The 101,235-nt window shown below is 62.1% G+C and carries 96 protein-coding genes, 1 tRNA gene and 1 riboswitch (1 of these 98 only partly in view); of the genes, 65 read left to right on the top strand and 32 right to left on the bottom strand.

Annotation, left to right across the window (positions count from 1 at the left end):
* Positions 1-278: 278 nt before the first annotated feature.
* On the bottom strand, positions 279-1,631 hold the full coding sequence (gene gdhA, locus DU490_RS05150; protein ID WP_114573254.1) for an NADP-specific glutamate dehydrogenase: 1,353 nt from the start codon (positions 1,629-1,631) through the stop codon (positions 279-281).
* Between the two features lie 216 nt (positions 1,632-1,847).
* Here gdhA and DU490_RS05145 point away from each other — a divergent pair, with 216 nt between their 5' ends.
* Together DU490_RS05145 and rlmM are read left to right on the top strand one after the other, a co-directional pair.
* Positions 1,848-2,327, top strand: coding sequence for a DUF2721 domain-containing protein (locus tag DU490_RS05145; protein WP_258801310.1), 480 nt, complete (start codon positions 1,848-1,850; stop codon positions 2,325-2,327).
* Positions 2,324-3,421, top strand: a complete 1,098-nt coding sequence (gene rlmM / locus DU490_RS05140; RefSeq protein ID WP_114573252.1) for a 23S rRNA (cytidine(2498)-2'-O)-methyltransferase RlmM — start codon at positions 2,324-2,326, stop codon at positions 3,419-3,421. Before DU490_RS05145 ends, rlmM begins: the two co-directional genes overlap by 4 nt.
* Before the next feature lie 67 nt (positions 3,422-3,488).
* Here rlmM and DU490_RS05135 read toward each other — a convergent pair whose 3' ends face one another.
* Complete coding sequence (locus tag DU490_RS05135) at positions 3,489-3,776, bottom strand: antibiotic biosynthesis monooxygenase (RefSeq protein WP_043512077.1); 288 nt, start codon at positions 3,774-3,776, stop codon at positions 3,489-3,491.
* 31 nt (positions 3,777-3,807) lie between these two features.
* Between DU490_RS05135 and tusA the strand changes: the two genes are divergently transcribed.
* Entirely contained in the window at positions 3,808-4,059 is a 252-nt protein-coding gene (gene tusA, locus DU490_RS05130; protein WP_114573251.1) for a sulfurtransferase TusA, read from the top strand.
* 232 nt (positions 4,060-4,291) lie between these two features.
* On the opposite strand, the gene DU490_RS05125 is transcribed toward tusA, so the two are convergent.
* From DU490_RS05125 to DU490_RS05115, 3 genes are all read right to left on the bottom strand, one after another.
* The gene (locus DU490_RS05125; protein ID WP_114573250.1) at positions 4,292-5,002 is read right to left on the bottom strand and encodes a hypothetical protein; all 711 of its coding nucleotides are present in this window, start codon (positions 5,000-5,002) and stop codon (positions 4,292-4,294) included.
* 136 nt (positions 5,003-5,138) lie between these two features.
* Positions 5,139-6,200, bottom strand: coding sequence for a DUF3080 family protein (locus tag DU490_RS05120; protein ID WP_114573249.1), 1,062 nt, complete (start codon positions 6,198-6,200; stop codon positions 5,139-5,141).
* Complete coding sequence (locus DU490_RS05115) at positions 6,172-7,620, bottom strand: MATE family efflux transporter (RefSeq protein WP_114573248.1); 1,449 nt, start codon at positions 7,618-7,620, stop codon at positions 6,172-6,174. The genes DU490_RS05120 and DU490_RS05115 overlap by 29 nt, the downstream gene beginning before the upstream one ends.
* A gap of 209 nt (positions 7,621-7,829) precedes the next feature.
* On the opposite strand from DU490_RS05115, the gene DU490_RS05110 reads away from it, so the two are divergent.
* Positions 7,830-8,390, top strand: a complete 561-nt coding sequence (locus DU490_RS05110) for an elongation factor P hydroxylase (RefSeq protein ID WP_114573247.1) — start codon at positions 7,830-7,832, stop codon at positions 8,388-8,390.
* On the opposite strand, the gene DU490_RS05105 is transcribed toward DU490_RS05110, so the two are convergent.
* Positions 8,327-9,223, bottom strand: a complete 897-nt coding sequence (locus tag DU490_RS05105; RefSeq protein WP_114573246.1) for a LysR family transcriptional regulator — start codon at positions 9,221-9,223, stop codon at positions 8,327-8,329. The two genes, DU490_RS05110 and DU490_RS05105, sit on opposite strands and share 64 nt — an antisense overlap.
* 107 nt (positions 9,224-9,330) lie before the next feature.
* On the opposite strand from DU490_RS05105, the gene DU490_RS05100 reads away from it, so the two are divergent.
* Positions 9,331-11,565 carry a thiamine pyrophosphate-dependent enzyme gene (locus tag DU490_RS05100; RefSeq protein WP_114573245.1) on the top strand — a complete coding sequence of 745 codons (2,235 nt, stop codon included), beginning with the start codon at positions 9,331-9,333 and terminating at the stop codon, positions 11,563-11,565.
* Entirely contained in the window at positions 11,562-12,617 is a 1,056-nt protein-coding gene (locus DU490_RS05095) for an ACP S-malonyltransferase (RefSeq protein WP_114573244.1), read from the top strand. The genes DU490_RS05100 and DU490_RS05095 overlap by 4 nt, the downstream gene beginning before the upstream one ends.
* A 6-nt stretch (positions 12,618-12,623) precedes the next feature.
* Here DU490_RS05095 and DU490_RS05090 read toward each other — a convergent pair whose 3' ends face one another.
* Positions 12,624-13,103, bottom strand: coding sequence for a hypothetical protein (locus tag DU490_RS05090; protein ID WP_114573243.1), 480 nt, complete (start codon positions 13,101-13,103; stop codon positions 12,624-12,626).
* 1 nt (position 13,104) lies between these two features.
* Positions 13,105-14,001 carry a TatD family hydrolase gene (locus tag DU490_RS05085; RefSeq protein WP_114573242.1) on the bottom strand — a complete coding sequence of 299 codons (897 nt, stop codon included), beginning with the start codon at positions 13,999-14,001 and terminating at the stop codon, positions 13,105-13,107.
* 126 nt (positions 14,002-14,127) lie between these two features.
* Between DU490_RS05085 and DU490_RS05080 the strand changes: the two genes are divergently transcribed.
* Positions 14,128-16,053 (top strand): ATP-binding cassette domain-containing protein, encoded by a 1,926-nt coding sequence (locus DU490_RS05080; RefSeq protein ID WP_114573241.1) that lies wholly within the window; start codon positions 14,128-14,130, stop codon positions 16,051-16,053.
* 80 nt (positions 16,054-16,133) lie between these two features.
* On the opposite strand, the gene DU490_RS05075 is transcribed toward DU490_RS05080, so the two are convergent.
* Positions 16,134-16,589, bottom strand: coding sequence for a universal stress protein (locus DU490_RS05075; protein WP_114573240.1), 456 nt, complete (start codon positions 16,587-16,589; stop codon positions 16,134-16,136).
* Positions 16,590-16,695: 106 nt separating this feature from the next.
* Between DU490_RS05075 and DU490_RS05070 the strand changes: the two genes are divergently transcribed.
* Positions 16,696-17,238: a preprotein translocase subunit YajC gene (locus tag DU490_RS05070; RefSeq protein WP_114573239.1), complete on the top strand. Its 543-nt coding sequence runs from the start codon at positions 16,696-16,698 to the stop codon at positions 17,236-17,238.
* A 4-nt stretch (positions 17,239-17,242) separates the two neighbouring features.
* On the opposite strand, the gene slyA is transcribed toward DU490_RS05070, so the two are convergent.
* Positions 17,243-17,686: a transcriptional regulator SlyA gene (slyA, locus tag DU490_RS05065; RefSeq protein ID WP_114573238.1), complete on the bottom strand. Its 444-nt coding sequence runs from the start codon at positions 17,684-17,686 to the stop codon at positions 17,243-17,245.
* A gap of 380 nt (positions 17,687-18,066) precedes the next feature.
* On the opposite strand from slyA, the gene fadB reads away from it, so the two are divergent.
* The 3 genes from fadB to DU490_RS05050 all read left to right on the top strand — a co-directional run bounded on the left by fadB (position 18,067) and on the right by DU490_RS05050 (position 21,767).
* Entirely contained in the window at positions 18,067-20,244 is a 2,178-nt protein-coding gene (gene fadB / locus DU490_RS05060) for a fatty acid oxidation complex subunit alpha FadB (RefSeq protein WP_114573237.1), read from the top strand.
* A gap of 28 nt (positions 20,245-20,272) precedes the next feature.
* Positions 20,273-21,451 (top strand): acetyl-CoA C-acyltransferase FadA, encoded by a 1,179-nt coding sequence (gene fadA, locus DU490_RS05055; protein WP_114573236.1) that lies wholly within the window; start codon positions 20,273-20,275, stop codon positions 21,449-21,451.
* Between the two features lie 130 nt (positions 21,452-21,581).
* The gene (locus tag DU490_RS05050; protein ID WP_114573235.1) at positions 21,582-21,767 is read left to right on the top strand and encodes a CCGSCS motif protein; all 186 of its coding nucleotides are present in this window, start codon (positions 21,582-21,584) and stop codon (positions 21,765-21,767) included.
* A gap of 126 nt (positions 21,768-21,893) precedes the next feature.
* Here the strand turns inward: DU490_RS05050 and DU490_RS05045 are convergent, their stop codons facing one another.
* Complete coding sequence (locus DU490_RS05045; RefSeq protein ID WP_114573234.1) at positions 21,894-22,355, bottom strand: flavodoxin family protein; 462 nt, start codon at positions 22,353-22,355, stop codon at positions 21,894-21,896.
* Between the two features lie 130 nt (positions 22,356-22,485).
* Between DU490_RS05045 and DU490_RS05040 the strand changes: the two genes are divergently transcribed.
* The 4 genes from DU490_RS05040 to DU490_RS05025 all read left to right on the top strand — a co-directional run bounded on the left by DU490_RS05040 (position 22,486) and on the right by DU490_RS05025 (position 26,029).
* On the top strand, positions 22,486-22,962 hold the full coding sequence (locus tag DU490_RS05040) for a YbhB/YbcL family Raf kinase inhibitor-like protein (protein ID WP_114573233.1): 477 nt from the start codon (positions 22,486-22,488) through the stop codon (positions 22,960-22,962).
* Positions 22,963-23,232: 270 nt separating this feature from the next.
* The gene (locus tag DU490_RS05035) at positions 23,233-23,877 is read left to right on the top strand and encodes a phytanoyl-CoA dioxygenase family protein (RefSeq protein WP_258801304.1); all 645 of its coding nucleotides are present in this window, start codon (positions 23,233-23,235) and stop codon (positions 23,875-23,877) included.
* Between the two features lie 112 nt (positions 23,878-23,989).
* On the top strand, positions 23,990-24,751 hold the full coding sequence (locus tag DU490_RS05030) for a lysozyme-like domain containing protein (RefSeq protein WP_220270454.1): 762 nt from the start codon (positions 23,990-23,992) through the stop codon (positions 24,749-24,751).
* A 312-nt stretch (positions 24,752-25,063) separates the two neighbouring features.
* Positions 25,064-26,029, top strand: coding sequence for a putative zinc-binding metallopeptidase (locus DU490_RS05025; RefSeq protein WP_114573232.1), 966 nt, complete (start codon positions 25,064-25,066; stop codon positions 26,027-26,029).
* 107 nt (positions 26,030-26,136) lie between these two features.
* Here the strand turns inward: DU490_RS05025 and DU490_RS05020 are convergent, their stop codons facing one another.
* Positions 26,137-26,904: a trans-aconitate 2-methyltransferase gene (locus DU490_RS05020; RefSeq protein WP_114573231.1), complete on the bottom strand. Its 768-nt coding sequence runs from the start codon at positions 26,902-26,904 to the stop codon at positions 26,137-26,139.
* 422 nt (positions 26,905-27,326) lie between these two features.
* Here DU490_RS05020 and DU490_RS05015 point away from each other — a divergent pair, with 422 nt between their 5' ends.
* The 7 genes from DU490_RS05015 to phoU all read left to right on the top strand — a co-directional run bounded on the left by DU490_RS05015 (position 27,327) and on the right by phoU (position 36,503).
* Positions 27,327-30,617, top strand: a complete 3,291-nt coding sequence (locus DU490_RS05015) for a chemotaxis protein CheB (RefSeq protein ID WP_181869966.1) — start codon at positions 27,327-27,329, stop codon at positions 30,615-30,617.
* Between the two features lie 22 nt (positions 30,618-30,639).
* A complete protein-coding gene (locus DU490_RS05010; RefSeq protein WP_114573267.1) occupies positions 30,640-31,026 on the top strand; it encodes a response regulator transcription factor in 387 nt (128 codons plus the stop codon).
* Between the two features lie 78 nt (positions 31,027-31,104).
* Complete coding sequence (locus DU490_RS05005; protein WP_404872831.1) at positions 31,105-32,085, top strand: PstS family phosphate ABC transporter substrate-binding protein; 981 nt, start codon at positions 31,105-31,107, stop codon at positions 32,083-32,085.
* 43 nt (positions 32,086-32,128) lie between these two features.
* Positions 32,129-33,262, top strand: a complete 1,134-nt coding sequence (locus DU490_RS05000) for an ABC transporter permease subunit (RefSeq protein WP_114573228.1) — start codon at positions 32,129-32,131, stop codon at positions 33,260-33,262.
* Entirely contained in the window at positions 33,259-34,869 is a 1,611-nt protein-coding gene (pstA, locus tag DU490_RS04995; protein ID WP_258801301.1) for a phosphate ABC transporter permease PstA, read from the top strand. Before DU490_RS05000 ends, pstA (DU490_RS04995) begins: the two co-directional genes overlap by 4 nt.
* Positions 34,870-34,966: 97 nt before the next feature.
* Positions 34,967-35,749 carry a phosphate ABC transporter ATP-binding protein PstB gene (gene pstB, locus DU490_RS04990; RefSeq protein WP_258801315.1) on the top strand — a complete coding sequence of 261 codons (783 nt, stop codon included), beginning with the start codon at positions 34,967-34,969 and terminating at the stop codon, positions 35,747-35,749.
* Positions 35,750-35,774: 25 nt separating this feature from the next.
* The gene (phoU, locus tag DU490_RS04985; protein WP_114573226.1) at positions 35,775-36,503 is read left to right on the top strand and encodes a phosphate signaling complex protein PhoU; all 729 of its coding nucleotides are present in this window, start codon (positions 35,775-35,777) and stop codon (positions 36,501-36,503) included.
* Here phoU and phoR read toward each other — a convergent pair.
* The 6 genes from phoR to DU490_RS04955 all read right to left on the bottom strand — a co-directional run bounded on the left by phoR (position 36,487) and on the right by DU490_RS04955 (position 44,680).
* Positions 36,487-37,794, bottom strand: a complete 1,308-nt coding sequence (gene phoR, locus DU490_RS04980) for a phosphate regulon sensor histidine kinase PhoR (protein ID WP_114573225.1) — start codon at positions 37,792-37,794, stop codon at positions 36,487-36,489. The two genes, phoU and phoR, sit on opposite strands and share 17 nt — an antisense overlap.
* A gap of 1 nt (position 37,795) precedes the next feature.
* Positions 37,796-38,485: a phosphate regulon transcriptional regulator PhoB gene (gene phoB, locus DU490_RS04975; protein WP_114573224.1), complete on the bottom strand. Its 690-nt coding sequence runs from the start codon at positions 38,483-38,485 to the stop codon at positions 37,796-37,798.
* Positions 38,486-38,621: 136 nt separating this feature from the next.
* A complete protein-coding gene (gene pstB, locus DU490_RS04970) occupies positions 38,622-39,389 on the bottom strand; it encodes a phosphate ABC transporter ATP-binding protein PstB (protein WP_258801314.1) in 768 nt (255 codons plus the stop codon).
* A 78-nt stretch (positions 39,390-39,467) separates the two neighbouring features.
* Positions 39,468-41,144, bottom strand: a complete 1,677-nt coding sequence (pstA, locus tag DU490_RS04965) for a phosphate ABC transporter permease PstA (protein ID WP_114573222.1) — start codon at positions 41,142-41,144, stop codon at positions 39,468-39,470.
* A gap of 15 nt (positions 41,145-41,159) precedes the next feature.
* Positions 41,160-43,439: an ABC transporter permease subunit gene (locus DU490_RS04960; RefSeq protein WP_181869965.1), complete on the bottom strand. Its 2,280-nt coding sequence runs from the start codon at positions 43,437-43,439 to the stop codon at positions 41,160-41,162.
* 284 nt (positions 43,440-43,723) lie between these two features.
* Complete coding sequence (locus DU490_RS04955) at positions 43,724-44,680, bottom strand: PstS family phosphate ABC transporter substrate-binding protein (RefSeq protein ID WP_114573221.1); 957 nt, start codon at positions 44,678-44,680, stop codon at positions 43,724-43,726.
* A gap of 282 nt (positions 44,681-44,962) precedes the next feature.
* Here DU490_RS04955 and DU490_RS04950 point away from each other — a divergent pair, with 282 nt between their 5' ends.
* Entirely contained in the window at positions 44,963-45,523 is a 561-nt protein-coding gene (locus DU490_RS04950; protein WP_114573220.1) for a hypothetical protein, read from the top strand.
* Between the two features lie 38 nt (positions 45,524-45,561).
* On the opposite strand, the gene DU490_RS04945 is transcribed toward DU490_RS04950, so the two are convergent.
* Positions 45,562-46,155: an NADPH-dependent FMN reductase gene (locus DU490_RS04945; protein WP_114573219.1), complete on the bottom strand. Its 594-nt coding sequence runs from the start codon at positions 46,153-46,155 to the stop codon at positions 45,562-45,564.
* A 163-nt stretch (positions 46,156-46,318) separates the two neighbouring features.
* Between DU490_RS04945 and DU490_RS04940 the strand changes: the two genes are divergently transcribed.
* The 3 genes from DU490_RS04940 (at position 46,319) to DU490_RS04930 (ending at position 48,822) form a co-directional block, all read left to right on the top strand.
* Positions 46,319-46,756, top strand: a complete 438-nt coding sequence (locus DU490_RS04940) for a nucleoside deaminase (protein ID WP_114573218.1) — start codon at positions 46,319-46,321, stop codon at positions 46,754-46,756.
* Between the two features lie 150 nt (positions 46,757-46,906).
* Positions 46,907-48,115, top strand: coding sequence for a Na/Pi symporter (locus DU490_RS04935; RefSeq protein ID WP_258801297.1), 1,209 nt, complete (start codon positions 46,907-46,909; stop codon positions 48,113-48,115).
* 26 nt (positions 48,116-48,141) lie between these two features.
* Entirely contained in the window at positions 48,142-48,822 is a 681-nt protein-coding gene (locus DU490_RS04930; protein WP_114573217.1) for a PhoU domain-containing protein, read from the top strand.
* A 119-nt stretch (positions 48,823-48,941) separates the two neighbouring features.
* Here DU490_RS04930 and DU490_RS04925 read toward each other — a convergent pair whose 3' ends face one another.
* Positions 48,942-49,451, bottom strand: coding sequence for an Lrp/AsnC family transcriptional regulator (locus DU490_RS04925; RefSeq protein WP_114573216.1), 510 nt, complete (start codon positions 49,449-49,451; stop codon positions 48,942-48,944).
* A 314-nt stretch (positions 49,452-49,765) separates the two neighbouring features.
* Positions 49,766-50,806 carry a TAXI family TRAP transporter solute-binding subunit gene (locus DU490_RS04920; RefSeq protein WP_114573215.1) on the bottom strand — a complete coding sequence of 347 codons (1,041 nt, stop codon included), beginning with the start codon at positions 50,804-50,806 and terminating at the stop codon, positions 49,766-49,768.
* Between the two features lie 294 nt (positions 50,807-51,100).
* Here DU490_RS04920 and DU490_RS04915 point away from each other — a divergent pair, with 294 nt between their 5' ends.
* The 7 genes from DU490_RS04915 (at position 51,101) to DU490_RS04885 (ending at position 58,134) form a co-directional block, all read left to right on the top strand.
* A complete protein-coding gene (locus tag DU490_RS04915; RefSeq protein ID WP_114573214.1) occupies positions 51,101-51,565 on the top strand; it encodes an SUF system Fe-S cluster assembly regulator in 465 nt (154 codons plus the stop codon).
* 76 nt (positions 51,566-51,641) lie between these two features.
* Positions 51,642-53,084: a Fe-S cluster assembly protein SufB gene (gene sufB / locus DU490_RS04910; protein ID WP_114573213.1), complete on the top strand. Its 1,443-nt coding sequence runs from the start codon at positions 51,642-51,644 to the stop codon at positions 53,082-53,084.
* A 101-nt stretch (positions 53,085-53,185) separates the two neighbouring features.
* A complete protein-coding gene (gene sufC / locus DU490_RS04905) occupies positions 53,186-53,938 on the top strand; it encodes a Fe-S cluster assembly ATPase SufC (RefSeq protein WP_114573212.1) in 753 nt (250 codons plus the stop codon).
* Positions 53,935-55,293: a Fe-S cluster assembly protein SufD gene (gene sufD, locus DU490_RS04900; RefSeq protein ID WP_114573211.1), complete on the top strand. Its 1,359-nt coding sequence runs from the start codon at positions 53,935-53,937 to the stop codon at positions 55,291-55,293. Before sufC ends, sufD begins: the two co-directional genes overlap by 4 nt.
* Before the next feature lie 15 nt (positions 55,294-55,308).
* Positions 55,309-56,568: a cysteine desulfurase gene (locus DU490_RS04895; protein ID WP_114573210.1), complete on the top strand. Its 1,260-nt coding sequence runs from the start codon at positions 55,309-55,311 to the stop codon at positions 56,566-56,568.
* A 2-nt stretch (positions 56,569-56,570) separates the two neighbouring features.
* Positions 56,571-57,143: a putative Fe-S cluster assembly protein SufT gene (gene sufT, locus DU490_RS04890; protein ID WP_114573209.1), complete on the top strand. Its 573-nt coding sequence runs from the start codon at positions 56,571-56,573 to the stop codon at positions 57,141-57,143.
* 250 nt (positions 57,144-57,393) lie between these two features.
* A complete protein-coding gene (locus tag DU490_RS04885; RefSeq protein WP_114573208.1) occupies positions 57,394-58,134 on the top strand; it encodes a vancomycin high temperature exclusion protein in 741 nt (246 codons plus the stop codon).
* A gap of 40 nt (positions 58,135-58,174) precedes the next feature.
* On the opposite strand, the gene DU490_RS04880 is transcribed toward DU490_RS04885, so the two are convergent.
* The 4 genes from DU490_RS04880 to DU490_RS04865 form a co-directional block, all read right to left on the bottom strand.
* Positions 58,175-58,618, bottom strand: coding sequence for a hypothetical protein (locus tag DU490_RS04880; RefSeq protein ID WP_114573207.1), 444 nt, complete (start codon positions 58,616-58,618; stop codon positions 58,175-58,177).
* Positions 58,619-58,699: 81 nt separating this feature from the next.
* Positions 58,700-59,608 carry a 30S ribosomal protein S6--L-glutamate ligase gene (gene rimK, locus DU490_RS04875; protein WP_114573206.1) on the bottom strand — a complete coding sequence of 303 codons (909 nt, stop codon included), beginning with the start codon at positions 59,606-59,608 and terminating at the stop codon, positions 58,700-58,702.
* A gap of 31 nt (positions 59,609-59,639) precedes the next feature.
* Positions 59,640-60,077, bottom strand: coding sequence for a RimK/LysX family protein (locus tag DU490_RS04870; RefSeq protein WP_114573205.1), 438 nt, complete (start codon positions 60,075-60,077; stop codon positions 59,640-59,642).
* Between the two features lie 25 nt (positions 60,078-60,102).
* A complete protein-coding gene (locus DU490_RS04865; RefSeq protein WP_114573204.1) occupies positions 60,103-61,125 on the bottom strand; it encodes a DUF3549 family protein in 1,023 nt (340 codons plus the stop codon).
* A gap of 257 nt (positions 61,126-61,382) precedes the next feature.
* On the opposite strand from DU490_RS04865, the gene DU490_RS04860 reads away from it, so the two are divergent.
* Positions 61,383-61,715: a YqcC family protein gene (locus tag DU490_RS04860; RefSeq protein ID WP_114573203.1), complete on the top strand. Its 333-nt coding sequence runs from the start codon at positions 61,383-61,385 to the stop codon at positions 61,713-61,715.
* A gap of 20 nt (positions 61,716-61,735) precedes the next feature.
* Positions 61,736-62,236, top strand: coding sequence for a gamma-glutamylcyclotransferase family protein (locus tag DU490_RS04855; RefSeq protein ID WP_114573202.1), 501 nt, complete (start codon positions 61,736-61,738; stop codon positions 62,234-62,236).
* 96 nt (positions 62,237-62,332) lie between these two features.
* Here the strand turns inward: DU490_RS04855 and DU490_RS04850 are convergent, their stop codons facing one another.
* Positions 62,333-62,926, bottom strand: coding sequence for an OmpW family protein (locus DU490_RS04850; RefSeq protein WP_114573201.1), 594 nt, complete (start codon positions 62,924-62,926; stop codon positions 62,333-62,335).
* A gap of 277 nt (positions 62,927-63,203) precedes the next feature.
* On the opposite strand from DU490_RS04850, the gene DU490_RS04845 reads away from it, so the two are divergent.
* Positions 63,204-63,500: a hypothetical protein gene (locus tag DU490_RS04845; RefSeq protein WP_114573200.1), complete on the top strand. Its 297-nt coding sequence runs from the start codon at positions 63,204-63,206 to the stop codon at positions 63,498-63,500.
* A 97-nt stretch (positions 63,501-63,597) separates the two neighbouring features.
* Here the strand turns inward: DU490_RS04845 and putP are convergent, their stop codons facing one another.
* The 6 genes from putP to DU490_RS04815 all read right to left on the bottom strand — a co-directional run bounded on the left by putP (position 63,598) and on the right by DU490_RS04815 (position 70,775).
* Positions 63,598-65,076: a sodium/proline symporter PutP gene (gene putP, locus DU490_RS04840; RefSeq protein WP_114573199.1), complete on the bottom strand. Its 1,479-nt coding sequence runs from the start codon at positions 65,074-65,076 to the stop codon at positions 63,598-63,600.
* 45 nt (positions 65,077-65,121) lie between these two features.
* Positions 65,122-68,313, bottom strand: coding sequence for a bifunctional proline dehydrogenase/L-glutamate gamma-semialdehyde dehydrogenase PutA (gene putA / locus DU490_RS04835; protein ID WP_114573198.1), 3,192 nt, complete (start codon positions 68,311-68,313; stop codon positions 65,122-65,124).
* Between the two features lie 181 nt (positions 68,314-68,494).
* Positions 68,495-69,313, bottom strand: coding sequence for an AraC family transcriptional regulator (locus DU490_RS04830; RefSeq protein ID WP_114573197.1), 819 nt, complete (start codon positions 69,311-69,313; stop codon positions 68,495-68,497).
* A 60-nt stretch (positions 69,314-69,373) separates the two neighbouring features.
* A complete protein-coding gene (locus tag DU490_RS04825; RefSeq protein WP_114573196.1) occupies positions 69,374-69,748 on the bottom strand; it encodes a hypothetical protein in 375 nt (124 codons plus the stop codon).
* A gap of 97 nt (positions 69,749-69,845) precedes the next feature.
* Positions 69,846-69,919, bottom strand: a tRNA-Gly gene (locus DU490_RS04820).
* A gap of 448 nt (positions 69,920-70,367) precedes the next feature.
* On the bottom strand, positions 70,368-70,775 hold the full coding sequence (locus DU490_RS04815) for a CBS domain-containing protein (protein ID WP_114573195.1): 408 nt from the start codon (positions 70,773-70,775) through the stop codon (positions 70,368-70,370).
* A 216-nt stretch (positions 70,776-70,991) separates the two neighbouring features.
* Between DU490_RS04815 and DU490_RS04810 the strand changes: the two genes are divergently transcribed.
* The 29 genes from DU490_RS04810 to cobO all read left to right on the top strand — a co-directional run.
* The gene (locus DU490_RS04810; RefSeq protein WP_114573194.1) at positions 70,992-71,501 is read left to right on the top strand and encodes a YqaE/Pmp3 family membrane protein; all 510 of its coding nucleotides are present in this window, start codon (positions 70,992-70,994) and stop codon (positions 71,499-71,501) included.
* Positions 71,502-71,862: 361 nt separating this feature from the next.
* Positions 71,863-73,368, top strand: a complete 1,506-nt coding sequence (glpK, locus tag DU490_RS04805) for a glycerol kinase GlpK (protein WP_114573193.1) — start codon at positions 71,863-71,865, stop codon at positions 73,366-73,368.
* A gap of 94 nt (positions 73,369-73,462) precedes the next feature.
* Positions 73,463-74,551: an ABC transporter ATP-binding protein gene (locus DU490_RS04800; RefSeq protein ID WP_114573192.1), complete on the top strand. Its 1,089-nt coding sequence runs from the start codon at positions 73,463-73,465 to the stop codon at positions 74,549-74,551.
* Between the two features lies 1 nt (position 74,552).
* Complete coding sequence (locus DU490_RS04795; protein WP_114573191.1) at positions 74,553-75,653, top strand: ABC transporter ATP-binding protein; 1,101 nt, start codon at positions 74,553-74,555, stop codon at positions 75,651-75,653.
* A complete protein-coding gene (locus DU490_RS04790) occupies positions 75,646-76,530 on the top strand; it encodes a carbohydrate ABC transporter permease (protein WP_114573190.1) in 885 nt (294 codons plus the stop codon). Before DU490_RS04795 ends, DU490_RS04790 begins: the two co-directional genes overlap by 8 nt.
* Position 76,531: 1 nt before the next feature.
* Positions 76,532-77,425, top strand: a complete 894-nt coding sequence (locus tag DU490_RS04785; protein WP_181869964.1) for a carbohydrate ABC transporter permease — start codon at positions 76,532-76,534, stop codon at positions 77,423-77,425.
* Positions 77,426-77,441: 16 nt separating this feature from the next.
* Positions 77,442-77,714, top strand: a complete 273-nt coding sequence (locus DU490_RS04780; RefSeq protein ID WP_043511850.1) for a DUF2160 domain-containing protein — start codon at positions 77,442-77,444, stop codon at positions 77,712-77,714.
* A gap of 62 nt (positions 77,715-77,776) precedes the next feature.
* Positions 77,777-79,516, top strand: coding sequence for an ABC transporter substrate-binding protein (locus tag DU490_RS04775; protein ID WP_114573189.1), 1,740 nt, complete (start codon positions 77,777-77,779; stop codon positions 79,514-79,516).
* Positions 79,517-79,711: 195 nt separating this feature from the next.
* The gene (locus DU490_RS04770) at positions 79,712-81,352 is read left to right on the top strand and encodes a glycerol-3-phosphate dehydrogenase/oxidase (protein ID WP_114573188.1); all 1,641 of its coding nucleotides are present in this window, start codon (positions 79,712-79,714) and stop codon (positions 81,350-81,352) included.
* Between the two features lie 108 nt (positions 81,353-81,460).
* On the top strand, positions 81,461-82,330 hold the full coding sequence (locus DU490_RS04765) for a carboxylate/amino acid/amine transporter (protein ID WP_114573187.1): 870 nt from the start codon (positions 81,461-81,463) through the stop codon (positions 82,328-82,330).
* Between the two features lie 59 nt (positions 82,331-82,389).
* Positions 82,390-83,271 carry an NAD(+) kinase gene (locus DU490_RS04760; RefSeq protein WP_114573186.1) on the top strand — a complete coding sequence of 294 codons (882 nt, stop codon included), beginning with the start codon at positions 82,390-82,392 and terminating at the stop codon, positions 83,269-83,271.
* A 19-nt stretch (positions 83,272-83,290) separates the two neighbouring features.
* Positions 83,291-84,277 carry a metallophosphoesterase gene (locus DU490_RS04755; RefSeq protein WP_114573262.1) on the top strand — a complete coding sequence of 329 codons (987 nt, stop codon included), beginning with the start codon at positions 83,291-83,293 and terminating at the stop codon, positions 84,275-84,277.
* 281 nt (positions 84,278-84,558) lie between these two features.
* A complete protein-coding gene (locus DU490_RS04750; RefSeq protein WP_114573185.1) occupies positions 84,559-85,401 on the top strand; it encodes a rhomboid family intramembrane serine protease in 843 nt (280 codons plus the stop codon).
* A 92-nt stretch (positions 85,402-85,493) separates the two neighbouring features.
* Complete coding sequence (locus DU490_RS04745) at positions 85,494-85,778, top strand: YeaC family protein (RefSeq protein WP_114573184.1); 285 nt, start codon at positions 85,494-85,496, stop codon at positions 85,776-85,778.
* 144 nt (positions 85,779-85,922) lie between these two features.
* Positions 85,923-86,780, top strand: coding sequence for a DUF2797 domain-containing protein (locus tag DU490_RS04740; RefSeq protein ID WP_114573183.1), 858 nt, complete (start codon positions 85,923-85,925; stop codon positions 86,778-86,780).
* 264 nt (positions 86,781-87,044) lie between these two features.
* Complete coding sequence (locus tag DU490_RS04730) at positions 87,045-89,321, top strand: cation-translocating P-type ATPase (RefSeq protein WP_114573181.1); 2,277 nt, start codon at positions 87,045-87,047, stop codon at positions 89,319-89,321.
* Positions 89,322-89,404: 83 nt separating this feature from the next.
* A complete protein-coding gene (cobT, locus tag DU490_RS04725) occupies positions 89,405-90,481 on the top strand; it encodes a nicotinate-nucleotide--dimethylbenzimidazole phosphoribosyltransferase (protein ID WP_114573180.1) in 1,077 nt (358 codons plus the stop codon).
* Entirely contained in the window at positions 90,478-91,458 is a 981-nt protein-coding gene (gene cbiB / locus DU490_RS04720) for an adenosylcobinamide-phosphate synthase CbiB (RefSeq protein ID WP_114573179.1), read from the top strand. Before cobT ends, cbiB begins: the two co-directional genes overlap by 4 nt.
* The gene (gene cobD, locus DU490_RS04715; RefSeq protein ID WP_258801288.1) at positions 91,455-92,564 is read left to right on the top strand and encodes a threonine-phosphate decarboxylase CobD; all 1,110 of its coding nucleotides are present in this window, start codon (positions 91,455-91,457) and stop codon (positions 92,562-92,564) included. The genes cbiB and cobD overlap by 4 nt, the downstream gene beginning before the upstream one ends.
* Complete coding sequence (locus tag DU490_RS04710) at positions 92,561-93,106, top strand: bifunctional adenosylcobinamide kinase/adenosylcobinamide-phosphate guanylyltransferase (RefSeq protein WP_114573178.1); 546 nt, start codon at positions 92,561-92,563, stop codon at positions 93,104-93,106. Before cobD ends, DU490_RS04710 begins: the two co-directional genes overlap by 4 nt.
* Positions 93,103-93,861: an adenosylcobinamide-GDP ribazoletransferase gene (gene cobS / locus DU490_RS04705; RefSeq protein WP_114573177.1), complete on the top strand. Its 759-nt coding sequence runs from the start codon at positions 93,103-93,105 to the stop codon at positions 93,859-93,861. Before DU490_RS04710 ends, cobS begins: the two co-directional genes overlap by 4 nt.
* Positions 93,813-94,454, top strand: a complete 642-nt coding sequence (locus DU490_RS04700; RefSeq protein ID WP_114573176.1) for a histidine phosphatase family protein — start codon at positions 93,813-93,815, stop codon at positions 94,452-94,454. Before cobS ends, DU490_RS04700 begins: the two co-directional genes overlap by 49 nt.
* Entirely contained in the window at positions 94,406-94,834 is a 429-nt protein-coding gene (locus tag DU490_RS04695; RefSeq protein ID WP_114573175.1) for a bifunctional adenosylcobinamide kinase/adenosylcobinamide-phosphate guanylyltransferase, read from the top strand. The genes DU490_RS04700 and DU490_RS04695 overlap by 49 nt, the downstream gene beginning before the upstream one ends.
* Before the next feature lie 98 nt (positions 94,835-94,932).
* A riboswitch (cobalamin riboswitch) is annotated at positions 94,933-95,166 on the top strand.
* A 162-nt stretch (positions 95,167-95,328) separates the two neighbouring features.
* Positions 95,329-97,179: a TonB-dependent receptor domain-containing protein gene (locus DU490_RS04690; RefSeq protein WP_114573174.1), complete on the top strand. Its 1,851-nt coding sequence runs from the start codon at positions 95,329-95,331 to the stop codon at positions 97,177-97,179.
* A gap of 46 nt (positions 97,180-97,225) precedes the next feature.
* Positions 97,226-98,095, top strand: coding sequence for a cobalamin-binding protein (locus DU490_RS04685; protein WP_114573173.1), 870 nt, complete (start codon positions 97,226-97,228; stop codon positions 98,093-98,095).
* 4 nt (positions 98,096-98,099) lie between these two features.
* Positions 98,100-99,083, top strand: a complete 984-nt coding sequence (locus tag DU490_RS04680) for an iron ABC transporter permease (protein WP_181869967.1) — start codon at positions 98,100-98,102, stop codon at positions 99,081-99,083.
* Positions 99,083-99,850: an ABC transporter ATP-binding protein gene (locus DU490_RS04675; RefSeq protein WP_114573171.1), complete on the top strand. Its 768-nt coding sequence runs from the start codon at positions 99,083-99,085 to the stop codon at positions 99,848-99,850. The genes DU490_RS04680 and DU490_RS04675 overlap by 1 nt, the downstream gene beginning before the upstream one ends.
* Position 99,851: 1 nt before the next feature.
* The gene (locus DU490_RS04670) at positions 99,852-101,177 is read left to right on the top strand and encodes a cobyrinate a,c-diamide synthase (protein ID WP_114573170.1); all 1,326 of its coding nucleotides are present in this window, start codon (positions 99,852-99,854) and stop codon (positions 101,175-101,177) included.
* Positions 101,178-101,181: 4 nt separating this feature from the next.
* Positions 101,182-101,235, top strand: the 5' end (the start) of a protein-coding gene (cobO, locus tag DU490_RS04665) for a cob(I)yrinic acid a,c-diamide adenosyltransferase (protein ID WP_114573169.1). Its footprint extends 558 nt past the window's final position; 54 of the gene's 612 nt are visible here — the first part of the coding sequence; the start codon lies at positions 101,182-101,184; the stop codon falls past the right edge of the window.

Raw genomic sequence — 101,235 nt, 5'->3', positions numbered from 1 at the left:
GCCGAACTCAGCAGTGAAACCGATCAGCGCCGATGGTAGTGTGGGGTTTCCCCATGCGAGAGTAGGTCATCGTCAGGCACTTATTCCAAAAACCCCGAGCTCGAAAGAGCTCGGGGTTTTTGTCGCTGGGTCAGGTTGCTGGGTCAGTACGAGTGCCTCCCCCTTGCCCATGCGGAACCACTGGTGTGAACCAAATACAATCACCCCAGGCACTGCCCGAGGTGATTGTAGCGTTGCGCCAGCTTTAAAGCGTTGCTGAGAGCGCGTGGGGAAACGGTCTAGACGACACCCTGCTCGATCATGGCATCGGCCACCTTGCGGAAGCCGGCAATGTTGGCGCCGAGTACCAGGTTCGTCGGATCGTCAAACTCTTTGGCGGTAGTGGCACACTGGCTGTGGATATCGGCCATGATGGCCTGCAACTTGGTGTCGACCTTCTCTAGTGTCCACTGCTGCATGCTGCTGTTCTGGGCCATCTCCAACTGACTGGTGGCTACGCCACCGGCGTTGGCGGCCTTGCCGGGGCCGTATGCGATTCTTGCTTCGAGAAAGCGATCGACGGCATCGGCAGTAGAGGCCATGTTGGAGCCTTCGCTGATACAGTGCGTACCGTTCTCGAGCAGTGCCCGGGCGTCGGCCTCCGTTACTTCGTTCTGGGTGGCGCTGGGGAAGGCGACATCGCCCTTGATGCGCCACACCGCATGGCCATCGGCAGGGTAGTCCTGGGCGTCGATGTAGTGAGCTTCGGGGTGGTGCTCGACGTATTCACGCAGAGAGGCGCGCTTGACCTCCTTGAGCAGCTTGAGGGTATCCAGGTTGATGCCTTGCGGATGATGAACGGTACCGCGAGAGTCGGAGCAGGTGATGGGCCGGGCACCAAGCTGGTAGAGTTTCTCGATGGTATAAGTGGCCACGTTGCCGGCACCCGACACCAGGCAGGTCTTGCCCTCGATGCTGTCACCGCGCGTCTCGAGCATGTTCTGGGCGAAATAGACCGCACCATAGCCAGTGGCTTCCTTGCGCCCGAGAGAGCCGCCCCAGTTGAGCCCCTTGCCGGTGAGGATGCCTTCATAGCGGCCAGTGAGTCGCTTGTACTGACCGTACATATAGCCGATCTCTCTGGCGCCAACCCCGATATCACCGGCTGGCACGTCGATGGTGGGGCCAATGTGCCGATACAGCTCGGTCATGAAGGACTGGCAGAAACGCATGATTTCGCCATCGGACTTGCCCTTCGGATCGAAGTTGGAACCACCCTTGCCGCCGCCGATCGGGAGGCCGGTGAGCGCGTTCTTGAAGATCTGTTCAAAGCCCAGGAACTTGATGATGCTGGCATTGACACTGGGGTGGAAACGCAGGCCACCCTTGTAGGGGCCCAATGCGGAATTGAATTGGACGCGATAGCCCTTGTTGACCTGTACCTGACCGGCATCATCGGTCCAGCAGACTCGAAACATGATCTGGCGTTCGGGTTCGACGATCCGCTCGATGATGCTGTGCTGATGGTAGCGAGGCACCGTATCCAGCAGTGGCCGAAGGCACTCGAGCACCTCCTCGGCAGCTTGATAAAACTCGCCTTGGGCCGGGCTACTTTTCCTGAGCCCTTCAAGGGTATCGTGCACGTAGGTCATGTGGATTCCTGAAAGAAAGTGGTTGAGGCCACTATAATCCAATGCACCATTATGCAGCAACCGTATGGGTCATGCTGGGATTAGACATAGATATGAGGCGAAAAGTCTTTTAAAAGACGACAACCTATGCACCAACATCGCTCACTTGTTATTATCCATAAACGGTGAGCAAACGCAGCTGTTGCCTGTGCCCATCCCTTGCGGATGGCTGTTATCATGCCTTCCTTTGAATACACCGGGAGTTCCGGAACCTTGACCCTGACGACACCGGCCTTGCTGTTTCCTGCCATTTCGCTGCTGCTGCTGGCCTATACCAACCGCTTTCTGGTGTTGGCACAGTTGATCCGCAAGCTGGCAGAGAAAGAGCGCAACCTTCATCAAGACGTTACGGCACGCCAGATCCCGCTGCTGCGCAAACGGATCTCATTGACCAAGCGCATGCAGGTCGCTGGCGTGCTGAGTTTCCTGCTTTGTACCCTGTCGATGTTTGCTCTTTTCCTGTCGCTCGAGTTGCTGGGCATGATCCTGTTCGGGGTGAGTCTGGTCACGCTGTCCGTGTCCCTGGTCTATTCGCTGTGGGAAGTGACGATTTCAACGAATGCGCTCAACGTGCAGTTGCAGGATATCGAGGCGCTGGGCGGGGAACGCAAGTGCAGTGAGCGCATCTCGCCAGACGAGCCGAGGGAGGCCTCTTGATACGCCAAGGCCAAGCGCAGGAAATAGACCGGTTACCCGATCAGGTGCTGTTCTATTGCCGGCCCGGTTTCGAGGCTGACTTGGCGGCAGAAATCGATTCCCGTGCCAGGGGGCTCGGGTGGTCTGGTCAGGCGGAATACGTTATTCAGGCCGGGTACGTCTGCTTTCATGTGTCGGATGAACGCCCCGTCAACCTGCTTCAGCGTGAGCTGCCGCTGGAGGGATTGATATTTGCGCGGCAGAGCCTCGTTGCACTTCCAGCACTGACCTTGTCACGGGACAACCGTCTGTCGCCGATCATCGAGCAGGTGGTGGCGAGCGGCTGGAGCTTTGACTCCATCTGGCATGAAACACCTGATACCAACGACGGCAAGGCGCTCTCGGGGCTGATTAAGGCGTTGACGCGGCCCCTCGAGTCGAAGCTGAAGAAGCGAAATGCACTACGCCGCAAGGCGGCAGGACGTCGGCTTCACCTGTTCTGGAGCGATGGCGACCTGGTACAGCTTGGGATGAGCTTTCCCGGAAATCGCAGCGAGCTGCCGGGTGGCATCCGGCGCCTTCGTTTTCCTCATGCCGCTCCTAGCCGCTCGACCCTCAAGCTGGAGGAGGCCTGGCACGAATTCGTCCCGCGCGATCAGTGGGATGAGCGCTTGGCGGAGGGCATGCAGGCGGCCGATCTCGGCGCGGCGCCAGGCGGCTGGACCTGGCAACTGGTGGCACGAGGCATGAACGTCTTTGCCATCGATAACGGATCGATGGACAAGAGTTTGATGGCAACGGGCCTGGTGGAGCACCTGCGCGAAGATGGCTTCGTATGGGAGCCGCCCGGTCGGCTCGACTGGCTGGTTTGCGATATCGTCGACAAGCCTTCCCGGGTCACGGCCATGGTGCAGCGGTGGCTGGAGCGACGCTGGTGTCGGGAGGCGGTATTCAACCTGAAACTGCCGATGAAGCGCCGCTGGGAGGAGGTGACGCGTTGCCTGTCTGGCCTGGAGGCTGCGCTGCACGATGCCGGTGTGCGAGCGGAAATCCGTTGCCGGCATCTTTACCATGATCGGGAAGAGGTCACGGTGCATGTCAGGCTATTGGACTGACTCCATCGGCAACGATCGTTGATGGTAGAATCGGTCCTAATAGCTGTGAGCTGTCCGATGTGGAACGCTAGTAGGAAGGCTCATAGATGCGGATGGACTCGTCCTCGGTCAACAGCGGCCAGATGCGCTGCATGACCCGCGAGCGCTCCTCGCTGTTGTACCACTCTTTCCAGGCGCGAAGGTCGCGCCATTTGGTGATCATCAGGCGTCTGTCGCTGTGCCCGAGTTCCATGAGCGTCTCGCCACCCACGAAGCCCCTGGCTCCTAGGGACCAGCGGATGGCTTCACGGGCGGCCTCCTCGTATTCTTCTTCCAGGCCGGGCATTATGCGACGTTCGATAATGATCTTGATCATCTAAGCTGGCTCCCTACACCGAGGTCGATCGATGGTTGATACTGCCGACTCCTTGCCGGATTTTCAGACTGAACTGGACACTAGCGGTCTCTACTGTCCGGAACCCATCATGCTGATGCACAACAAGGTCCGAGACATGCAGCGCGGCGAGATACTCAAGGTGGTGGCCACCGACCCGGCCACCGCTCGGGACGTGCCGAAGTTCTGCAGCTTTCTTGGCCATGAGCTGCTGGCTAAGCAGGAGTCGGACGAACAGTATCTATACTTTATCCGTTTAGGCTGATGTATCGCTAGGCTTTGTCTGAAAACTGTCTGCGCTTGGCCATACTGCGTTAAAAACCAGCTCAAAGTACTCATTTACACTACGTAAACTCCGTCTTCTCGCTGCTTTTTGCCTTGTCTGGCCTTCGCTCGCCGACTTTTCAGACGAAGCCTAGGCCTTGTACGAAAAGCGCCGGTGCTTGCTGGCTTCCCGTCCATGGTTTGCCCCGCTGATGGTTCGCCCCCGCTGGATCTCAGCCGGATGTCGCCGACTCCTCGGGGGTAACCATCAAGGCCAGGGCTTCAAGCGTGCCGGGATCCTGTTCGCGGATGCGGCTGGCGATGCTGCGTTGGAAGAAGTAGACCATGCGGTGTCGGCTGTGGCCGGGGTAGAGGCAGGAATCACCCGGGAGCACTGGGGTGGATTCGATGAGTTTCTCGTCGGCCAGCAACGCTTCAACGTTGCCATCGCTGTAGAGGCGCCAGCCGAACACCTGCTTCAGCTGCCAGGGGCGGTGGTCGTCATCGATGCATAGGGCATGGGTTCCCAGAGTGTCGGGCAGTTGCTGGATCAGCGTGATGTCACGTGTCTCTTCGTAATCGAAGTAGGCGGCGGCATGCTCCAATTCATAGGCCTTGTGAGTCGGAGCCGTGTCCATCAGCTCTTCTGTTTCCGGGTCACGATAACCAACGAAGCTGCCATGCTCGGAGTCGTCGATGTGATGGCAGGGGGTGAGCGCCTCCATCCAAGGGACGAGACCCACGACGTCCCCATCCTCGCGCAAGCCCCAGGCGAGAATCGGCATTCCATAGAAGGAGTCGGGATCAGAGGCGAGGCGATAGACCATCTCCAGGCCGTCAAGCTCTGGAGAAAGACGTATCAAGCGGCGCTTTGCCAGCTGTTTCTGGCGCATCGTTTCCAGGTCGATGACCCGGGCAGGGCGGGGTGACATTGTCATACCCATGATCTCCCTCCAGTTTCTGCATGGGCCGAGCTGTTAAGGGTCACGGCTGCGGCAAGGCTGACGGGATCCACACCTACCTACTCCTTCCACCAATATCACAGACTCACCTGGTAAGTTAAGCCTGACGAAAGGTTTTTCATTCACAGCGTTCGGCGAGTGCCTGCCAGTGACGCTGATGTGCATCGCGTGTCGCGAGAAAAGCGGGGAGCGGCGCTTCGGGATTGTCCAGCGAAAGCCAGCGGTGTCGATAGCGGGCGACGGCCTCCGGAGGGGAGGCATGACTCTCCAGCAGCGTATCTACAGCGCCCAGCCAACGGCTGGCTTGGGCTTCGAGCTCGTCCAGCCACTCGATTGCCGGAACCTGCCGGAATAACGTTTTCAATTCATCAGCGGCCTCAGCCAGCGGCCGACAGCTTGCTGTATCGGCTAGACTGGCTTCCAGTAGCGCATTGGCTTCACCGAGACGCTGTTCTGCCAGCAGCAGGGCCCGCAGCACTTCTGCTGTCAGTGGTCGGCGGCGAAGGGTGTCGAGGTGTCCCTCGAGGGTTGACGACGCATGCTGCCACTCCAGGCTGAACTGGTTCAGCGTGGCGGCGTGCAGCCACTCGATGGCTGCCAATTGCTCATCGATGGCGTCACGTGAATCGGGTTCCAGAGGAGAGCTGGCCCGGGAGAAGCTGCCGGTCCACTCATCGGAGTCGAACAGCGTATTCCAGCTGACCATTGGCAGCTGCTTGGTCTTAGTCATGGTGAGTCTTGCCAGGCGTTCGCGGTTGCTATCGGAGAGTGCCTCCGGTACCTCGCTGTGCCAGCAGGCATGCAGACGCCGCCAGAGCTCCAGCTCGTAGATCCAGCGCTGACTGGGGGGTGCCACCCGGCCGAGCTGATTGTTGCGTGCAGCCACCAGAGAGGTGATATGGCATTCACGCAGCGCATAGACATCGAGCAGGGCCGCGCGGGTATCCGGTATCACGAACAGGCGCTCGCGGCGATCTGGAAGGGCGCCGATATTGACGGGATCGCCGGGCTCTGGCGCCGGCTGACCCAGCGCATGGGCAAGGTCGCGCTGATAGCTCGTCAGCAGCGCGTCGCCTTCACCACTGCCACTGCAGCCGATCAGCAAGGCTGCGGTCAGCAGCCCCCCGGCCAGGTATCCCAGCTGGCTGCGCTCAGCTGTGCGGGATCTCGATTCCGCCATCCGCCATCCCCTTGGACAGTCGCCGCAGCCGCTCGCCGAGCAGCAAGGCCGCCACGGTAAGGCCTGCGATAAGGCCGACCCAGTAGCCGTGCACCCCAAGGGGGCCGCTCCACCCGGCCAAGCCATGCATGCCCAGCCAGTGACCGCCGCCAAGGCCAACCAGCCAGTAGGCGACCAGCGTGATCACCATGACGATGCGCGTATCCTTGTAGCCCCGCAGTGCGCCGGCCAGGTTGACCTGTAGCGAGTCGGAAACCTGATAGATCATGGCCAGTATGACCAGTGAAACCGCCAGGCGTTGCACGGCCACATCGTGGGTATAGAGGGCGATGATCGGTTCGGCGGTGAACCACAGCAGCAGGCTGTTGAAGCCCGCCACCAGCAGGCAGATGGCGATACCATTCCAGGCCACCAGACGAGCATGGCCAGGGCGGCCCTGCCCTAGAGTGTTGCCGACCCGAACCGTCAGCGCCATGCTCAGCGACAGCGGCAGCATGAACAGGATCGAGGTGTAGTTGAGCGCGACCTGGTGTGCTGCGACCGTCACCTCGCCGAGGCTGGCGACAAACAGCGCAATCAATGTGAATAGCGTGACCTCGACGAAGATCGCCACGCCAATCGGTAGGCCGATATACAGTAGTTCGCCGATCAGCTTCCAGCGGGGTGGGGCGGGCTCGCGCCAAAGTTCGACCTCGCCATAGGCGCGGGAGCGCCGGGTATAGGCGATCATCGCCAGGCTCATCACCCACATGGAGAGTGCGGTGGCGATGCCGCAGCCGAAGGCCCCCAGGGCGGGAATTGCCTGTAACCATGCGGGCAGCCACTCGCCGAACAGCACGGTGAGCCCGTCGCCGCCATAGATCAGCACATAGTTGCTGGGTATGTTCACGGCCAGACCCACCAGGCTGATCCACAGTGCAGGGCGGGTATGGTTCATGCCGTCAGAGAAAGCCCGCAGGGCCTGGAACAGGGCCACCCCGGGCATACCGAAGGCGACGGCGGAGAGATAGGCCGCCGAACGCCGTGCCACTTCATCGGGCACCTCCATCAGGCGGAAGATCGGCATCACCGTGAACCACAGCAGCAGGGCAGCGCCCAGACCGAGCGCCAGGGCCACCCACAACGCCTGGTGCACGTTGGGGCGAATACGGGCAGTAGTGCCGCCGCCCAGTAGCTGGGCAACGATGGGGGTAAGCCCCATCAGGGTGCCGGTCATGAACAGCATCAACGGCAGCCAGATGCTGGAACCCACGGAAACCGCCGCCAGGTCGGTGGCGCTCAGGCGTCCGGTCATTATCACATCGACGACGCTCATGCCGGCCTGGGCCAGTTGGGCACCGCAGATCGGCAGCGCCAGCTTGATCAGTGGCTGCGTTTCCTTGCGGCTGACGCTGGCGAGTTGAGACAGGAAGGTGGCCAAGAATCATGCTCCATGCAGGCGATATGGACCGCCATAACAGCGTACAGCCTCGTTCAACGAGCGAGGGGAACCGATTATGTTAGCAATTGGCGGTGGTTTTCGCCCGCTGTGTTACTAGAAGCCTGTCAGGCTTGACGTTGATCTTGATCGGTCAAATCCGACAGGCTCCTGGCTTACAATGAGTCCTTCTCAATGACCCGGAGCCCCCCTTGACCCACCGACTCGAGGACGTGATCGCGCTGTTTGACGGACTCTTTCATGACACCTTCAACACACGGCTGGTGCGCGGTGACGATGAGCCTCTCTATCGGCCGGCCGATGCCGACTGCGCCTTTCACCGGGTGATCTTCACTTACGGCTTCCATGCCAGCGCCCTGCACGAAATCAGCCACTGGTGCATCGCCGGTGAGCGGCGTCGTTGCTTCGAGGACTACGGCTACTGGTACCTCCCCGATGGCCGCGATGCCGAACAGCAGCGCGCCTTCGAGGCCGCGGAGGTGACGCCCCAGGCATTGGAGCTACTCTTCACGCGTGCCTGCGGTCGGCAATTCAACGTCAGCGTCGACAACCTGGGCGGCGAGACGGAGGTGGATCGTTACGCCTTCCTGGTCCGGGTCGAGGCGAGGGCCTCGCTTTTCGAGCGAGCGGGGCTACCGGCTCGGGCGGCGGCATTTCATGCCGCGCTGACGGCGTTCTACCGTGAGCATCAAAGCCTGGACGAGGCCGTCGCGTCAGGACGTCGCTCGCTATCGGATTCGGACCCGGCCTGACGCCACGCCTCCTTGCCCAAGTCCAGCAGCGGTGCCAGCGCGGGTGGGGCATGACGGGCGGGGTAGGCGACACCAATGGTCTGATGGATGGCCAGACCCACGATGGGCCGGCATTGCACATCATGACGAGCGAGGATCTCGGGCCAGGCCGGTACCAGTGAAGCGCCGACCCCGGCGGCGACCAGTCCCAGGGTGTACTCGATGGTGCGTAGCCGCGCTCGAATCTGACAGCGCAATTCCGCAGCGTTCAACGCAGCGGCGAGCTGCTCCATGGCGGCGCAGGGGTGGCGCCAGATGAAGGGCAGTCCATCCAGGTCGCCCAGCGTGATCAACGCCTGCAGGGCCAGTGGGTGTCCGCACGGCAGCGCCAGACGATAGCTATCGTGCCAGATCGGCTGAAAGCACTCGCCATGGGCCAGATCCTGCTCGCCGATGATGCGGGCATCGCAGCGCTCTTCCGGGTTGACCAGCGTCAGGGCCAGATTGTCGCCACGGCCAATGTACTCCTTGAGCAGCGTTGTCATGCGGCTGGCGCCCAGCGAGCGCATCAGGCCCAGGCGAACCGGCGTGGGCGGCGAGTCGGTGCGAAACAGGCGGCTGATGGCGTCCACGTTCTCGCTGACCTGGCGTGCCAGGGGATAGAGCCGGTGTCCCTCCTCGGTGGCGGTGATGCCGCGCCGGTGGCGCTCGAACAGCGGCGTGCCGAGCCGCTCTTCCAACTGGGCCAGCGCCGTAGAGATGGAGGGTTGGGCCACATGACAGCGTCGGGCGGCAGCACTGATCGAGCCGCTCTCGTAGGTCGCGATGAAGTAGCGCAGGCTGCGCACATCCATAAAGAGTACCTATGCCTGATCAAGGATATCGATATTATCCCTTTATCTAGCAGGCACGCTAGGCTGTAGTCACTCACCCTTGTGAATGCCGACAGGAGCCCGCTGCCGTGGCCGATTCTCTGCCCCAGGAGAGACTGTTCTTCAATGCCCTGCGTTCCGGCGACTGGCCCGAACCCGAGCAGGCGTGGACGCTCGACGAGGTCGGGCTCAGCTCCGCCGGCCTGGCCGAGCTGTTCGAGACTCAGCTGATGAGCCGCCATCTGGACCTGCATGCCCGGCGCCTGCAGGCCCGGGGCGAGGCCTTCTATACCATCGGCAGCGCCGGTCACGAAGGCAATGCCGCCATTGCCCGGGCCTTTCGCCACACCGATCCCGCCTTCCTGCACTATCGCGACGCCGCCTTCCTGATCCAGCGCAGCCGCAGCGTGCCGGGACAGACGCCGCTCTGGGACCTGCTGTTGAGCTTCGCCGCCTCGGCGGACGATCCGATCTCCGGTGGCCGCCACAAGGTGCTGGGCTCCAAGGCGCTGCATATTCCGCCCCAGACCAGCACCATCGCCTCGCATCTGCCCAAGGCGATGGGGGCCGCCTACGGCCTAGGCCTGTGGCGACGCCTGGGCGGCGGTGGCGAATGGCCGGCCGATAGCGTGGCGATCTGCAGTTTCGGCGACGCCTCGTTCAACCACTCCACCGCCCAGGGGGCGCTCAACGCTGCCGGCTGGGCCGCCTACCAGGGCTCGCCCATGCCCCTGGTAATGGTCTGCGAGGACAATGGCATCGGCATCTCCACCCCCACGCCCGACGGCTGGATCGAGGCGAGCATGCGCATGCGCCCCGGCTTTCACTATTTGAGCTGTGACGGGCTCGACCTGCTCGATACCTGGCGTGCGGCCCGAGAGGCGCAGCGTATCGCTCGCAGTCGCAAGCAGCCGGTGTTCCTGCACATGCGCTGCGTGCGGCTGTTTGGCCATGCCGGCTCGGATGCCCAGCAGGCCTACATGACGCCCCAGCGCATCAAGGCCGACGAGGCGCGTGACCCCTTGCTGGTCAGCGCCGGGCTGCTCCAGCGCCATGGGGTGCTCGACAAGGCGCAGATCGGCGAGCTCTACCGGGCCGTGGGGGAGCGCGTGGCCCGGGTCGCCGAAGAGGCGATTTGCCGTCCCCGGCTCGAAACCGCCGCACAGGTCATGGCCAGCATCGTGCCACCATTGCGGTCAGGGCGTCAGCGGGCGTGGGAGGGGGAGGTCGATGCCACACCCGCGACCATGGCCAAACTGCTGAACCAGTCGCTGCAGCGTTTGATGAGCCGCCATCCCCACCTGGTGATGGCCGGCGAGGATATCGGTCGCAAGGGGGGCGTCTACGGCGTCACCCAGAAGCTGCAGACCCAGTTCGGCCCGCATCGGGTGATCGATACCCTGCTCGACGAGCAGAGCATCCTCGGACTCGGCATTGGCCTGGGTCACAACGGCCTGGTACCGATTCTGGAGATCCAGTTTCTCGCTTACCTGCACAACGCAGAGGACCAACTACGTGGCGAGGCGGCGACGCTCAGCTTCTTCTCCAATGGCCAGTACACCAACCCCATGGTGGTGCGCATTGCCGGGCTCGGCTACCAGAAGGGTTTCGGCGGCCATTTCCACAACGACAACGCCATCGCCGTGTTGCGCGACATCCCCGGCCTGCTGGTGGCGTGCCCCTCCAACGCCGCCGATGCCGTCGGGCTGATGCAGGAGGCGGTGCGCCTGGCCGACGAGGAGCAGCGCGTCGTGGTCATGCTCGAGCCCATTGCCCTCTATCACAACCGCGACCTGCATGAAGAGGGGGACCAGAAGTGGTGCTTCGCCGATCCGGGGCCGGAGCACCGCCTCGGCGTGGGTGAACTCGGTCTATGGGGCGAAGGGCGCGATCTGGCCATCCTGACCTACGGCAACGGGGTCTACCTCTCCCGGCAGGCCGCCGTACGTCTCGAAGCCGAAGGCATTGCCCTGCGCATTATCGACCTGCGCTGGCTGACCGCCATCGACCATGACGCCGTGCATCGCCACCTTGCCGAGTGCGAACAGGTGCTGGTGGTGGATGAGTGTCGCCGCAGCGGCTCGGTCAGCGAAGAGCTGATCACCGGCCTGGTGGAACGAGGCATGGAAAGCCACCGCCTGCATCGGCTGACGGCCGAAGACAGCTTCATTCCGTTGGGCCGGGCGGCCACGGTGACGCTGCCCTCGGTGGATACCATCGTCGAGCGGGCGCGGCAAGCCGTTGCCAGGCCGGTTTCGGCGGTCTCCGGAGTGTCGGCGGCAGCGCCCGACGGCAAGGTATCGACAGGGAGCGACAGCCAATGACAGCCTCAAATACGACAGCAACGCGTGAGCGGGTATTGCTCGTCTGTCCCGGCCGCGGTACCTATAATGCCCCGGAGTGGGGCAGCCTCAAGCGCCATGCGTCAGGCAGCGAGTGGCTGGCGGGTTTCGATGCGCAGCGTCGGGCCGCGGGCCTGCCGACTCTCAGCGAGCTGGACGGCGAGATTCCCTTTCGCCAGAGCCTGCATGGGAGAGGGGAACACGCCTCGCCGCTGATCTATGCCTGTGCCCTGGCCGATATGCAGGCCATCGATCCCGAGCGCTATGAAGTCGTCGCCGTCACCGGCAACTCCATGGGCTGGTATATCGCCCTGGCGGGCAGCGGTGCCCTGGCGCCCGAGGATGCCCACCACTTGATCGGTGCCATGGGCCAGATGATGCAGGAGACCCTGATCGGCGGGCAGGTACTCTACCCATGGGTGGACGAGCAGTGGCGGCCGCAGTGGTCGCTACGCCGTGACCTGCTGGGGCTGGTGGAGCGGCTGCATGGTGAGCAGGGCGCGGCGCTCTACCTTTCCATCGACCTGGGCGGCATGCTGGTCTTCGGCGGCAATGAGGCCGGGTTGGCCAGGCTGACCGAGGCGCTGCCGCCCCGGGAGCGTTTCCCGATGCGGCTGCATCAACACTCGGCCTTTCACACGCCGCTGCAGCAGGAGGTGCGGGAGACTGCCCGCCAGCGCCTGACGGACGCCCCGTTCCGGGTGCCCAGGGTGCCGATGATCGACGGGCGTGGCCATCTCTGGACGCCCTGGAGCAGCGCTCCCCAGGCGTTGTGGGACTACACCCTCGGTGAGCAGTTGGTGGCGCCCTATGACTATACGGCGGCACTGCGGGTCGGTGTCAGGGAGTTCGCGCCGGACCGTATCGTCATTCCGGGGCCGGGCGCGACGCTAGGTGGTGCCACTGCCCAGGCGCTGATTCAACTGGGCTGGAAAGGGCTCGACAGCAAGGAAGCCTTCCAGGCCCGCCAGGCCGACGATCCCCTGCTGATCTGCATGGGCATGCCTGAGCAGCGTGACTGGCTGCTGGGCTGAGGCTTGCTATTCCGCCAGGCTCAGGCGCTCATGCAGTCGCAGCATGACCTCGACCTCGTGCTCGGGCCGCATCGGCTCGAGCCCCATCTCGCCGAACAGTTGATTGCGGGCACGGCTCCACTCTCCGCCGGCCAGGGTGGGATAAAGGCTGTCGGCCGGCGCCAGTTCGACGAAGGGGTCGATGCCGTAGGTGTCAAAGAGACGCGCCAGGGCGGCTTCGTCGTCGCTGATGCCGGCGGTGAACAGCGTGGCGTTGAAGTGGTCGTTTTCCAACTCCCGTATCACGTCCAGGGGGCTTGCGCCGAAGCTGGTCAGCTCTTCCATGCTGTAGCCGTTCAGGGCATTCATCTCGTCGTCGAGCCAGTCATCATCCGGCTGGATCAGGGTGTGCTTGATGCGTCCGTCAGGCAGCACCCAGGCGATGGCCAAGGGCAGGTCGCTGTCGTCGCCGGTCTCCACGGCAATGAATCCGGGAATGTCGGCCATCTCAGTGCTCCTCCTGCTGGAAATTGCCAGCAACGTTACGGTCCTCGGTCTCTGCCAGCCGGAAGAAGGCCCGAGCGGTTTGGGTAGTGGCCTGGGCCAGCTCGCCTTCGCTGATTCCCTGCCAATGGGCGATCTCTTTCACGATCCAGGGCAGCAACGAGGGCTCGTGCCGCCTGCCCTTGAGTTTGGCAGGTAAATTGCGCGGTAGCAGGTAGGGGCAGTCGGTTTCCACCATCAGGCGATTGCGGGGGATCTCGCCGACCAGTTCGCGCAGGTGGTGGCCGCGCCGTTCATCGCAGATCCAGCCGGTCAGGCCGATATGCAGGTCGAGATCCCGGTAGCCGTAGAGTGTCTCACGATCGGCGGTGAAGCAGTGGATCACGGCATCCGGGAGATCGTCGCGCCAGGCATGGAGGATGTCACGCATGCGCTTGCCGGCGTCGCGTTCATGGATGAACAGCGGCTTGCCGCACTCCACCGCCAGGCCCAGCTGCGCCTCGAAGGCGCGCTCCTGCTCTGCGGGCGTCGAGAAGTTGCGATTGAAGTCCAGCCCGCATTCCCCCACCGCCACCACCTCGGGCTGCCGATGCAGCTCGCGCATCGCCTGCTGCAGTGAGGCGTCCCAGCGGCTGGCATCGTGGGGATGGACACCGGCGGTGGCATGCAGCCCCGCATGGCGTCGTGCCAGCGCCACGGCCTGCTCGGCGTGCTCGCGGTCGGTGCCGGTCAGGATCAGGCCGGTGACGTTGGCCGCCCGGGCGCGAGCGATCACCGCGTCGAGATCGCGGGCGAAGCTCTCGTGGGTCAGGTTGGCGCCGATATCCACCAGCGGTGCTGGGGCGCGAAACCGCAGGGCCTCGGGCAGGAAATCATCGCAGGTCTCGGTCGGGTCAACCAAGGCAGAACTCCTACTGTCATCAGGGCGTCGGGGCGATTGCCACCGGGATGTAGCGTATTGTACAGCACCACGCCGGGCCGGCCATGCGTTACACTAGCCGCCTCGATGATTGGATGAGGTGCGCGCGTGACCCTGCTACGTCTGGAACGGCTGCAACTGGCCTATGGCAATCATGTTCTGCTCGACGGTGCCGACCTGGTGCTGGAGAGGGGCGAGCGACTGGCGCTGGTAGGCCGTAACGGCACCGGCAAGTCGACGCTGCTCAAGCTGGTTGCCGGTGAGATTCTCCCCGATGGCGGCAGCATCTGGCGTGCCCCGGGACTCAAGATCGGCGTACTGGCCCAGGACCTGCCGGCGGCGTCCGGCGAGACCATCTTCGATGTGGTGGCCGAGGGTCTCCCCCAGGCCGGCAAGTTACTCGCCGAATACCATCACCTGGTCCAGGACCCTGACCCCGACATGAACCGTATGGCCCAGCTCCAGACCCGGCTGGAGGCCATTGACGGCTGGTCCTTTCACCAGCGAATCGACGTGGTGCTGACCCGCCTGGGACTTCCCGGCGACGACGCCATGGCCTCGCTCTCGGGTGGCTGGCGCCGGCGCGTAGCCCTGGCTCGGGCCCTGGTCGCCGAGCCGGACCTGCTGCTGCTCGACGAGCCCACCAACCACCTGGACCTGGACACCATCGCCTGGCTGGAGGAGCAGCTCGCCGCCTTCCCCGGCTCGGTGCTGTTCATCACCCACGACCGGGCCTTCCTGTCGAAGCTGGCTACGGCGATCCTGGAACTCGACCGCGGTCGCCTGGGACGCTACCCCGGCGACTACGCCAAGTACCAGGAGCAGAAAAACCACGAGCTGGAAGTCGAGGCCCGGGAGCACGCCGAGTTCGACAAGAAGCTCGCCCAGGAGGAGGCGTGGATTCGCCAGGGCATCAAGGCCCGCAGGACCCGTAACGAGGGTCGGGTGCGTGCCCTCGAGCAGTTGCGTCGCGACCGCAGCCAGCGCCGCGAGCGCCAGGGCAAGGCCAACCTCAACGTTGACAGCGGCGAGCGCAGCGGCAAGCGGGTCGTCGAGCTCAAGCGCGTCACCCATCGCTTTGGCAGCGAGGTGGTGATCCGCGATCTCAGTCTGGAAATTCAGCGCGGTGACCGTATCGGCCTGATCGGGCGCAACGGTGCCGGCAAGACCACGCTGCTCAAGATACTGCTCGGTCAACTCGAGCCGAGCGAGGGGGAGGTGCGTCTTGGCACCAACCTGCAGGTGGCCTATTTCGACCAGCTGCGCGCCGGCCTGGAACCGGAAAAGACCGTCTACGATAACGTGGCGCAGGGTAGCGACCGGGTCACCGTGGGTGGCAAGGACAAACATGTCATCAGCTACCTGCAGGACTTCCTGTTTACCCCCGAGCGCGCCCGTCAGCCGGTCAAGGCGCTCTCTGGCGGCGAGTCCAATCGCCTGTTGCTGGCCAAGCTGTTCACCCAGCCGGCCAACGTGCTGGTGCTCGACGAGCCAACCAACGACCTCGATGTCGAGACGCTGGAACTCCTCGAAGAGCTGCTGCTCAACTTCGAGGGCACACTGCTGCTGGTCTCCCATGATCGCGCCTTCATGGATAACGTGGTAACCGGAGTGCTGGCCTTCGAAGGCGACGGCCAGGTGCGCGAATACGTGGGGGGGTATACCGACTGGGTGCGTCAGGGCGGTAGCCTGCCGCCGGCGCCTTGGGAAGGTGCTGCCCGCCAGGGCATCGAACCCACGCACCAGGCGACGGAGTCGACAGAAGACAAGAAGAAACTTTTGCCCGAAGCGGCGAAGAAAACCGCCAAGCTCTCCTACAAGCTGCAGCGTGAGCTGGATACGCTGCCATCGCGGATCGAGACCCTGGAGGCCGAAGTGGCCGAATTCGAGGCCCGAGTCGGCGACCCTAGCTTCTACCAACAGGACGCCGACAGTGTCACCGCGACCTTGCAGGCACTCAACGACAAGCAGGCCGAGCTGGATACGGTCATGGAGCGCTGGATGGAGTTGGAGGCGATGGCGGCGGGGGAGTAGGTCGATGAGCTGCCACCCGAGGGCTCGAGTGACATGAAACGACACGGCGCCTGATAACAGGCGCCTCGGATGACAGAGGCTTACTCCTCGCTGCTTTCGCCCTTCTTGCCGACGCGGACGGCAAGGACATCGCATCGGGCGCCGTGCAGTACGCCGGTGGAGGTGGAGCCGAGCAGCAAAGCGAAGCCGTGGCGACCATGGGAGCCCACCACGATCAGGTCGACGGTGTGTTCCTCGGCGAAGCGGTGGATCTCGGTATCGGGCATGCCCACCACCACGTGCTGGTTCTCCTTGGCGACGTGGGTGTCGGCGATCTCGGCCAGGCGCTGTTTGGCATGCTCGTCGAGCTGGTCCTGAATACTGGTGAGGTCCATGGGGATATCGCCACCGTAGGCGAAGCCCAGTGGCTCCAGGGTGTGCATGATGGAAAGCTTCGCCTGGTTGCGCTCGGCGATCTGCATGGCACGCTCGAGGATCTTGTGGGAATCCTTGGTCAGGTCGACGGCGACCAGGATGTGGCGGTATTCATTGCTCATGTCAGGCTCCTGCGCAATGGCATGGTTCTTAGGGGCATGCCTCCACTCTAGGACGACTGCCGAGCCAAGACAACGACTTGCGTCAAGATTCATTCAGGAGAAGCCGATGGTTTGGGCAATGATAATTGGGGTGCTGCTGCTGATGGTCGCGCCGGTGATGTGGCTGAAGCCCAGCCCGAGGCAGCGACGCATTGCGCCGTTACGCAATGCCGCGGCGAATGCCGGGGTCAAGGTGAAGCTGGAGACACCGCCGCTGCATGGCATTGGTACGGCCATGCCAGGCTATCGCTGGTCTTATCCTGTCGAGTCGCCAGGCCCTCGGTTTTTGCTGGTGCGTGACAGCGTCGCCAGCGATGCGCTCAAGCCCTGTGTGGCCGGTTGGCGCTGGCGTATCGAGCCCCTGCGTGCACTCCCGGAGAGGGCGCGCGAGCCGCTGGAAGCACTGCTGATGCGATTGCCACAGGATGCCTTGGTGGTAGAGTCCAGCGAGACTGGCATCACGCTCTGGTGGTGGGAGTCACAGGGCGCCGAGCGCTTTCTGACCTATGTGGCCGATTTTCGCCGCCTGCGCGATGCCCTGGCAGGTCATGTCGACCGGCCGCCGGCTGCCCGCGCCTTCGGCGAGGGTGGCGGCTTCACCGCTGGCTGAAACTTCAGGCTTCTCCCTCCCGGGCCTGGATTGCCAGGCCGTTGTTTTCGATGTGGGCCAATAGGGCGTCGAGGCGCTTGATATCGTCTTCGCTGAGGCCTGCCAGCATTTCGCGGCGCGCCTGGGTCACTACCTCGTCGATCTGTTCTAGTAAAGGTGTTGCCTCGGGGGTGAGGAAGACGCGCTTGGTTCGGCGGTCCTGCTCGCAGGGCCGCCGTTCGATCAGGCCCTGCTCCGAGAGCTGGTCGAGGGTACGTACCAACGATGGCGCTTCCACGCCAATGGCGCGGGCCAGGTCGCACTGGGGTTGGCCGTCGCCGAGACGCCATAGATGATAAAGGGTGATCCAGCGCGTCTGAGTCAGGCCCAGAGGCGCCAGTCGCTCGTCGATGATGGCCCGCCACAGCCGGGGCAGGCGGGAGAGCCGGAAGCCAATGTTCTGGTGCATGGGACTCCGCAATTGCGTTGAATTTTCCGAATTGTCCGGACCCTCAGCGTGTAATGCAACTCCAAGCGAGTGGCGGCAGGGCGAACATGCTCGATGAGTCGTTCGAGGACGCTCCCGGAAGCGCTGCATCCGGGGGGGGGAGGACGGTGGCGAGGAGGGCGCCGTATCGGACAGGCACATGGACGGCACCATGGCAAGACATAGGGTTTATTCTATCAGCCATCGGGTGCCGCTGGTTGATCGATACGCAGCATGCTCGATCATGGATGATGAATCCAGGGCTTGACGTGTCGGCTGTAGTGCACCAAGCTTCGAGAAATCAAACGGCCGTATGAAACTGGGCACTCCTCCAACGCCAACCTCTGTGTGGAGATTCGTGGATGATCTATCAAGGCAACGCCATCACGGTGGCACGCGGTACCAAGACCGGGGGCGACGACATCGCCATGCTCACCTTCGACCTGAAGGACGAGTCCATCAACAAGCTGTCCAGCGCGGTGGTGGCCGAGCTGGACGATGCCGTCAAGGCGATCCAGGGCGAGAGCGGTCTGAAGGGCCTGGTCATCGGTAGCGCCAAGGATGTTTTCATCGTGGGCGCCGATATCACCGAATTCCATGGTCTGTTCGATAAGGGCGAAGAGTATTTGGTCGAGATGAACCTGAAGGTTCACGACATCTTCAACGCCATCGAAGACCTGCCGTTCCCCACCGTTACCGCCATCAACGGCCTGGCACTGGGCGGTGGCTGTGAAGTGACCCTGACCACCGATTTTCGCGTCATGGGCGAGAAGGCCAAGATCGGCCTGCCTGAGACCAAGCTGGGGATCCTTCCGGGCTGGGGCGGCTGCGTGCGCCTGCCGCGCATGATCGGCGCCGACAACGCCATCGAATGGATCGCCGGTGGCACCGAGAACTGTGCCGATGCCGCCCTCAAGATGGGGGCGGTCGATGCCGTGGTGCCGAGTGAATCCCTCGAAGCCGCCGCCCTGGATATCCTGGCCCGTGCCTTCAGCGGCGAGCTTGACTATCAGGCACGACGCGACGAGAAGAAAGGGCCGCTCAAGCTCAATGCCATCGAGCAGATGATGGCCTTCGAGACCGCCAAGGGTTATGTCAAGGGCAAGGCGGGGCCGCACTACCCGGCACCGGTGGAAGCGATCAAGGTAATCCAGAAGGGCGCCGGCGAGGAGCGCGGGCGTGCCCAGGCCATTGAGGCCAAGGCCTTCGCCAAGCTGGCGTTGAGCGATGTTGCCTTCAATCTTGTGGGGCTGTTCCTCAATGATCAGGTGGTCAAGAAGAAGGCCGGCCAGTACGAAAAGCAAGCCAAGGCGGTCAAGCAGACGGCCGTGCTGGGCGCTGGCATCATGGGCGGCGGTATCGCCTACCAGAGCGCCTCCAAGGGCACTCCGATCCTGATGAAGGACATCAAGGAAGAAGCCATTGAGTTGGGGCTCAAGGAGTCGTGCAAGCTGTTTGCCAAGCAGGCCGAGCGTGGCAAGCTGACCACCGAGCAAATGGCCGAGAAGCTGACCCTCATTCGTCCGACCCTCTCCTACGGCGATTTCGGCCACGTCGACCTGGTGGTCGAAGCGGTGGTCGAGAATCCCAAGGTCAAGGATGCGGTGCTGACCGAAGTGGAAGGCCTGGTCGCCGAGGAGACCATCCTCACCTCCAACACCTCGACCATCTCGATCACTCGCCTGGCGCAGAACCTCAAGCGACCCGAGAACTTCTGCGGCATGCACTTCTTCAACCCGGTGCATCGCATGCCGCTGGTCGAGGTCATCCGTGGCGAGAAGACCGGTGACGCCGCCGTGGCAGCCACCGTGGCCTACGCCCGGGCCATGGGCAAGACCCCCATCGTGGTCAACGACTGCCCGGGGTTCCTGGTCAACCGCGTGCTCTTCCCCTACTTCGGCGGTTTCAGCCTGCTGGTCGAGCAGGGGGCCGACTTCCAGCACATCGACAAGGTGATGGAGAAGTTCGGCTGGCCCATGGGCCCTGCCTACCTGCTCGACGTGGTGGGGCTGGATACCGCGGTGCATGCCAATGAGGTGATGGCCGAAGGCTTCCCCGACCGCATGGCACGTGAGGGCAAGACCGCCATCCAGGTGATGTACGACAACGAACGCCTGGGCCAAAAGAACGACAAGGGCTTTTACTCCTACGAGGAAGACAAGAAGGGCAAGCCGAAGAAGGTCAGCGATGACAGCGCCTACGCGCTGGTCAAACAGGTGGTGAAGGAGCAGAAGACTTTCTCCGACGACGACATCATCGCCCGCATGATGGTGCCGCTTTGCCTGGAAACCGTACGCTGCCTGGAGGATGACATCGTATCGACACCGGCCGAAGCCGACATGGCGCTGATCTATGGCATCGGTTTCCCGCCGTTCCGCGGTGGTGCGCTGCGCTATATCGACGCCATGGGAGTCGGCGAGTTCGTCAAGCTGGCCGAAGGTCTCGCTGAGGAACTGGGGCCGCTCTACGCCCCCACCGACAAACTGCGCAAGATGGCCGAAGCTGGCGACCGCTTCTATTCCACCCAGGCCCAGAGCTGAATCCACCACGATCAGGAGGTGAGTTGATATGAGTTTGAATCCGAGAGACATCGTGGTGGTCGACTGCGTCCGCACTGCCATGGCGAAGGCCAAGAACGGTGCTTTTCGCAATGTGCGTGCCGAGAACCTTTCCGCCGCGGTGATGCAAGCGCTGTTCGATCGCAACCCCAATCTGGATCCGTCCGAAGTCGATGACGTGATCTGGGGGTGCGTCAACCAGACGCTCGAGCAGGCCATGAACATTGCTCGTAATGCGGCGATCATGACCGGTATCCCGCGCAGCGTGCCGGCCCAGACCGTCAACCGCCTGTGCGGCTCTTCCATGACCGCACTGCACATCGCCACGGCCAACATCAAGGCCGGCATGGGTGACTTCTACATCATCGGCGGCGTTGAGCATATGGAACACGTACCCATGGCCCACGGTGTGGACGTCAACCCGGCGGCCAGTAAGTACGCTGCTAAGGCCGCCATGATGATGGGGCTTACCGCCGAATTGCTGGGCAAGATGCACGGCGTCACCCGTGAGGAGCAGGACAAGTTCGGCGTACGCTCGCACCAGCGTGCCCTGGCGGCCAACGAGAAGGGCTACTTCGACAACGAGATCATCGGTATCGAAGGCCACGATCAGCGTGGGTTCAAGACCCTGTTCAAGCATGATGAAGTCGTGCGCAGCGATGCCAGCCTGGAGAAGATGGCCGAGCTCAAGCCGGTCTTCGACCCGCGGGGCGGCACCGTTACCGCCGGGACGTCCTCGGCACTCTCCGTGGGCGCCGCGGGCATGGCGGTGATGAGCTACGAACGCGCCCAGGCGCTGGGCCTCGAGCCGATCGCCAGGGTGCTGTCGACCGGCGTTGCCGGCTGCGATGCCTCGATCATGGGCTACGGCCCGGTGCCGGCCTCGCAGAAGGCGCTCAAGGTGGCGGGCCTGACCAGCGACGACATCCAGACCGTGGAGCTCAACGAGGCCTTTGCCGCCCAGGGGATCCCGGTGCTCAAGGACCTCGGCTTCCTTGACGCCATGGACGAGAAGGTCAACCTCAATGGCGGTGCCATCGCCCTGGGACACCCGCTGGGCTGCTCCGGTGCCCGTATCTGCACCACGCTGCTCAACGTGATGCAGCAGCGCGATACCACGCTGGGCCTGGCCACCATGTGTATCGGCATGGGGCAGGGGGTGGCCACGGTGTTTGAACGGTTGAAATAAACACTTCTGTAGCCGGCGGCCCTGTCCTACAGGCACGGGGCCGTTTTATTCGTGGCGTTGACGAATTGGTGGATGATCAATAAAATGTATTTAATCTACACCTTATTAAATCCACTGCGAGGTGACTCCCATGGGGTGGCTCAAGAACCTTTTCAAGAAAGACAAGACAGAAGACAAGCAAGCCGTTCAGGCTTATGAACCTGCGGTGTCAACGACGCCGGACACGCTCGCCAACGTCGGCGAGATTGGCGGCACCGACGCAGCAAAGAAGGCAAAGCATGGGGAGCCTGGTGTTTGCTGCGGGTCGTGCAGCTGACCCCGAGCGACAACAGTGGCGTATCGAGCCTCCCTGATCGATAGCCATCGCCAAACGAAAGCAGCGGGTGTGCCCTTCGAGGTACGCCCGTTTTTTACAAGTCGCGACTTGTTCCTAGCCAGTACGCTATAGAATGCCCGCTTCGAGCCCTGCTGCCAGATAGAGACCTAACTCCTCTACCTGATCTACGAAGTCGTCCTGCCACTCGCCACGTAGTAGCAGCGGTTCCTGCACCCATTTCCAGCGCAACCCGGTGACGATGCTCTCCACTGCCCGGCGTGTGCCGGTGCCGTCGTGGCCGGCGCGGATATACAGCGCGCAGGGCAACCCCTGCTTGTCCTCCAGCACCGGATAGTAGCTGCGGTCAAAGAAGTCCTTCAGCGCACCGCTCATGTAGCCCAGATTTTCGGTGGTGCCAAGCAGGATTGCATCGCAGCGCCGTACGTCGTCTGGCCCTGCGTCCAGCGGCGCCTTGACGGTGACCTCGACCGCCTCGATGTCGGGGTGTCGCGCCCCGCGTTCGGCGGCTGCACGAAGACCTCGGGTATTGGAGGATGGCGCATGGGCCACGATCAGAAGCTGTTTCATATTGACAGTCTAACGGCTTTTTCCGACGCTGTTTCGGCACCTGCACCCGACCTTCGAAACTCCGGTATCACTGAAACTACTACTGGAACTATCACTTGCACTATCACTGGAACCGAGGAGGAAGCCTGTAATGGCCTTTGCACTTTCGAAGATGAAGCTGGAGAGTTACGCCTTTAACGCCCATGGCGCCATACCCGAAAAATTCACTTGTGAGGGCGATGATGTCTCGCCCTCTCTGACTTGGCGCGACGCCCCAGATGGTACTCGCGGATATGCCATCATTTGCCATGACCCGGACGCGCCCTTGATCCAGAATGGTGGCTACGGGTTCGTCCATTGGCTGCTCTATAACCTGCCGGGTTCTACCACTTCGCTGTCGGAGAACACCGGCGACGGTACTCGGGGCAAGAACGATTTCGGCAAGACGGGCTATGGTGGCCCCATGCCGCCGGAAGGACATGGGCAGCATCACTACTATTTCTGGATTCTCGCCTTGGATAAGCCTACCGACCTTCCGGAAGGCCTTGGCCTGTCAGAGCTGCTCAAGCAGCTTGAGCCCCACCTGTTGGGCATGAACCGTCTGATCGGCACCTACCAGCGAGCTTGAGGCAAGGCGGACCCTGGCATTCCCGACTCGCGGCCCAGCGCCGCGAGTCGGGTTGAGAGGCTGAACTTGGCGAACGACCTCTAACCTGGCAGCGGGCTACCGGGTCGTTAATCACATCACTTTTCGGCACGGTAGAAGGGGAAGATACACCGAGCCATTACAGCCGCAATGTTGTGAAACAAAGTCGCTTTGCATGGCCCTAGCGGACTGTCTAGGGTGGAGTAACCTATCGTGCGATTGGTGGGACGAATGATCAAGGAGGAGCATGCAATGAATGACGCTCAGGATTTATTTCCGACCCGGCTGGAGCGTAAACTGGAAATATTCGAGCGTTTCGACCCCGTCGTACACAGCGAGGGAGCGCAACGCAGGGATGGCCCGCTGAGTGAGGAGCAACTCAGGGAGTATGAGCGTAAGGGCTTTCTCGCCTTCGAGGATTTTTTCGACAAGGATGAGATGGATGCCTTTCTCCAGGAACTGATCGACTACGAGGAGGATGAAGACTTCAAGCTTTCCAAGGGTACCGTACTCGAGCACGGGCGCCAGGAAATCCGTTCGATCTTCGGCATCCACGAGATTTCCGAACGCTTCAGCCGCCTGACGCGCGACCCGCGTCTACTGGCGATGGTTCGTCAGCTGTTGGGCAGCGACGTCTATATCCATCAGTCGCGTATCAACTATAAGCCTGGCTTCAAGGGCAAGGGTTTCGACCGGCACTCCGATTTCGAGACCTGGCATAGCGAAGATTGCATGCCCCGCATGCGCTCGTTGAGCTGCTCGATCATCCTGACAGAGAACGGGGAGTTCAATGGACTGCTGATGCTGGTGCCGGCTCTCACATCTACTTCAACCTCTTCGCCGACATCCGGCCGCGGCCTGAGTTCCTGGCCAACTGCACGGGCTGGAGCCCGGTGAGGTCTGTCAGATAGAAACAGGGGCCCGGCATGGCTCACTGCCTGTCGGGTTTGCCGGCCTATCGGCTCTGGAGTAGGCTTCCAGGCTGAAGAAGCTGACCGGTGGGTGCGTTATGAAGCAGGACTGTGTGGCCCAGGCAGGCAGGAATCAGGGCCGCCAGTGGTGGCTTTCCCACGGTGCATGGCGGGTATTGTCTCGACTAGGCGTAGTGGCTCGACTAGGCGTAGTGGCTCGACTCTGGGTAGTGGCTCGACTAGGCGTAGTGGCTATCGGCCTGCTGGCATCTGGTTGTGCGATGATGGCGCCTTCGCCTCCGCAGGATCAGACCGATATCTGCCAGATATTTCATGAGCAGCCTAAATGGTACGACCATGCGCGTGCAGCAGAAGAGCAGTGGGGGACGCCCATCGCCATCCAGATGGCATTCATTCAGCAGGAATCCTCCTTCCAGAGCCATGCTCGACCGCCCAGAAATCGCATTCTGGGCTTCATTCCCGGCAGTCGTCCCTCTTCGGCCCGAGGTTATGCACAGGCCATGGATCCCGTTTGGGGAGAGTACCGGGAAGATACAGGCAGTACGTTGGCACGCCGCAGCCAAATGAAGCACGCCACCGACTTCATTGGCTGGTACAACCAGCGTACGCACGATCATCTCGGCATATCGCTGCACAATCCCGAGCACCTCTACCTGGCCTACCACGAAGGCCCAGGGGGTTATCGTCGCGGCACATACCGGAGCAAGCCCCGGGTTCTCCGTGCAGCCAGTCAGGTCAGTTCACGAGCCGCACGCTACCAGGCGCAACTTCCCGCCTGTGAAGCGGAACTGCGCTGTCGCCGCTTTTACCAATTCGGCCCCTTCTGCTCGACAGGATGATCTGTGCTGGCGCATAGCCAGGTGCTGCCCGAGATTCGCGTTGATCCAACGCTAGTTCACCACCCTGCTGGCGGCTGTGAAATCACATGCATGTCGCATTTCTTCATGCAGTCGACGACAACTTATCTGTCGCCGACGTTTGCTGTCGGCGTCGGTCGGCATTGTGCTTTTACTATGGGTAACAAGAGATGCCTGGGCACATGCTGCTTAAGTGATACGCTGATAGGTGGAGTGCAGTATTCAGCCGCTCTACTTATCAAGCGGACTGCGCCCGAGCATTACGCTCTGGCGTTGCCCAGGAGTCACTGCCCTATGCGTGTCTTTGCCAATCCGGTCGGTCGCGGATCTCTGTGGTTTGACAACCTCGCCACTGCCACGGGTACGCCTGTTGCCTATGACCCGCAGGCCAGAGCCTTCATTACCATGCCGCCGTTCTGCGCCAATCGCGACGTGATTGGATGCAACTGGATCGCCCCGGAGCAGGGGGCCTTCTGCCGCTCCTGTGCGATGACGGCGCTCGCCCCGGATCCCTCCATTCCCAATGCCATGCCCCACTGGGCCAAGACCGAGGCCGCCAAGCGCTGGGTAATCGATAACCTGGGTCGATGGAACTGGTTTCGCCCGGAAGATCCCGGCGCTCCCCCGGTGTTCCATCTGCTGGCTGAAGGGCCGACTCCCGTGGCCATGGGGCATGTCGGGGGCGTGGTCACCATCAGCGTGGCGGAAGCGGATCCTGTGCTGCGAACCGCCCGCCGTGAGGCGCTTGAAGAGCCATACCGGACCATGATCGGCCACATGCGGCATGAAATTTCGCATATGCTCTGGTGGCGACTCAGCCTACGAGACGACTTTCTTGAGGCTTTTCGGGCGATGTTCGGCGACGAACGCGAGGATTACGCCGAGGCCCTGCAACGGTATTACCGTCAAGGCCCGCCTGCAGGATGGCGTTCGAACTTCGTCAGCACCTATGCCTCCGCTCATCCCCACGAGGACTGGGCAGAAACCGCTGCCCACCTGCTGCATCTCACGGATATCGCCGATAGCTTCGTTGCCGCCGGCCTTTCTTCTGCCGACCTGCCTCATCACGGGTGGGATCCCTACATGGAGGCGGATGCCGAGCGCTTGATCCATGTTGCGACTCATCTGGTCATGGGGGTCAATCACGTCAATCGCTCGATGGGATTGCTGGACCTTTATCCCTTCGTGCTTTCCGAAATGACGCGCCGCAAGCTTGTCTTCATGCATGACTGGCTGCGCCGAGGCGCCCAGGGGCTGTGAGCGCTTTTCCCAACTGATGTCGGTAGTGAGTTGCGTTCTGTTGGTCTATAACCCCTTTGTCTGGATCGGCTTGGCAGATACGGGAACCTGCCCCCAATCCTGCCCCCTTACCGGTGTGCCTTGAGCCTCAGGCGGACGTAGTCGGCTGTCCAGTTGCCGTGGCTGTCTCTAAGGCTATGTGACAGCAGGCCGATCGCATCATCGAGGATTGCTTCACGCACCTCTTCCTCGAGTCCGTGCAGGAAGGGGTTGGCGAAGGTGGCCAGCCAACCGGCCATCCCGGTGGTCAGGGGGGTGGGGCGGGGGATCAGTTCGATGGAATCGACGGTGAAGCCAGCCGCTTGCAGGCTGGTGCTGTACTCCTCCATCGTAGGAAAGAACCAGGGGAAGCGCGCTTTGCCACTGATGCCGCGAGCCTGAAGCGCCGCCAGCAAGGCGGTACAGATGGCGGCGACGTTGCCGTGTCCGCCGAATTCGGCGACGAAACGTCCCCCGGGCTTGAGTGCGCGGTGAATGCTGGCGATGACGGCCTCGTGGTTGAGCATCCAGTGCAGCGCGGCATTGCTGAAGACCGCATCGAACTCATGATCGAAGGGCAGGTGGTGGGCATCCACAACCCGTGCATCCAGGCCGCGCGCCCTGGCGGCCTCGACCATGTCGGGGGATGCATCCACGCCGATGATCGTAGCGCCGGATTTGGCCAGGACCTCGGTCAGGCTGCCGTCGCCGCAGCCCAGGTCGAGGATGCGTTCACCGGACTTCGAAGCCAGCAGCGATGCCACCTGGTCGCCCAGGGCGGGAACGAAATCGGCGTGATGAGAATAGGAGCTAGCTTGCCATTGTTGCCCGGGGGCATTGTGGGGGACGTCGTTCATGGTGGGCTCCGAAGAATCGTTTTTCTTGCATATAGATTACCGTATTCGCACCGTTCCGCCATCCATGCCGCTGTGCCTGATGTGGCGCTTAAAGCTGTTGAACAGGAAACGACCGGCCTAGTGGTCGGTCGATGCTTCGCCGACGCTGGCCGGGTCGTCGGTGGCCTGGGCAGGGTGGATCGAAACCGACGTCTTTCCCGTAAGGATGGAGTTATCAGGATAGTGATAATGCAAGTCGATGTATTCATTGACGTCACCGGCCCTGCTATCACCGCGTTTCGAGGAATCAGGTCTACGTCGGCTCTTCGCCTACGTGGATGTTGTTACCCAATGGCTTACGGTCGTGCACCGGTGACCCTGGAAGCGTACGCTACTATGCAACAGGATATTTATTTCGGGTCGGCCAGAACAAGGATGAGCAGATGAACGAATCGGAACACGCCGACTGTTCTCTCAAGGAGATAGATGCCAGGCCGACGGTGGTGGGTATCGGGGCGTCGGCTGGGGGCCTGGCGGCATTGAAGACGTTTTTTGCCAACGTGCCGGAGCGCACGGGGCTCTCCTTCGTGGTCGTGATGCACCTCTCGCCGGATCACCAGAGCCATCTGGCTGATCTGCTCCAGCCCTACTGCAAGCTTCCCATCCGGCAGGTGAACGAAACCGTTGTCCTGGCGGCCGACCAGGTTTATGTCATCCCGCCGGGTCGCAATTTGAACTCCGTCGACACCCACCTGCGGCTCTCCGACCTGGAAGAAGCGCGTCGCGATCGGGCGGTCATCGACCATTTCTTTCGTACCCTGGCGTCCACCTACGATGGGCACTCGGTCGGGGTGATTCTGACCGGCACGGGATCGGACGGGACGCTGGGCATCAAGGAAATCAAAGCGCACAACGGCTTGACGATCGTGCAAGACCCCAACGAGGCCGAGTTCGACGGTATGCCGCAGAGTGCGCTCGCCACTCGCCTCATCGACCGGGTGCTGCCGGTGGCGAAGATTCCGGGCGAGATCATGCGCTATGCGCGTACGCAGCCCCGCGTCGTGGTACCTGACGATGAGAGTGACGAATTCGATGAGACCCAACTGCAGATCCAGCAGCAGATATTCACCCAGATCCGTGCCTGTACCGGCAGAGACTTCAGCCGCTATAAGCACTCCACCGTCATGCGGCGTATCCGGCGGCGGATGCAGCTGAACCATGTCGAGGAGTTGGGTCATTATCATGAACTGCTGTGCGAGCAACCGGATGAGGTCCGAGAGCTGGCGGATGAATTCCTGATCAACGTCACCAACTTCTTCCGTGACCGGGAGGTCTTCGAGTGGCTTGAGAACGATGTCATACCGCAGCTCTTCAAGGGCAAAGGGCCGGAGGACCTGATTCGTATCTGGTCGGTTGGTTGTGCCACTGGTGAGGAGGCCTATTCTCTGGCGATATTGCTGTTGGAGCAGGCGGCCCGCGTCGACAGTCCGCCTCGCCTGCAGGTTTTCGCCTCTGACCTGCATGAGCCTTCGCTCATGATGGCACGCGAGGGCCTCTACCCCGGTGATATCCAGATCGACGTCTCCGATGAGCGGATGCGCCGTTTTTTCACCACGGAGAATGGCGGCTTCCGGGTTAACAGGGTTGTGCGGGAGCTGGTGGTCTTTGCCCCCCACAACCTGATGGGGGATCCTCCCTTCTCCAAGCTCGACCTGATCACCTGTCGTAATGTGCTTATCTATCTTCAACGCGGCGTGCAGCGGGACGTCACCCAGGTCTTCCATTATGCCCTCAATCCCTCCGGCTACCTGGTGCTGGGCACCTCGGAGACCACCGGCCGCTCCGATCTGTTCCAGATCGAGAAAAAGCAACATTGCGTCTATCGCAAGCGTGACGTGCCCACCCAAGCCCTGCAACTTCCGGTTTTTCCATTCACAGGGGGGCGGCACAGCCGGGCGGACGTTCAGCCCGTTGCAGATGCCAAGCTTCCGGCCTCCTATGGTGCCCTGCATCAGAAGATGGTCGAGCGCTATGCCCCGCCGAGCATTTTGCTCAATTCCGGCAACATGGTCGTTCATTTATCCGAGAATGTCGGGCGCTACCTGGTACATCCCGGCGGCGAGCCGACCTTCAGCGTCTTCAAGCTGGTGCGCGAGGAGCTGCGTCTCGAGCTGCGTGCCGCCCTGTCTGCGGCGAGCAAGGAGGGCCGTCCAGTTCGCTCCCAACCCATACGGATTCGTCTCGACGGCGAGCGGCGCCATGTCGTCATGCACGTGCGCCCCGCCGAACAGCGGGAGGAGCAGGCGCTTACCCTGGTCCTCTTCGAGGAGCGTACGGAGACCAGGAAAGAGGTCGCTGGGCGGGCTACGGGTGATGGCGCATCGGCATCGGAGCTCGAAGCAGAGCTGGAATTGAACAAGCAGCGCCTGCAGGCGGTGATCGAAGATTACGAGTTGGGTCAGGAGGAGATGAGAGCCGCCAACGAGGAGCTACAGTCGGCCAACGAAGAGCTGCGCTCGACCATGGAGGAACTGGAGACCTCCAAGGAGGAGCTGCAGTCGATGAACGAGGAGCTGGCCACAGTCAGCCAGGAGAACCGCCACAAGGTGGAAGAGCTGAGCCAGCTCTCCAACGATTTGCAAAACCTGCTCAGTGCTACCGGCATCGCCACGATTTTCCTCGACGCCGAACTTCGCATCCTGCGCTTCACGCCCCAGGTGGGCCGTCTATTCAATATTCGCATGGCCGACCGTGGGCGGCCGCTATCGGATCTGACCCACCGGCTCGGCTATGACCAGCTCAACGGCGATTCGCAGGATGTGCTCGCCAAGCCGGAGCCGATCGACCGCGAGGTAGAGGATATAGAAGGTAACTGGTACCTCACCCACGTGCGCCCCTACCGCAACACCAGCGACGATATCGCTGGCGTGGTGATCACCTTCGTCGACATCACCGAGCGCAAGCGCTTCGAAGAAGAGCTGGCCGACGCCAACCGGGCGCTGGAGGCGCGAGTCAGAGAGCGCATCAAGTTGGACAGCGAGCTGGCGTCGAAGCTGACCATGGCCGAGCAGGAGGAGCGGCGGCGGGTCTCACAGGTGCTCCACGATGACCTGCAGCAGCTTCTCTATGGGCTGCAGATCAAGCAGCGCCTGATCCAGAAGACGCTCAGCGAAGCGGGTCACCAGCAGCTCACCGAGCTGGTCGGGGGCACCCTGTCGTGGATTCGCCAGGCCATCGAGACGACTCGGCAGCTCACCGTCGATCTCAGCCCTCCTACCCTCAAGACCGAGGGGCTGGCCGAAGCACTGGAATGGTTGCAGCGACAGATGCTGGAGCTTCACGAGCTGACGGTGGAGATGACAGTCCATCACCCTCCCCACACGCCTGATAAGGATCTGCGTGTACTGCTCTTTCAGATCGTTCGCGAGTTGCTGTTCAACGTTAAGAAGCACTCCGATGTGAGCCTGGCACACATCGAACTCGACCAGACGCAAGTGCACATCCTCATCCGCGTCAGTGACCTGGGCAGCGGTTTCGACCTGCCGACGGTGGAGGCGGATCACGAAGCGCACCCTGGCTTCGGGCTGGTCACCAGCCGCGAACGCCTGCGGCTACTGGGCGGTTCCATGCAGATAGAGACCACGCCGGGCGCGGGAACATCTATCCTGATAAAGGTACCGGCACGGCCGGAATGGTTCCAGGAGGTCTGCGGGCCTTCTACAGTGAAAAACTGACTATATCGGGAGCATGGATGCCATGATAAAAGTCCTTGTCGTCGAGGATCACGCTTTCATGCGTGACATGTTGCGGGAGTTCATTGACCAGGAGGAGGACCTGGAGGTCTGCGAGACCGTTGAGTCAGGAGAGGTGGCGCTCGAGAGCCTCGAGGAGCTGACACCTGACCTGGTGCTGATCGATCTCTCCCTGGGGGGGATCAGCGGGCTGGACCTCATCAAGTCGATCAAGGTGAAATACCCGGCGATGAAGTGTGCGATCCTCTCCGGCCACGGCGAGCGACACTATGTCGATCAGGCCTTCGAAGCCGGTGCCGAAGGGTATATCCTCAAGGGCGACCCGGATGAGCTGCCGTGCTCCATTCGTCAGATGATGAAGGGGCGGCGCTACGTCAGCAAAGCCTTGTAATATCATGTCTTTTAATCAGAAAGGAGATGCCTTGTTAGAGGGTAGGGGGTATGGCGGGGTAATCTTGGGTAGGGTGTCGTGACGCGGGCTTTGCCCTGGCGGCTGCCACGCTGGCGGCGAAGCCTGCTGGTTTCGCTGGTCGGTCTTGTCCTGGTGCTTGTGCAGCCTGATCCTCAGGCGCAGATTTCGTTACGTGCCGATATTCCTACCGGAACGCTGGGTACGGTGGGTTCCGATACCCTGGCGGGGCTGATGCTGCGCTGGGGCGAACAGCTTACCCATCGTTACCCCGGCGTACGCCTGCAGCTTCAGGCCAGCGGCTCCGCCAGCGCTCCCCCGGCGCTGACCGCCGGCACCACCCGGTTGGGGCCCATGTCGCGTCCCATGACCGATGAGGAGCGCGAGGCGTTCATGGCGCGTCGTGGCTATCCACCGCTGGAGGTCGAGGTGGCTCGCGATGCCCTGGTGGTGGTCGTGCATCGCCACCATCCGCTCGAGGCCCTTTCTCTCGACGCGCTCGACGCGATTTTCTCACGTACCCGTCGCTGTGGCGCCGAGCACGCCATTGAGCGCTGGGAACAGTTGGGCCTCGACGTCCCCACCCGGCGAATCGAACTGCATGGCCGCAACCTGGCGTCGGGCAGCTATGGCCTGTTTCGCCAGCGGGCGCTATGCGACGGTCAGTATCGGCGGCGCCTCAACGAGCACCCGGGCTCGGCGGCCGTGGTGGCGGCGGTTTCCGAAAGCCTCGACGCCATCGGCTATGCCGGACTCAACCACCTGACCCCCGGGATCAAGGCGCTGGCCTTGGTGGAATCTGGTGGTACGGCGCACACCCCGGATGCCGAGAGCGTACGGCAGGGCGCCTATCCCCTGGGGCGCTCGCTCTATCTCTACCTCAATTTGCCACCCGACGAAGCATTGCCGGCGCCGGAGCGGGCCTTTCTCGACCTGGTGCTGTCGCCCCAGGGACAGCGCACCGTGACGGAGTTGGGCTTCGTGGCGCTGCCCGAGGAGACGCTATCGCGCCAGAGGCGAGAACTGGGCCTCTCACCGTGATGTTGTCATTCAACTGTCATCAAGTTGTTATACGCTGCTGTTCATGATCAAGCCCTTGTCCGCTGCGCCTTCCACCCGCTCTCCTCGGCGCCATCTGCTCGATCGCCTGGCGACGGGGTTGATTGTGGCCGGAGGAATCGGCGTGATCCTCGCAGTACTGGCCATCGGCGCCTTCCTGGCGATCGAAGTGGTGCCAGCACTATTTAGCGGTGCACTCAGCCAGGCGCAGATTACCCTGTCGCTGTCACCGCTGGCCTGGGGTACGTTGAAGGCGGCTTTCTGGGCGCTGGTGTTTGCCGTCCCCATGGCGCTGGGGGCGGCCATTCACTCTTCCGTCTACATGTCCCCACGGCTACGCAGCCGGGTCAAGCCCACACTGGAGCTGATGGAAGCCCTGCCCGGGGTGGTCATCGGCTTTGTGGCGGGCCTGGTGCTTGCGCCCTGGGTGGAGCGCCACCTGACTGGCGCCTTCGCCCTGCTACTGGTGATGCCGCTGGGGATTCTGATGGCGGGTGGCGTATGGCGCCTGATGAGCCCGGCACTGCGCCAACGACTACCGCTGGCCTGGGCCGGGCTATGGCTGGTGCCCTGGCTGGGCATGCTGGGGCTGGCCTCGCTGGAACTGGCACCCTGGCTGGAGGCGTGGCTGTTCGCCGGCGACCTGCGCGGCTGGCTTGATACTGAACTCGGTATCGATTATGCCAGCCGTAACGCCCTGATCGTCGGCCTGGCCATGGGCTTTGCGGTCATGCCGAGTGTCTACGCCCTGGCGGAGGACGCCCTTTCGGGAGTGCCGAGCAGCCTGGGCGAGGGCGCTCAGGCCATGGGGGCAACGCGTTGGCAGACCCTGTGGAAAGTGGTGCTGCCGGCGGCGGCGCCTGGTGTGTTCGCCGCCGTGATGATCGGCGCTGGCCGCGCGGTCGGTGAGACCATGATCGTGCTGATGGTCAGCGGCAATGCCGCCGTGATGAGCCTCAGCCCCCTGGAGGGTATGCGCTCCATGGCGGCGGGCATCGCCATCGAACTGCCCGAGGCGGTGCCGGGCAGCGATAGCTACCAACTGCTGATACTGGCGGCACTGCTGCTTTTCCTTTTCACCTTCCTGGTTAACACACTGGCCGAGGTAGTACGCAGCCGGCTGCGGCGCCGCTATCGTCGCCTGGGAGATGTGTCGTGAGCCTGGCCGCGGTAACGGGCTTTCGCACTTGGCAGCCGCGGGGCGAGGGGCCCTGGGCCTGGCTGGCCGCCGGCAGCGTGGCATTGTCGCTGTTGCTGTTGGCAGGGCTGCTGACCCTGATTGCCGTTCGCGGTCTCGGCCACTTCTGGCCGGCATCGGTGTCGCTGGTGGAACTCGACGATGGGCAGGTGTTCGCGGGCCGTGCGGTGCGCGAACTGCCGCTGCCGGCAGCGGATGGCGCTGGCGGGGCCAGGGAGCGGCTCTACTTCACCGGCAATCGCGATCTCGACGGCCATGTCTGGCAATGGGTGGCGGTTGCTCGCATCACCGCAAGCGAGTTGCCCCGCGAACTGGTCGTGCTGGAACGTAGTCGGCACGGTGACTTCATCGGCCGACTGGTCGAGGTGGTGACAGCCGGGCAGCAAGGCACCTCGGTCGGCGAGGGGGGGCGTGGTGGTGGTGATGGTGGTGGTACGGCCACCTGGACCACGCTTCAGGAACGCCTCTCCGCTGTCGATGCGTTGCGCGCCGAGCGCGACGAGTTGCAGCAGCGTGTCATCCCGCCGCTGGTGCGCCGGCTTGAGAATGACCCCGGTGACAGGGCGACGCAGCGCCGGTTGGCCGAGACCAACGAGCGAATTCGTGGGCTCCAGGAGAGCATGCAGACCGATGCGGCGGTGCTGGAGAGCGTCGACGGCCGGCGCATTGTCCTGACCCTGGATGAAGTGCTGCGTTCCTGGCGGCCCAATGCCATGTCGCTGCCGGAGAAGCTGGGTGCCTGGGGGCGGGGGGTAGGGCGCTTCCTCTCCGAGGGGCCGAGGGCGGCGAATACCGCCGGCGGCGTATGGCCGGCCATCTTCGGTACCGTGCTGATGGTGATGCTGATGTCGCTGCTGGTTGCCCCATTCGGCGTGCTGGCGGCGGTCTACCTCAATGAAGTGGCCCATCAGGGCCGCCTGACGAACTGGGTGCGTATCGCGGTACGCAACCTGGCCGGTGTCCCCTCCATCGTCTACGGCGTATTTGGCCTCGGAGTCTTCGTCTACGGTATCGGTGGATCGATCGACGAGTGGTTCTTCAGCGACGAACTGCCATCGCCCACTTTCGGCACGGGCGGGCTGCTGTGGGCTTCGCTGACCCTGGCGCTGCTGACCCTGCCGGTGGTGATCGTGGCGACCGAGGAGGGGCTGGTGCGGATTCCCGACCACCAGCGGGAAGGGGCGCTGGCACTTGGGGCCACGCGGCTGGAGATGCTGACCCGGGTGGTGCTGCCCATGGCGGTGCCGGCGATGCTGACCGGCATGATCCTGGCCGTGGCTCGTGCCGCCGGTGAGGTGGCACCGCTGATGCTGGTAGGGGTCGCCAAGCTGGCGCCCCAGGTGCCGATGGACGGCGAATTTCCTTTCCTGCACCTTGAGCGCAAGTTCATGCACCTGGGCTATCACGTCTACGATACCGCCTTTCACGGTGACGATATCCAGGCGGCCATGCCGGTGGTCTATGCCACAGCGCTGTTGCTGGTGCTGGTAGTGGTGGTGCTTAACCTGACTGCAATATTTCTGCGTCATTATGTCAGGGCGCGCCACGGGGCGCTGTCGCGCCACTGACCAAGGATTGAGCCACGCGATGCCCGAACTACCGCTCTCACCGCCAAGCCAGCAGCGTCCGGATGCCACTCGTCTGGAATCGGATCGTTCGACTGCAATGGGGCCGATCATCGACTTCGCCCCCGACGTCAGCTGCCTCGATGTCGAGCGGTTGAGCCTGTCCTACGACGGCAAGATGGCGCTGCGCGACCTGAGCCTGCGTGTGCCGCGCCACCGGGTGACGGCCTTCATCGGCCCCTCCGGTTGCGGCAAGTCGACTCTTCTACGGGCGCTGAACCGGCTGCACGATCTCAACGAGGCGGTCAGTCGACAGGGCAGCATTCGCCTGGAGGGGCAAGAGATTCACGCGCCCGAGGTGGCGGTGGACGAGCTGCGGCGACGAGTGGGGATGGTGTTCCAGGCGCCCAACCCGTTTCCCATGTCGATCTACGAGAACGTGGCATTCGGGCTGCGACTTCAAGGCGGTCTGACGCGGCGGCGGATGAGCGACATCGTCGAATGGGCGCTGGAAGCGGCGGCGCTGTGGAGCGAGGTGAAGGATCGCCTGCGCGCCTCGGCCTGGTCGCTCTCCATCGGCCAGCAGCAGCGCCTGGTGATCGCCCGTACCCTGGCGGTTCGCCCCGAGGTGCTGCTGCTCGATGAGCCGGCCTCGGCGCTGGATCCGATCTCGACGCTGAAGATCGAGGAGCTGATCCGCAGCCTGAAGTCGCAGCTGACCGTGGTGCTGGTCACCCACAACATGCAGCAGGCAGCGCGGGTCTCGGACTACACCGCCTTCCTCCATGACGGCGAGCTGGTGGAGTATGCCCCCACAGCCAGCCTCTTCACCAATCCGCGCCTGGCGCGCACCGAAAACTACATCACCGGCCGCATGGCCTGACCTCGACGGTCACCAGGAGAGTCCCATGGACATCACCAGCGATACCCATAGCCAGCATATTTCCCGACAGTTCAACCAGGAGCTGGAGGAGCTCAAGACCCACCTGATGACCATGGGGGGGTTGGTCGAGAATCAGGTCCAGGAGGCAGTGAAGGCGCTGCTCGAGGGCGATAGCCGGCTGGCCGAGAAGGTGCGCGACAACGACCGCCAGGTCAACGACATGCAGCTAAAGATCGACGATGAGTGTACCCGGGTGCTGGCGCGAAGGCAGCCGGCGGCATCGGACCTGCGTCTGGTGCTGGCGGTGATCCGTGCCACGGCGGACCTGGAGCGGATCGGCGATGAGGCGAGCAAGATCGCCCGCAATGCCCTGATTCTGATCGAGAGCGGCACCGCCGTGCGCGGGGCGGTGGAAGTGCGCCACATCAGCGAGCACGTGCGCAAGATGCTGCGCGATGCACTGACCGCCTTCGCCCGTTTCGACACCGAGCTGGCGCTGCAGGTGGTGCGCGAGGACGAGACGGTGGACGACGAATACGGCAGTGCCATGCGCTCGCTGATGACTTTCATGATGGAAGACAACCGCGCTATCGGCCCGGTGCTCAGCGTGATGTGGATACTGCGTGCCCTGGAGCGAGTTGGAGACCATGCCGACAACCTGGCAGAGTACGTCATCTACCTGGTCAAGGGCCTGGACATTCGTCACATGGACCCGGACCAGATCGACGAAGATGCGCTCAAGCGTCGTGATTGAGGGGCGTCGGGACCAGCCGCGCGTCGGGAAAGACGCAGCGGAACAGCGCCCCCTGGCCGGGGCGCGTATCGATCTCCAGGGTCGCCTCATGGCGCAGCAGCACGTGCTTGACGATGGCCAGGCCCAGGCCGGTGCCGCCGGTAGCGGTGCTTCTGCCCTTGTCGACCCGATAGAAGCGCTCAGTGAGCCGGGGGACATGCTCCGGGTCGATGCCGTCGCCGTCGTCCTCCACCTCGATACAGGCACCTGGGCCGCAGGCCTTCCAGCGCAGGACGATGTGGCTGCCTGGCGGGGTATAGCGCACGGCGTTGTAGGCCAGGTTGGATACCGCACTGCGAACTTCCTGCTCGCTGCCGTGAAGCATTCGTTCCTCACCGATCTCCACCGTGATCTGTTGCTGGCCGTTGGCGAGCGCTGTGGCATCGCGACAGATGTTCTCGAGTAGCTCGGTAATATCCAGAGACGAGTGGTCCTCACCGCTCTGCTCGAGCTCCAGTCGTGACAACATCAATAGGTCGTTGACCAGACTCTGCATGCGGGTGGTCTGGCCCTGCATCTGTGAGAGGCTGCGGGCAAGGCGGGGAGGCAACTGGTCGGCGTTATCGGCATAGGTTTCGAGATAGCCAGCGAGGACGGTCAGCGGCGTCCTCAGTTCGTGGGAGACGTTGGCGACGAAGTCGCGTCGCATCTGTTCCAGGCGGTGCAGGCGTGTGATGTCCCGTGCCATCAACAGGCGCTCGTCGTCACCGTAGAGGGTAATCTGGATCTGCAGCATCATCCGTTCGTCGATGGGCGAGGGCAGCGTCAGGGGCTCCCGGTAGTCGCGGACCTTGAAGTAGGCGACGAAGCGCGGATCGCGCACCAGATTGGTAATGTGCTGGCCGCGATCCTGCTGGGTGCGCAGGCCCAGCATGCGGTCGGCGGCGCTGTTCCACCATTCCAGGTCGCCATGCTGGTCGAGCATCACCACGCTGTCGCGCATGGCTTCCGAGGACTCCTGGATGCGTTTGAGGGTGGTACGCAGCCGCTCCTGGGTATGGCGCTGGCCCTTCTGATAGCGGTAGAGGCGATCGAACAGCTCTCCCCAGAGACCTTTGGCGGCGGGCGGCTCGGCCTGTGGGTTGCGGGTCAGCCAGAGGTGCAGGGCACGCAGCCAACGCAGGTGGCGATAGAGATAGAAGGCCAGGCCGGCGGCCAGGCCGAGCCCGAAGGCCGAGAACAACCAGCCGATCAGGCCGCCCGCTCCAGCCATCAGGCCCAGGCGCCAGAGTTCACGGCTCCATAGCCGCATGTCAGACCTTGTTGGAGAAACGGTAACCGGTGCCACGCACAGTCTGGACCAGATGCTGGTGATCATCGCCCAGCGCCTTGCGCAGGCGACGGATATGCACGTCCACGGTGCGCTCCTCGACATAGACATTGCCGCCCCACACCTGGTCGAGCAGCTGGCTGCGGGTATAGGCTCGTTCCTGATGGGTCATGAAGAACTGCAGCAGGCGATACTCGGTAGGCCCGATTTCCAGTAACTTGCCGTCGGCGCTGACCCGGTGGCTGACCGGATCGAGCTGCAGCCCCTCGACCTCGACCAGGTCTTCTACGCCCTTGGGGGTGGAGCGGCGCAGCACGGCCTTGAGCCTGGCGACCAGCTCCCGTGGCGAGAAGGGCTTGGTGATGTAGTCGTCGGCGCCGGCCTCGAGCCCCAGGATCTTGTTTTCTTCTTCGCTTTTGGCGGTGAGCAGGATGATCGGCAGCTCGCTGGTGGCGGTCTCGCGCTTGAGGCGCCGGGCCAGCTCGATGCCGCTGGTGCCGGGCATCATCCAGTCGAGCAGCAGCAGGTCGGGCTGGTGGTCGACGACCATGGCGTGGGCGGTCTGGGCGTTGTCGGCCTCGAGCACGCGGTAATCGGCCATTTCCAGGGCCACGGCAATCATTTCGCGGATCGGCGCTTCATCATCGACGATCAGAACGGTCTTGGCTGTCATACGGGGCCTCTAGCTCAGTCGCGGGTCGATGACGATAACAGCACGATATCATGTCATTAAGATGACAGCGCTATCGCACCCCAGGTGGGTTAGTCTCAGCGACCCCGGTCAACGCGATAATGGTGAGATACCGGCATCATCCATAGCGTCCGGTGATGTAATCCTCGGTCTGCTTCTTCTCCGGCTCGGTGAAAATCTTGTTGGTTTCACCGAATTCCACCATGTCCCCCAGGTACATGAAGGCGGTGTAGTCGGAGACTCGGGCCGCCTGCTGCATATTGTGGGTCACGATCAGGATGGTGTACTGCTCCTTCAGCTCGTGGATCAGCTCCTCGATCTTCAGCGTCGAAATCGGGTCGAGCGCCGAGGCCGGCTCGTCGAGCAGGATCACTTCTGGCTCGATGGCGATGGCCCGGGCGATCACCAGGCGCTGCTGCTGGCCGCCGGACAGCCCGAAGGCATTGACGCCGAGGCGGTCCTTGACCTCGTCCCACAGCGCGGCGCCGCGCAGTGAGCGTTCGACCACCTCGTCGAGCACAGACTTGTTGTTGACCCCTTGCAGGCGCAAGCCGTAGGCGACGTTCTCGTAGATCGACTTGGGGAAGGGATTGGGCTTCTGAAATACCATGCCCACCTTGCGCCGTAGTTCCGCCACGTCGACCCCGCGCGCATGGATGTCCTTGCCGTCGAGCAGAATCTGCCCTTCGATGCGGCAGATGTCGACCAGGTCGTTCATGCGGTTGAAGCAGCGCAGCAGGGTCGACTTGCCGCAGCCGGAGGGACCGATGAAGGCGGTCACTTTGTTGGCCGGTATATCTATATCGATCCCTTTCAAAGCCTGATCCTTGCCGTAGAACAGATTGAGATCACGCACCTGGAAGGTGGTCTTGCCCATGCCTTGCATCGCGTCGCGATGGCTGGCGGTGGTCGTGGCTGACGTCATGGTCGTCATGTTTCGCCTCGTATGGGTTATCGTTTGGCGTCAGTCGGTGGCGGCGCGGTAGCGCTCGCGCAGCCGGTTGCGAATGCTGATCGCGGTCAGGTTGAGCACCACGATCAAGATCACCAGCACCAGTGCCGTGGCGTAGACCAGCGGGCGGGCGGCCTCGACATTGGGGCTCTGGAAGCCGACGTCGTAGATGTGAAAGCCCAGGTGCATGATCTGGCGGTCCAGGTGCACGAACGGGAAGGTCCCATCCACCGGTAGGGTCGGTGCCAGTTTGACCACGCCCACCAGCATCAGCGGCGCCACCTCGCCGGCGGCACGGGCAATAGCCAGGATCATGCCGGTCATCATCGCCGGTGTGGCCAGCGGTACTACCACCTTCCAAAGGGTCTCGGACTTGGTCGCCCCCAGTGCCAGTGAGCCGTGGCGTACCGAGGAAGGAATCCGCGCCAGCCCCTCCTCGGTGGAGACGATCACCACCGGCAGAGTCAGCAACGCCAGGGTCAGCGAGGCCCAGACCAGCGCCGGCGAACCGAAGGTGGGCGAGGGCAATCGCTCCGAGTAGAAGAGCTGGTCGATGGAGCCGCCCAGAGTGTAGATGAAGAAGCCCAGGCCGAAGACACCGTAGACGATGGAGGGCACCCCGGCGAGGTTGTAGACCGAGATGCGGATCAAGCGCAGAAGCGGCCCCTGCTTGGCATACTCGCGCAGGTAGATGGCGGCCAGCACGCCGAAGGGGCTGACGATCATCGACATCAGCAGCACCATGGTCACGGTGCCGAAGATCGCCGGAAAGATGCCGCCCGCCGTATTGGCTTCGCGGGGCTCGCCGCTGACGAAGGCCCAGAACTGCTGCCCATACTCCACCACCTTGGCGGTCAGAGACAGGCTGTTGGGCTGCACGGCCCGCACGATATCGCCGATGCGAATCTGGACCTCCTGCCCGCCGACGACCGATGCTACCAGGGTGTCGCGATAGAGCTCTCGGCGCAGGATGTCAATTTCGCCACGCAGCACCTCGAATTCTTGCTGAAGGGTGGACTGACGCACCTGGATTTGACCGAGCTGTGTCTGAAGTGCGTCGGGTTCGATATTGAGATCACGCTGCAGGGCCCGCTCCCGCAAGCGCAGTTCCTCCATTTCCGAGCTGATCACCCCCACGTCGTTACGCTCTATTTGGCGAAGTTCCCGGAACAGGGTATTGCTGCGGTCGACCCGCGACTGCAGCGCCTCCCATAGCCCCTCGCCCTCAGCGACCACCTCACCGTCCTCCAGCACGCGTAGTGGATAGCCATAGAAGTCGCCCCACTCGCGACGCTCCAGGCGCATGGCATCCGGGGGTGCCTGCCACTCCGTCATCTGCAGTTCGGCGTACCAGGCGAAATCCTGCCCCGTCACATCCCGGTTGCCCTGCTTGATCAGGTGCCGGGTCACCAGGCCGTCGTCGCCAAGCTCGGGAGGCACTGCGATGCCTGCATCCCGCGCCACGGGGACCGGTATGGTTTCGGCGCGGACGTGTTCGCCCATCACCATCTGGCCGAGGCCCCGCTCAGGATCACCGACCTGGAATTCGACGATCTCGGTGGGGTAAAAGTGGCTGAGGCCGCGCACGGCGATCAGGCCGATCAGCCCCAGTACCATGATGACCGAGATCGCCACTGCGCCGGCATTCAACCACACCCAGGGGGCACCGCTTTTCCACCAACGTTTCATCAGAGTCTCCCGGTATCAGAGGTTGCCGTAGCGCTTGCGCAGGCGCTGACGAATGATCTCGGCCAGCGTATTGACCAGGAAGGTCATGCCCAGAAGGACCAATGCAGCAAGGAACAGTACGCGGAAGTGGCTGGATCCCACCGCGGCTTCCGTCATCTCGACCGCTATATTGGCTGACAAGGTGCGCATGCCCTCGAAGATATTGAAGTTCATGATCGGGCTGTTGCCGGTGGCCATCAGCACAATCATGGTTTCCCCGACCGCGCGACCGAAGCCCATCATTACCGCCGAGAACATGCCGACGCTGGCGGTAGGCAGTACCACGCCGACCACGGTCTGCCAGCGGGTGGCGCCCAACGCCAGGGAACCCTGGGTGAGGTGCCTGGGCACGGTGAACACCGCATCCTCGGCAATCGAAAAAATCGTCGGTATTACCGCAAAACCCATGGCGATACCTACCACCAGGGCGTTGCGCTGGTCATAGGTGAAGCCGTTGTCGGTCAGCCACTGGCGCAGGCTGCCATCGAAGAACATGATCTCCACGTACGGGCTCGCCGTGACACAGGCCCAGCCCACCAGCACGATGATCGGCATTAGAATCACTGCCTCCCAGCCATCGGGCACTGCGGTACGCAGCTTCTCAGGCAGGCGGCTCCATAGATAGGCAAAGGTCAGCATGGCAATCGGCATCAGGATCAAGATGCTGAACACCGCCGGCAGCCGGTTCTCGACGAAGGGGGCGAGCCACAGGCCGGCGAGGAAACCGAGGATGACCGTGGGCAGTGCCTCCATCACCTCGATGGTGGGCTTGACCTTGCCGCGCAGTTTCGGCGACATGAAGTAGGCCGTATAGATGGCTCCCATCAGCGCCAAGGGCGTGGCGAACAGCATGGCGTAGAAGGCCGCCTTCAGAGTACCTACAGTTAGCGGCATCAGGCTCATCTTGGGCTCGTACTCCGCGCCACCGGCGGTGGATTGCCACACATAGCGTGGCTGGCTGCTACCCTCGTACCAGACCTTCTGCCAAAGGGAAGAGAAGGAAATGCCGGGATGCTGGTTGGTGACGCTGGCCACCTGGAGCTGGTTGTTTTCATCGGCAAACAGGGCCGTCGAGTTGACTGGCGAGATGGCGATACGCGCCAGGGGGCCTTCGGTCATCGGCGCATCGAAGACATCAGCGCTGGCAGTCGAGTGATGAATGCCCAGATTGCCCCGCTCGTCGCCCACCAGGAAGCCACGGCGAGCGTGTTCCGCTGCGATATGGGTGATCGGCGCGTCGTAGCGGGCGAAATCACGAATATGGGCCAGGTCATACTGATTCTGGGCGTCGCGAACCGGGAAATACTGGCGAACCTGACCGCCGGAGGTGCCAGCGATGATCGACACGGTGCCGTTGAGAAGAACCATCTCAGACACATAGCCGCTTTCGGTGACCTGAACGGCCCCACGATACTGGGGATTACTGAGGTTGCCGATATCGTAGTGATGGATGTAGCCGGCGTCGTCGGAGACGTAGAGATGTCGAAAGCGATTGTCGATCAGAATCTGACGGGCGCGCCCCTCGAAGCCGGGCAACTCGGCCGTGGTCTGCTTCACGGTCACTTCCCCGGTCATGATGTTCTCTTGACGATTGAAGGAGGTCACCATCAGGGTGCCTTCCTCGAGTTCGGCAGCCGCATAGATACCGCGGTCGCTGATCTGAAGGCCCAACACCTGGATGGCCCGACCATTCTCGTCCAGGGTCAGGGGCTCCTCACCAAGAGGAAATTTGAGCTCGGGCTCGATATGACGAAGGTTATCGGGATAGGTGATGGCGTAGTCCACCTGCCCGAGGCTGATGTCGCCGTTGTCGTAGCCGTAGGCAAAGGCTCGGGTGGTGGCGAAAGCGGTAGCAAAGGCCGAGCGCGTCGCACCCTCTGGCCGGGGCATCTCGAACGACGCGCGCAGGTCGCCACCCTCCAGGTCGAAGAAGGTGATGCGCCCCGTGTCGGTAAAGCTTGCTCCCAGGGTGTCATGACGGTCAATGGTCAGGTGCTCAAGCGCCTCGCCGCTTCCCACTCCGGGAATGGCATAGGTCTGCTCGGCCGAAACCTCGGCCGACTTGAAGAGCGGTATGACCTCGGAGAATAGGTAGACGAAGATCATCCCAAGGGCGATCACGACCCCGATACCGGCGGCGCCGATACCATAGCGGGAAATGTTGTCCTTCAGCATGCGCTTGCGCCGCAGGCGCTCCCGCTGCTCAGGGGTGGGCAGTAGCGATCTGCCTTGACCCGACGTGGAATGTTGGGACATGTCATTCATGGCGGATGGGCAATCCCGTCAAGTGGAAAGTTAGGCAAAGAGTAAGTCGCCTCCATGACAACCCTGTGACAGCGGCCAAAAACTTTCGGGGACGCCGAAGCGTCCCCGATCAAAAGCTTTTAGCCAAAGGATTGATCCGGCCTCTACCCCCGGCGCCAAGCCTTCACGAGGGCGCTGTGGATCCTTCCATGGGCGCTGCTTTTGCCATCCCTAGCAAAAAACCCTCGCTTCGCCTTGCCCCCGGGTGTCGACGCGCAGTTACGGTAGACGCTTGCTTAATCAATACCCAGCTCGCCGCGCACGCGGCTGGCCACGGTCTCGGGCAGCGGGATGTAGCCATCGCGGGCGGTCACTTCCTGGCCCTGGCGGGAGAGTACCATGCGCAGAAATTCGGCCTGCTGCGGGGCCAGGTCTTCGTTGGGGTGCTTGTTCACGTAGACGAACAGGAAGCGGGCCAGCGGGTAGTTCTCGTTATCCACCGTATAGGCTTCTTCACCCTCGTCACGCGCCACCGGCACCGCACGCACCTGGGAGGTGATGTAGCCGATGCCGGAGTAGCCGATGCCGTTGATCGACTCGCTGACGCCCTGCACCACCGAGGCGGAGCCCGGCTGTTCGTTGATGGAGGCCTTGAAGTCGCCGCCGCACAGGGCGTTCTCGGCGAAGAAGCCGTAGGTGCCGGAGACGGCGTTACGGCTGTAGAGGGTAAAGTCGCGGTTCGCCCAGCTGCCGTCCATGCCCAGCTGTCCCCAGCGGGTGATGTCCTCGTCATAGCCGCAGCGGCGAGTATCGGAGAAGATGGCATCGACCTGGGGCAGAGTGATACTTTCCAGAGGGTTGTCCTGGTTGACATAGATGGCCAGGGCGTCGATGGCCACCGGCACCATGGTCGGCGGATAGCCGTAGCGATCCTCGAAGGCCTGCACTTCGGAAGTGCGCATCTCACGGCTCATGGGGCCGAACTGGGCGGTGCCTTCGGTCAACGCAGTTGGCGCGGTGCTGGAACCGGCGCCCTGGATCTGGATATTGATGTTCGGATAGACGCCCGCGAATTCTTCCGCCCACAGGGTCATCAGATTGTTCAGGGTATCGGAGCCGATGCTTGTCATGTTGCCGGAGATGCCGCTCACGGCCTCATACTCGGGCAGATTGGGATCGACGCGATCCGCCATGGCGGCGGTGGAGACAAAAGAGGCGCCGATAACGGCAGCAGCCAGAGCCTTCAGTTTCATGGTGGTTCCCCCTATTTCACAGCGTTGATGGCCAGATGACCACTTTCGATCACCCTCTCGATGACCGATGGCTGCGACTATAGGGAGAGTGGATGACACTTCGGTGACAAAAGCCGAGGGTTTGATGAATCTTGTGTGACAGCGCATGCCGGAGGGGAGCTGTGCCGTCTTCCGCGACCGCGATAGAATTTTTCTGAATTTGTCCCTATTTCCTGCCGCGCTGGAAGGATGGGTCGTGAAGGGTTCCGTTTATTAAGCGCCGATCGATGGAGGCTGGGCACTATGGCAACACGCACGCTTTTCACCGGCCTGGTTCTGCTGGTCATCCTGCTGACAGCCGGCTGTGCCGGGCGTTCCGAGCCGCGCCCGGCGGAAGTGCAGGCGCCACCACAGGCCGAGGTGCCGCCGCCTCCCGCTCAAGCCGAGCAGCCGCCAAACGGCACGACACGGGGAGACCGGTACTGGCTACCGCCCTTGTTCGTCACCGAAGAGGATAAAGCGCATTACTACATCAGCCGGCTGGCGGATCGGCGGTTCATCGACACCTATGGCGGCGACGAGCATCCGCGGGTCTGGTATATCGCGGCGGAGCGGCTGGGCCAGATCGGCGAGCCGGCCGTGCCACTGCTGTTCAGCCTGATAGATAGTGCCGACCCCTACGAGCTGATGCTGGTGCTCTACGCGCTCCAACTGGCGACCCAGGACCCTGTACTCCTGGCGGAGACGGGCGGTGACTTCGTCCAATTGGGTACCGTGCTGGCGGAAAGTGCCAACCGCGAGAACCGCGAGAACCGCCAGATCGCGCTGGAGTGGTGGCAGCGTCACGGCTGGCGCTGGGAGTAGGTGCTTGCCTGCTCGAGCAAGGTTTCGCTCGGGTGCGATCATGCCCGTTCGAATAGCCTCGTTGTATCGACCAGCCGCTGGCAGATGGCGTCCAGTTTCTGTTGATGGCTCTCGTCGGTCAGGGAGCCGTCGTCGTCGAAGGCATCGCCTGCCTTGGCCACGGCCAACTGGTCGGGTAGTACCGTCACCCCGATATTGCTCAGCAGCTGGCGCATCAGCGCCAGGCTGCGCATGCCGCCAAGCCCGCCGGGAGAGGCGGCGAGCAGCGCAGCGACCCGGCCTGCAAATAGCTTAAGGCCGCTCTCGCCTGCATGGGGGCGCGAGATCCAGTCGATGGTGTTCTTCATCAACGGGGTAATGAAGCCGTTGTACTCGGGGGAGACGACCAGCAGGCCCCGGTGCTCGGCCAGCAGCTTGCGTAGCGCCAATGCGTTTTCAGGCAGACCATGCTCGGCCTCAAGGTCACCCTCGTAGAGCGGCAGGGGATAGTCGCGCAGGTCGATGAAGGTGGCCGGGGCGCCCAGCGCATCCAGGCGTCGGGCACCCAGACGGGCCAGCCGTTTGTTGTAGGAGGCTTCTCGGGTGCTTCCGGCGAACACCAGGATACGGGCTTGGGTCGTCTGATCGGGCATGTTGGGTCTCCCTGGGGCATTGTGTCATCGCGATGCGTCTGGTCGGGCAGGGCATTACACACTTTGCTTCACCGGCCGGTCGCCGCGCAGAGTCGTCGCTGTTTTGCTATGGTCACGTCGGTGTCGGCGCTTTCCCTTCTCATGGACTTGGAGTCAGCTTTCCATGGATAAGTATATGCAAGCTGCCCTGGATGAAGCACGCCAGGGCCTGGCGGAGGGGGGTATCCCCATCGGCTCGGTGCTGGTCTATCGTGGACGCATTCTGGGGCGGGGCCATAACCGGCGGGTGCAGTCGGGCAGCACGGTGCTGCACGGCGAGATGGATGCTCTGGAGAATGCGGGGCGCCAGCCGTCATCAGTGTATCGGGATTGCGTGCTCTATACGACGCTGTCACCCTGCCCGATGTGTAGCGGCGCCATACTGCTCTACGGCATCCCCCGGGTGGTCGTCGGCGAGAACCTGACCTTCATGGGCGAGGAGGCGTTGCTGCGCTCCCGGGGAGTCGACGTCGAGGTCCTGCAGACGCCGGCCTGCATCGAAATGATGACCGATTTCATCGAGGCATCGCCCGAACTCTGGAACGAAGATGTCGGGAAATAGCGCACCGTACTGGTAGGTGATCGCATGCCGGCGAGGGCGATGTGCCCGGCTGTCATGAAACTGTCACATGTCCCGGTTACCGTGCGCGAACAGTAACGTGGGTGTCACACACCCGTCATCTTGAACGTGTAACCTCACAACGGCCTTTTCATGTCGAAATCAGACCGCTCTTCGCCCGACACGAACCGGGCAGCTCTTACCCGCGAGCATATCCGTGAGGTACCGGCCTGGCTGCGCGGCATCTATGCCGGTATCTGTCTGTACTTCTTCCTTGCGGCCCTGAACGTGCTCGGCTCTGGGCTGGGAACGTTCGGCAGGGCCAGCGATTTCCTGACCCAGCTCTTCGCCTACGGCGAGAACCCTTTCATCGCCCTGTTGGCCGGCGTGCTGGTCACCATGATCGTGCAGAGCTCGTCCTTCACCTCGGCGCTCATCGTGACGCTGGTCGCCAGTGGTGAGATGACGCTGGGCACGGCGGTGTTCGCCATCATGGGGGCCAATATTGGCACGGCGGTCACCGGGGTGATCGTGGCGCTGGCCAATGTGCGCATCAAACGCAATTTCCGGCGCTCGTTCACGGCGGCATTGATGCATGACTTCTTCAATATCCTTACCGTGGCGATCGTCTTTCCCCTGGAGTTCATCAGCGGGCTCTTCCATGAGGCCGGAAGGGGGATTTTTACCCGGGTGGCGGGCTGGCTGGCCGAGCTGATCGGCCTGGAGGAAGTGGCGCGACCCAACAGCCCGATCAAGGTGATCACCGCGCCGGTGGTGGATGCCGCCAATGGTGTGGCTTCCTTTTTGACGACGACCCCGGTTTCCCAGGGGCTGCTGGTGGCCGGTCTTGGCATACTGTTGATGTTCGGTGCGCTGATCTTCATGGTGCAGAATCTGCGTGGCGCATTGTTGCGCCATATGGATGGTTTGTTTCGTACCTATTTCTTCCGCAGCGATGTACGTGCCTACGGTGTCGGCCTGGTCTCCACCATACTGGTCCAGTCCAGCACCATCACCAGCAGCCTGATGGTACCGCTGGCCGGCGCCGGTGTCGTTCGCCTGCGTCGCGTGCTGCCCTTCATGATGGGGGCCAACCTGGGCACTACGGTCACCAGCGTGCTGGCGGCCACGGCGAATCCCGTGGCCGCCGCGATGACCGTGGCTCTGTTCCATGTCATCTTCAATCTGACCGGCACCGCCATCTGGTACCCGCTGCGCTATATCCCGCTGCGGATTGCCATCTGGTACGGCCGGCTGGCGGCGCGCCAGACCCGCTACGCCTTCGTCTTCCTGATTGGCGTATTCCTGGTGATACCGCTGCTGGGAATCGGCGCCACCGAACTGTTTACTAGCCTGCGCTGAACGCGACGGCTCAGGAGATTTCTGCCATGTTTCGACAGCTATACAGCGCCCTGACTTCGGAAAACACTCTCAGTCTGGCGTTCGAGGACCTGACCCAGATGCTCCAGCATGGAGCCTGGATGTTCGACCGCGCCAACGAGGTCCTGCACAGCAAGGCATCGGCCGATGAGGTGCGCCAGCCACTCTATGACCGTGATCGGGCGATCAATGAATTGGAGCGCTCGATTCGCCGCAAGGTGCTGCGCCACCTGACCGTCAATCCGGGGCATGATGTCGCTGTTTGCCTGGCCCTGATGAGTGTGGCCAAGGATGCCGAACGCATCGGAGACTACTGCAAGAACGTCTTCGAGGTGGGGCATTTTTATAGCGAAGGCTTCCATGTGCCCAAGTACCAGGAGCCGCTCGATAACATGGCGCTCGAGATGGGCGGCATGTTCGACAAGGTCATCAAGGCGACGCGGAATTCGGACGAGCAGCAGGCCCGCCAGGCGCTCTCCAAGGCTGTGGAAGTGCGTCAGCGCAGCGATCGCTTGATCGAGGAGCTGTTTCGTGACGAGCGCCAGATCGAGTTTCACGAGGCGGTGGCTTACTCACTGCTGGCCCGACACTACAAGCGCGTTGCCGCGCACCTGGCCAATATCGCCACGGCCGTACTGGGGCGACTGGAGGATCTGGATTTCTATTCCGAGGAAGATGACGACGGCTGAGCGGGCAGGGGTATGGTCAACCAGTCGTAGCCGCCAGGCATAGCGGCAGGCTGTCCCGCTGGGAGCGTGGCAGTATGCCCAGGTGCTCGAAGGTGCCGACGTCATCGCTGGCGACGTTGTCATGGGTGATCATGACGACCCGGTCTCGCGTCAGCGGGGGGGGTGGGCAAGGGCAGCGCCCCGTTTTCCTTGACGGCGCGCATGGCAAAGCTGCTGTCCACGCTGTCTACCATGGGTAGCTGCTGCAGTCGTCTTACCCATCCCTCAAAGCCGCGCAGATCGGCGGTAACCACCTGCAGCAGATAGTCGAAGGCACCGGAAATGGTGTGGCAGTTGATGACTTCCGGCATTTCTCTGACAGCGGCTTCGAACTGTTCGACCAGCGCGTCCTGGTGCTGGCTGAGGCGTACTTGTACGAAGATGATGACGTCCAGGCCCAGACGCTCCCTGTCCAACTCGGCGCGATAGCGGGTGATCAGGCCGTGCTGCTCGAGTCTTCGAATGCGTCTGGCGCAGGGGGAGGGCGATAGATTGACGCGTTCCGCCAGCTCAGCGGTGGTCAGGCGGGCGTCTTGCTGCAGGGCTTCAAGCAGCGTGCGGTCTATGCGGTCGAGCTTCAAGATGCCCATGTCCTTGCCTCATCAGTGTAACTTATCGTTATTCCTTGGCTGGGGCGGCTAATAGTTTCCTTGATTCTGGGAAATATTATCCATGTTCGTCAGTAGAGCTGGGCCACACTGTCTGTGTCTAACCATTCATCCATTCCATGTGCCCGGTTTGGCTGGTAGCTCTGGAGTCGCACAAGGGCACTTCTCCGGTAGTCGGCAACAAGGGAAAAAACATTTGACCGGTCTTAGGGGGTCATGACCTTGATTGCAAAGTCGATGCTCTCATCTATGGAGCTGAAGTCTATGCTCGTCAAGAAGGTGTAAGCGCTAGGCTGCTAGTCCGTCGCAGCGTTGGTCTCCGCCTCCTCGGCCTCGTCATTTCCTTCGCCGCTGGCTTCATCCTCGATCCAGCCTTGCTCGCGGTAGTAGCGCAGGGCGCCCTCGTGTAGCGGGGCCGAGAGCCCCTCCTTGATCATTCGCTCGGGCTCGAGCACCGAGTAGGCGGGATGAAAAGCGGTAAAGCGCTCGAAATTGTCGAACACGGCGGCTACCAGGGTGTAGACCTGGTGCGGATCGGTGGCTTCGCTGGCCACGACGGTAGCGCGGACGCCGAAGGTCTTCACTTCCGGCTGCTCGGGGTAGTAGAGCCCGGCGGGTATTTCGGCCAGGCTGTAGTAGGGCGCCTCGGCCACCAGGGCCTCGACGAAATCCCCCTCGACACCCACCACGGCGGCGTTGCATAGATCGACGGCCTGGCGAATCGTTAAGTCAGGATGACCCACGGTATAGACCATGGCATCGATATTGCCGTGACACAGCTCCAGTGACTGCTGATCGGCCGGCAGTTCATTGACCAGGGCGAAATCGTCCAGTGTCCAGCCCCTGGCCGCCATCAGTTGCAGCATGGTGGCTCGCTGCCCGGAACCGGGGTTGCCGATGTTCACCGCGCGCTGCTCCAGGTCGTCGAACCCTTGTATGCCGGCTTCCCGGCGTACCACCAGGGTGAAGGGTTCACTGTGCACCGAGAACAGGGCGCGCAACGAATCGTCCGGACCGGCATCGGCGAAGTTTTCCCGCCCCTCGATGGCATAGTACTGCTGGTCCGATTGGGCCAGTGCGATCGGGACTTCGCCACGACGAACGTGGTGTAGATTGGCTACCGAGCCCTCCGACGGGCGGGCATGGCAGGGACCCTCGATCAGGCGACAGAATGCCTGGCCGGTGATGTGATAGACCCCGGTCGAACTGGCCGTGCCGATGATGATTTGTCTCTCTCCAGCCTGAACGTGCTGCATCAGTGTCACGGCAACCAGCAGGCTGCCGGCAAGGCGCGCCACCCCAGCGTTGCAGTTCGTAACAGTTGCACCCTTCTTCATAGAATCTCCCAGCAGCGACTTGCCGCTAGCGTTTCGCTGACCTTCACCTTCGTTCAGTCTAGCAGCCTGTCGGAGTTGGCCATGTTGAACACCAATTCATCATGGCGAGGTTCTCCAATGCACTCTTTAAATAGTAATGACTATCATTAGCCAGTCGGTCGGTGTCGATCTTGCCGCTTGTCCGGTTCTAACGGGCAGAGGGGACTTCACATCGAATCCATACAGGACTAAAATGGTCCCCAATTGAATGCGGAGCTCGCAGAGGGCTTGGCGGCAAATCGTGAGGAGTCAGGCATGCTCAAGCTTTCTCGGTTGACCGACTATGCCGCGGTGGTAATGGCACAGATCGCCCGTCACCCGGAGCGGTCCCACGCGGCGGCCGACCTGGCCGAGGCGGTGCAATTGCCCCACCCGACCGTGAGCAAGACATTGAAGATGCTGGTGCGTGCGGGGCTACTGGAATCCCGCCGTGGCGCGCAGGGCGGCTATTCGCTGGCGCGTCCGGCGTCGCGCATCACGGCCCGCGACATCATTACCGCCATCGAGGGGCCGGTGGCGATGACCGAGTGCAGTCATGTGGATGGCGACTGCGACCTGCTTGCCACCTGCGGTGTGTCCGACAACTGGCAGCGGGTTTCGCTGGCGGTACGCACCTTGCTCGACAGCGTGACACTGGCGCACCTGGCAGACACCTCGCCGATCAAGCTGCCGGTACAGCTGCCCATACAGAGTATCAGTCTGGCCGCCGACTCGGCCTGAGACGCGCAAGCCACCGAACACATTACCCGAGCGGGCACGTTGCTCGCCGACCCAACCGCCCGGGAGGGGAACCATCATGGCAAGTCAGGAAATGGAACAGCTTGTCCGTCGCGAATACAAGGAAGGCTTCGTCACGGATATCGAGAGCGATACCATCCCGCCGGGACTCGATGAAGGTACCATTGCCTTCATTTCCCAGAGGAAGGGGGAGCCGGAGTGGATGCTGGAGTGGCGCCTGAAGGCCTACCATCAATGGCTCAAGATGACGCCACCCTCGTGGGCGCACCTGGATTATCCGGCCATCGACTACCAGGCGATTTCCTACTTCAGTGCGCCGAAACGCCCCGAAGACCGCCCCCAGAGCCTCGACGAGGTCGATCCTAAACTGCTCGAGACTTACGAGAAGCTGGGCATTCCGCTGCATGAGCGGGCTGCGCTGGCCGGCGTGGCGGTGGATGCGGTGTTCGATTCCGTGTCGGTGACTACCACCTTCAAGGAGAAGCTGGGCGAGGCGGGCGTGATCTTCTGCTCCATCTCTGAGGCGATTCGCGACTACCCGGAGCTGATCAAGCAGTACCTGGGTACGGTGGTGCCGGTGGCCGACAACTACTTCGCCGCGCTGAACTCGGCCGTCTTCACCGATGGCTCCTTCGTCTTCGTGCCGGAAGGCGTGACCTGCCCGATGGAGCTCTCCACCTATTTCCGCATCAACGCGGCCAATACCGGCCAGTTCGAGCGCACGCTGATCATCTGCGAGAACCGCGCCCAGGTTTCCTACCTGGAAGGCTGTACCGCGCCGCAGCGTGACGAGAACCAGCTGCACGCCGCCGTGGTCGAGCTGGTGGCCCTCGAGGACGCCTACATCAAGTACTCCACGGTACAGAACTGGTATCCGGGTGACGAGGACGGCAAGGGCGGCATCTACAACTTCGTGACCAAGCGCGGCGACTGTCGCGGCGACCGCTCGCGCATCAGTTGGACCCAGGTCGAGACCGGTTCCGCCATCACCTGGAAGTATCCCTCCTGCGTGCTGCGCGGAAAGGACAGCATCGGCGAGTTCTACTCGGTGGCGGTGACCAACGGCCGCCAGCAGGCCGACACCGGCACCAAGATGATCCATATCGGCGAGGGTACGCGCTCCTACATCGTCTCCAAGGGCATCTCCGCCGGCCGCAGCAACCAGTCCTACCGTGGGCTGGTCAAGATCGGCCCGAGGGCCAAGGGTGCGCGCAACTTCACCCAGTGCGACTCGCTGCTGATCGGTGACCAGTGCGGCGCGCATACCTTTCCCTATCAGGAGATCGGCAACAGCACGGCTACCGTGGAGCACGAGGCGACCACCTCGAAGATCGGCGAGGACCAGCTGTTCTACTGCCAGAGCCGCGGTATCTCCGAGGAGGATGCGGTGAGCATGATCGTCAACGGCTTCTGCAAGGACGTGTTCCAGGAGTTGCCGATGGAGTTCGCCGTGGAGGCCGAGGCGCTGCTGAACGTGACCCTTGAAGGTGCCGTTGGCTAGACGCTATTGCGCTCGCTCATGACGTGTCTAGTGCGGGTTGGAAACCAAATCAGTTATGCAAGCCGCCCGGGCGGCTCGCCAGAATCGAAAAGGTATTCAAGATGCTCGAAGTCAAGGATCTGCACGTTACGGTCGAAGGCAAGGAAATCCTCAAGGGCCTCAGCCTGACCGTCAATGCCGGTGAGGTTCACGCCATCATGGGCCCTAACGGGGCCGGCAAGTCGACCCTGTCGGCGGTGATCGCCGGCAAGGAGGGCTATGAGGTGACCAGTGGCACGATCACCTTCGAAGGCCAGGACGTACTCGAGATGGAGATCGAGGAGCGGGCCCTGGCTGGCATGCTGCTAGGCTTCCAGTACCCGGTGGAGATACCCGGGGTCAAGAACATCTATCTGCTCAAGGCGGCGCTCAATGCCCAGCGTGCGGCAAACGGCCAGGGCGACATGCCGGCGCCGGAGTTCATGAAGCTGATCAAGTCGAAGATCGCCGAGATGAAGATGGACGCCAGCTTCCTGCAGCGTGCCGTCAACGAGGGCTTCTCCGGCGGCGAGAAGAAGCGCAACGAGATCCTGCAGATGCTGGTGCTGCAGCCCAAGCTGGCCATGCTCGACGAGATCGACTCCGGCCTCGATATCGATGCCATGCGGATAGTGGCCGACGGGGTCAACAGCCTGCGCGCTGCCGATCGCGGCATCCTGTTAGTGACCCACTATCAGCGCCTGCTCGACTACATCATTCCGGATCGCGTCCATGTGTTGGTCGATGGTCGCATCGCCAAGAGCGGCGACAAGGAGCTGGCCAAGGAGCTCGAATCCCGGGGCTATGACTGGGTGGAGGAGGAGTCCGCTGCATGAGCGATGTTCAGACCTTTCTCGATCGCCTGGCCGAGCGTACCGAAGCCAGGCGCCAGGCCCACGGCCCGGAACCGACCTGGATCGCCGCACGGCGCCAGGCCGGAGCCGCACGCTTCGAGGCGCTAGGCTTTCCCGACCGCCGCGTCGAGGCGTGGAAGTACACCGACGTGCGTGCCATCGCCAGGGGCGACTTTGCCCTGACCGACAGTGCCGACTTCTCGCAGGCCTGTGCCGCGGCGCTGACGTTGCCCATCGACGCGCACCGGCTGACCTTTGTCGATGGCGTCTTCGCCGCGGCACTCTCCGACCTCGGTGAGCTGCCGGCCGGGGTCGCGGTAATGCCGCTCTCCCAGGCGCTGGCCGACAATCACGAAGCCGTGGGCGGCACGCTGGGGCGCCTGACCGGCGTTGAATTTTCGCCTTTCTCGGCGCTCAACACCGCCTTCATGGAGGAGGGCGCCGTGGTGCGCCTGGCGCCAGGCAGCGTGGTGGAAAAGCCGATTTTCCTGCAGTTTCTTTCCCGTGCCAATGCGCAGCCGGTGATGAGCCACCCGCGGGTGCTGATCGAAGCCGGTGCCCGCAGCCAGGCGACGCTGATCGAGCATCACATCGGTGAGACCGAGGCGGCCAACTTCACCAACCTGGTGGACGAGGTTCTGCTCGACCGCGGCGCAATATTCACCCACTACAAGCTGCAGGAGGCGCCACTCAAAGACCTGCACGTTGCCAGCATTCATGTCGAGCAGGGACGGGACAGCCGCTATACCTCGTTTAACCTGAACCTGGGTGGCAGCCTGGTGCGCAACGACCTGGTGGTCGACCTCAATGGCAAGGGTGCCGAGGCCAATTTCAACGGCCTATTCTACGCCCAGGGGCGCCAGCACGTGGACAACCATACCCTGGCCAACCACAACGCACCGCTCACGTTTTCCAACGAGAATTACAAGGGCATTCTCGACGACCGGGCGCGTGGCGTATTCAACGGTAAGGTGATCGTCAAGCGCGACAGCCAGAAGATCGAGGCCCATCAGAGCAACGCCAACCTGCTGCTCTCCGACCGTGCCGAGATCGATACCAAGCCCGAGCTCGAAATCTACGCCGATGACGTCAAGTGCTCCCACGGCGCCACGACCGGACAGCTCGATGAGGAGGCGGTTTTCGCCTTGCGCACGCGTGGCATTGACGAGCAGACGGCCCGTGGGCTGCTGACGCTGGCCTTCGCCGGGGAAGTGATGGAGCGTGTGGAGCTCGAAGCCGTTGCCGAGCGGGTCGAGCTGGTGGTGGCCGGCAAGCTGCCGGAGCGCTTCAATCTTTCCGGGCTGGTGGAAGCCGCCATGTCGTTGCATGACGACTGAGTCGAGGAGTCAACCATGAATCTGCTGGCCACCGATCACGTGCTTGAGACCCCGGCCCTGGATGTGGCCGGGATACGTGCGCAATTTCCGATTCTAGAGCGGCAGGTTCATGGCAGGCCGCTGATCTATTTCGACAATGCCGCCACCAGCCAGACGCCTCTGTGCGTTATCGATACCTTTCGCGACTACTACGGCCGCTTCAACGCCAACATCCATCGCGGGCTGCACACCCTGGCCGACGAGGCCACGGCAGCCTACGAGGGCTCGCGTGAGACGGTGCGTGCCTTTCTCAATGCAGCCGATCGGCGCGAGATCATCTTTACCCGCGGCACCACCGAGGCAATCAACCTGGTGGCCAACAGCTGGGGCCGGGCCAACCTCGAGCCGGGCGACGAGGTGCTGGTGTCGCTGCTCGAGCACCACTCCAATATCGTGCCCTGGCAGCTTCTCGCCGACCAGCTAGGCATCGTCGTCAAGGTGATCCCGGTGGACGAGCGCGGGGTGCTGGATCTCGATGCCTACTGCACGCTCTTCACCGAGCGCACGCGGCTGGTGGCGGTGAACCATGTCTCCAATGCCTTCGGCACCATCAATCCGGTGCGCGAGATGTCGACCATTGCCCATGACCATGATGCCCGGATCCTCATCGACGGTGCTCAAGCGACGCCGCACCAGGCGGTGGACGTGCGCGGTATCGATGCCGACTTCTACGCCTTTTCGGGTCACAAGGTCTACGGCCCCACCGGCGCCGGCGTGCTCTACGGCAAGGCCGAACTGCTGGAGGCGATGCCGCCTTGGCAGGGCGGCGGCGAGATGATCAAGAGCGTCTCCTTCGACGTGCCCACCACCTTCGCCGATATCCCCCACAAGTTCGAGGCAGGTACTCCGGCCATTGCCGAGGTCATCGCGCTTGGCGTGGCGCTCGACTGGGTCAGCGGCGTGGGGCTTGCGCGTATCGGGGTATGGGAAGCCGAGTTGCTGGCACGTGCCACCGCGGGGGTCTCGCGTATTGATGGGCTGAGGCTGCTCGGCACCGCCCCCGACAAGGCCGGCGTGCTCTCATTCGTTGTCGATGGCGCCCATTCCCAGGATATCGCGCTGCTGATCGATCAGTTGGGCGTGGCGATCCGCACAGGAAATCACTGCGCTCAGCCGCTGCTGGCCCGGTTCGGTGTCGATGCCACCTGCCGTGCCTCCTTTGCCGTCTACAACACCCTGGAAGAGGTCGACTCTTTCGTTGATGCCCTGGAGCGGGTCGTAGGGATGGTGCGCTGAGCATGAGCGATATCGAACAGTTAGCCCGCCTGGAGCGGGGGAAGACATTGCCGTTGCAACGGGACGTGGCGGCGATTTCCATCCCGTTCGGCAAGACCATCACTTTGCCCGAGGACAGCATCGTCAGCGTGATGCAGGCCAAGGGTAGCTCGGTAAGCCTGGGCTACGAAGGCCGGTTGTACCTGATCGAGGGTGCCAACCTCGACGCCCTGGGTCTGGAGGCCCTGCCGCGACCGACACTGCCCGAAGATGCCACGGAGGAGGCGATCGAACAGTTCGTATGGGATCAGCTGCGCACCTGCTTTGATCCCGAGATCCCGGTCAATATCGTCGACCTGGGGCTGGTATACGGGTGTCGCATCGAGCGGCTGATCAGCGGTGAGCGCCTCGTCACTATCCGCATGACCCTAACCGCGCCAGGCTGCGGTATGGGTGACGTGATCGCCGCAGATGCTCGCAACAAGATCCTCGGCGCCCCACAGATCAGCAAGGTACACACGGAAATCATCTTCGATCCACCCTGGAGCCGTGAGATGATGAGCGACGAGGCGAAGCTCGAGCTGGGCATGTTTTAGGAGCCTGTCGGACTTAACGCTGATCTACTACGAGATCCGGTCTTTCGGCCAATTTCATTCGCTCTGATTCGTTAAATAGCGGGCTATTCGCCTCATCAGATCGATAAACTTGTCTCGAAATCCGAATCTCTCGCTACGATCGGTCAAGCCCGACAGGCTCCTAGCCCCAAGTCTGATTCATTGATGCGGTGTTCATGCACTCAGTGCGGATCGACGCTTCTGCTTCCCCATTCTCGGCCCGGGGATATCGATGGTTGCGCTGTTGTGGAAGGTCTTCAAGGTACTGCTGATGGCGCTGGGAGCCGCACTGCTCCTGGCGTCGCTGCTGTTCGTGGGCGCCAACTTCTGGGTGCTGGGCCAGACCCAGGGCCGTATCCAGCATGCGTTGCCACTATGCGGGCCCGAGCGGGTCGGCATCGTCTTCGGCACCTCGCACTGGACCCGTAGTGGGGTACGCAACCCCCACTTCGATGCGCGCATCAATGCCGCTTCCCGCTTGATCCGGCTGGGCAGGGTCGAACACCTGCTGCTCTCCGGGGACAACCGGACCCGCTATTACAACGAGCCCGTGACCATGTGGCGTGACCTGCGCGGTCAGCACGTGCGTCACGAGGACATGACGCTCGACTATGCCGGCTTCAGCACCTTCGATACCCTGGCGCGGGCGCGGGATGTGTTTGGCGTCGAACAGGCCCTGCTGGTCACCCAGTCCTGGCATCTTCCCCGGGCGCTTTTCATTGCCGATGCGCTGGGCGTTGAGGCGGTTGGCTGCGCCGCGCCGGAGCGCCCGGTAGCGGGACTATGGCGGCTGCAGGTCAGGGAGTGGGTCGCACGGGCGTCGACCGTAGGGGATCTCTTTCTGTGGGGCCGGGAGCCTTATTTCCTGGGCCCCGTCGAGCCACTGGAGATCGCTCCGCAGATATGGGATGCCGTCATGATCAACGGGTCTCTCAACGAGGTCGGGTCTGACATTGACGAGTTGCGAGAGTAGCGCCAACGCACTGCTTGTTACGCCGACGCAGTTTCTAACGCTAACGCTGACGCTGCTTCTGTAGCCTGTAGAGTTCTCGTATCAGGGCGCGGCACTGCTGCCAGCACTCTTCGACGATGGGCTCGAGGGGATCGGGCAGGGGATGCGTGAACAGGGTGGATAACGCCTGCATCAGTACGCGCTCCTGCTCAAGCAGTTCGCCGATGACGACCTGACTTTCGTTGCCGACGAAGCTCTTCAAGCGGCTCCAGAGCCAGAGGTAGTCGTCGCGCTCGACATCGGCATCCCGGGGAAGCAGTTTGAGATGGTGCCGAGCAAGCTCCTGGAGTTGGCGCATCGCCTTGGCCCTGGCCTCATAGTGGGGCTTGAGGGATTCACGCAGCGACGGGCGCAGGCGCTCCAGATTGTCCTGAAAATAATCGATGCTGTCGGCCAGCGCTTCCAGAACGCCGTCCATCGCCACTTGGCGATTGTCGAGAAACATGAGCGGTCACCTCCTCCGGTGACGCAGATTGTGGGGGGCTTGCCGTCCTTTTGCCACCCCCTCGGTAAATTATTTGCCTGTTCAACCCTTTGGCTTGGCCGGCGTCTTGCGGGGCGTGCTGGCGTGTTTTTCCAGATGCTCGATGATCAGGCCTGCAATATCCTTGCCGGTAGCGGTTTCTATGCCCTGCAGCCCGGGAGAGGAGTTGACCTCCATGATCACCGGGCCGTGATTGGCACGCAACAGGTCGACGCCAGCGACCCTTAGCCCCATTGCCTTGGCTGCCCGGATTGCCGTGGAGCGCTCCTCTGGCGTGATACGGATGACGCTGGCGCTCCCTCCGCGGTGCAGGTTGGAGCGGAACTCCCCATCGGCGGCCTGACGCTTCATGGATGCCACCACCTTGTCGCCGATCACGAAGCAGCGGATGTCGGCGCCCTTGGCCTCCTTGATGTACTCCTGAACCATGATATTCGCCTTCATGCCCATGAAGGCTTGAATGACCGACTCGGCGGCCTGGTTGGTCTCGGCAAGTACCACGCCGATTCCCTGGGTCCCTTCGAGCAGCTTGATGACCAGCGGCGCCCCCTTGACCATGGTGATCAGGTCAGGGATGTCGTCGGGAGAGTGAGCGAACCCGGTGATCGGCAGCCCCAGGCCCTTGCGCGAAAGCAGCTGCAGCGAGCGCAGCTTGTCCCGGGAGCGCGTGATGCCAACCGAGTCGTTGACCACATAGGTCCCCATCATCTCGAACTGGCGTAGCACGGCACAGCCGTAGAAAGTCACCGATGCCCCGATGCGTGGAATCACCGCATCAAAGTGTTCGAGCTCCTGACCCTTGAGATGGATAGAGGGGTGGTGTGCCGCGATGCTCATGTAGCAGCGCAGGGTATCGACGACCCGGATGCTGTGGCCGCGACTTTCGGCGGCTTCCACCAGGCGACGTGTGGAGTAAAGATTACGATTGCGGGATAAAATCGCGATATGCATCGAGGACTCCGAAGTCGAGGGGCGGGTAGGGTCAAGGCTCGCCGTGCAGGAAAGTGACACCGGGTGCTACCAGCAGGCGGCGCAGCGCGCGGCGGCCAAGCAGCATCGGGTGGCGCATATTGCGGCGATCAGCCAGTGTCAGTTCCACCATCATCTCGAGCTTGCCGAGCTGCATGACGGTGCGTATCACATAGCGCCACTCCTTGTGACCGTTGGAGCTGGTCACGTGGCGGCGATCATGCAGGTGCGTGCGAAAGACGTGGGGGGGTGTCTCCTGGCCCCCGCTGCGGGTGGTGAAGCTGACCCACAGGTGACCCTCTTCTTCAAAGATTTCGATATCCTCGGCGTGCAGGGACGATGTGCGTGCGCCGGTGTCGACCTTGGCACAGATCGTCACGCCCATTTCCGGCAGCGTCACCATTTCACGCCGACCTATCACGGCCTTGGGAGTGTAGGGGAGTTCCTTCATCGATTCACTTCCTGGGTTTCCATGCTCAATGGCCCAGCCCGGCGAGGCACTGGCTGATGGCCGATCCCGGAGGGGCTTCACGCAGCACCATCAGCACTGGCAGCCGCAGGCGCGGTATCAAGGCGAGGTCACGGGCAACGGCTGCAAAATCGGCCGCTGGTGTCTCCGCCAGTCGAGTCAGAAAAAGTGGCAGACGCTCGGCGTGCTCCAGGTGTCGCCAGCCCCGGCCGGCCATAGCCGCCAGCAGGTCCGGGCCACAGGCGTTCGGATCGTCCAGCAGGAGATCAAACCATTTGCCGGCCAGGTCGGCCCCGCTGACTGCGCGAACGCAGGCGCATAAGTTTTCGATCTCGCCCTGGGCAGCAGCCTGTTCTCCCCGGTGGCGTATCGCCAATGCCAGAGTGGCGGGCACGTCGACATGCTCCAGACAGTAGCATAGCGATGTCAGTACATCGCCGGGGAGAGCGGGTAGCCGCCCGGCCAGCACCCGGCTCGCCTCTACGTCCAGTCGCGCCGCGTAGTCTGCCAGCCCCTGTAGCCCCAGCGCCTGCCAGTCAAGGGGCTGTTGGCCGCTGAGATACGCCTCCACGGGCTCCAGGTGGGGGCTGGCGGGCTTACCCATGTCATGGCTGGCCCGTGCATGCAGCATCGCCTGGAAGTGCAGCGAGGGCGTGAAGGCCAGGGGATTGTCCTTCATCAGGTTGCCGATCGAATCGTCCGGCTGACTTCGCCCCGCCTGCTGTACGCTGCGACCCAGAGTCTCCAGGAGCCGCTGAAGAAAGGCGTCGCGGGGAGCTGGCACCAGCTGGCCCTGCTCATCCAGCGGCAGGGCGAGAAACCAGATCAGTGGATCGCTCACGTCGCCGAGGCGAAACACCAGGCCCACCCTGGCCTGGCCCTGCCATGGGCATGGCCAGGGGACCTGGCCGGCTTCGAAGTCGGCCAGGGTTTCCAGAGCGCAGGGTTCGACCCGGCGCCCAAGGTGATAGGCACGCACCTCGGCACCGGTGCGCACGAAAAAATCATGAAGCGTATGGATCGGCTGCATGTCGACTCCCTTCCTGAAGCGTGCACTCTACCTTGCCCCCGAGGGCTTGTCAGCCACTGCCGTGGGTCGGGCACAGGAGAGTCTGGTCAAGAATTGACCGATCGCTTCAAGCCCCCTGCCCATCGCGGGCGAGGGCAGCTTTCCAGAGTTTATCCACAGGCTCTTGCAGGATATCTGTGTACAGCGTGGCAGGGCCGGGGGTGGCCAGGCCGGCACTGGAGCGAGATAATGGAGCCCAATGCAAGAGAGGTGCCGAAATGACCGTTCACGAAGAGCTCGATGTCGCGCTACGCCGGCTGGAAGCCACCATGAAGGCCACCAATCTGTGGCGTGTGGAGCGGCCCGATGCCGACGCTTTCGCCAGTCAGCAGCCGTTCTGCATCGATACCATGGCGCTGCCGCAGTGGCTGCGCTTTGTATTCATCGCCCGGCTGGATGCCCTGATCGAAGCGGGCGGGCCGATGCCGGAGAAGTGCGATGTGGCCCCGGCGATGGCGGCCTATCTGACGCAACAGGGAACGCGTACCACCGACCGATTGCTGATCTGCAAGGCGGTGGAAGAGATCGACCGGTTGGTGACAGAAAACTGACGCCGCATAGCGAGACGAGAATGCCTTACTATTTCGCCTATGGCAGTAACATGAACTCGGCCCGGGTCGAAGCACGTATCGGGGCTACCCGGCGTTCCCTGGCGGCTGTGCTGCATGATCATGCACTGCGCTTCGACAAGGCATCGCGGGTTGCCGGCATCGCCCATGCCAATGTCGTCCCGGTGGTCGATGAGCGGGTCGAGGGGGCGTTGTTCGAGCTTGCCGAACCCGGGCAGATCAAGCTGATGGATCCCTACGAAGGTCATCCACACGAGTATCAGCGCCATCGGCTGCCAGTCGTCACCGAGGAGGGCGTCATCCAAGCGTGGGTGTATATCGCCGCCCCCGGCACCACGGCCGACGCCCTGAAGCCGGCCAGTGAATATCTCGCGCACCTGCTCGCTGGCGAGCCTTTCCTCAGCGCCGAATACCATCGGCAGCTGGCCGGTGTGGAGTCCGTTGCCGGCCTGGGGGAACCCGCGCTGAAGCTGCTGGGTTTGTCGCGCCATACCCCGCGTTAATTGGCTGTCTTGCCATCCCTTTGAGCAGTCCAACGAAAGAACGCCGGGCACAAGGCCCGGCGTTTGCGTATTGGCTCGCTGTCAGCTCGGCTCGGCTTAGAAGCGGAGGGTGACGCCGCCACCAATGGTCATGGGGTCGATCTTGGCGGTACCCAGCCGATCACCATCTTGTGACAGCCGAGAATCGACGTCGGCGTAGTTAGCGAAGCCGTTGAGCATGAAGTTGTCGGTGACCGCCAGGTCTACGCCCACCTGGCCCACGGCTCCGTAGGAGCGACGCGCGTCGACTCCTTCCGGTTCGCCAGAGAAACGGGTGTAGTTGAGGCCGGCGCCGAAATAGGGCTGCACGCGTGAATCAAGTCCACCCAGTGGGTAGTAGTTCACCAGCAGATTGACCGGCATACGATTGAGGCTGCCGGACAGTTCGCCAGCCGAAAAGTCGTGCTCGATCTTCTCTGAGCTGTTGAGCTCGATACCGATCTGGTCGTGGAACAGGTAGCCCGCGCCATAGGTGAAGCCGGTCTCACCGCTACTGACGCCGTCGAGCACGCCATTGTCTGAGCGAGTATCGGACTTGGCGAAGCCACCGCGAACGAAGGTGTCGCCGGCACTATAGGCCAGGGCCGCCTGGCTAACGAATGCGCAACTGGCGGCGATGACAGCCACGGGAATCAAGCGAAACGTTTTCATCAGTGCGTTCTCCTGGTGTCGACTCAGGCCGGAGGCGTCCGGCCGCATAGAACAGTTGATAGTATAGAAACACTGTTTCTAAAAGTCTTGTTTAAATTTGTTATGAACGCCATAGGCCTTGCCATATGGCGATGTTTTCCTAAATTATGCGATTCTTTTGCTTATGTGTGGGAGTGATCAAGGTGCCAGTATGTATAACTATTGCTGCGCCACAGCACTGGCGCGGCAGGACCTGAGGGACTAAGTCTTGTCTATAGTCGATCGGAAGGAGAGGGTAATGAAGAGTGTGACAAACGAGCTGCCGGTCTGGTTGGCGATGGGCTCAATGCTGTTGGCGGCAGGCCTGGCCCTCTGGCTGTTGTTGCATCCCGAGCTGATCAGCGGCCTGCCCATGCCATTGCGCCTCCCGGTGATCGGCCTGGGCTTCTGGGCACTGGGGGCCGCCTTCATGCAGCCGATGGGGCTGGCGCTGCGTCGTCACTGGCAGAGGCGTGCCACCACGCCGCCCTGGAGCCTGCTGGCACTGGGGGCGTTCACGCTGATCGTGGTGGTGCGTGCACTGTGGTTGGCGTGATTTGGTTGGCGTGAAATGGCTGGCCTGATAAGGCAACAAGCCGCCTGTGGGCGGCTTGTTGCGGTCATGGCTGATAGAGAGCTACCGGCGTGGACTGTCAGGCTTCCTCAAAGGTATCGAAGTCGGCCGTGACCCGCAGATTGGGCTCTTCGGTGGCAAGGCTTGTCACCACGATGGCGATATACGCCAGGATCACGCCCGGCACGATCTCATACACATCGAAGATGCCGCCGGAGATCTCCGCCCACACCACCACGGTCATACCGCCAACCACGATACCAGCGAGCGCGCCCCACTTGTTCATGCGCCGCCAGTAGAGCGACATGATCAGCGCTGGGCCGAAGGCGGCACCGAAACCGGCCCATGCGTAGGCAACCAGATCAAGCACCGTGGCATCGGGATTGAGTGCCAGCAGGTACGCAAGCACGGCGATGCCGATGACGGCAAAGCGACCGACCCAGACCAGTTCAGTCTGGCTGGCATCCTTGCGGAAGATCGCCTTGTAGAAATCGTCGGTCAGTGCCGAGGAGGAGACCAGCAGCTGTGAGTCGGCGGTGGACATGATGGCAGCCAGGATGGCAGCCAACAGGATACCGGCGATCACCGGATGGAAGATGATGTTGACCATTACCATGAAGACAGTCTCACCATCTGCCAGGTCGCGCTGCACGAAACCTACCCCGAGAAGCCCTACAGCAATGGAGCTGACCAACGCGATGGCGGTCCAGGTAACGGCGATACGGCGGGCGGCGGGGATGTCGCGGTCGCTGCGAATTGCGGCAAAGCGAGCCAGGATATGTGGCTGGCCGAAATAGCCCAGGCCCCAGGCCAGCGAGCTGATGATGCCGATGGTGGTCAGGGCCTCGCCGGTGGAGGCATCGCGGAACCAGGCGAGCATGTATTCGCTCTCGGCCGCCAGTGCGGCGCCTGCGCCGCTGGCGCCGCCCAGGTCGCTGAAGGCGATGATCGGCACGATGGCCAGCGCCGCTGCCATCATCAGGCCCTGAATCAGGTCGGTCCAGGAAACTGCCAGGAAGCCGCCGAAGAAGGTATAGGAGATGACCGCAATGGTGCCGATGGTGACCGCTAGAGTGTAATCATAGCCGAAGACAGTCTCGAACAGTCGGCCACCGGCCACCAGCCCGGAGCTGGTATAGAACAGGAAAAACATCAGGATGAAGATGGCCGAGATCACCCTCAGCAGCTGCGTCTTGTCCTGGAAGCGGTTGGCGAAGTACTCCGGCAGGGTCAAGGCGTCGCTGACCTTGAAGCTGTAGAGGCGCAGGCGGCGCGCCACGACCAGCCAGTTGAGCCAGGTGCCGATCAGCAGGCCCACGGCGATCCAGCTCGCCGAGATACCGCTGACGTAGGCCGCCCCCGGCAGGCCGAGCAGCAGCCAGCCGGACATGTCCGAAGCGCCGGCCGAGATCGCCGAGGTCCATGGGCCGAGAGAGCGCCCGCCAAGGATGTAGTCGGATAGGTTCGTGGTGCGCTTGTAGGCGACGATACCGATGCCGAGCATCAGTAGCAGGTAGGCCAGGAAGGTGAAGCCGATGGCCATGTTGTTGTCAACCATAAGAAGGTTCCTTCAATGTTGTTGTCGTTGCGACGAGAGGGTGAGTCACTCGTCTCCCAGCGCGAGCAGTGACGCGTTACCGCCCAGGGCGGCGGTGTTGACGGTCACGGTCTTTTCCGTGGCGAAACGCAGCAGGTAGTGCGGCCCGCCCGCCTTGGGTCCGGTGCCGGAGAGCCCCTGGCCACCGAAGGGTTGGACTCCTACGACGGCGCCGATGATATTCCTGTTTACATACACGTTTCCAACACGAATCTTCTCCGCAATGGCAGCAGCAAAAGATTCATTGCGGCTGTGTACGCCAAATGTCAGCCCATAGCCTCGGCTGTTGATGGACTCGACGACCTTGTCGATCTCGTTAGCCTTGTAGCGCACGATATGCAGTACCGGGCCGAACTGCTCCCGTTTCAGGGCGTCGATACCGTCGATGCGGAAGGCCACTGGCGGCACGAAGGTGCCGTGTGCGGTAAAGGCCGGGTCCAGCCGGGTCTCTGCCAGCAACCGGCCCTCTTCCCTGAGTCTGTCGATATGGGCCATGAGCCCCTTGCGGGCATCCTCGTCGATAACCGGGCCCACGTCGGTACCCAGGTCCCGGGGGTCGCCGACATGCAGTTCGTCCATGGCGCCCTTGAGTATCTCGATCACTCGGTCGGCCACATCGTCCTGCAGATAAAGCACCCGTAGCGCGGAGCAGCGTTGGCCGGCGCTCTGGAATGCCGACTGGATCACATCGGCCACGACCTGCTCGGGCAGGGCGGTGGAGTCGACGATGAGCGCATTCATGCCGCCGGTCTCGGCGATCAGGGTCGGCAGGGGGGCGTTTTCCCGGGCCGCCAGGGCACGATTGATGATCTGGGCGGTATCGGTGCCGCCGGTGAAGACCACGCCGGTGATCCGGGTGTCGGCACTCAGGACGCTGCCCACAGTGGGGCCGTCACCTGGCAGCAGTTGCACCACGTCCCGGGGCATGCCGGCTTCGTAGAGCAACTCGATCACCCGATGAGCGACGATGGAAGTCTGCTCGGCGGGCTTGGCGAGTACGGTGTTGCCCGCGACTGCCGCTGCAACGACCTGGCCGCAGAAGATCGCGACCGGGAAGTTCCAGGGGCTTATCGCGGCGAAAACACCCTTGCCGCTGAGCATCAGCTCGTTGGATTCGCCGGTGGGACCTGGCAGCACAGTCGGTGCGTCGAACAGCTCTTCCGCCCGCATGGCATAGTAGTGGCAGAAGTCCACGGCTTCGCGGATCTCGTCGACACCGTCAGTGAGCAGCTTGCCGCCTTCACGGGAGCAGAGCGTCATCAGCTCTGCCAGGTTCTCTTCCATCAGATCGCCCAGGCGACGGATGATTGCGGCCCGCTTGGCCACGGGCGTGGCGTCCCAGCGCGGAAAGGCGACCCAGGCGGCGTCCACCGCCCGTGACGCCTGCTCCCGGTTGGTCCACTGCACGCTCCCGACCCGACGGTTGCGGTCATAGGGGCTGTTGACCTTATGGGTGTTGGCGGGATCCTTCGGCACCTCGAAGGCAAGCAGCGGGGCCACATCGTAGCTCTTGTCCATGAAGCCGGCCATGGCGTCCATCAGCGGCTGGTAGTGACTGCGCACGTTGAGGTTCACTCCTTTCGAGTTGCGGCGTTTCTCGCCGTAGATATCCTTGGGAAGTGGAATGCGAGGATTGGCATAGTTGCCGTACTGGCGCAGGCTCTCGACCGGGTGAACGCACAGCGACTCCACGGGTACCTTGGGGTCGACCAACTGGTGCACAAACGAAGAGTTGGCCCCGTTCTCGAGCAGGCGTCGCACCAAGTAGGGGAGCAGGTCCTTGTGGGCGCCCACCGGCGCATAAATGCGGCAGTAGGTGCCTTTGGGAGCGCGCTTGAGGGCGGCATCGTATAGCGCCTCTCCCATGCCATGCAGGCGTTGGAACTCGAAGGAGCGCTTGGCCTCGTTCGACAGCTCGAGGATAGTGCTGATGGTGTGGGCGTTGTGGGTCGCAAACTGCGGGAAGATGCGACCGCGGGTCTGATCCGAGAGCAGGAAGCGGGCACAGACCAGATAGGCTACGTCGGTGCTCGCCTTGCGTGTGAAGACCGGATAGCCCTCCACCCCCAGTTGCTGCGACTCTTTGATCTCGCTGTCCCAGTAGGCGCCCTTGACCAGGCGCAGCGGGATTTCGTCGCCCTGACGCTCGGCCAGGCGGTTCAGGTAATGCAATACCGGCAGGGCGCGCTTGGAGTAGGCCTGTACCACCAGACCGAAATGCCCCCAGCCCTTGCAGGTATCGCTTTCATAGATGGCGCGGAAGACCTCCAGTGAGATCTCCAGGCGGTCTACTTCTTCGGCGTCGATGGTCAGGGCCACGTCCCGCTCCCGGGCCATGGCGGCAAGTTCGCGCACGGTGCCCACGAGTTCGATCAGGATCTGGTCGCGACGGCCGAATTCATAGCGTGGATGCAGGGCCGACAGCTTGATGGAGACCGAGGGAGCGGGAGTGGTGGCTGGCAGCGCCTGGCTGGTCTTGCCGACGCGCTCGATGGCACGGGCATAGTCGTCGAAGTAGCGCTTGGCGTCGGCCCGGGTACGCGCCGCTTCGCCAAGCATGTCGTAGGAATAGGTGTATCCCTTGTTGAACAAGAGCTTGGAGCGCTTCAGTGCCTCATCGATATCACGGCCGAGCACGAACTGCTTGCCCATGATCTTCATGGCCTCAACCATGGCGCGGCGGATGACCGGCTCGCCCATGCGGTTGACGAGCTTGTTGATGAAGCCCGATGGCTTGCCTTCCCGCGGCTTGTCGAGGGAGACAACATGGCCGGTCATCAACAGCCCCCAGGTGGAGGCGTTGACCAGCCAGGACTCGCTCTGTCCCATATGGGCCTGCCAGTCGGCTGGGCCCAGCTTGTCCTCGATCAAGGCATCGGCAGTGGCCTTGTCGGGAATGCGCAGCATGGCCTCCGCAAGGCACATCAGCATCAAGCCTTCATGGGTATCGAGGCTGTACTGCTGTAACAGCTCGTCGATAGTATCCACCGCGGTGTCCATCTCGCGCACCTCGCGCACGAGTTCTGCCGTCTTGCCAGCAATACGCCGGAAGTCATTGGTATCGGCACTCAGCACGTGGACGAGCTCGCTGACGAAGGCGTCTTCATCGATGGCGTAGTGTTCACTGATCCGTGCGAACAGGGTATCGAGTTCCTGCTGCCAGGTGGCAGTATCCAGCATGTTATTGGCATTGAGCATGAGAGGTCCCCCGGGGTGTCATCCGTCTTGAAACGGCAAATCTCGGCCCCACAAGGCAAGCATGCCTGGTGCCGTTGGATAGCATTGACTGTAGGGGGAGCGATGGGGAGGCGCTTGTCAATTTCCCGGTTTTGTTTGTCGATTTTGTGGCTAATCGTCGTTCGGGAAGCGTTTTTTCGACTTAAGTCGTAGGCGGTAGTCGGGTGATGAAGGCGGCATCGCCGCGCTCGCTGCTTGCCCGCCGTAGCTGGCTGGGGGGGCAGCCAAAGGTGCTGCGAAAGGCATGGGAGAGTGCACTCTGATGCGCAAAGCCGGTATTGGCAGCGATCTCCGACAGTGGCAGGCGGCTCTCTTCCAGCAGTCGCCGTGCCGCTTCGAGGCGGCGACGTCGGACGTACTGCCAGGGCGACAGGCCGGTCTGGTCACGAAAGCAGCTGCGAAAATGCGCTTCGCTCAGGCAGGCTAGCTTGGCCAGGGCGCCGACGGTCAGGGGGTGGGCCAGATTCTGGTCGATATAGAGTTCCAATTTCTGAAGGTCAAGCCGGCGTCCGGCAGATGGTGGCATCGTATCGCCTCCCAGGCGGGCGTGCAGGCAGCCGAGCAGGGTGGCCGCCAGGCGATCACTCTGGGCAGGCGCGCTGATGCTTGCCTGGGTGCTCGCCAACTCGTGGAGGAGAAAGTCGAGGTAGCGCTTCAGCGGGTCGTCGAGGGCAAAGAAGCGTGGGGCATCGAACAGGCGCGAAAGCTCATGGTGATAGCCGGTCAACGACGGTGCATTGGACGGTAGATCGAGGATCAACTGGCGGTTCTCACCCTGACCGACATAGTAGTGCACGTGGTTAGCTGGAACGATACAGCCGGACAGGGCGGAGATGGCGCCGCCGAGACCTTCGATCTCGAACTCGGCCTTACCCTGCAGACCAATCACGATCTGGTGGAAATCGTGAGCATGGTGCTTAGTGGCAGTATCGAGCGGAATCTGGCGAATGGCGCTGGGCATGGGAACCTCCCGGCCTGACTGGCAGATTCAAAGCATATCATACTCGAGAAAGCACCCGCTTCAGTCCTTGTCCCGCTGGCGATCTCTGAGCCTGGTATGGGCAGCCAGGTGGTCGCGCAATGCAGCCAGCTCCTCCTGGCCGGTGCTGTCGAGTAGGGGCTTGCCTTGGGGGACGCGCCAGGCTCGCCCATGCGCTTCCATCAGGTTGTAAGCTCGACGCCTCACCCCGTCCAAGTAGTCATCATGGCGTATCGGATAGTTGATGATCGTATCCCACTCGTGCTTGCTGAGGCGGTTTTCCAGCGCCTTGTCGAAGAGATCTAGCAGGTGCTCGGGCTCGGTGCGATAGCGTGGGGTGCGCGAGAATAGCAGGATCACCAGCATGCCGCCGATGATCAGGGTGCAAACGGCGAAGATGAGAAGGAAAAGTGCCATGCAGGTGCTCGCGCCGAGAGACGTCAGGGTCGGAGCAGGGGCCGACCCGTAGGACCAAGTGCCGCCTGGCGGCGATTGGCAGGTGGCTTGTGGCTACTGGAGCGGGTGAAGGGAATCGAACCCTCGTCTTAAGCTTGGGAAGCTTCTGCTCTACCATTGAGCTACACCCGCGACCGTTTTTCGATAGTAATCTCAATGCCTTATGCGGCGCAAGCCGTCACGCGCTTTTACCCGTACAGCTTCGCTAACTGCTTGTTTTTCCGCTCAGGAACGTTGCGTTGAGGATTGGCAGCTTTCCGACTGTATGCGGTGTAGAGGATGGTCAAGGCGGCTGGCAAGAAAATCTTTCGCCGAGCGAGAACTTTTGTCGATTACGCTGTCTGATCTAGTACAGACAGCAGCGCGATGGCAGTCGCTGACACTGTTGCTCTGGCTTGCAGTTTCGATCTTGCCGCCCATGTTTGCATGTGGCGGCTTTCTTTTGCACCCTGCCTTCGCTCCATTCCCCCATGCTTGGCGGCCCCTGGTCAAGGGGAGGGGCTGTCAGCGACAAGGCGGCTGGTGGTCGCCGGCCGCCTTGTCAGGATGAGTGGGGGATTGGATAGGAGGCTGCGCCGAACTACTTGTGTCGCATACGCACGATGGCCGTGAGGACGTCGCGGCGAGTGACGATGCCCACCAGTCGCTCCTGCTCGACTACCGGGTAGACCTTGGGCTTGTTACCCAACATTTCCTGGGCAAGATCGGTGATGCTCTTGTTGGGTGAAACCGACAGGACCTCGTTGCGCATCAGGTCCTTTACCAGCGGCGGTTCATCGTTAAGGTAGGCGCTCTCGAGAACCTTTCCCATGACATCTTGCTCGGATATGAAGCCGATCAGGTGGTCACTCTTGTCGACTACGGGGACGCCAGGCAGCCGATGCAATGCCAAGCCTTCGGCTAGGGTTGTCACGGAGGTGTTGGCGGTGACCCGATAGCAGTCGCGGGACATGATATCGCGGACGATGGTAGGGGCCTTGTTGGGCATTTTGCATCTCCTTCCGATGGCACTTGGCAGATCATAGATACATCATAGTCGAGTAGCGCCCGATTCTGGCTATCACGAGTTAACACTTTTTCCAACGGTGTTGGGCGCCTGTTCCGGAACATAGCGCTTGGCCATGACTCCAAGTTGCTACGTCGCCTTCAAGGCAGTTCAAGGCAGGTAGTCTTGCTGTCGGATGGGTAAATAGAGGAAATTGCGATGGATGCCCGGGAATATCTGACCAGGAAAGGCATTGGCCAGGGTCGAGAGGAAGAGCGGCCCAATACGCTGGAAGAAAAAGCCTGGGAGCGAGCTCGTGGTGCCGGTGAACATCAACCGCATGCGGGCACCCCTCATGATTGGGAGGATTGGGAGCGCTATCATGATGATTTGGCCGCGGGTGCCGAGAGCCTAGAGCAGAAGATCGACCATGAATCCCACCGCCAATCATCGGAGCTGGCATCGCGTGATGCGGTCCAGCATGTAACCCCATCTGATATCGCTCACCGGCACACCGAAAAAACGTTTCAACATCCGGGTTCACGCTGGGGCTCCTCCCCGGCTCTTCGTTTCGCCTTGAAGGTCTTGGCGGTATTGATGCCGCCGTTGGCGGTGGGGCTATCTCATGGTGGCCGGCGGCGTGTGGCGGTGAGCTTGCTGCTGACTTCGCTTGGCTGGGTACCCGGTGTCATCCATGCCTATAGATGGCTCAGTCGCGCCCTCGGTTGAGCCTTGGCGTTGCACAATTTCTCCGCTTGTCGTTTGCTTATCCAACACGCAGTGTGCGCTCCTTCGAGCACGAATGTTCGTAAGCGAAAGGTTTTGTCTGAAACGAACTTCTCCCTTTTTTGGTTTTCTTTCCTGTAAACAATAAGTTGCAACAACATGCAGCTTGCTCATTATCGTTTATAGACGAAGGTATAAGGCACAAAACCGCCGTGATCATTGCCCGAGAGTGGGTCCTGCGCTAGTCTCGTTATCGAAATCGAACATTTTCGGTCAAGAATGATTGAAAGCGAACATTTTGAGTTCGTCGAATGCAGTCTCTTACACCAGATCGACCCAGAAAAAAACAACCAGGGCGAAGTGTATGTTTTCCTATCTTCTCTCCATCGATCAGGGCACCACCAGCTCGAGGGCGATCCTCTTCGATCGTGAGCTCCGCCCTGTCGCCACTTCTCAGCGAGAACTTGCCCAATCCTTTCCTGCGGACGGCTGGGTCGAGCACGATCCGGAGTCAATTTGGGAGTCGGTGCTTTTCATTTGTCGTGACGTGCTGAGGAAAGGAAATATTCGGGCCGCCGACCTGGACGGTATCGGAATCACCAATCAGCGTGAATCCACGCTGGTCTGGGATCGTGCTACCGGCGTGCCGATACATCCGGTCATCGTCTGGCAGGACCGGCGAACTGTCCAGCAGTGCGAAAGCCTGAACGATGCCGGCTACGCCGAGGAAGTTCAGGCGCGTACCGGACTACTTGTCGACCCCTATTTTTCTGCTACCAAGCTGGTCTGGATACTCGATGCAATCCCCGGTGCCCGCGAGCGAGCCGAGCGCGGTGAGCTGGCATTCGGCACTATTGACACTTTCCTGATCTGGCGACTGACTGGCGGCAGGCAGCATCTCACCGATGCGACCAACGCCTCGCGAACTCTGCTTTTCAATATCCATACCCAGCAATGGGACGAATGGCTGCTGAGGCTGTTCGACATTCCCGCTGCACTAATGCCTGAAGTCAAGGACTGCAGTGATGACTTCGGACTGGTGGACCCATCGCTTCTCGGCCATGAAGTGCCGATTGCCGGCGTGGCAGGCGATCAACATGCCGCCCTGGTCGGACAGGCCTGCTTTGAGCCGGGAATGGCCAAGAGTACCTATGGCACCGGCTGTTTCATGATGCTCAATACCGGTCAGGAAGCGGTCGTTTCAAATAACCGTTTATTGACCACACTTGCGTATCGACTCAATGGTCGTCCTACCTATGCCATAGAGGGCAGTATCTTCGTGGCGGGTGCGACGGTGCAGTGGCTCAGGGATGGCTTGCAGCTTTTCAAGGATGTCGCCGAAACAGAGCGTCTTGCTCACCAGACTCGCGCGGGTCACAGCGTCTATCTGGTTCCAGCCTTTACCGGCCTGGGTGCGCCGCACTGGGACCCGCGGGCACGAGGCGCCATTTTTGGTCTGACACGGGATACCGGTATTGCCGAGATCGTCGCGGCTGGCCTGCAGTCTGTCTGTTTCCAGTCCCGTGACCTGCATGTCTGCATGGGGCAGGACATGGCGCTGGGACAAGGGCGGCTGAGGGTCGATGGCGGCATGGTCTGCAACAGCTGGCTGATGCAGTTCCTGGCCGACATGCTCGGACAGGACGTTGACAGGCCGGTGGTCCTCGAAACGACGGCCTTGGGTGCAGCGTATCTGGCCGCGCTGGGGGTCGGGTGGTATCGCTCATTGGATGAACTGGCTGCCCTCTGGCAATGCGAGCGTACGTTTATCCCGAGCATGGCCTCTGCCGAGCGGGATTCGCTGTATGACGGATGGCAGAGTGCCGTGCGACGTGTGAGAAGCGATCTTGGTGAGGCCGTCCCGGTCTGAGTAGCCTGCCCTGGTAGGCCACTTCATTGGCGGTCATCGCGCAGAAGGCGGTGGCTAACAAATTCGACATAATAACGATGACAGCGAGCTCAGCATGTCACTGATACTGGAAAACATCGATCATGTGGTCAATGGGGCCACACACATCGAAGGGGTCAATCTGGAGCTGGCGCCAGGCTCGTTCAATGTCCTGCTGGGAAGAACCCTGGCCGGTAAGACGACACTGATGCGAATCATGGCGGGGCTGGAGCCGCCTACCCGAGGACGACTACTGATGAACGGGGAAGACGTAACCCGAACGTCGGTTCGTCGGCGGAATGTTTCGATGGTCTACCAGCAGTTCATCAACTATCCCAGCCTTACCGTCTTCGACAACATTGCCTCGCCGTTGAAGTTGGCGCGTGTCCCAAAGGCGGAAATTAACCGGAGGGTTAATGAGACGGCGGAGATGTTGCATATCGAGCATCTATTAAACCGTTATCCCCAGGAGTTATCGGGTGGCCAGCAGCAGCGTACCGCCATGGGTCGGGCCCTGGTCAAGGACGCTGACCTCATCCTGTTCGACGAACCGCTGGTCAACCTGGACTACAAGTTGCGCGAGGAGTTTCGCGAGGAGCTACGTGAGCTCTTCAAGACACGTAACTGTATTGCCGTCTATGCGACTACCGAACCCAACGAGGCGCTGGCGCTGGGCGGCTCTACTGCGGTGTTGCATGAAGGCCGGCTGTTACAGTATGGCCGTACCGACGATGTCTACCATCGGCCGAAGGACATACTTTCCGCCGAGATGTTCTCTGAACCACCCATCAATATCGTACCGGCTATGGTGTCGGGTTCCGAGGTGACATTCGACCGAAACATTCATTTTCCATTGAATCAGGATCTAGAAAACCTTGCTCCAGGGCAGTACCACTTCGGGGTAAGGGCATCGCATATTGGCTTGCAGCCACAGGCAGATGATGACCTGGAGCTTGAGGTCAAGGTTGATATAGCAGAAATCAGTGGCTCTGAAACCTACCTGCATGTACGAAATGATCTGTTCAAACTAGTACTCCATCTCGCGGGAATTCATGAGTTTTCAGTAGATCAGTCGATCAAGATCTATTTTCCGACACACAAGATATATGCCTTTGACAGGAGTGGTGGCGTCGTACACATTCCTGCACGGCCAGGAGTGCAGTGAGATGGCTCAGATCACTTTGAAAACGCTGGCTCACAGCTATTCACCCAATCCAGCAGGGCCACAAGACTATGCGATACGCGAAATGAGTCACGTGTGGCATCAGGGGGGCGCCTATGCACTCCTGGGACCTTCAGGCTGTGGTAAATCTACCCTGCTCAATATCATCTCTGGGCTGCTGACACCCTCTGATGGGCAGGTACTGTTCGATGATCAGGTCATGAACGAATTGCCCCCTGAAGAGCGCAATATCGCTCAGGTTTTCCAGTTCCCGGTTATTTACGACACCATGACGGTTTTCGACAATCTGGCATTCCCTCTGCGAAATGTCGGGACACCGGCAGACAAGGTAAAACAGCGTGTCGAAGAAGTGGCGGATATTCTGGATCTCACCTCGTTGCTCAAGCGCAAGGCAAAGAACCTGACTGCGGATGAAAAGCAGAAAGTATCGATGGGGCGCGGGCTGGTGCGAGAGGATGTCTCCGCCATCCTCTTCGATGAACCGCTGACGGTCATCGATCCTCAGCTCAAGTGGAAGCTGCGCCGCAAGCTCAAGGAGATCCACGAAAAATTCAATATCACCATGATTTATGTGACGCACGATCAGCTTGAAGCGTCTACCTTCGCCGATAAGATCGCCGTGATGTATGAAGGTCAGGTGGTTCAGTTCGGTACCCCGCGCGAGTTGTTCGAAGAGCCGGCACACACTTTCGTGGGCTATTTTATCGGTAGCCCGGGGATGAATTTTCTCGATGTCGAACTGACGGAGACGGGTGCTCGAGTCAATGATACCCCTTTTCCATTGAGCCATCGCATCCAGACGGCCATGCGGCGTGCAGATTCGCGAAATCTCAAAATCGGTATACGTCCTGAGTTTGTCGAGGTGCTGTCGGAAGCATCCGACGATACCTGCATGGTGGAGGTAAAGAGCACCCAGGACCTTGGCACCTATCGCATTTTTTCCTTCCTGTTCGCTGGCCTGAATCTCAAGGCGCGTATCAATGAGGATCAAGTCGTGTCAGGGGATCGGGTTCATGTGCGCTTCCCGGAGGCGCATTTGAATCTGTACGTCGACGAGTATCGCGTGGAGATAGGTAATGAATAAGGTATATAACAACAAGGCGTGGTTTCTTATCCTGCCCATGCTATTGCTGGTGGCCTTTTCCGCCATCATACCCTTGATGACCGTAGTCAATTATTCGGTCCAGGACGTTTTCGATGCCAATACGCGTTTCTTCACAGGAACCGAATGGTTCGAGACGATGCTGAACAATCCGACGTTGCAGGCTGCTCTGCTGCGTCAGTTTGCCTTTTCCTTTACCATATTGGCCATCCAGATACCGCTCGGCATCGGTATCGCACTATTGATGCCAAAGCGTGGCTGGCAGGCATCTGCCGTTCTGATTCTTATAACCTTGCCCCTGCTGATTCCCTGGAACGTGGTCGGTAGTATCTGGCAGCTCTTCACCCGTGGCGATATCGGACTGATGGGCGTGGGCATCCGTGAGTTGGGCTACGCCTACAATATCACCCGCAACCCCGCCGATGCTTGGGCCACCATCATCCTGATGGATGTCTGGCACTGGACGCCGCTGATCGCTCTGCTCTGCTATAGCGGCCTGCGTTCGATCCCCGATGCCTACTACCAGGCTGCCCGCATCGACAGGGCATCGAAGTGGGCGGTGTTCCGCTATATCCAGCTTCCCAAGCTTACCAATGTGCTGGTCATCGGCATTCTGCTTCGCTTCATGCACTCCTTCATGATCTACGCCGAGCCGTTCGTGTTGACGGGAGGCGGGCCGGGTAGCTCCACCACCTTCCTTAGCCAGTCGTTGACCACCATGGCCATCGGCCAGCAGGACCTGGGGCCGTCGGCGGCATTCTCTCTGATCTACTTCTTGATTATCCTCCTGGTCAGTTGGGTCTTCTATACCGCCATCATGAATATGCAAAAAGATAATACCAATCAGGGAGGAGCCTGATATGACTCGCTCCGTACCGACCACGCCTGACACCGTTCGCCGACAGGCCGCCGAGAGCGCTGCCAAGCGTCGCAAGCTGGCACGTGGGACAGCCACTCGTTGGCGTCGCCGCACCTTGCTCGGGCTCTATCTCGTCTTCGTGATGCTGCCGATCTACTGGCTGCTCAATCTGTCATTTCAGACCAACACTGAAATACTTGGTAACTTCTCGTTCTGGCCGCAGAATTTTACCATCGCCAACTATACGCGCATCTTCACCGATTCCAACTGGTACATGGGCTACGTCAATTCGTTGGCCTACGTGCTGATGAATATGCTGATCAGCATCTCGGTGGCCCTGCCCGCCGCTTACGCTTTCAGCCGCTTCAAGTTCATCGGTGACAAGCATCTGTTCTTCTGGCTGCTGACCAACCTGATGGCGCCACCGGCGGTGTTCCTGCTGCCCTATTTCCAACTCTACTACTCCGTAGGCCTTTTCGACACGCATATCGCCGTAGCGTTGGCTCATTGCCTCTTCAATATTCCCTTGGCGATCTGGATACTCGAAGGCTTTATGAGCAGCGTTCCCAAGGAGGTTGATGAAACTGCCTATATCGATGGCTACAGCTTTCCCCGCTTCTTCGTCACGATATTCATCCCAATGATCCGCTCTGGCATCGGCGTGACCCTGTTCTTCCTGTTCATGTTCTCGTGGGTCGAGCTGTTGCTTTCCCGCACTCTGACCGCCACCAATGCTCAACCGATCGCATCGATCATGACGCGTACCTCGACGGCATCGGGTATCGACTGGGGAACCCTGGCGGCAGCCGGCGTGCTTACCATATTGCCTGGCATCGTCGTCGTCTATTTTGTGCGTAATCATATTGCCAAGGGCTTTGCCCTGGGCCGTACTTGAGCAGGAGGGTTTGAAAATGTCCTGGATGGTCTGGACGGTACCTACGGCAATTTTCTTTTCTACAATAGGCGCCATGCTGGCTGGTATGACGGTATGGGAGGTGGTCTCACCCTCGATAGAACGAAAGGGGTTTCTACCGATTTCCACGACACGTGGTGATCGCTTATTCATTGGCCTGCTTTCTGCTGCCTACATCCATCTGGCAGTAGTCGGGTTCACGGATATTTCGATTTGGTTTGCTCTGGCGGCTTCCATTCTATGGTTGCTGGTGTTGATGCGTTGGGGCTGAATCAAGGTGGCATGGATGGTTATTTACGTCATGGAAGACGATAACAAGCAAACGAGGTCCACATGAAAAACAACAGGATGAAACTGACGGTGATTGCAGGTAGCTTGATGCTTGCATCCGCTAGTCTGCACGCCGACTCCCACGATGCGCGGGCCATCGCCGAACGACTGGTCGATGAACACTTTCAGAATTCCACGCTCTCCCGGGAGGAGCAGATAGAAGAGCTGCTGTGGTTTGCCCAGGCCGCTGAATCTTTTCGCGGCATGGAAATCAATACCGTCGCCGAGGGTTTGACCACCCACGTCTGGGAGCGCGACGTGTTGGCGCCGGCCTTCGAGGAGTTGACCGGCATCAGCGTGACGCACAACATCATCGGCGAGGGAGATCTGGTCGACAACATGCAGACCCAGATGCAGACGGGTCGCAATATTTACGACGGCTTCATCAACGACTCCGATGCCATCGGCACCCATATACGCTACGGCACCACCATCAATCTTTCCGAAGCGATGGAGAACGAGTGGGCTGACTACACGCTACCCACATTGGACCTGGAAGATTTCATCGGCATCCAGTACACCACCGGACCGGATGGCAGTATCTACCAGCTACCGGCCCAGCAGTTCGCCAACCTTTACTGGTTCCGCTATGACTGGTTCCAGCGCGAGGACCTCCAGGAGCAGTTCCGCGACATCTACGGGTACGACCTGGGTGTACCGACCAACTGGACGGCCTACGAGAATATCGCCGAGTTCTTTACCGAGCACGTCGGTGAGATCGATGGCGTGCGGGTTTATGGGCACATGGACTACGGTCGTCGTGATCCGTCGCTTGGCTGGCGTTTCCACGACTCCTGGCTCTCCATGGCGGGCATGGGCAGCCCCGGTATTCCGTTCGGTAACCCGGTGGACGATTGGGGTATCCGTGTCGACGAAGAGAGCCGTCCGGTAGGTGCCAGCGTAACCCGCGGTGGCGGCACCAATGCACCTGCGTCGGTATTCGCCATGCAGAAGGCCGTGGATTGGCTTCGCGACTATGCGCCACCCGAAGCGCAGGGTATGACCTTCGGCGAGGCTGGTCCGGTGCCTGCCCAGGGTCAGATCGCCCAGCAGATCTTCTGGTACACCGCCTTCACAGCTGACATGACCGATCCGAGCGTTGCGGTAACCGATGAAGAAGGCAACCCCAAGTGGCGCATGGCGCCGTCCCCGGTGGGCCCGTACTGGGAGGAGGGCATGAAGGTCGGCTATCAGGACGTGGGCTCATGGACCTTCTTCGATTCCACCCCCGAGGACCGTCGTACCGCTGCTTGGCTGTTCGGTCAGTTCACCGTGGCCAAGTCGGTCTCCCTCGAGAAGCTGATGGCTGGCCTGACGCCGATCCGCGAGTCCGATATCTTCTCCGAGCAGATGACCGAGATGGCACCGAAGTTGGGCGGCCTGGTGGAGTTCTACCGCAGCCCCAACGAGTCCATGTGGACCCCGACCGGTACCAACGTGCCTGACTATCCGCGCATGGCACCGCTTTGGTGGCAGAATCTGGCGCCGGTCATCAGCGGTGAGATCACGCCCCAGGAAGGTCTCGATAATCTGGCCAACGCCATGGACAACATCATGTCCCGCCTGGCTCGGGCCAATGTCTTCGAGTCCTACCCGCCGATGCTCAACGACGAGCAGGACGCCGAATACTGGCTGTCGCAGGATGGCGCTCCCAAGGCCAAGCTCGACGATGAGATGCCGCAGGGCACTACCGTTCCCTATGACGAGATGATGGAGGAATGGATGGCCGCTGGTACACGTTGAGGGTTCCGTCGGGCGGTGGTGCCTGACCGAGACCACTATCACCGGCGCGGCAAGCCGAAACAGGCCTGCCGCGTCCAAGCCCGACACTCGCTGTTCGTGTTTCCGGTAGCCTGACCGGGTCAACTATTGCCCCGCTCGGCGCTTGCCGAGCGGGTTTTTTTTCGAAAAGGTCCGATTTTTCCGATAGGTCCGCACATGCAACTGCGCAGCAGCAATATCGACAAGTTGACTGGCGAGGTCTTCGACGTCTTGATCGTCGGTGGGGGCATCAATGGTGCAGCCGCCGCGGCGGCCCTGGCCGGAAAGGGTGCCAGGGTGGCATTGGTCGAACGCGGTGATTTCGCCGGTAGCACCAGCATGCACTCTTCCAATCTGGTCTGGGGCGGCATCAAGTACATGGAGAGCCGTGATTTCGCTCTGGTTCGCAAGCTTTGCAAGAGTCGCAATCACCTGATCAAGAGCTACCCCTCTACGGTGCAGGAGATACGTTTCCTGACCACCATTTCCAAGGGCTTTCGATACCATCCTCGCTATCTCTGGGCCGGCAGCTGGTTCTACTGGCTGATTGGCAATGGTTTTACGCGTATCCCCCGTTTCCTGACACCCTCGGCAATCAAGCAGGGCGAAGGGATTGTTGACGTGGGAGAGGCCATTGGTGGCTTCGAGTATTCGGATGCCTACTTACATGACAACGACGCCCGCTTCGTCTTCAACTTCGTGCGCGGGGCGCTCAACTACGGTGGCGTGGCAGTCAATTACGTCGAGTCACTGGGTGGAAAGCGTGAGAACGGGCTTTGGGTCACCCAGTTGCGCGACGTAATGGATGGCAGAACGCTGGAAGTGCGCTCGCGAGTACTGATCAATGCGGCGGGGCCCTGGGTAGACAAACACAACGCCCTGACGGGGCAGCAGACTGATTATCATCACGTCTACTCCAAGGGCATCCATCTGATCGTACCGCGACTGACCGATAGTCAGCGCGTATTGGCCTTCTTCGCCGATGACGGTCGCCTCTTCTTCGTCATCCCCATGGGACCGAGAACCTGTATCGGTACCACCGACACCCGGGTCGAGAAGCCGGAAGTCGGGGTTACCGAGGACGATATCCGCTTCGTCCTGGACAACATCAACAAGCGTCTTACCCTGGACAGCCCACTCACCACCGACGATATCATTTCCACCCGTTGCGGCGTTCGCCCCCTGGCTGTGCGGGACAACGGCGGCGGAGACCGTGACTTTCTACAGCTATCCCGCAAGCATGCCATCGACATCAATTCCGACGAGGCCCACCTGAGCATATTCGGCGGCAAGCTCACCGATTGCCTCAATGTCGGCGATGAGGTGGTCGATGCCGTTCGCGACATGGGGGTGACGATACCCCACCCGGGCCATCGCTGGTATGGCGAGCCGCCGGAAGAAGTCCGTCAGGAGTTCATGCATCAGGCCGCCCTCATGGGGCTCGACAGCATGACGGCACAGGAAGCTTCCGAGCCGTTGTCGATCCGCTTGTGGCGTCGTTATGGAACCCATGCTCTGGAGATGCTCGAGGAGATCCGCGAGGACCCGCGTCAGGCGGAGGTGTTGATTGAGGGAACCGAATACCTGCGTTGCGAACTGCGGCATGCTCAGCGACGTGAAATGGTCACTCGGCTGGAGGATTTCCTGCGTCGGCGCTCCAAGATCGCCCTCGTTGTGCACGAGGCGGCAATACGTGACTCCCCGGGGTTGAGAGAGGCCTGCGCCATACTGTTCGGTGATCAGGCAGAGGTCCGTTATGATGAGTACTTTGCCTGTAGTCGAAGCGAAGAAGCCGCACTGCCGGCCGCTAGGGAGTAATGGCCTCGGGTGGCTCAGCCAGGCCAAGGAGAACGGCGACAGGAGAATTGAAGTGGGTCTGGTTGTGCGTATAATTGCTGTCAACTTTCACGCTCAATGGAGTTTACCGTGGGCTATCTGATTGGCGTCACTGCACTATGGGCTTTCTCATTCTCATTGATTGGTGTCTACCTGGCCGGTCAGGTGGACAGCTATTTTGCCGTGCTTGTACGAGTTGTCCTGGCGGCGGTGGTATTTTTGCCGTTCCTGAGGCCATCGCTGCTTCGCGGACGCCAGCGACTGACACTCATGGCGCTGGGCGCGGTTCAGCTCGGCGTGATGTATATCTTCTTCTATCAGTCATTCCTGCTGCTGTCGGTTCCGGAAGTCTTGCTCTTCACCATCTTCACGCCTCTTTACGTCACGCTACTCGACGATGCGCTGTTCGGCCGCTTCACACCTTTCTACCTGCTCACGGCGGCCCTTGCCGTGCTGGGGGCGGCGGTGATCCGCTACCAGGGGCTCGATAGCGGTTTCTGGCTCGGGTTCCTGGTGGTGCAGGGCGCCAATCTCTGTTTCGCCCTGGGTCAGGTGGGTTATCGCCGTCTTTCGGCAACCCTGCCGTCATCGCTGCCACGTCATAGTGTCTTTGCCTGGTTTTATCTCGGTGCGCTACTGGTTGCACTGCCAGCCTTTGCCCTGCTGGGCAATACCGCAGCCATGCCCACCACTAGCCTGCAGTGGGGCGTGCTCGCCTGGCTGGGCCTGGTGGCTTCCGGCATTGGTTACTTCCTGTGGAACCTGGGGGCGACCCGCGTGGATGCCGGTGCCCTGGCGATCATGAACAATGCTTTGATCCCCGCGGGGCTGCTGGTCAACCTGTTGATCTGGAACCGCGAGGCCGACTTGCCGCGCCTGGCCGTCGGCGGAGCCATTATCATCGGCTCGTTGTTTCTCAACGAGTGGTGGCTGCGCCGCCGGGCGGCTGTTACGGCTTGAGTTTGCCCGGCCTGCTGCCAGCCTCCATAATGGCCGGCCGTGATCCGAGAGGCCAGGGCATGCAAACCTTCAAGAACATCGGTCTGATCGGTCGCCTGGGCAGTGCCAAGGTGGTCGACACGCTCAATCGCTTGATGCATTTTCTTGATGAGCGGGACTACCACGTGATCATCGAGGATCGCACCGCTACCGTGCTGATCGGCCATGGGCATCCGGAAGCCAGTCGCCGCACCCTCGGTGAGCTCTGCGATCTGATTATCGTGGTGGGTGGGGACGGCAGTCTGCTGGGTGCGGCTCGCACGCTCTGTCACAGCGGCACCCTGGTGCTGGGCGTCAATCGTGGTCGCCTGGGGTTTCTCACCGATATTTCACCGGACGAGCTCGAGGAGCGTGTTGGCCAGGTGCTGGCTGGGCAGTACGAGGTCGAGGAGCGATTCCTGCTCGATGTCGAACTCTACCGGGATGGAACACAGGTCGGCAGCGGCGATGCCCTCAACGAGGTCGTGCTGCACCCGGGCAAGGCGGTGCGGATGATCGAGTTCGAGCTGTTCATCGACGACCAGTTCGTCTACAGCCAGCGCAGCGATGGCCTGATCATCGCTACGCCGACCGGGTCCACCGCTTATGCCCTCTCAGGGGGCGGCTCCATCATGCATCCCAAGCTGGAAGTCATCGAATTGGTGCCGATGTTTCCCCATACCCTCTCCAGCCGGCCCATCGTGATCGACGCGGCCAGCGAAATCCGCGTGCATATCGGCGAGACCAACCAGACCTACCCGCATATCAGCTGCGATGGCCAAACGCGTGCCGTGGCCAAGCCCGACGATGTGCTGGTCGTGAAGCGCAAGCCGCAGCGGGTTCAACTGGTGCATCCCCCGGGCCACAATTTCTACGAGGTCCTGCGCAGCAAGCTGGGCTGGAGCAACCGGCTGGGGGACTGACGTGACAAGACAGGCAGCAATCGAAGGCTACGATCTCATCGGTGACGTACACGGCTGCGGCGCTACCCTGGGCGCCTTGCTGGAGAAGCTCGGCTACCATCAACGTGGCGGTGTCTATCGCCACCCGCGCCGCCGAGTGATCTTCCTGGGTGACCTGATCGACCGAGGCCCCCGTATCCGCCTGGCGGTGAACATTGCCCGGCGCATGGTTGAGGACGGCGAGGCGCATATCGTCATGGGCAACCATGAATACAATGCGCTGGCCTACTGCCATCGTGCGCCCCGGGGTCTGGGCCGGGAGTGGCTGCGTGAGCATTCGCCGCGACACAATCGCATCATCAAGGAGACCCTGGACCAGTATCGCGACCATCCGGCGGAGTGGGACGAGACGCTGGCCTGGTTCATGGAGATCCCTCTCTATCTGGACTTCGGCGATTTTCGGGTGGTACATGCCTGCTGGGACCAGCCCCTGATCGATGCGCTCGAGCGGGAGTGCCCTGGCGGCATCATCGACGAGACGTTCCTGCAGCAGTCTGTGTCCGCGGACACTCTCGCCTGTCGAGTGCTCGATCGTCTGACTCGCGGTGTACACCTGCCTTTGCCTGAAGGCGTGGAGATCCACTCCGGCGATGGTTTTACCCGGCGTAGTTTCCGGGCCCATTTCTGGGCGCGGGAGCCGCGAAACTGGGGCGATGTGATCTTCCAGCCCGACAACCTGCCGGGGGACCTCGAGGCGCGTGAGCTCAGCACGGACGAGTTTGCTCGTCTGCCGCATTATGGACTTGATCAGCCGCCGCTGTTCATTGGCCACTACTGGTGCGAGGGTGTGCCAGCGCTGCCGACGGCCAACATCGCCTGTCTCGACTACAGCGCGGTGAAGTTCGGGCGCCTCGTGGCCTATCGCTGGAGCGGCGAGCAGAGGTTGGATGCTAATCACTTCGTCTGGGTTCGGGTGCCCCAGGAGGAGGCGGCTAGGCCCAGGCCGTGGGAAATCGATTTCGATTGAGCGGTGCCGCGCAGGAGGTTGGCAATGCCATTACCATTACAAAGAATAACAATATTTTTTCTATCGGCCATGAACTTCCCGCTGCAAAGCTCATCAGAGTAAGTGTTCCCTTGAATGATCCCTTGCTCTTATCCGGCGGCCCCCTCCGCCGGATTTTTTATTTGCGTCGGTACGCCGCACTCGTGCAAACCCTCGTGCAAACCCTATTTTCCTGCTCAAGCCATTGTGGCGCTCGCCTTTGCAACGCAGAATTGAACCCGTAATGAATTCAGGGAGTGTTCATGTACCGCATCATGCTGTTTCCCCATGATGCCGAGATCGGAGAGCTGCGCCGAGCGCTTTGGGCCCACCGGATCGGTCACCGCTTCACCGCAGAGGAGGAGGGGCAGGTGCTGTGGCTGGCCAACCTCGACCAGCATGATGCCATGATGCAGCTGTTGTCGAGCTGGCAGCGGGGCGAACAGCTCATGACCGAACGGCGTCGAGCGGCTACGGGGGGCACCTCGCTGGCAGTCCCTTTTCGGCAGGCGCCGGTCACGGCCACGGCACTGGCCCTCTCCCTGCTGGTATTCGCCCTGATGGCTATGATGGGCGATATCGTGGTGGCCTCGCTAACCATCGTACCCGTCGGCATCGTCAACGGTAGCGTCATGTTCGGTAGCCTGGGTGATGCGATGGCCACGGGGCAGATATGGCGGCTGCTGTCTCCTGCCTTCTTGCATTTCGGCTGGATGCACCTGATCTTCAACATGCTCTGGCTGTGGTATTTCGGCCGGCAGGTCGAGGCCCTGCAGGGATCTTGGCGTATGCTGCTGATCCTGCTGATGGCCGGGATCGGCGCCAACTTGGCCCAGTACGCCACCGGCACCGTGCTGTTCGGCGGCATGTCCGGGGTGGACTTTGCCTTGCTGGGCTATGTCTGGCTGATGTCCCGGCGTGCGCCACAAAGTGGCTTCTTCGTGCCACAGATGCTGGTGGTCTTCATGCTGGGCTGGATGGTTTTCACCATGACCGACGCTGCTGCTGCCGTAGGCTTCGGCAATGTGGCCAACGAGGCGCACCTTGGCGGACTGGTCGTGGGCCTCGCCTTGGGGTGGTATTATTCCAGCCGTGCCCGCCGCTAGGAAACACTGTCTAAATGGCTGCACGGGCGAATCCCTGCGTTGCGTGCTGCTTACCGATTTATTCAGCGTTTCCCCTAACCTGAGAGTTTTCCATGAGCGATATGACCTTCGATCGCATGATCCAGCAGATGACCCCGGTCATTTACGATAGCCTCAAGCAGGCGGTGGCCCTGCGTAAATGGCCGGATGGTCGGATGTTAACCCCTGAACAGACCGAACTCTGCCTCGAGGCAGTGATGCGCTACGAGGTGGAAAACAACGTGCCTGAGGCAGAGCGGGTCGGCTATCTGGAGCAGCGCACCTGCGGTAGCGCCAGCTCCGGTGCCGATGTGCCGCCGGAGCTGGCTGGCTTAGCCCGGGATGCCACCCGTGACTGAGGAAATACGGCATACATGGCTGCGCGTGCGAATCGCTTCGTTGCGCGCTGCTCGACATCCTCACCTAGTAACGCATAGGCTCCGGTGTCTGCGCTGCGTGCGCCTTGCTCTTCATCCCGCTCGCCAATCTATGCCGCACTTCCTATGAAAATTATTGAAAAGACAGAAATCAATCCCGCCGTCATTCAGGGCTGCCTGAGCAAGATGGCTATCGTCCCCGGTGAACAGGGTGAGCCGGTACGCTATACCCTGCGCGCCGGCGAGCAGCGTCTCGACCTGAATGCCCGCCTGGGCCAATCGCTGCGTCTGACGTGGACGGGCGCCATCGCTTGCACCCACTGCGGTCGTGCGACCAAGAAGAGCTTTGCCCAGGGCCACTGCTATCCCTGCTTCAAGAAGCTGGCCCAGTGCGATACCTGCATCATGAAGCCGGAGACCTGTCATTATTTCGCCGGCACCTGCCGCGAGCCCGAGTGGGGGGAGCGCCACTGCTTCCAGCCCCATGTGGTCTACCTGGCCAACTCCTCCGGCCTCAAGGTCGGCATCACCCGCGGCACCCAGGTGCCGACCCGCTGGCTGGACCAGGGAGCGATCCAGGCCCTGCCGGTATTGCAGGTCGATACGCGTCAGCAGTCGGGCTTCGTCGAGATGTTGTTCAAGGAGGAGGTGGCCGATCGCACCAACTGGCGTGCTATGCTCAAGGGCGAGGTCGAGTCGCTGGATCTTTGCGTCGAGCGGGATCGGCTGCTGGCGCGCCTGGAAGGGGGGCTGGCCAACCTGCACGAGCGCTTCGGCGCCGATACCATCCGTGTCCTCGATCAACAGCCGGTCAATTTCGACTACCCGGTGCTGGAGTTTCCCCGCAAGATCGTTTCCCACAACTTCGACAAGAACCCCGTTGTGGCAGGCACCCTGCTGGGCTTGAAGGGCCAGTATCTGATCCTCGACAGTGGCGTGATCAACCTGCGCAAGTTCACCGGATACGAGGTGGCGGTCGGTTGAAAGTATCAAAATGGCGGAGAACGCATGCGGCTGCATGAGAGATCGCACAGGATCAGGGCGCTCTTGGTCACGATCGACGCCGGATGGCGGCACTCGAGCAGGAAGTCGAGCAGCCGACGAGTGGCGCCGCGCCCCTTGCGTGTCTGCTGCGGGTAATGGCGACATGGTAATGACTTTAATTCCATGTATCCATATGCAGCCTATAGGCCAGTCTATGAAGTGCCAATGCTGGATAAATGACGGCGGCCCATTACGCTTGTTGGCATGACCTCATCTACCCATAGTGAATTCCCAGACATCGACGAAGCGCTCTTTTCGGTGCAGGGGCTCTGGTGCACCAGCTGCGCCCTGGCGGTGGAGGCGCAGTTGACACGCCTGCCTGGCGTCATGTCCGCGAGCTTGCACTATCCCAGCGCTACCCTGCTTGTGTGTGGCCAACCCGAGACACTCGACGAGGACGTCCTGGCCAGCGCGGTGCGCCGCATCGGCTATCGCCTCGGCCCCCCGGAGGCGGCCGGCGATGCCGAGGCGCGCCTCGAGCAGGAGAGTCGCTACCTCATCCTGCGGCTGCTGATCGCCGCTTCCTTCGGCATGTGGACCATGCTCGCTTCGCTGCTGATCTATGCAGGTGCGCTGCCTGATGCTGGACGGGAGCTGGTCCTGGCCTGGGTATCGGGCGCCTTTGCCCTGCCGGTAGTGACCTATGCCGGACTGCCGTTCTATCGTGCCGCCTGGCGCACCGTGCGGGCTCGACGTCCGGGCATGGATGCCCTGGTCTCGCTGGGCACTCTGGGGGCCGTGGCGGTGTCTCTGTGGCTGCTCTATCGTGGCTCGCCAGAGGTCTACTTCGACACGGCGGTCATGCTGATCCTGTTGCTGCTGGCGGGGCGGTTGGTCGAGACCCTCTGTCGTCATCGCGGCCTGCGTGCCCTGCAGGCACTGCATATGCCTCCCGGTGATGTGCGACGGCAGCAGCGGGGCCGCTGGCGAAACTGCCCGGTGAAGGCGGTAGCGCATGGCGACTGCCTTAGAGTGGACGAGGGCGAGGTGCTTCCACTAGATGGAGTCCTTTGCGAGGGCGAGGCGCTGCTCGATCTTTCTCCGCTCACCGGCGAGAGTGCTCCGCGCCGCTGCCTGCCGGGAGACGCCGTGGCGGCTGGCTGTCGCAACCTGGGAGGCTCACTGGTGCTTGAAGTCACCGCCCTCGTCGGTGAGTGCCGACTGGACAAGCTGCGTGAGCAGATGTGGTGGCAGCAGGCGCGCAAGGGCGAGCTCCAGCGCCTGGCCGACCGCTTTGCCGCCTGGCTGAGTCCGCTGGCCGTGGGGCTAGCCCTGTTCACCTGGGGCATGGCGATTCTGGCGGGCGTGCCGGGGCAGGAAGCCCTGGTGCGGGCGCTGTCGGTACTGGTCGTGGCCTGCCCCTGTGCCGTGGGCCTGGCGGTGCCCCTGGCCGGACTGGCCGGCAGTGGCCAGGCACTCGCCCAGGGAGTGGTATTTCGCGACCCGAGCATCTTCGAAAGCCTGGCGGGTATACGGGCGGCAGCGTTCGACAAGACCGGCACGCTGACGCCAGGGGAGCCGAGGGTGCTTGGCGTCAGCATGGCGCCTGATGTCACCGAGGCAACGCTGCTCTCGCTCTCGGCAGAGGCAGTCCAGGGCAGCCAGCATCCGCTGGCGAGGGCATTGCGACGCCATCTGCACGACGAAGGCGTGGCCGGGGCAGAGGCGAAGGGGAACAGTCTCGCAGAGGAGTTTGTCGGGCGCGGACGCCGCACCCGGCTTGCCGATGGTCGCGAGCTGCTGCTGGGTAGTCGTGGCTGGTTGGCGGAGCAGGACATTGCCGCACCGCAGGCCGGCGAGGCGTCGAGCAGCGAGATCCTGCTGGCCTGCGACGGCCGTTGGCTGGGTGGCTTCACGCTGGGAGAAACACCGCTGCCCGGTACCGGCAAGACGCTGGCGTCTCTACGAGAAGCCGGCCTTGCGTTGGCCCTGATCAGCGGTGATCGGCGCGGCGCCGTCGAGAGCCTGGCTCGAACCGTGGGCCTGGCTCCCGAGGAGTGCTATCCAGAGCGTAGCCCCGAAGCCAAGGCCCGGCTCGTCAGGGCTCTGCCCCAGCCCTCGCTCTACGTGGGCGATGGCATCAATGACGTGCTGGGACTGGCCACCGCGACGGTGGGCGTGGCCCCGCTGGGGGCCAGTTCGGCAGCTCGGGAAGGGGCCGGGGTGGTGCTGATGCGTCCGGGCATCGAGGGCGTGGCGTCGGCCTGGCGGCTGGCCCGACGGACCCGGCGAGTGATGCGCCAGAACCTGGTGCTCTCCGGGCTCTACAATGCGCTGGCGCTTGGCTTGGCGGTGAGCATGGCGATTCCCCCACTCGTGGCCGTGCTGGCCATGGTGGCGAGTTCGCTGAGTGTGATGGGCAATGCCGCTCGCCTGGCATGGCAAGACGACGCCACACAGGAGGCGAGACCGGTTGGTTCCCTTGAACTGTCCCGGTCAGAGGGTGGCGAGAACACCATGAAGGCAAACCGTGCCTCCTGAGTGACATGCGTACAGCGCTCGACCCTTGCTATGATGGTGCCCCTTTTCATGCCCCTTTCCACACCCCACGCAGGATGCCACGCATGCTCGCCGATACCCTCGCCCGCCTCCAGCCCACCGACAGGGACATCGCCGGCCGTGTCGCCGCTCACCTTGACCAGTTGACCAAGCCGCTGGGCAGCCTCGGCAGGCTCGAGTCGCTGGCGATCGACCTGGCCACCATAACCGGCGAGGACTTGCCACGCATTACCCCACCCGCCGTGCTGGTTTTCGCCGCCGACCACGGCGTCGCCGCCGAAGGTGTCTCGGCTTTTCCCCAGGCGGTAACCGCCCAGATGGTGGGCAATTTCGTTGCCGGCGGGGCAGCCATCAATGTCTTCGCCCGTCAGATCGGTGCGCGGCTCGAGGTCATCGACGTGGGCGTGGCCAGCGAGCTCTCCCGTGACAGTGCCGCGCGCGGCGGCGAGAGCGGGCTGGTACACGACAAGGTGCGTTGGGGCACCGCCAACTTTGTCGAGCAGGACGCCATGACACGGGGCGAGGCGGTGCAGGCGATCGAGGTGGGCATCCATGCTGCCGAACGGGCCGTGGCCGCCGGCTGCCGCTGTTTGATCGTGGGTGAGATGGGCATTGCCAATACCACCGCGAGCAGCGCCATGTTGGCGGTGTTGACCGGGGAGCCGGTAGCAGCGCTGACCGGGCAGGGCACCGGCATTCCCGAGAACCGGCTCGCTCACAAGCGAGACGTCATCGAGCGCGCCATCGAGGCCCGGTCACCGAACCCTCAGGATCCGCTGGATATCCTGACCAAGCTGGGAGGGCTCGAGATCGCCGCCATGGCCGGTGCCTACCTGGGCGGGGCGTCGCGGCGCGTTCCGCTGCTGGTGGATGGCTTTATCGCCACGGTCGCCGCGCTGCTGGCCTGTCGCATCGACCCGAAGGTGCGCGACTACCTGATCTTTGCCCACCGCTCCCGGGAGCCGGGCCACGTGCATGCCCTGACGGCGCTGGGCGGTGACCCGCTGCTGGCACTTGAACTTCGCCTGGGGGAAGGCACCGGGGCGGCGCTGGCATTTCCGCTGTTGGAAGCGGCGACCCGCATGCTGGCCGATATGGCCACCTTCGCCTCTGCCGGGGTCGCGGGCAGCAAAGACGCATGACGGCAGAGCCGCTCTCGCTGACGCTGCTTGCGCTGGTGGCGGTGGCGATCGTACTCGACCTGGTGATTGGCGATCCACGCTGGCTGCCCCACCCGGTGGTGGGCATGGGGCGAGTGATCGCCGGGCTGGAGCGAGCATGGAACCGCGGCTCGCCATGGCTGCGCCAATGCATGGGTGCCCTCATGACCCTTGTCGTGGTCGTGGGAGTCTATGCCCTGGCCTGGAGCCTGTTGCAAGGGCTGGCATGGATTCACCCCCTGCTGGGGCTGGTCGCGGAGATCGGGTTGCTGGCCTCCACACTGGCCATCAAAGGGTTACAGAGTGCCGCACGGGACGTGGCTCAGCCCCTGACCCAAGGTGATCTTGATGGGGCGCGCCGGGCCGTGGCGATGGTCGTGGGCCGCGATACCGAGGCGCTTGACGAGGCCGGTATTACCCGTGCCACCGTTGAGACTGTGGCCGAGAACACGGTCGACGGTCTTACCGCGCCACTATTCTGGGCCCTGCTCGGCGGCGCCCCCCTGGCCCTGGCCTACAAGGCGGTCAATACCCTGGACTCCATGGTCGGCTATCGCAACGAGCGCTACAGTGACTTCGGCTGGGCATCGGCCCGGCTCGACGATATGGCCAACTGGGTGCCGGCACGGCTGACCGCGCTGACCATGTGGTTGGCGGCCCTGACGGTTCCTGCGGCGCGCACTCGGGGCGCGCTTTCCGGCACCTGGCGCGATGCGCCGGGCCACCCCAGCCCCAATGCCGGCTGGCCCGAGGCGATGATGGCATACTTGCTTGGCGTGCAGTTGGGCGGCATCAACCGCTACGGTGGGCAGGTCTCCGAGCGGGTGCGTATGGGCGAACCGCTTGAGCACCTGCGAGTAGCGCACATCCGCCGTTCCATGCGGTATATGCACGGCGCCTGGATCGCCTTTTTTCTGTTGATGGCGGGCCTGGTCGGGGCCTGGAGTGCTGTGTCATGACCGAGCCGGAGGGCAACATGAGCGACTGGCCGAGCCATGGCGGCCGTCCTGAAGGGATGCTGCTCAACTTGGGCCTGGCTTCCAATGCACAGGTAATCGACTTCAGCGCCAACTTCAACCCGCTGGGGCCACCGTCGTGGCTGATGGAGCGGCTTGCCGCAAGCCTGGCCGAGCTGAACGTCTATCCGGATCCCGACTATACCGAGGCTTGCAGGGCCATCGCCTGGGCGGAAGGACTTACGCCCGAGCAGGTGCGCCTGACCAACGGCGGAGCCGAGGCGATCTTCCTGGCCGCGGCGCTGCTGGCCAAGCAGGGGGCGCGTCGAGCCGTCGTCGTGCAGCCCACCTTCTGCGAGTATGAACGCGCTTGCCGCCACTACGGCATCGGTGTGCAGCATCTTGCGCTTGAGGCGGGCAGCTTTGCGTTGGATGAGGCGCGAGCGCTCGAGGGCATTCGCGATGCCGACGCGGTATTCCTGTGCCGCCCCAACAACCCCACCGGTACGCTGATCGAGCGTGATCAGGTCGAGTGCTTGCTGGCAGAGAGTCATCGGTGCGGCACCACGCTGGTGGTGGACGAGGCCTTCGTCGACTTCGTTTCTCCGGACGAGCGCCTGACCCCGCTGCTGGCCCGCTACGACAACCTGCTTTTGCTACGCTCGATGACCAAGCTCTACGCCATTCCCGGCCTGCGGCTCGGTTATCTGCTGGGCGATGGGCCAACGGTCGATCGAATCGCCGAGCTGCAGCTGCCGTGGAGCGTCAATACCCTGGCTGCGGGGCTGGTGGAACGGCTGCTCGGGGATCGCAATTTTCTTGAGCGTACCCAGGAATGGATCTCGATCGAGGGGCCGTGGCTGCAGCGTGAGCTAGAGGCTTTGGGGCTGCGGGTGGTGCCTTCGCGGGCCAACTTCTTGCTGCTGCAGGGTCGGACAAAGGCACAGGCCGCGCCGCTGCTGTTGGAGTATCTCGCCCGGTCGGGCTTCCTGGCGCGCCATACCCATAACTTCATGGGACTTGACGGCGCCTGGTTACGCATAGCGGTACGTTCGCGGCAGGAGAATACCTTGCTGATCGAGGCCATCGCTCGCTGGAGGCCGTCATGATTGCTTTCGTCAGCGGCGGCGCGCGCTCCGGCAAGAGCACCTTCGCCGAAGCGCTGACACGCCGATGGCAGGACGAGCGAGGCGGCAAGCGCTACTACTTGGCCACCGCGAGCAGAGGCGACACGGAGATGCAGGCTCGAATCAGCCGCCATCGACGCGTGCGTGGCGAGGGCTGGATCACGCTGGAGGAACCGGTCGACCTTTGCGCCGCCCTCGACCGGGTGGTGCCGGGCAGCACGTTGCTGCTCGACTGCCTGACGCTATGGGCGAGCCAGCTGCTGTATGCCAGCCAGCTTGATGAGACGCAGGGCACCGTCATGATTGCACGGATGTTGGCCGAGGCAAGACAGCGTGACATTGCACTGGTGATCGTCTCCAACGACATCAACGAAGGCATGCCCTCCGAGGATGCCGGGGTGTGGTGCTATGTTGCCTTCCTGCAGCGGGTCCACTGCCTGGTGGCCAGTGAGGCGGACGAGGTGATCCAGGTGATGGCCGGGCTGCCCCAGGTGTGGAAACGCCATGGAGAGCGTCAGCCATGAGAGACGCTGCATATGGCCTGGTGCTGGCGTTGCAGTTCCTGACTCGGCTGCCGCTTCCACTGACCTGCCCATGGACACCGACAACGCGGCGCTGGGCGGTGCGCTGCTACCCGCTGGTGGGCGTGTTTCTTGGGGGGCTGCTCGCGCTGGCGGCGATAATGCTCGAGGGTGTGCTGCCGGCTGCGCTGCTGGCGCTGGTGCTGCTTACGCTGTGGGTAGCACTGACCGGCGGGCTGCACCTGGATGGCGTGATGGATGTCGCCGACGCCTTGGGCAGTAACGCGCCGTTGGAGCGTCGCTGGGCGATCATGAAGGATCCCCACGTAGGCAGCTTTGGCATTCTGGCACTGGTCTTCCTCCTGCTGTGGAAGGTGGCACTTCTCTACGCCCTGCTGGATGCCGGGGCGAACCTGATTTTACTTATCGTCATCCTGGCGCTTGGGCGGCTGGGAGCCGTCGCCCTGCTCGTGCTGGCCCCGACGGCGCGGTCAGAGGGTATGGCCGCCAGCTGGAAGCGTGATCTGGCACCTGTCGACTTGCTATTGGCGGCGCTACCCATGTTGCCGCTGGCTGTCTTTGTTCCAGGAGGCGCGTGGTTGTGCCTGGCGATCATGCCGTTTCTCTTGCTCTACGCCTGGGGCATGCTGAGCGCTTTCAAGGGAATCAACGGCGATATCGTCGGAACCGTCATTGAGGGAGGAGAGCTATGGCTGCTACTGGGCGCCTGGAGCTGGTGGTCGTTCGTCATGGGGTGACCCAGTGGAATCGCGAACGTCGTTACCAGGGGCAGCGCGACATCCCTCTGCTGCTGCCTGAAGCCTTGCCGGGGCTCGACCGGCTGCGCAAAACGTTGCGGGTATTCGCATTCGATAGTATTCACTGCAGCGACCTGACTCGTTGCCGCCAGACGCTGGCGCACGTAATCGAGGGGCGTGAGGATGCCGGATCGACACACTTCGATACGCGCCTGCGCGAGCTCGACTTTGGTGACTACGAAGGACGCACCTACGACGATCTGGAGACGCTGCCCGCCTATCGCGCCTGGATCGACAGCGAGGGCGAGCAGGCCCCGCCCTGCGGCGAGTCGACCGTCGAACTGCGCCAGCGAATCGACGACTGGTTTGCTGAATTGTCGGCCGGCTGCTTGCCGCACGGTCAACATCGTGCACTGGTCGTCACCCACGGCGGGGTGATTCGCGAACTGCGCCGACGCTTCGAGGGCATCGGCTTCTGGGAGGGTGGTGTCGTACAGGCCGAGGGACGGCACTTTACCTTCACTCATGACCGGGGGCGCTGGCAATGCAGCTCTTCATTGGCGGTACCTGCGCCGGCAAGCGCGGCGTCGTAGAACAACGCTTCGGCTCCACCTGTTGGCACTCCGCCCATTCGGGCTGTCGGCTCGAAGCGTGGCCTTCGGTTGCCGAGCCGCTACCCCTGGTGCTGGAAGGTTGGGAGCGCTGGATTGCCGAACGGCTTGTCGTCGAGCCCGACGACGACAGGCTGCGGCATGCCATGGCGAATGAACTCGATAAACTGTGTTCCTGGGAAGCCGAGCAGGGCGGCGAGGCAGTACTGATCATGCTGGAGATGGGTCGCGGCATTGTGCCGCTCGGCGCCGAAAAGCGGCGCCTGCGTGACCTCAACGGCTGGCTCGCCCAGACCGCCGCACAGCGCTGCGTGCAGGTCTGGTATGTGAGGAACGGCTTGGCAAAATTACTAAGCCATTGATCCATATCAGCCTGAGCACAACGATGCGTTGACGCCGGCCTGCAGTGTTGCTAGTTTACGCCCAATCTCAGGTGCCTCATTGAAGGGATCACTTGGCGATGCATGCTGCGTTGCCTGGTGCCATTCCCTAAGAGGTTAAACGGGAAGTCGGTGAACTCTCTCCTTTGCTGGAGGATCAAGAGCATTCCGACGCTGCCCCCGCAACGGTGATCGAGTGTGGGTCCATCATTACGCCACTGTGCCCCGGCATGGGAAGGCGATGGCCCCGAAGCGTGTCTATGGCGCTGCTTCGCTCGTAAGCCCGGAGACCGGCCGGAGAGAGCTGGAAACACCGAACAAATCGTTTGGTGTTTCCCTCATGCCGGGTTGCGGTGGGCGACTTCGAGGCAGGGCAGAAGCCGCTGTTCACCTCTCTTCCCTTCTCGACCCCTTCACGCTGCCCCGGCTTCGCATAGAAGACCGTGCGGGTAGGCACGGCGAGCAAGGGAATCAGAATGAAAATCAAACATCAACTGGCTGCGCAGGGCCTGGCCGCTTTCGGCCTGGCAGCGCTTCCTCTGGCCGTTCAGGCCCAGGTTGCGTCTACAGAGACTGCCGACACCGTTTCACTCAATCCCATGGTGGTCACCGCCACCTTGGCGCCGCGTACCGCCGATGAAACGCTATCCTCCGTTACCCTGCTCGACGAGGCCACCCTGCGCCGTCAGGATCCCGTGGAGTTGACGGACCTTTTCCGGGGCCAGCCCGGGGTAGATGTTTCGTCCACCGGTTCTTTAGGCAAGCAGACAACACTTAGCATTCGTGGCGGCAATAATAAGCAGAGCCAGTTACTGATAGACGGCATTCGCCTCCAGTCCGCCACTCTAGGGGAGAGCTCCTGGCAATACCTTGATCCGCGCATGTTTGAGCGTGCCGAGATCGTACGCGGCCCTAAGGGCAGTCTGTACGGTGCCGACGCGGTAGGTGGGGTGGTGCAGCTCTTTACCCATGGGGCGCAGGAGGGTGGCCCGCATCCACGCATTTCTGTGGGCGGCGGCTCATTCAATACCCAGCGCTACAGCGCCGGGCTCTCCGGCAGCAGCGGCGGCACCCGCTACAGCTTTGCCGGTAGTCATTTCTCTACCGATGGCGCCCCGATTCGCCGCGGTGGTGAAGATAAAGGGTATGACAATACGACTGGCCTGGTGCGTCTTGCCCATACATTTGATGGTGGTGCTGAAATAGGCATGTTGGCGCTGCGGGCAAAGGGGAATACCGAGTTTGACAATGGCGAGACCGACTTTGTCCAGCAGGTTGCCGGTATCTACGGTGAGATTCAAGTCACGGAGGCCTGGCGTAGCCGACTGACTCTGAGCGAATCTCGGGATGAGAGCGACAATTTCGATCAGGACAGAACGCTCAGCTCCATCATCGATACCCGGACCCAATCGACGCGCTGGGAAAATACCCTTGGTTTCGGCTTGCATGAGCTAGTGGCCGGAGCTGAGTACAGTGAAGATCGCGTCACCAGCACCACTCCCTATGACGAAACTAGGCGAGACAATACTGCGGTCTTTGCCCAAGTCCTCTTCGATTTTTCGCCATTCTCCGTTCAAGCAGCGCTTCGCCACGATGACAACCAAGCCTTTGGCGAGGAGACAACGGGGAGCTTGGCGTTTGGTTTTGACATGGACGCTTACCACACCTTGCGTACCAGCTATGGCACCGCTTTCAGGGCGCCGACGTTTAATGAACTGTATTGGCCTGGGGACGGCAATCCTGACCTGAGCGCAGAGACCTCCGAGACGCTCGAGGTTGGTGTACGAGGCCAATATTCAGCTTGGTTCTGGGATGCAGCGTTATATCAAACTAATGTTGATAATCTGATTGCGGGCTGGCCACCTGAGAATGTCGATGAGGCACGTATCCGCGGTATCGAGCTGTCGAGTGGTGCCGAGATCGACGATTGGATCCTGGCGGCGGCCTTGACCTATACCGATCCGGAGAATCGAAGTGGGATCAATGAGGGGAAGCGCATCAGGCGCCTTGCCACCAAGAGCTTTCGCCTCGATGCCGACCGCGAAATGGGCGACTGGATGCTGGGTGGTTCCTGGATCGCCCAAAACAATCGCTATAACGATGCCGCTAACGAACAACGCATAGCTGGTTACGGGCAAGTTAATTTGCGCGCTGGCTGGAACTTCGCGCCAATGTGGTCAGCCCGGATGACGATAGATAATGTGTTTGACAAGGAAGTTGTTACCGCAATGGGCTCTGATTTTGATTTTGTTACGTTCGAGTCTACACCGTTCGACTATATTAACACCGGCCGTGCGGCCTTCCTCAGTGTTCACTTTGGCCAATAGCGGCCGGTTCAGCGGGGCCTCTGGCCCCGCTGCAATTTCCAGCGCCTTGCTGATCCTGGCCCTGTTCGGGCTGGGCGTCGGCGAGGCGCGAGCCGATTCGCTGTGCGCCAGCGATGACCGTTCACGCGAGGTGTGCCTGGAATCGCCGGCCACCCGCATCGCCGCGCTTTCACCCGGCGCCACCGAGCTGGTCTACGCCGCCGGGGCGGGGGAGAAGGTGGTCGCGGTGGTGGCCTACAGCGACTACCCGCCCGAGGCGCAAGAGGTGCAGTCGGTGGGTAGCCACACCCGTATGGATCTGGAAGCCCTGGTGACACTGAATCCGGACCTGGTGATTGGCTGGGCGACCGGCAACCCGCCCGAGCAGCTCGAGACCATCGAGGCGCTGGGCATGCCGGTGTTCTATATCGAGCCGCGGGACTTCGAGGGGGTATCCAGCGCCATCGAGCGGCTGGCGCTGCTTGCCGACACCCGTGAAGCGGGCGAGTACGTGGCTGCCGAGTTCCGCGATGGCATGGCCGAGCTTACCAAGCGCTACGCAGATGCCGAGCCGGTGCCGGTGTTCTACCAGGTCTGGGACGAGCCGCTGATGACCATCAACGACGAACATTTGATCGGCAAGGTGCTGACCCTGTGCGGGGGCGTCAACGTCTTCGGCGAGCTGTCGCGACTGGTACCGCGCATCGACGACGAATCGGTGCTTGCCGCTGACCCCGAGGCAATCCTGGCCGGCGGCATGGGCGAGGAAAACCGCGACTGGCTGACCCACTGGGAGCAGTATCCGAGCCTGACGGCAGTGGAACGGGACAATCTCTTCTTCGTGCCGCCCTCGCTGATCCAGCGCCCCACACCCCGGCTGCTCGAGGGCAGCCGCCTGTTCTGCGAGAAGCTCGACCGTGCCCGCGACAAGCGCTGAGGCGATGGCGCCGGGAGCGCGTCGCTCGTTGTGGCCACCGCTGGCCACTCTCGCCCTGCTGGGACTGGCGGCGCTGTTGTTCTCGGTCACCCAGGGCAGCGCCGCGCTGTCGCTTGCGGACGTGTGGGCGGTGGTGCGCGGTGAGGGTAGTCCATTGGCGCGTACGCTGATACTCGAGCTGCGCGTTCCGCGTTCACTGGCGGCCTTTGCCGTGGGTGGCCTGCTCGCCGTGGCCGGTGCGCTCATGCAGGTACTGCTGCGCAATCCGCTGGCCGACCCCTATGTGCTGGGGCTTTCCGGTGGCGCCTCGGTGGGCGCGCTGGCGGCGATGTTGGCGGGATTGGGCGGGGCGGTGATCACCGGCTCGGCCTTCGCCGGGGCCTTTCTCTCCACGCTGCTTGTTTTTGGACTGGCCCACGGCACCGGCAGCTGGACACCCTCTCGGCTGCTGCTCACCGGTGTGGTGGTTGCCGCCGGCTGGGGTGCGGTGATTACCCTGATGTTGGCGCTAAGCCCCGCTGAGCGTTTGCCCGGCATGCTTTACTGGCTGATGGGCGATCTCTCCTATTCGCGCACGCCCTGGCCGCCGCTGGCACTGCTGCTGCTCATCTGCCTGTTGCTGATGCCGCTGGGTCGCAGCCTCAACGTGATGGCCCGAGGTCCACTGCAGGCGGCGGCACTTGGGGTCAACGTGCGACCGCTTGAGTGGACGATTTACCTCACCGCCAGCGCGCTCACCGCCATGGCGGTGACCACCGCCGGCAGCATCGGCTTCGTCGGCCTGGTGGTGCCGCACATGCTGCGCCTGCTGCTGGGCAACGATCAGCGCCTGATCCTGCCGGCCTGCGCGCTGGCGGGGGGGACGTTGCTGGTACTGGCCGATACCCTGGCGCGCACCCTGATCGCCCCGGAGCAGCTGCCGGTAGGGGTCATCACCGCGCTGCTCGGCGTGCCCACTTTCCTCTACCTGCTCTACCGGAGCCGCTGATGAACCGCCTCGAGACGAGCGAGCTGGTTGTCGACGTGCCGGGGCGCCAAGATGGCCGCCCGCTATCGCTCAGCGTCGAGCCGGGGCAAGTATGGGGTGTACTCGGCCCCAACGGTGCCGGAAAGACTACCCTGCTGCACACCCTGGCCGGACTGCGCCCATCTCGTAGTGGCCAGGTGCTTATCGACGGTCGTTCACTGGCAGCGCTTGGTCGTCGGCAGGTGGCGCGTACGCTGGGTCTGGTGTTCCAGGAGCGCCACGACGGCTTTCCTGCCACGGTGCGCGAGACTGCGCTGATCGGCCGCCACCCCTGGCTTTCAGCGTGGCAGATGGAGGGCGGCGAGGACCTGCGCCTGGCCGAGGCGGCACTCGAGCGCCTCGATGTCGACCACCTGGCCGAGCGCCTGGTGAGTACGCTCTCCGGAGGCGAGCGACAGCGGCTGGCCATCGCCACGGTGCTGACCCAGGCGCCGCGGATCTGGCTCGCCGACGAGCCCACCAACCATCTCGACCTGCACCATCAGACCGCGGTGATGGCGCTGCTCGCAGAGCAGGCCGCCGAGGGCCGGGCGGTGATGATGTGCCTGCACGACCTCAACTTGGCAGCGCGCTGGTGCGATCACCTGCTGCTGCTCTATCCCGACGGCGAGGCATGCTGGGGGCCGGCTGAAACTATGCTGGTACCCGCCGCCCTGGAGCGGCTCTATGGCCAGCGCCTGGCCACTGCCGAGATCGACGGTGCCCCCGTTTTCGTACCCGTGAGGTGATATGACTGACGCAACAATTCGCGGCGAGGCCCATGCCGCGCTGATTACCGCCCCCGGCTCCGGCCAGGGCAAGTCCATGGTCACTGCCGCGCTGGCTCGGCTGCACCGCAATGCCGGCCGCAAGGTCAGGGTGTTCAAGCACGGCCCCGACTACCTCGACCCCATGGTGCAGGAGGTGGCTTCGGGCCAGCCTGTTTACCAGCTGCACCCATGGATGACCGGCGAGGCAGAGTGCCGCTGGCGCCTGGCCGAGGCAGCGCGTGACGCAGACCTGATCCTGGTCGAAGGCTCCATGGGTCTGTTCGACGGCGACCCGTCCAGCGCCGACCTGGCTATATTGGCCGGGCTGCCGGCGCTGCCGGTGATCGATGCCTGGGGCATGGCCCAGACCTTCGGCGCGGTGGCCCAGGGGCTGGCCAACTACCATCCCGACCTCGCCATTCACGAAGTCATCGCCAACCGTGTCGGCAGCACCGGCCATGGTAGGCTGCTGGCGGAGAGCATGCCGACGGGGCTTTCCCTGCTCGGTGCCATTCCGCGCCACGAAGCGATGGCCATTCCCGATCGCCACCTGGGCCTGGTTCAAGCCGGTGAACTCACTGGCCTCGATGCTCAGCTTGATGCTGCCGCCGAGGTGCTCAAGGAGGCGGGCCTCGACCGCCTGCCGGTTAGGGTGACGCTTGAAGCCGAGGCACCCGAGCCACCGCCACGCCTACTCGAAGGTGTACGCATCGCCGTGGCGCGAGACGATGCCTTCGCCTTCCTCTATCGCGCCAACCTCGACCTGCTGACTCAGATGGGCGCCGAGCTGCATTTCTTTTCGCCGCTGACGGAAACCGGGCTGCCCAAGTGCGACGCCCTGTGGCTGCCCGGCGGCTACCCGGAACTGCATGGGCAGACGTTCGCCGGCAATGCCCTGATGCTTGCCGAGATTCGCGCGCATCACAGCGCCGGCAAGCCGATCCTTGCCGAGTGTGGCGGTCTGATGGCGTGCATGGAAACCCTGGTGGATGGCGATGGTCGTAAGCACGCCATGCTGGGGCTGATGCCCGGCACGGCGCGCATGGCCGGCAAGCTCAGTGCGCTGGGGCTGCAGAGCCTGGCGACCGAAGACGGGGAGCTGCGTGGCCACACCTACCACCACTCGGTGCTGGAAACACCTCGCGAGCCGGCTGCCCACGCCCGACGCCTGGCCGGCAGCCCTGCCGAGCCGGTCTACGTCCAGGGCAGGCTGGTGGCCAGCTACTTCCACGGCTACTTCCCCTCGGCCCCGGCGCTCACCGCCGCCATCTTCCGCGGCGAGCCGCTGCGTTTCACCAAGGAGTGACCCCATGCGAGACAGCGCCAAGGAGCCCCAGCGCCACGCCCAGCGCATGGCCGCCAAG

Source organism: Halomonas sp. DQ26W (assembly GCF_003339685.1).
Classification (GTDB): domain Bacteria; phylum Pseudomonadota; class Gammaproteobacteria; order Pseudomonadales; family Halomonadaceae; genus Halomonas.
This window is presented reverse-complemented; position numbering and strand designations above follow the sequence as displayed.

Coding starts and splice junctions, on each gene's coding strand:
- DU490_RS04795 (WP_114573191.1), top strand. CDS start 74,553: ATGGCTCAGATCACTTTGAAAACGCTGGCTCACAGCTATTCACCCAAT.
- DU490_RS04740 (WP_114573183.1), top strand. CDS start 85,923: ATGAAAATTATTGAAAAGACAGAAATCAATCCCGCCGTCATTCAGGGC.
- DU490_RS04745 (WP_114573184.1), top strand. CDS start 85,494: ATGAGCGATATGACCTTCGATCGCATGATCCAGCAGATGACCCCGGTC.
- DU490_RS04915 (WP_114573214.1), top strand. CDS start 51,101: ATGCTCAAGCTTTCTCGGTTGACCGACTATGCCGCGGTGGTAATGGCA.
- DU490_RS04830 (WP_114573197.1), bottom strand. CDS start 69,313: ATGCCCAGCGCCATTCGCCAGATTCCGCTCGATACTGCCACTAAGCAC.
- cbiB (WP_114573179.1), top strand. CDS start 90,478: ATGACGGCAGAGCCGCTCTCGCTGACGCTGCTTGCGCTGGTGGCGGTG.
- putP (WP_114573199.1), bottom strand. CDS start 65,076: ATGGTTGACAACAACATGGCCATCGGCTTCACCTTCCTGGCCTACCTG.
- fadB (WP_114573237.1), top strand. CDS start 18,067: ATGATCTATCAAGGCAACGCCATCACGGTGGCACGCGGTACCAAGACC.
- DU490_RS04675 (WP_114573171.1), top strand. CDS start 99,083: ATGAACCGCCTCGAGACGAGCGAGCTGGTTGTCGACGTGCCGGGGCGC.
- DU490_RS05090 (WP_114573243.1), bottom strand. CDS start 13,103: ATGGCCGACATTCCCGGATTCATTGCCGTGGAGACCGGCGACGACAGC.
- DU490_RS04850 (WP_114573201.1), bottom strand. CDS start 62,926: ATGAAAACGTTTCGCTTGATTCCCGTGGCTGTCATCGCCGCCAGTTGC.
- DU490_RS04920 (WP_114573215.1), bottom strand. CDS start 50,806: ATGAAGAAGGGTGCAACTGTTACGAACTGCAACGCTGGGGTGGCGCGC.
- DU490_RS04825 (WP_114573196.1), bottom strand. CDS start 69,748: ATGGCACTTTTCCTTCTCATCTTCGCCGTTTGCACCCTGATCATCGGC.
- cobD (WP_258801288.1), top strand. CDS start 91,455: ATGACCGAGCCGGAGGGCAACATGAGCGACTGGCCGAGCCATGGCGGC.
- DU490_RS04775 (WP_114573189.1), top strand. CDS start 77,777: ATGAAAAACAACAGGATGAAACTGACGGTGATTGCAGGTAGCTTGATG.
- DU490_RS05145 (WP_258801310.1), top strand. CDS start 1,848: ATGCCTTCCTTTGAATACACCGGGAGTTCCGGAACCTTGACCCTGACG.
- DU490_RS04930 (WP_114573217.1), top strand. CDS start 48,142: ATGTTTCGACAGCTATACAGCGCCCTGACTTCGGAAAACACTCTCAGT.
- DU490_RS04855 (WP_114573202.1), top strand. CDS start 61,736: ATGCCTTACTATTTCGCCTATGGCAGTAACATGAACTCGGCCCGGGTC.
- slyA (WP_114573238.1), bottom strand. CDS start 17,686: ATGCACCAGAACATTGGCTTCCGGCTCTCCCGCCTGCCCCGGCTGTGG.
- DU490_RS05105 (WP_114573246.1), bottom strand. CDS start 9,223: ATGGATGTGCGCAGCCTGCGCTACTTCATCGCGACCTACGAGAGCGGC.
- DU490_RS05040 (WP_114573233.1), top strand. CDS start 22,486: ATGGCCTTTGCACTTTCGAAGATGAAGCTGGAGAGTTACGCCTTTAAC.
- cobS (WP_114573177.1), top strand. CDS start 93,103: ATGAGAGACGCTGCATATGGCCTGGTGCTGGCGTTGCAGTTCCTGACT.
- phoU (WP_114573226.1), top strand. CDS start 35,775: ATGGACATCACCAGCGATACCCATAGCCAGCATATTTCCCGACAGTTC.
- DU490_RS04760 (WP_114573186.1), top strand. CDS start 82,390: ATGCAAACCTTCAAGAACATCGGTCTGATCGGTCGCCTGGGCAGTGCC.
- pstB (WP_258801315.1), top strand. CDS start 34,967: ATGGGGCCGATCATCGACTTCGCCCCCGACGTCAGCTGCCTCGATGTC.
- DU490_RS04810 (WP_114573194.1), top strand. CDS start 70,992: ATGGATGCCCGGGAATATCTGACCAGGAAAGGCATTGGCCAGGGTCGA.
- DU490_RS04710 (WP_114573178.1), top strand. CDS start 92,561: ATGATTGCTTTCGTCAGCGGCGGCGCGCGCTCCGGCAAGAGCACCTTC.
- phoR (WP_114573225.1), bottom strand. CDS start 37,794: ATGCGGCTATGGAGCCGTGAACTCTGGCGCCTGGGCCTGATGGCTGGA.
- putA (WP_114573198.1), bottom strand. CDS start 68,313: ATGCTCAATGCCAATAACATGCTGGATACTGCCACCTGGCAGCAGGAA.
- DU490_RS04950 (WP_114573220.1), top strand. CDS start 44,963: ATGGCAACACGCACGCTTTTCACCGGCCTGGTTCTGCTGGTCATCCTG.
- DU490_RS04680 (WP_181869967.1), top strand. CDS start 98,100: ATGGCGCCGGGAGCGCGTCGCTCGTTGTGGCCACCGCTGGCCACTCTC.
- DU490_RS04815 (WP_114573195.1), bottom strand. CDS start 70,775: ATGCCCAACAAGGCCCCTACCATCGTCCGCGATATCATGTCCCGCGAC.
- DU490_RS04800 (WP_114573192.1), top strand. CDS start 73,463: ATGTCACTGATACTGGAAAACATCGATCATGTGGTCAATGGGGCCACA.
- DU490_RS05035 (WP_258801304.1), top strand. CDS start 23,233: ATGAATGACGCTCAGGATTTATTTCCGACCCGGCTGGAGCGTAAACTG.
- DU490_RS04960 (WP_181869965.1), bottom strand. CDS start 43,439: ATGTCCCAACATTCCACGTCGGGTCAAGGCAGATCGCTACTGCCCACC.
- sufD (WP_114573211.1), top strand. CDS start 53,935: ATGAGCGATGTTCAGACCTTTCTCGATCGCCTGGCCGAGCGTACCGAA.
- glpK (WP_114573193.1), top strand. CDS start 71,863: ATGTTTTCCTATCTTCTCTCCATCGATCAGGGCACCACCAGCTCGAGG.
- DU490_RS04935 (WP_258801297.1), top strand. CDS start 46,907: ATGTCGAAATCAGACCGCTCTTCGCCCGACACGAACCGGGCAGCTCTT.
- DU490_RS05120 (WP_114573249.1), bottom strand. CDS start 6,200: ATGGCGGAATCGAGATCCCGCACAGCTGAGCGCAGCCAGCTGGGATAC.
- DU490_RS04790 (WP_114573190.1), top strand. CDS start 75,646: ATGAATAAGGTATATAACAACAAGGCGTGGTTTCTTATCCTGCCCATG.
- DU490_RS04865 (WP_114573204.1), bottom strand. CDS start 61,125: ATGCAGCCGATCCATACGCTTCATGATTTTTTCGTGCGCACCGGTGCC.
- DU490_RS05010 (WP_114573267.1), top strand. CDS start 30,640: ATGATAAAAGTCCTTGTCGTCGAGGATCACGCTTTCATGCGTGACATG.
- DU490_RS05030 (WP_220270454.1), top strand. CDS start 23,990: ATGAAGCAGGACTGTGTGGCCCAGGCAGGCAGGAATCAGGGCCGCCAG.
- sufT (WP_114573209.1), top strand. CDS start 56,571: ATGAGCGATATCGAACAGTTAGCCCGCCTGGAGCGGGGGAAGACATTG.
- sufC (WP_114573212.1), top strand. CDS start 53,186: ATGCTCGAAGTCAAGGATCTGCACGTTACGGTCGAAGGCAAGGAAATC.
- DU490_RS04860 (WP_114573203.1), top strand. CDS start 61,383: ATGACCGTTCACGAAGAGCTCGATGTCGCGCTACGCCGGCTGGAAGCC.
- DU490_RS05125 (WP_114573250.1), bottom strand. CDS start 5,002: ATGGGTATGACAATGTCACCCCGCCCTGCCCGGGTCATCGACCTGGAA.
- DU490_RS04895 (WP_114573210.1), top strand. CDS start 55,309: ATGAATCTGCTGGCCACCGATCACGTGCTTGAGACCCCGGCCCTGGAT.
- DU490_RS05095 (WP_114573244.1), top strand. CDS start 11,562: ATGACAGCCTCAAATACGACAGCAACGCGTGAGCGGGTATTGCTCGTC.
- pstB (WP_258801314.1), bottom strand. CDS start 39,389: ATGCAAGGCATGGGCAAGACCACCTTCCAGGTGCGTGATCTCAATCTG.
- DU490_RS04670 (WP_114573170.1), top strand. CDS start 99,852: ATGACTGACGCAACAATTCGCGGCGAGGCCCATGCCGCGCTGATTACC.
- DU490_RS05045 (WP_114573234.1), bottom strand. CDS start 22,355: ATGAAACAGCTTCTGATCGTGGCCCATGCGCCATCCTCCAATACCCGA.
- DU490_RS04925 (WP_114573216.1), bottom strand. CDS start 49,451: ATGGGCATCTTGAAGCTCGACCGCATAGACCGCACGCTGCTTGAAGCC.
- DU490_RS04955 (WP_114573221.1), bottom strand. CDS start 44,680: ATGAAACTGAAGGCTCTGGCTGCTGCCGTTATCGGCGCCTCTTTTGTC.
- DU490_RS04845 (WP_114573200.1), top strand. CDS start 63,204: ATGAAGAGTGTGACAAACGAGCTGCCGGTCTGGTTGGCGATGGGCTCA.
- DU490_RS05135 (WP_043512077.1), bottom strand. CDS start 3,776: ATGATCAAGATCATTATCGAACGTCGCATAATGCCCGGCCTGGAAGAA.
- rimK (WP_114573206.1), bottom strand. CDS start 59,608: ATGCATATCGCGATTTTATCCCGCAATCGTAATCTTTACTCCACACGT.
- DU490_RS04940 (WP_114573218.1), top strand. CDS start 46,319: ATGGATAAGTATATGCAAGCTGCCCTGGATGAAGCACGCCAGGGCCTG.
- DU490_RS05015 (WP_181869966.1), top strand. CDS start 27,327: ATGAACGAATCGGAACACGCCGACTGTTCTCTCAAGGAGATAGATGCC.
- phoB (WP_114573224.1), bottom strand. CDS start 38,485: ATGACAGCCAAGACCGTTCTGATCGTCGATGATGAAGCGCCGATCCGC.
- DU490_RS05050 (WP_114573235.1), top strand. CDS start 21,582: ATGGGGTGGCTCAAGAACCTTTTCAAGAAAGACAAGACAGAAGACAAG.
- fadA (WP_114573236.1), top strand. CDS start 20,273: ATGAGTTTGAATCCGAGAGACATCGTGGTGGTCGACTGCGTCCGCACT.
- DU490_RS04945 (WP_114573219.1), bottom strand. CDS start 46,155: ATGCCCGATCAGACGACCCAAGCCCGTATCCTGGTGTTCGCCGGAAGC.
- DU490_RS04780 (WP_043511850.1), top strand. CDS start 77,442: ATGTCCTGGATGGTCTGGACGGTACCTACGGCAATTTTCTTTTCTACA.
- DU490_RS05075 (WP_114573240.1), bottom strand. CDS start 16,589: ATGAGCAATGAATACCGCCACATCCTGGTCGCCGTCGACCTGACCAAG.
- DU490_RS04880 (WP_114573207.1), bottom strand. CDS start 58,618: ATGTTTCTCGACAATCGCCAAGTGGCGATGGACGGCGTTCTGGAAGCG.
- DU490_RS04695 (WP_114573175.1), top strand. CDS start 94,406: ATGCAGCTCTTCATTGGCGGTACCTGCGCCGGCAAGCGCGGCGTCGTA.
- DU490_RS04750 (WP_114573185.1), top strand. CDS start 84,559: ATGTACCGCATCATGCTGTTTCCCCATGATGCCGAGATCGGAGAGCTG.
- DU490_RS05000 (WP_114573228.1), top strand. CDS start 32,129: ATGATCAAGCCCTTGTCCGCTGCGCCTTCCACCCGCTCTCCTCGGCGC.
- sufB (WP_114573213.1), top strand. CDS start 51,642: ATGGCAAGTCAGGAAATGGAACAGCTTGTCCGTCGCGAATACAAGGAA.
- DU490_RS04885 (WP_114573208.1), top strand. CDS start 57,394: ATGGTTGCGCTGTTGTGGAAGGTCTTCAAGGTACTGCTGATGGCGCTG.
- gdhA (WP_114573254.1), bottom strand. CDS start 1,631: ATGACCTACGTGCACGATACCCTTGAAGGGCTCAGGAAAAGTAGCCCG.
- DU490_RS04870 (WP_114573205.1), bottom strand. CDS start 60,077: ATGAAGGAACTCCCCTACACTCCCAAGGCCGTGATAGGTCGGCGTGAA.
- DU490_RS04690 (WP_114573174.1), top strand. CDS start 95,329: ATGAAAATCAAACATCAACTGGCTGCGCAGGGCCTGGCCGCTTTCGGC.
- DU490_RS05020 (WP_114573231.1), bottom strand. CDS start 26,904: ATGAACGACGTCCCCCACAATGCCCCCGGGCAACAATGGCAAGCTAGC.
- DU490_RS05070 (WP_114573239.1), top strand. CDS start 16,696: ATGGTTTGGGCAATGATAATTGGGGTGCTGCTGCTGATGGTCGCGCCG.
- DU490_RS04730 (WP_114573181.1), top strand. CDS start 87,045: ATGACCTCATCTACCCATAGTGAATTCCCAGACATCGACGAAGCGCTC.
- tusA (WP_114573251.1), top strand. CDS start 3,808: ATGGTTGATACTGCCGACTCCTTGCCGGATTTTCAGACTGAACTGGAC.
- DU490_RS05025 (WP_114573232.1), top strand. CDS start 25,064: ATGCGTGTCTTTGCCAATCCGGTCGGTCGCGGATCTCTGTGGTTTGAC.
- DU490_RS04700 (WP_114573176.1), top strand. CDS start 93,813: ATGGCTGCTACTGGGCGCCTGGAGCTGGTGGTCGTTCGTCATGGGGTG.
- cobT (WP_114573180.1), top strand. CDS start 89,405: ATGCTCGCCGATACCCTCGCCCGCCTCCAGCCCACCGACAGGGACATC.
- DU490_RS04785 (WP_181869964.1), top strand. CDS start 76,532: ATGACTCGCTCCGTACCGACCACGCCTGACACCGTTCGCCGACAGGCC.
- pstA (WP_114573222.1), bottom strand. CDS start 41,144: ATGAAACGTTGGTGGAAAAGCGGTGCCCCCTGGGTGTGGTTGAATGCC.
- DU490_RS04770 (WP_114573188.1), top strand. CDS start 79,712: ATGCAACTGCGCAGCAGCAATATCGACAAGTTGACTGGCGAGGTCTTC.